We start from the raw sequence: 115,343 nt of genomic DNA on the forward strand, positions 1-115,343 counted from the left end.
TTGCCGCCTTCAAACAATGCGGTAAATAACCCTCCAACTAACCCGCCGATTATTGCCCCACCTATCATTTCTTCTGTATTGCCATCTAAGCTATCTACAAACCCAAAACCAGCTCCTGCGGCTATGCCTGTACCCACTTCTGATGAGAGTGTGACACGTTGCATAGATTCTACCGAGGCGTAATAGCGTTTAATTATTTGATTTTGACCGTTACGGTCAACACCTTGTGATGCGCAACCCGAGAGGAGTAAAACAGCAATTAACGATTTTTTCATGTTGATTCTCTATTTGCTTATGTTGATATAGAAATAGTAAATCTTAAAACATAAAAAATATGTATGTGCTTTGTATGCAGCTGTGAGAAGTTGTAAATGTATGTATAAAATAAAACACCGAGTAAGCATACTCGGTGTTTATGTGGCTATATTACTTAAATTTAAAACTATTTTATTACATATCCGCTAAAACCTAGGGCTTTAAAATACAGCTTCGGAATGCCAAATTTGCACTCGTTTAGCAGTTCGCTAAAGCGCATTCTATCAAGCGGGTAAAACTCATTTTCTAAGTCATGCCCTGTTTGTGTTTTACCTGTTTCGGTTAAACCCAATTGAGCGCACGTTGTAAGCTGGGCTTCGCGCTCAAATGAAGTTTCAGGGCGCATTAAATCTGCAATATAAAGGTTTGCGTCTTTTTTAAGGCTTCCTTTAATTGCTTTTAATAACTCTTTTTTATCGCCGTTATCTTCTAAAAAATGCATTACTAGTAAACATAAAACGGCATCGGCTTTAACCGATAACTTATCAACGGGGCCATTATGTACATCTACGCGGCTTGTTATGCCTTGCTCATCAAATTGCTGCTGTGCGATAGCAAGCATATCGGCTGATGTATCTTGCGCAGTAAATTGCCACGTAGGGTTTAGTCCAGCCAGTGCAAGTACTTCTTTGCCTGTGCCTGCCCCTACTACCAAAATATGTGCATTGTCGCCCAGCGTTGCTTGTAGTTGCGCATTAGTGAGCTGATGTAATAATTCATAACCAGGAACTAAACGGGTTATGCGGCTATCGTATTGTGTTGCTTGCTCGCCTGTAAACGTTGGCATTGTATCTCCTTGTTTTCAGTAATGTTGCTTATAAAACTTCAACTGTGGAATATCCACCTGGCTTTTTGGCTACATGCACTTGAGTGGCTACACGCTCGCTCATTTGTGTTACGTGCGATATAACGCCTACTTTTCTGCCTTGTGCTTGCAAAGAATCCAAAGCGTCCATTGCAATGCTTAGGGTTTCGCTGTCTAACGTACCAAACCCTTCGTCAATAAACAAAGAATTGATTTGTACTTTGTTAGATGAAAGCGATGCTAAACCAAGTGCAAGCGCTAGCGATACTAAAAATGACTCACCGCCCGAGAGCGTATTAACAGAGCGTTGCTCGTCGGCCATGTCGCGGTCAATAATCGCAATATCAAGCGTTTGCGCTATGGCGGTTAATTCGTAACGTTTGTTGAGTGTTTTTAAATGGCTGTTGGCATAGTGCAGTAATATTTTTAACGTTTGTGTTTGCGCTAAGTTACGCATGGTTTTACCCGTTGCATCGCCCAATACTTTATTAAGCAAGTGCCACTGCTCTACCTGTGTTTTAAGCGTAGTTAACTCAACTTGCTTACCTTCAAGCGCCTTTGCGTTTTGGTTGTGTTGCTCAATAGCGGTATTAGTTGCTAGTAATGAATTTTGCAGCTGCATTTGTTGCTTGTGTAAGCTGCTTAATTGCGTACTTAAAGCCTCTGCACTTTGCGTTGGTTTATCGCTACTGTTGTGTTTTTCAAGCGTAAGTTGCTGCTGTTTTAATGCGGCGTTTGCATCTGTTAACGCTTGAGTTAACTGCTCGTGCTGATTTAAATGCGCTTTAATAGTATCGCTACTTAGCGTTAGTAAAATTTTGACCTGTTCGTGCGTTGCATTGCTATATTGCGCTTTAAAGTCAGTAAACCACTGGTTATAACGTGCCTCAAGTGTTGCTAGTTCTTGGCTGTTTTCAAGTAAGCGTTGCTCCACATTTTTAAGCGTTATAGCGTGCTCATCTCGTTGTTTTATAGCGTCGTCATAGGCTTTTTGGCTCGCTTGAACCTGCGATTGTTTTTGCTCTTGCTCACTTGTGAGTTTTGCTTGGTAGTCGTCTGCGCTTATTTGCTCATTATTAAATAAAGCTAAGCGCTCACTTTGTACCGCGTTTAATAGCGCTTTAGCTTTTACAAACTCTTCATTAAGTACTTTTAACGATTGCTCGCTTTTGCTTACAAGCGGGGTAAGCTGCTTTATTTGCTCATTAGCTGTGTGTTGGCATTTTTGGCTTTGCTCAAGTTGCGTTTGAGTGTGCTGGTACTGCGTAACCTGCTCGTGCAGCTCGCTAAGTTCAAGTGTATTGGCTTGAAGTTGTTGCCAAAAATCACTGTTTTCAAATTGGCTATTGAGCGTTGCACCCAGCTCGTTAATTTGCGCACTTAGTTCGCTATGCTTACTCGTTATTTGGTTTTGCTGATGTGTAAGCTCAAGGTGTTTATTACTCAGTTGCTGCTGTACTTGCTGCTCTGCTTTAAGTGCTGCTTGTAGCTCATTTACTTTAGTTTGCAGTGTACGTTGGCGTTTTTGCTGCTCAAAGTATTGCGCTTTTTGCTGCGTTAATTGCTTATAAGTTACTTCAAGCTGTTCAGGCGTTAAGTCGTTAAGCTCTGTGCGTGCGCCTTGCATGGTATTTTTAATGTCGAGCTGTTTGGCTTTTGCTGTTTGTATTATTTGCTCAAGTTGTCCGTGTTCAGCAGTTAATACGGCATGTTGAGTTTGATGCTTATGCAGCTCGCTTTGTGCATGGTCAAATTGCTTTTTAGCTATATTAAAAGCATTTTCAAAATCAGTAATTAAGTTATTTAATTGCTGATTTTGATTTACCGCATACGGGTGCTCAGTTGCACCGCACACTAAACAAGGCTCATTAGGGCGAAGCTCAGTGCGTAAATGTTCTACGTTTTCGCTGGCTCTTAAGCGCGCTTGGTTAAGTGCGTACTCGCTACCTTTAAGTGCTTGCTCGCTGGTTATTAAATGCTGATTAAGTAAAGTATGGGCTTGCTGGCTTTCATTTAACTGCTGATTAAGTACGTGTTGGCGTTGAGTGCTTTGTTTTAGTTCTGCGTTAAATTGCCCGTAACGCTCGCGCTGCTCTTTTAAGTAATCAATACTTTTTAACTGCGCGTCGCAATGCTCTGCATTAAATTCATTAAGCTGAGTATTTAATGCCTGTAAAGTTGATTGCTCACCACTAAGTGCCACCTCGCACTGCTGCACTTTATTATTTTGCGCATTTAAAAGATCGTTCTGACCTGCAAGCTCGCTATTAAGAGTTTGGCTTTGCGCAGCGTTTGCGGTTAATTGCTGCTGTGCATTTAAGTAGGTATTGAAGCTTTGCTGATAGTAGCTCCAGTCTTTTGCTAAAACATGCAGCTGTGCATGCTCATTAAGCCATTGCTGGCCTTTAGTTGAGTCGGTATTAGCAAGTTCAAGCTCGTTATTGCTTTGTTTAAGCTGCTGTGTGAACTCATCTAATTGAGATTGCTCTTTGGTTATTTGCGACTCAGTACCTTTTACAGCTTGAGTTTGCAAGGCAATGTTGCTGTCGAGCTCTCGCGCTTTAGCTATAACGGGCGCTGCATTTTGTTTTTGCTCATTGGCGTTATTAAGTAGCTCTATGTGTTTAGTAAGCGCGGTATTACGCTCGTTAATTACTGCTAAATGATCAACACTTTTAAGTGATGTTATTTGCTGATCCAACGCCGTATTTTGATCGGTTAATTGAGTAAAACGGCTGCGGTTATCTTTTATTTCAAGCGCCTGCTTGGCTTGTTTTGCCTGCTCGCTTTGAACAACGATACTTTCAAGCGCTGAGCTTGCTTGTTGCTGAGTTTGCTGTGCTTGCAATAAATTTTGCTCAAGCACTGTAGCTTGCTGATACCAGTTAAGTGCTTTTTCGGTTTTGGTCAGCTCTTTTTTAGTGTGTTCGGTTTGCGCTTTTAAATCGGTTAACTTGGTTTGTTGTAACTCGAGTTCTTCTGGTGTTAATAAGGTATAGCTTTCAAGGCCTGCTTTGAGCGCTTCAAGCTTTGCCACTTGCTCTTTATGGCGCTCAAAAATACGCACGCCAATACGGCTAAATTTATCGGTACCTGTTAAGCACTCTAAAAGTTGCGCTCGCTCATCGCCAGTGGCTTTTAAAAACGCAGAAAACTCATGTTGTGCTAAAAGTACGGCACGGGAGAACTGCTCAAAGTTAAGCCCTATTTTGCTCTCAACTTCTTTTATTGTGTGGCTTTTGTCAGCTATTAAGGTTTGCTCTGGCAGGGTTACTAAGGTGTGCTCTGCTACTTTAAGTTTGCCTGTTACTTTTTTATGGGTGCGTGAAATTGTATAACGCGCACGGTAAAGCTGTTTATCTTGTCCTAAAAAGTCGACCTCGGCGTAGCCTTCCCATGTACCTCTGCGTAGCAAGTTTCGCGCATCATTGAGTTTAATGCTGTCGCCGTTAAACTCAATTAAGTTACCTTTATCACCGCGCAGCCTCGCTGTTTTTGTATAAAGGGCTAAACAAATGGCATCTAAAAAGGTACTTTTACCAGCGCCAGTATCGCCTGTTATCGCAAACAATCCTGCATCTTTTAATGGGGCTTTAGTAAAATCTATTTCAGCGTCAACTATTGAGGCTAAATTATGAATACGAACTGCGGTTATTTTCATAGTTGTTCTTGCTCCGTAAGCTCGTTTATCACATCACTTAAAAGTGCTTTTAGCTCATCGGGTACGCTTTGCCCTGCCATGTCTTTATCGTTTGCGAATGCTTGCTCTAATAAATTTAGTGGGTTGAGCATTTCAACTTCGCTTAAATCTTCAAATACGGTGTTGTCGTCATTTTGCGCTGATTGCTCACGTACACGTTCAATACCACAAAATTTAATATGCTTGCCTTCAAGTGCTTGTTCTATTTGTTCTCTGAAGGTGGTGTCGGTATCGCTTGATTTAAGCTTTACACGTAAATAAGGCGCTATTATATTTTGTGCGGTGTCGAGCGCTTTAATTTGCTCGCATAGTTCGCTTAATGGTACACACTCCCCTTTTGGTAAAATAATTACATCGGCAGAGCGCGGAATGTAAAGGGGTTTACAGTTGTACTAATATGTTGTTTTTCATCAGTAATAAACTCAACAACATTTACTTGGTGCGTGTAGTTACGTTCTGAAAACGACATAGGGATAGGTGTGCCGCTGTAGCGAATAACATTACTTTTAGCGACTTGTTGCGCTTTGTGTAAATGCCCAAGGGCAACGTAGTTGGCTTGTTTACCAAATACATTAGCAGAAATAGACTCTTCACCACCTATTACTAAGTTACGCTCAGAATCACTTGAGATATCCCCGCCTTTTGCGTGTAAATGCCCCATAACTATTAATGGTGAGTTTTGCTCGTTTATATTAGTAGCTTGTTCTAGTGCAAGCTCGTAAGCTTTTGAAACGCCTTGAGCATAACTAGAGCCGCTTCCAGTTTGGCTAAGCAAACTTACATCGCTTGCACGTAAAAATGGCATAGCGACGATTACAGCGCGTTTACCATTAGTATTTATGGGAATAACAGTTTCATCGGGTGTTGCGACATCAAAGCGCCCTACTACGTGAGTATCAAACTGTGCTAGTAATGGCTGAGCTGCCAAAATACGATTTGCAGAGTCGTGGTTACCCGCAATAATTACTACGTGTAATTGTGGGCATGCCTTTTTGGCGTCTTTAATAAATTGGTAAAGCTGATTTTCGGCGCTAGCGCTTGGAGTCGCGGTATGATAAATATCGCCAGCAACTAAAAGTAAGTCTATTTGTTGTTCAACAAGAGTGGCTAATAACCATGTAAAAAAGGCTTGGTGTTCAACACGGCGGTCGTGTTCATAAAATTGTTGGCCAAGGTGCCAATCTGAGGTGTGGAGGACTTTCATGTCGCGCTCTTAAAAAACCAGTAAGAGCGCCAATATACCCAAGGTAATTAAAGATGCAAGCCTAAGGACCATTTTAAGGTTAGGTTAAACTATACCAGCCTACAAAAATAATCGGTAATGCTAGCAATGCCATAATTAGTGGGTACTTTAGTGTTTTAGTTTGCTTAGTTTGTAGCACTTTTAAAGCATTAACTTCGTTACATGCTGCTACTTTATCAATGTAAAAATAACCAGAATCGAGATACTGTTTACAGTTGTTCTCATTTGCCGGGATAGCAATTAGTTCTTGTTGTTTTTTTAGGATATAAAAATCCATGAGTCCACCGCATTTATTGCTACTAATCTATATTTATTTGAGGATAAATGTGACGAATTTATTTGCCTCAAATAAAAGGGTGGGCGATTTTAAATACAAACAGCATTAAAGATCAATAAAAATATTAACTATTTTTAATTTATCGTATAAATAGCCAATATTATTGAGGTTGCAGCAATATTTACGCCAATAATAATGCGTTTCTTATTACTTTTTTGTATGGATGGGAACCTTTTTAGCGCATCTTGTTTATCGCATGCACATATCACATTTACAAATTTGTAGTTATACCAATTGCATTAAATTAGTGATCTATTATAGCGATAAGAAAATAGCTCAATAACAAGGCTGAAATTATGATACATAGTTGTTCTATATGAATGATTTTTAACGTAGTTAGTGAGTTATTTAATACGTTAGGGCCTGTTGACCTTTCAGGATTAAAATTTGTTCAATCTAGGGGGGATTTAATCGCGGCGCGAGGTTTGTAACCTAGTGAGCTAAGTAAAAAACCGAGCAACAAAGAGTAAATTGCCCCTACAAAGAACCCAAAGGGCAGCGCATGTTTGGCATTTATGCTGCGTTATCGCCTATTTATGTGGAATAACCACACTACACAGGCTCTGCCTTGCCTAAACACCAAACAGTCTGCTGCAAATTCAACCTCGAAAGATAAACAGACCCTAGAGTGATCATGTTTTAATAAAATTGGTATTATAAGCTTGGTAACTTTCAAGGATTAACTTCTGTGCAGGAATTGCTTCGAGTTGCTGCTCTTTTTTTATAATATAAAACTTCATAGCAATCTCCACTTTTCAAGTTAGACGTTTTCACTTTAGCTATTAGCGATGAATTGGGTCTGAACCTCATAGATTCAAGTGCTTGTCCCTATTTTGTTTGCGCGGTGTTGGTGTTTTGTAAACCCCCTTTACAGTTTTAATCTTGCTTATATTGGTTATGGTTGCACTTATATAAAAGTGCTGTAAATTTTTGGTGAATATCACCTTATAAAAGCGACACTTTATCGCTAATTTATTGAAGCTAAGCTGTTATTTTGTCAAAGTACCCTTACTAAAATTTATCAGGACTAACAATGAAAAAAATAGGTCTTACGCTGAGCGCTTTTGTATTGCCACTGGCAATGTCGAGTGTTGTTATGGCGTCCTCAGTTGAGCAAACAAAAGGTTCTTACGTTGATAAGTTTCGTCAATTAGACGAAGCGCTTCCTACACCCAATGTATATCGTAGTGCTGCAGGTGAACCAGGTGAAAAATACTGGCAGCAACGTGTTAACTACGATATTGATGTAAAGCTAGATGAAAAAAAGCACCGTATTACTGGTAGCCAAAGTATTGAATACAAAAATAACTCACCACATACGCTTAAATATTTATGGTTACAGCTAGATCAAAATATTTTTAAAAGTGACTCTATTGCCGAAACAACTAAAACGTTTAAAAGTACGTTAAAAAGCCTACCAGCACAAAAGCCTGCTAAATTAAGTTTAGGTGAGCTACGTCGTCAGCAATTTATGAGCGACAACGAACTTGGTTATACAATTAGTGGCGTAAAAGATGACGATGGTAAAGAACTGCGCGTAACTGTAGTTGATACCTTAATGCGTATTGATTTAAATGAGCCATTAAAACCAGGTAAAGAAGTCGAATTTAGTATGAACTTTGCCTTCAATATTGTTGAAGAAGATGCTGTGGGTGCGCGCTCTGGTTATGAGCATTTTGAAGAAGATGGCAACGACATATTCTTAATTGCTCAGTGGTTCCCTCGTTTAGCGGCTTATACCGATTACGAAGCATGGACAAACAAGCCATTTTTAGGTTCTGGTGAATTTACACTTGAGTTTGGTGATTACGATGTTGAGATTACCGTTCCTGCGGATCACATTGTATCGGCAACAGGTAAGCTTGATAACGCGAGCAAAGTACTAACAAGTACGCAGCGCAAACGTTTAAAGCAAGCTGAAACATCTAAGCGTCCTGTATTTATTGTTAACGCAGAAGAAGCGCTAGAAAACGAAAAAGAAGGCACAGACAAAACTAAAACGTGGCACTTTAAAGCACAGAATGTTCGTGACTTTGCTTGGGCGTCGTCTCGTAAGTTTATGTGGGATGCAAAAGGTTATCAGCAAGGTGGTGACGTTCAGCCTTTAGTTATGGCAATGTCGTTCTTCCCTAAAGAAGGTGGTGACTTATGGGAGAAGTACTCAACTGAAGCGGTAGTACACACAATGGAAGTGTACTCTAAGTATTCTTTTGATTACCCGTACCCAACTGCACAGTCGGTTAATGGCCCCGTTGGTGGTATGGAATACCCAATGATCACCTTTAACGGCCCACGTACTAAGTTACAAGATGATGGTACTCGTACTTATTCTCAAGCTGAAAAGCGCTTTTTACTTGGCGTAGTTATTCATGAAGTTGGCCATATTTACTTTCCGATGATTGTAAATTCGGATGAGCGCCAATGGACGTGGATGGATGAAGGCTTAAACAGCTTTTTAGATGGTGTTGCTGGTCGTGAATGGGATCCTACTATTCCTTGGGGTGTTGAGCCTCGCGATATAGTGAGCTACATGAAGTCTGAAAATCAAGTGCCAATTATGACTCAGTCAGACAGCGTATTACGCTTAGGCCCGAATGCTTATACTAAGCCTGCCGCAGCACTTAATATTTTACGTGAAGTGATTTTAGGCCGCGACTTATTCGACTTTGCATTTAAAGAGTATGCTCAGCGCTGGAAATACAAGCGCCCTACCCCAGCTGATTTTTTCCGTACAATGGAAGAAGCCTCTGGTGTTGATTTAGATTGGTTTTGGCGTGGCTGGTTTTACACCACAGACCATGTTGATATCTCTTTAGATAAAGTATATCAACTACGTTTAGACACTAAAAACCCTGATATTGATTACAGCCGTTTACGCGATATTGAAGCAGATAAGCCTACGTCATTATTTGTTGAGCGTAACCGCGCAGAAGGTAAAAAAACATGGGTTGAGCAAAACCCTGATGTTACCGATTTTTATGACGAAAACGACCGCTTTACTGTAACCAATAAAGAACGCAACTCGTACAACAAGTTTTTAAAAGGCTTAGAGCCGTGGGAGCGTAAAACGCTTGAACGCGCTTTAGAAGAAGATAAAAACTATTATGTAATGGAATTTTCAAACTTAGGTGGTTTGGTAATGCCTATCTTACTTGAGCTAACATATGAAGATGGCACAACTGAAGAGCGTTATATTCCTGCTGAAATTTGGCGTCGTAATTATAAAAACGTTCAAAAGCTAATTGTTACCGATAAAAACAAGCCGCTTGTATCAGTGACTGTCGATCCAGGTTGGGAAACAGCTGATGTAGATGTTGAAAACAACAATTACCCTCGCCGTATTATTCCTTCACGTATTGAAGTGTTTAAAAAGGAAAAGAGTAAAGCTAAAGTGAGTCGCGATATCATGCAAGATATTAAAACTGAGCTTAAAAGCGATGAGAAAAAAGACGAAAAGGATGACGGTGAGGAGCAGCAATAATGCGCTTTTTGCTTATTATTGTTTGCCTTTTAGTTGCTGCGCCAAGTATAGCGCATCAACTAAAATCGTCAGTTACAACGGTGCTTTTTAACAAACGAACGCATAATGTTGAGTTAATGCATCGGTTTTATTTACACGATACCGAACATGCCGTAGGAACATTATTTGAAGGCAAAATCGATATTATTAGTAATAAAGCCGATCAACAACGTTTTGCTAAGTATGTTGAATCGCACGTTGCGCTACAAACACTAAGTGGTGAATCTCTACCGCTTAGCTTTGTAGGTGCACAAGTTGATGGAAAGTTTTTTTGGGTTTACCAAGAAGCACCTATACCAAAAGGGATTGAAGGGATTAAAATGAGTAATGGTGCACTGCGTGATTTATGGCCAACTCAGGTGAATATGGTTAATGTTGAGGGGAAAGGTAGGATTAAAACCTTAAACTTTGCCCAAGATGATACGTGGCTTGAAGCCCGCTTCGAGCAAAATTAGCTAATATTTCTTTTTACGCGCACTGTAGTTAATGTGCGCGTATTTCCCTCTATTATTTTAGATACCCTCATAATTGATCTTTACTGTGTAAAGTTACGTAAAATTTGTGAAGTTATATTGTATATTTACTTTATTTTGCGCAATCTATTAGCAGATTTATTATCCAGAGTTCAGGTTACTTAGCATCATTTATCCAAAATATTGAGTATAAGCAGTAGATCATTTATGTTTAAAGTACGTTTAACTAATTATTACCACATCCAAGGAATGATATGATGACTCAGGTAGAGGCTATTAACGGTGTTATTTTTGATTTAGACGGTACGTTAGTATCATCCGAGTTAGATTTTTCACTTATAAAAGCACAAATAGGCTGCCCTTGTGAGCAAGACCTGCTCGACTTTATAGCGCAACTCCCTTCGGCTTATATGCGCGAGGAAGCCATGAACATTGTGCATCAGCACGAGTTACTCGATGCCCAGCACGCGACTATATTGCCCGGCGTCAGTGAAGCTATTGCACAATTAGACGCAAAAAAATTCCGATGGCCATAGTAACGCGTAATTTTGACAAGGCTGCTGCAATTAAATTACAAAATAATCCACTGCCAATCAGCACGGTTTTAACCAGAAGTGATGCACCAGCAAAGCCCGATCCAAGTGCATTGAATGCCATTGCAACACTTTGGGATATTAGCCCTGCAAATATACTCTATGTAGGCGATTACTTGTATGACATACAAGCCGCGCATAACGCTAATATGCGTGCATGTTTATATGCTCCAGATGTAACACCTGCTTATGCCGACCAAGCCGATTACATATTGCATCATTTTTATGAGTTGGTAGGGCTAGTAGAAAGTTATTCCAAAAAATTAGCGTTATGTTAAATAGCGCATTGTTTTTTTATTCTTAAGTTTAGTCTTTAGTTATACAAATTTTATTAATTGATTTTTGCCCATTGTGGAGCTAGCCCAATACGTTTCGAATTGGTAAAATACCGCAAAACGTAACGTATTCATTAGAGGCACAAAATGGGCAGAGCATTTGTAGTTCGTCAAAGTTCTATGATCAAAACGGCTAATGCTAAAACGAAAATAAACTCAAGGTATGGTAAAGAGATTTACGTTGCAGCAAAAAGTGGTGAACCCGATCCCGAAGTAAATCAAACATTACGCCGCCTAATCGAAAAAGCTAAAAAAGACCAAGTTCCCGCACACGTTATTGAAAAAGCAATTGAGAAAGCAGCCGGTGGAGCAGGGGAAGACTATTCAGTTGCCCGTTACGAAGGCTATGGCCCTGGTAATTGCATGGTTATTGTTGACTGTTTGACCGATAATCCGAACCGTACTATCAAAGATGTACGTTTGCCATTTACTAAAACAGACTCAAAAATTGGTACTCCTGGCTGTGTAGCGCATATGTTTGATCATTATGCGGTACTTGGCTTTGCAGGGGATGACGACGAAGTAGTACTCGACGCGTTAATGATGGCTGATGTTGATGTAACCGACGTTGAAGCCGAGGACGGTAAAATATCGGTATTTGCACCGCCAACAGAATACTTTAAAGCTAAAACAGCCCTTGAAAGCGCATTTGAAGGCATTAACTTTGAAGTAGATGAAATTACGTTTATTCCTCAAGTTAATATTGAAATTGAAGACGAAGAAGTTATCGCTAACTTCGATAAGTTTATAAATATGCTTGAAGATTGTGACGATGTACAAAATATTTATCACAATGCCATTGTAAAAAATTAAACGTAAACGGTTAAAAGCTTTAAAAAGCGTGTTTTGTGTATGCAAAACACGCTTTTTTACGTTTGAATAAATGTTAGATATTCATGTGTATTATGCTTATTTGAATATATATATTTTTAAAATGCCATAAAAGCGCTGCTATTTTAATTCTAGGCGATAAAAAACCAGCCCGAAGGCTGGTTTGACTCAAAAAACAATTCAAGCACGTGTTAAAAATTTGGAGTGATTAACAATGTTGTGCTTTGTATTTAATACGGTAGCTATGCAGTAATGGTTCAGTGTAACCACTAGGCTGTGTTACGCCTTCTAAAACTAATGCAGTAGCGGCTTGAAACGCAATGCTGTTATTAAGGGTTTCTTCGTCTGTTGCCATGGGTGTATAGGCAGTGTCATGCTCGTTTTGACCATCAACCACTTTGGCCATTTTAGCCATGGTTGATTTTATTTGCGCCTGTGAGCACACGCCATTTAGCAACCAATTAGCCATATGCTGGCTTGAAATACGCAGTGTGGCTCTGTCTTCCATTAGCCCAATATGGTTAATGTCAGGTACTTTTGAACAGCCTACGCCTTGATCAATCCAACGTACAACGTAACCTAAAATACCTTGTGCGTTGTTTTCTAGCTCACTTTGAATATCTTCTTTTGAAAGCGTTTTAGGGTCTGTCATTAGCGGCGGTGTAAGTAGGTTATTAAGGCTAGCAATAGTACGTTTAGCTATGCTTTGCTGCTCATTAAATACGTTTATATCGTGATAATGCATTGCATGCAGGGTAGCAGCTGTAGGGGAGGGCACCCATGCTGTATTAGCGCCTGATTTAGGATGCGCTTGTTTTTGCTCCATCATTAATGCCATTTTATCTGGCATTGGCCACATGCCTTTACCTATTTGTGCTTTATGACTCAAGCCACAAGCAAGGCCAATATCGACATTGCGATCCTCGTAAGCTTGTATCCATGGTTGCTGTTTAATCTGTGCTTTTGGAAGTACAACGCCCGCTTGCATAGAGGTATGAATTTCATCGCCTGTGCGGTCTAAAAATCCAGTATTTATAAATACAACACGCTCTTTGGCTGCACAAATACAGGCTTTTAGGTTTACAGAAGTGCGGCGTTCTTCATCCATAATACCCATTTTAAGCGTGTTTTTAGGTAAGCTTAGCGCTTCCTCTACTAAGCTAAATAAAGTGTTAGTAAACGCTACCTCTTCAGGGCCATGCATTTTTGGTTTAACTATATTAATACTTTGCGCGCTTGAATTTTTTATACCTGTTTTTTTATTTAGGTCGTGCAGGGCAGCAGTAGCAGTAAACATCGCATCCATAATGCCTTCAAATACCGGTTGATTGTACACATCGGTAATAGCAGGGTTCGTCATTAAATGGCCAACGTTTCTTACAAACATCATGCTACGGCCTTTTAAAGTAACTGTGCCACCATCAAGTGCGGTGTATGTTTTATCACTTTGCAGAGTGCGCTCTACAGTTTTATCGCCTTTTTTAAACGATTCAACTAAGTTACCTTGCATCAACCCAAGCCAATTTTTATAAACTTGTACTTTATCTTCTGCATCTACCGCAGCTACTGAATCTTCACAATCCATAATGGTGGTAAGCGCGGCCTCTAGCACTACATCTTTTAAGCCTGCTTTATCAGCTTGGCCAATAATGTGGTGGTGATCGATATGCAGCTCTATATGTAAGCCATTGTTTTTTAATAACACTACAGTTGGATTTTGCGCTTCTCCTTGATAGCCAACAAGCTGAGATGGGTCAGCTAATGTGGTTTGAGAGCTATCACGCAAGGTAATTAAAAGTGCGCCATCTACTACTGAGTAATTCGTGCTTTCTATATGCGAGCCATTAGTCAACGGCAATGCTTTATCTAAAAACTGGCGAGCGTAGGCCATTACTTTAAAACCACGAACAGGATTGTAGGTATTACCTTTTTCAGCCCCGTCATCTTCGCTTAGTACATCAGTACCGTATAAAGCGTCGTATAACGAGCCCCAACGCGCGTTAGCGGCATTAAGTGCAAAGCGTGCGTTACTTACAGGCACAACCAATTGAGGGCCTGCTGTAAGGGCCACTTCAGGCTCTACATTTTGGGTTTCAATTGTAAAGTTGGCAGGCTCTTTTACCAAGTAGCCAATATCTTGTAAAAAGGCATGGTACTTGGCGCTATTCCACGTTTTATTAGCTAGATGATAGTCATCTATTTGCTGTTGAAGCAGCTCTCGCTTTTCAAGCAGTGCCTTATTTATAGGGGTAAGCGTTTGAACTATATGTGCAAAGCTTTGCCAAAATTGCAGCTCACTTAAGTGAGTGCCAGGGAGTAATTGGCTTTTAACAAAATCAGCGAGTTGTGTGTCTACGCTGAGTCCTGAGTGTGTGAGAGTGTGGGACATAATTGCCCTCCTTAAACGGTCGCGATGTTGTTGTGCGCTTGTGCGTTAAGGCAACAATAACGCAAAAAAGCAATGTTGAGTGCTTTTTAGCCATTCATAAAATATATAGCCGTAATAACAACTATAAATTTACTAAATCTAAAAAATGAGCCTAATGTTGATTTAAGCGCTACGGAGCACGAGCAACGTAGCCACTCTCACAACACTAAAATTATTTACACACCCGTTCGAAGGATTTTATTATGACAACATATCAACGCGAAACAGACACACTCTCAACTCTTTGCCAATCTCAAGGTAGCGCATGGCACGCAATCAACCCTGAATATGCAAGCCGCATGCGCTTGCAAAACCGTTTCCGTACTGGGATTGAAATTGCACAATACACAGCAGACGTAATGCGTGAAGATATGGCAGCATATGACGCCGATACAAGCCAGTACACACAATCTTTAGGCTGTTGGCATGGTTTTACTGCACAACAAATGATGATGGCTATTAAGCGCCATCAAAAAACAACTAAACGCAGCTATGTATACTTAAGTGGCTGGATGGTTGCAGCGCTTCGCTCTGCATTTGGTCCGCTGCCAGATCAAAGCATGCACGAAAAAACATCGGTACCTGCATTAATTGAAGAAATTTACACATTTTTAAAGCAAGCTGATGCACGTGAACTCGATCACTTGTTTAACGACCTAGATGAAGCAAAAGCGAATGGCGGCGATGTTCAAGCTGTTATTGATAAAATAGACAACTTTGAAACCCATGTTGTGCCAATTATTGCTGATATTGACGCAGGTTTTGGTAACGAAGAAGCAACTTACTTACTGGCTAAAAAAATGATTGAAGCCGGTGCGTGTGCCATTCAAATAGAAAACCAAGTATCTGACGCTAAACAATGTGGTCACCAAGCGGGTAAAGTGACCGTTCCACACGAAGACTTCTTAGCAAAAATTAACGCAGTACGTTACGCCTTTTTAGAGCTAGGTATTGATAACGGCATTATTGTGGCACGTACAGATTCATTAGGCGCCAGCCTTACTCAAAAAGTACCTGTGTCGCAAACACCAGGTGACTTAGCAAGCCAATACAATGCATTTTTAGAAACCACGCCAATTAACGGTGTTGATGACTTAAATGAAGGCGATACGGCAATGAAAATTAATGGCCAGTTATGTAAACCAACTCGTCTAGATAACGGTTTATTCCAATTCCGTGAAGGCACGGAAAAAGATCGTGTAGTACTAGATTGTATTACTAGCTTGCAGTCAGGCGCTGATTTACTGTGGATTGAAACAGAAAAACCACATGTTAAACAAATTGCAGAACTGGTAAATCGTGTAAAAGAACACGTGCCAAATGCAAAACTGGTATACAACAACTCGCCTTCGTTTAACTGGACGCTTAAGTTTCGTGAGCAAGTGTATCAAGAGTGGGAAGAGGCAGGCCGAGACCTTAGTGCTTACCCAAGTCTTGGCGATAATAAAGGCCTTATGGCACCAGAAATGGATGCAACAGAGCTTGCGCAAGCAGCCGATTTACTAGTGCAAAACTTCCAGCGCGATGGCGCACGTGAAGCCGGTATTTTCCATCACTTAATAACCTTGCCGACATACCATACAGCTGCGCTAAGCACGGATATTTTATCAGAAGGTTACTTTGGCGATATGGGTATGCTGGCTTATGTACGTGACGTACAACGCCAAGAAATTCGCCGTGAGCAAGCATCGGTTAAGCACCAAGATTTAGCAGGGTCTAACATGGGCGATACACACAAAGAATACTTCTCTGGTGATAACGCGCTAAAAGCCGGTGGTGAAGATAACACCATGAACCAGTTTTAATTCCTAACTAGATAGTGTTACTCAAGGGCCAATAGGCCCTTTTTTATTGCTTTAAATAAAGTTAGAACATTGAAGCATAATTACAGATCAGACTTTAACTAGGGCGTATTGGTCTTTGTGGATTGAAATTTGTTCAATCTAGGGGCGATTAAATCGCGGCGCGAGGTTTGTAACCTAGTGGGCTAAGTAAAAACCGAGCAACAAAGAGTTTATCGTCCCTAGAAAGAACCCAAACGGCAGCGCATGTTTGGTATTTATGCTACGTTATCGCCTATTAATGGGGAATAACCACACTACATAAGCTCCGCCTTGCCTAAAAACCAAACATACTGCTGCAAATTCACCAACCAAAGTTCAACACGGCCTTGCCAAATCATGTTGGATCACTATTTAACTACCTGTCTCAATCTACAGATCAGAGTTTAACTAACCTTTCATAAAACGGCATATTTGGGGTGATTTTGCTGAAAAAAGCGTTTACGGCAACTCTAAAAGGCGGGTAAGTGACTGATTTTTGCTTTAATAGGCAAACTAAACGAATTTATAAACCGATTTTTTACTAACTTCTTTGTGCTATAAAACAAAATTTTACTAACTGAAAGGCTATAAACAGTGACTCAAACCGATTTTTTACCAACTCAAGTTACAAAAAATGTTATAAACCGAAATTTTACTAACTGAAGTTTTAGCTAAGTCCGATATTTAACTGTCACAGAAGTGTAAAGGGGGTTTACAGTTTGAATACTATAGTGGTAAATATAAAAGCCACTTATTTGAAGTGGCTTTTATTTGAGCTATAAATTTATTATTTAGTGTGTTTATCAAACCACCATTGAATATAAGCAACTTTGCTCATTAAGTTTGATGGCCGAGCTGTAATGCGATGTGAAGCATTAGGAATTCGCACCATTGCAGTATCAACACCTTGTAATTTTAATGCCTGATAAAACTGCTCAGTTTCTGAAATTGGTGTACGGTAGTCAGATTCACCAGTGAGCAACATAGTAGGAGTTTTAACGTTTCCAACATAGCTAATAGGCGAGCGTTTCATGTAGTGCTCAATGTGATCCCATGGTTTACCTGGGAACCAATAATCAGCAAAAAACGGGTAAAAATCTGCTGTTAGTACAAAACTGATCCAATTGATAACAGGCTTAGCAACTACAGCTGCAGCAAAGCGATCTGTATGACCCACAATCCATGCAGTTAATACACCGCCACCAGAGCCACCGGTTACAAACAATTTAGACTCGTCAATAAAGCCTTTCGCTATTAGCGCATCAACACCTGTCATTAAATCATCAAAATCGTTACTTGGGTAATTATGATGAATAGTTTGTGCAAACTCTTTACCATAGGAATCACTACCACGTGGGTTCATGTATAAAACGACATTGCCTTTGGCTGCAAACAGTTGAATTTCAACGCTAAAGTGCGGGCCATAATTAGCGACAGGGCCGCCGTGAATTTCTAGTATTAGCGGGTGTTTTTTGCTGCTATCAAATTCTGGCGGGTAGGCAATCCACCCCTGAATAGGAAGTTCATCGTGGCTTGATTTAACCCAAATTTCTTCCACTTTAGCCAAAGCTTTGTCGCCCAATGCATCTGCATTAAGGGTAGTTAAACGCTGGGCTTTACCGCGTTTAATTGTTGCTATATCAGCAGGGCGCTGGGTATCGGCAAGGGTAAATGCTACCTCTCCATCTTCGCTTACATCAAAGTCGCCACCAGAATAAGGGCGTCCAAAGGCAACGCTGCCAATTTGAGTTGTTATTATTTTACGCTTGCCACTGCGTGGTTGATAGGCGAGGGCGGTTTGGCCTTTATCGGCGTAACTAAAGTACACACCTTTTGAATTGGCACTCCATTTTATTTGCCCAACACTTCGATCAAAATTTGGCGTTAAACTAGTTGTGTTACCTGTTTTTAAATCACGAATATAAAGTTGAGCATTTTCGTAATTAGTGCGTATATCGTCATAACCTGTGTACGCTAAGTAACGGCCATCGGGCGATACTTTAGGTTGTTCATCAGGGCCATCTCGGTTAGTAATTTCGGTTATAGTTTGCGAGGCCAAATCAAGTTTATAAATTTCATTATTTGTGAATTTTAGCTGGTTGTTTTTATGCCTGTTCGCAGAAAAATAAAGTGATTTACCATCGTTACTAAAGCTTACATCGCCGGCGTTATCAAACTCATCATGAGTAAGTCGCTTGGCATTACCACCGTTAGCATCTATGGAAAATAATTGGCTAAAACCTTTTTGTGTGTAACCGCCACCATCTGAACGGTAATAAACATCATCAATAAATTTAGCGGGTTCTGCCCACGTTGCCCCTTTTGGTTTACCGGGCAGGTTTACGGGGGCTGAAGTTACACTTGGTACAAACATGCTAAATATTAATTGGCTAGAATCAGGGCTCCATGTAATTGCACGAGGGCTATTAGTTAGATTACTAATTTTTGCCATAGCACCTGTTTTAAGCCATTTTATATATATTTGGCTGCTGCCATCACGTGTTGATATAAACGCAAGGCGTTGACCATCAGGAGAGAGTACTGGCGAATAATCCATATGCACGCCAGAGGTTAATGGTTGCATTTGTTTAGTTTTGTAATCAACAGACCAAATATTACCCACTTTGCGATCTGTTTTTATATCCATACGATTACGCACAAAGTAAACGGTTTTACCGTCTTCGGTTATATCTATCTGATTCGCATATTCAAGGTCGAATACGTTTTCAAGTTGTAGCGTTTGCTCTGTTTGACTCGTAAAACCTGAAAAACTGACTGTTGCCAAAAGCGCAAAAGGGGCAATAAACTTCATTTTTATTCCTTGTTATTAAACAGTATCACATCTGTTATAAGGCAATAATGATTGAAAATAAACTCGATTGCGATGAATGCACATTACTTAGATAATGACTTATTTGAGTAATATGCATTTCAAGTGGTTAAGCTAAAGCAACTGCTTGCTGAGCCTGTTCTTGCAACTCTGCCTGTAATGAGTGTGCTATTTCTGCTGACCTTACTGAAAGTATTGAGAGTAAGGTGTCGCTTAAACCATGGGATGATTCTGAACGTCCTTGCAAAAATAACGATGGAAGAAAACGTTCGTCCGTTTTAACTTGATAATTTCGATCAATATCAATGTTTCCTAAATAGGCTTTAATCGGTTCTAATATAGGCGCCATTTTAGGTCGTTGATACCCTGTTGCTAAAATTACTAAATCGTAATTATTCGTAGCATGCTGATTTGATTTTCTATCAAGTATAGACAGCGTTATTTTTCCATTTTTTTCAGATGCTTCAGTAACTTCACTGTTAGGGCAATATGTATGTTGCTCCATCATGGCAACTTTTTGTTGATAAAAAATATTATATATTTGCTCAATCATCGATGAGTCAACAGCTGAATAATTAGCGTATTTATATTCTTTTAATAGCTCTTCTCTTTCTTGCTGCGTTTTACTGAATATAGAGTCTGTTGATGATGGGTTAAAAATTTCATTCACATAGGGACTTGAATCTGCTGGCTTCATCGAATTACCACGCATAATTAAATCAACTTTTGCGTGTGGATAATTATCATCAATATCAATAAAAGCTTCCGCAGCACTTTGCCCACCACCGATTATAGCAATGCGTAAATCTTTTGTTTTTACTGGAATAAGTTTAGCCATTTTTGATAGGTAGTGAGTATGATGAAATACAAGCGGGGTTTGTTTTAGCGGTTGAAAAACTTCCGGTATTAAAGGGGTTCCGCCAGTGCCCATAACAAGTGATTTAGTAAAACGGATCTTACTTGTACCACTTGTATCTGCTGTTGTCACTTTGAGTAATTTTACTTTTTGATTATCCATAACCGGCTCAATAGAGGTAACCTCTTCGCCGTATTGACATTGAGAAGAAAAATGACCCGCAACCCAGCGAAGGTAGTCATTAAATTCTAACCTGCTTGGGTAGAAAGTACTTAAATTTATGAAGTCCACTAAACGATTATGTGAATGTAAATAATTTAAGAAAGAGTAAGGGCTGGTTGGATTTCTCAATGTAACAAGATCTTTCAAAAATGAGACTTGTAGCCCACTTTGGTTAGTAATAGTATCACCATGCCATTGATATTCTGGCTGTTTATCAATAAATAAGGCATTTAGTGTGGTGGAATTGCTCTTAATTTCTTCTAAGGCAATCGCCAAAGCTATATTTGATGGGCCAAATCCGACACCAATGATATCGTATGTAGGTATTAGTGGCTGTGCCATGCTTAAACTCCTCGTTTAAAACAACTTTTATCTGCTACATAAATTTACTTTTGTTTATAAAAATGTGTAGCAGTGGGTATTAGCTGAATAAGGATTCATTAAGTATCCTTATTTAATGAATTACGTTAATTTAGCTTTTTTTTCAACAACCCAAGGTGAAATGCTTGCTAGTTTTTCACTGGTTTCGGTGAGTTCTCTTTCTGGTGTTGAATCAAGTACAATTCCGGCTCCAGCCTGTAACCAGTGCTGATCGCCTTTACTCATAACACTGCGTAAAACTAATGCTGCGTCAATAACGCCTGTGTGATCTAGTTTTAAAATTGCGCCTGCATAAAGCCCTCTGCTACTGCCTTCGTGTCGTCGTATTTCTGAAAAAGCAGCCAGCTTTTGAATACCAGACGCTGTAACAGCAGGGAATAGGCTTTCGAATGCATGCCAAGCGTTATATTCTGTTTTTAGAGTGCCACAGACTCTCGAAGCTAAATGTTGCACAGAACCTCGCTTTTTTTGAACCATGAACTGTGGTACATGTACAGATTCTGGTTCACAAACTTCATTCATTTCGTCAACTGAAAGTCTCACAGATATTGCGTGTTCGTGGGTTTCTTTTGGATCTCTTAGTAACTCATCAAATATTTTTTGATCTGTTTCTGGATTACCTTCTAATCGTCGAGTACCCGCTAACGGCTCTGTTGTAACTTTACGGTTTTCATCAACTGAAAGTACAATTTCAGGACTAAACCCAGTGATTTTCCAACCAGCTAAATTCATTGTAAATGAACGAGCAGGTGTGTTCATCGAACGCCCTTGAAGCCAAGTCGCAGTGTAATCGGGCGAAAAATGTAGGGGAACCTTACGCGAGAGTATGACTTTTTCTAGTAAACCATTTTTAATATTGGCGACAGACTTTTTGACTGCATTTTTATAATTAATATTGCCTGGTATTTCGACATTTTTGTAAGGAACGTGTGCTCGTACAACTGCATTTTCTAGTATTAAGCGTACTTGCTGCTCAAGTTCACTGGATTTAGATTTAATGAGTGTTGGTTTTTTCCCTAGGGATATCGTTATTTTTGGCTCACAAATAAATAATAACGCTTCTTGACCTGCTTTTTCTTCTTCGGTTAATAGTTCTGGTGATTTCAGGGCATACGCGAATTCAAAACTAGACCATCCGCATGCTTGCCACTCACCATCCCAAGTATTTAATTCTTGCTGTAGGACTTGGCAGAGGTTTTCGCTGTTAACTTGGCGCTGAGTTTTTCCTGCAGAGGTATTAGATTCAATGTGAGTTGCAAATACTGTTATAGATCGAACAATACCCCCTGCAAACCAACATTCACCGTTATCTTCGTAAATTAAATATTCTTTAAATATACCACTGTCGGCTAGAGCGGCTGCTCGTGCGAAGATTAAATTTTGCTCATCGCTTTGGGTTGTGCCTTCATTGGAAAAATTAGTTTTCATAATATTTTATGCTCCTTTTCAAAATACATTTTGCATACACACGGGATTAATTTTCAATCAATGTGTTGCAATAATAACTACAGTAAATAATAATGCAAATTATTATTGTTTATATTTTAGGGTCTGTTTTATGGATAATGCACTTAGGCTAAAGCTTGCGAGAAAATTGGCGGCAACTCGAAAAATAATCATGCCGAATAATAATGTGGACTCTTTATCGACATTAAATCAAAGCTTTACAGTTTCAAAAGCAAAAAATGAGACCAGTTATGTACTTTCTAATGCGCAAGAAAGGATGTGGTTACTTAATCAACTGGACCCACTTTCGTCTGCTTACAATGTTTGTGTCTTGTGGCAATTTAAAGGTTGTTTAGATGCGCTTGTTTTACAGCAAAGTTGTTTTGAATTAGTGAACAGGCACAGTATTTTTCGAACTTCCTATTATGCAGACCCTATTGTTGGTGCTCGACAAAAAGTGCTTGATGAGTTTCCTTTGCAGTGGTGTGAATATGATTTACAAGATTTAGATCATCAGACGCGAGAAGTACGTCTTAAAGAAATAGCACAACATGCAAGTACAGAACCTTTCGATCTTGCAACTAAGAGTACACTTCGACTTGCTCTCGTAAAAATGACCGACAGTCATCACACTTTAGTTATGGTAGGGCAACATATTGTTTGGGACGGGGCGTCATTTGGTATTTTTTCTAATGAATTATCAACATACTATAGGCTAATTAAGAGCGGCGAATCTAAACAACGGGCTCCTTTACCCATCCAGTATTTAGATTTTGCTCAATGGCATCGTGAAAAATGGCAACAAGATTCCGAACAAAGCAAAGAGCAGGTTGCGTTCTGGCAAAAGCAGCTTACACCGCTACCTGAGCCTATTGATTTTCCAACTGATTTTCCTCGGGGAGTGAAGCAAAATGAAAATGGTGGCTGGCACAGTGATAATCTTGATCAAGCAACAACACAAACCCTACTTACGTTAGCACGAGAAGAACAAGTTACAACTTTTGAAGCCATTATTGCGGTGATTGCTTTATTAATGACTCGGCTTTCTAGGGCCTCAGAAGTGACGATAGGGACAGTGGCTTCGCATCGTAATTTACCTGAGCTGAGTGATCTGATAGGTAATTTTGGGAATGTTATTCCACTGCGGATTAAGGTTGATAATAAACTTTGTTTTCGTGAGCTGATCCGTGATTGTGCGACACAATGTCGTGCTGCTTTTTCACATGCAGACTTACCCTTTGAATTATTACTTGAAAAATTACAAATAAAACGAGGGGAATCGCAAAACCCATTATTAGACACTATGGTGACTTTCTTAAGCCATGGGATGTCTCCACCCATAATAGATGGCTTAGATGTACATTGGGAAAAGTATTTTAATGGTACAACGCAAACAGATCTCTCTTTTGACGCATTATTAAAAGATAACTGCCTTCAGTTTCAAGCCACTTGGCGTGCTTCATTATATCGACCAAAAACCATACCAAATCATTTAAAACGGTTGCTACAGTTACTTAAACATTGTGTCCAAGAACCAGATATAGCACTAGCAAACATTACCACTGTATTACCCGATGAAAATCAGTTAATAAAATGGGGTCAACGCGATGCTTTTGTAAGCCCAGTAACAACGCTCGTTGCTTGGTTTGAGAGTACCGTGAGTAAATACCCAAATCGAACTGCCGTTGAGTTAGTTGGCAGTGAAACGATAAAGAGTATTTTGCAAAAACAAAACGTGCTGCATGACCTCAGTTTTCTAACGCTCAATGCAAGAGCAAATAGAGTCGCAAGGTGGCTAGTATCGCAAGGGATTGGGCCAGAAGATCGGGTTGCCATAATAATGCCTCGCCAGTTGGAATGGTTCGTTGTGATGCTTGGTACACTCAAGGCAGGTGCCGCTATTGTACCTATAGATCCAAATTATCCAGAGGATTACATTAACCGAGTACTTACATTGGCGGCGCCAAATATAGTAATTAATAATGGTGATGCACATTCATTTGAATCAGCTAAAGCGACTGAATTAAAAACTAAAACAGTCAGTTTGTTAGTTATTGAGAATGAAGCATTAAGTATAAAAAATAATGATCTTAATCTTACAAACGAAGGGAGATGCCGGCCATTGCACCCATCTCATCCAGCCTGTATTACGTTTACATCAGGCTCAACAGGGCAGCCAAAAGGTGTTGTTGTAAAACATGCTTCTCTGGTTAACCTTATTGCTAGTCATAAACACGATCTCTATAGCGAAGCTTCTGCGCTTGTAGAACATAATCAGCTAAAAGTTGGCCATGCTTGGTCTTTGGCTTTTGATGCCTCATGGCAACCTACACTGTGGATGTTTGAAGGCCATAAAGTCTATTTATTTGATGCAAATACGATGCAAGACGCGGTCACTCTTGCCAAAGAGATAATGCTTAAAAAAATGGATTTTATTGAGTTAACTCCCAGTATGCTAGATGAAGTATTACCGTGGTTACAGTCAGGACTTACAGATACAAATGGGCAATTTATTGAACCTCACACACCTGCAATATTGGGTTTTGGTGGTGAATCGGTAAAACAAGAGCTTTGGCAACGTATAAAGGGCCTTCCTGGTACGTTGGGCTTTAATTTATATGGCCCGACAGAGGCAACAGTGGATGCGATGATTGCTAAAACCAATGCCGCTGAAAAGCCGGTAATAGGTGGGCCGGTTGCAGGAGGGCAAGTTTATGTTTTAGATAATTGCTTGCAATTAGCGCCTTTAGGGGTGCCAGGTGAGCTTGCAATTGCTGGTGCTGGATTAGCAAGAGGATACCTTGATCGTAGTGATTTAACAGCAAGCAAGTTTATTGCTAATCCTTTTGCTGAACAAGGTGAAAGACTTTATCTAAGTGGTGATAGAGTAAAATGGACAACTCAAGGAAATATTGAATACATTGGCCGTATAGACGAGCAAGTAAAAATTAGAGGTTTTCGTGTTGAGCCGCTCGAAGTTGAGTCAACCATTGAGCTGTTAATTAAATGTCCTTGCGCTGTCATTGCCAGAGCAGTTACTCAAAGTGCGATGGAGCTAATTTGTTATATTGAAAATGAAATAGAGCAACTAAGCGATAATCAAGAGGCTAATTTAAACTTAATAGCCCGCTTTCGCTATGTATGTGAGCAAGCTCTACCTCCTCACTTAGTCCCCAAATATTTTGTAATTAATAAAAAACTACCTAAATTACCTAATGGAAAAATTAATCGTAAAGCGCTGTCGATACCTGATGATTTAGGTGTTATTGCCAAAAGAGCCCCTCGTAATGAACTGGAGAAAAAGCTATGTAATTTAGTGTGTGACGTTTTAGGGATTGAGACAATAGGCATTGACGATGGATTTTTTGCAGTGGGTGGCGATAGTATTTCAGTTGTAAAATTAGTCAGCCGCGCTCGTCGAGAAGGGATCCACCTTACTCCTCGCCAAGTATTTAATGCAAAATGCATTGCGAATTTGGTTAAAGAATTACACGAAGTTGATCCCCTCGGAGACAGTCAAAATAGTAAAACGGTTAGCCACGATAGTAATGATAAAGGTCAGCTTACTTCAACTTTATTAATGCAGCGCTACCTTAATGCAGCGACACCGCTTGATCGATTTGCACAACTAGCAAGTGTAGTAGTGCCTGAAAGTATGACGGCTGGTGAACTAAAAGAGCTTGTGTATGCTTTACTTAATCGCCATGGGTTGTTGCGAGCTCAATTGGTGCAATCGGGTACGGGAGAGTTATCCCTAAATGTTCCGGTTGAAAATACCCAAACTATTTATTGTGAGCAAACTTATCAACAGTGTGATGATAATAAATATAGAGTGTATTCTGAAAATGCTGATTTACCCACTTTAGAAAACTCAGGTGTATTATCAGCAGCTGAGTTGGCAAAACAACTATGCAGTAATTTAAGTCCTAAAAACGGTGTTATGGTTGCCGTATTGTTAGTTAAAGAAAATGAAAATAATAACCAAAGAGCTTGGTTTGCCATAAACCATTTAGTCATAGATGCCTCATCATGGCATATTTTGGCTGAAGACCTTGCGATTGTCCGAAATCAGCAAGTGAGTAATGAAAAACTTGAATTACCTCCCGTACCAACATCATGGCGTAGTTGGTCCAATCATATAAATAAATTAAGCCAGCAGTATATACCTGCGCCAAATTCAACCAATTTGGGAACGTTGGCAAGTGCTCACACATTAACTTGGAGCTTGGAACCTTATAATAAAACATGTCCTGCATTAACTGTCGCTCGTAGGTTAGGGCTTCCACTGGCTAGTTTATTACCTGCTATAAGTTGCTTAGCTGCTATTACATCAAAATTAAAACCAGCGCTAGATAATCGCTGCCCTACCTTGGTACTAGAGCGGCATGGTCGAGAAGTACAGGAACCAACACAAGATTTAAGCAGGACCATTGGCTGGTTTGCCCGTGAAGTTTATGTGGCTCTCAATAGTGATGTTTTAAAGACTAAATCGGACGAAATGTCGAGCCAGTTGATAGAAACAGTGTTGCGTAAATGGTGTGGTCAAATTATTCAGCAAGACTCTCCTTTTGTATCATCAAGTGGTGTCGCGCCTGTTCAACAAAGTGTAAATGGATGGTTAGTCGGTTTTAATTTTCTTGGTGATTTAAATTTATCCTCCAATTCAGATTTATGGTCAGTAACTCCGCTTCTTGAGCAGCTCACTGAAGCTTGCTCCGATCACTGGCCGTTACTAAATTCTTTAGATTTAACAGCCTATTACAGCCAACAAAAAGGGATAAAAACACTTCACTTTAATGCGATAGCACCTAGTAGCGAATTGCACCATAGTGATCTACTACGATTTAAAGCTGAGTTAAATAAGCTTTTTCATCAACTACACGACTGTTTTATTGAAGAACAACAACAGCTACAAGCGCAAGGTCTTGTTGATAGTAATAATTTGACAATTAAGCCAGCTACGCCACTGCAAGTTGAAATGCTTCGCCACTGTCATGGACTAGCAGATCCATGGACAACACAAATGGAAATAACTCTTTCTAATCAACACAACCCAGAAATATCTGAAAGTGCTTTAAAAGCAGGGGCCGCGGATCTTCTGCGCCGTCATGACGCGCTAAGATCAGGCTTTTTTGTGAAAACATTTTCTACCTTTACTGCCGATATACTCGAGCCTGTATGGGAAACTTTAGATTTACGTGGTGAACCAAGTGAGCAATATGAAGCATTGTTAGTGCAGCATCGCACAGCATGGTACCAATATCGCTTTGAATTTGATGCTCCGCCACTCATGCGATTTTTATCTATACGTATAAGTGATAGTCAGTGGCTAATTTTGATTCATTGTCATCACTTACTGCTTGATGGTTGGTCAGCCCCTCGAATTTTGCAAGAGTGGCTTGGAGGAATGAGTGCTGAAGCCACTTTAGCTTATCCAAATTTACATTGGGGTCAATATCTTGATTGGTTACAAAAACAAGACCCGACAATAGCTTGTCAATATTGGAATAAAGCGCTGAATGGTTTCAAAGCCCCTTCATTATTGTGCCCGACAAGACAGCAACGATTTCCTTCACAAGAATTATCTAGTGTGCTTTGTGCTGCTGTAAACACAGATGTTAAAGCATTAGCTGCAAAGATTAATGTATCTACGGCCATGCTATTTCAATTGGCATGGGCTAAAACAGTGGGTAATGCACTTAATCAGGACGATGTCGTATTTGGTTTATTTGATTCTGGTCGTGCAGCGTCGTTAGCAGGTATTGAAACGCTTGTTGGATTGGTTACTCAGTTAGTACCAATACGGATTAAGACCGATCCTTTGAGTAGTCCAATTGCGTTGTTGCAGCAGTTGCAAACTGAACAATTTGAATGGCAAGCGTTAGCTCCGGTTAGGTTGGATAATTTGGAGGCGACTCATCGTTTTGGTGAATTTTTTGATACTTTATTAGTTATTGAAAATGCCCTTGATGCGGATACACAAACCGCAGATTCAATTAAACAAGTCGATTCATATCAAGGACTTACATTACCAGTTGCATTGGCAGGATTGAAGGATGTTAAGTGGCAAGATTCGGTTGGCCAAGCCGCTGCTTTATTTATCTACCCTGGTGCAACAACCAAGATCCGTTTGAGCTTTGACCCGCATGCAGTGGGCAAAAAACGTAGCGTTCAGCTATTAACTGATTTTGAGTTCTATTTGCAAGAAGTTGTCGATAGTTGTAACAAATTCAGTCATGAAGCCGCAAATTCTGCGCAACTTAATAACAGCGAATTAAACCCCCTATCAACAGTCTCTTTGGAGTTAAATCATGAGTGAAGATATTTTCGATGATGAATCAATGGCATTTGTAGTTCTTATCAATCATGAAAAACAGTATTCGTTATGGCCTGAAGTATTAACTATTCCTTCTGGTTGGGAGCAGGTTTTTGGCCCTCAAACACGTGATACTTGTTTGAGTTGGCTAAATGATAATTGGACAGATTTACGTCCTAAATCACTCATAGAGATGGATGGGAATTAATATGGAGCAGATTAACAAAGGGATGCCAGCAGGTACAGCATGCCTGTATCAATCCTTTGCTGAACAAGCCGTTATGCACCCTAATCGCATCGCCGTTAGTGATGAACATAGCTCCTTGACATATAAAGCGCTTAAACAAAAAGCTGATTTGGCATCACATCGACTTTATGCAAGTGGTGTTCGTACAGGAAACTGCGTGGCTTTAATACTGCCTAGAAACTGTGAGCAAATTATTCACGTGTTAGCAATATTGCAACTTGGAGCGTGCTATGTGCCGATTGATCCCGACTACCCTAAAGAAAGGATCGATTGGATAATTGCTTGTAGTCAGCCTAGCGCAATTGTTACTCAGCGAGAGTTGAGTAAGACACTTTGGGGTAACGATTCACTTACTAAAGCTATGAGTCATTTGTTGTTTGTCGAGGACCAATTTAACTTTGTTCCAGATGAGCACGAGAAACCAGTTTACAGAGCCGCAGGTGCTTTCGCTTATATTATTTTTACTTCAGGGTCGACGGGAAACCCTAAGGGAGTTGTTGTAGGGCATCAGCAAGTTCTGGCCTTAATTAATGCGGCAATGCCTTTATTAGATGCAACACATACTGATGTTTGGGCTTTGTTTCATTCACTGGCTTTTGATTTTTCGGTGTGGGAAGTGTGGGGAGCTTTGACCACAGGAGCCAAGCTAACGATTATTCCAAAAAGTGTAATTTGGTCACCAGACGCCTTAGTGCAATATTTGAGAGCAGAAAAGGTCACTATTCTTAATCAAACGCCTTCAGCATTTTATGCCTTAATTGACGCAGAAAGTAAGGCTCTAAAAATGAGTGAGCAACCACTATGCTTGCGCAAAGTGGTCTTTGGTGGTGAAGCACTTAATTTGGATAAAGTAAAAAAATGGTGGCAGCTTTACCCTTGCGAAACATTGCAATTGATAAACATGTACGGGATCACAGAGACAACGGTGCACGTAACATGGCTAACACTAAGTGATTCACTTTGTGGCACTGAAAATAGTCCAATAGGTGAAGGACTATCTAGTTTGGAGGTGCTTTTACTTGATGAAAATTTAGAAAAAGTGGCTGATGGTGAAATTGGTGAAATTTATGTAGCAGGAGATCAAGTGGCATTCGGTTACATCAATCGCCCTGATCTAACCGCGATGCGATTTGTTGCCAGTCCTTTTCACACTGGGAAGCGGATGTATCGTTCGGGTGACTTAGCGAAGCAAATTGATGGTCAACTCTTTTATTTTGGTCGCGCAGACAGGCAATTGAAAGTAAGGGGATTTCGTATTGAGCCGAGTGAAATAGAAGTTGTTTTAGAATCTCATGCAAAGATACAAAGAGCAGCCGTGATAGCAAAACCATGCCTCGACAGTGGTTTATCAGATGGCTTAATTGCTATTTTAATCGCGACAGAGGAATCATTTACCGCACAACCAATAGCAACATTGAGAAATTATCTATCTCAGCTTCTCCCTGTTCACTATTTACCTTCAGACTTTCTATTTGTTAAAAAATTCCCGCTAACAGTAAATGGAAAACTGGATGAGAAAGCGTTACTTATGCAGTGGCAAGCAAATCAAAAAAGTACTTCTTCTTTGCATCAACAGCGGCTAGAGCTGCTGCGTTTGAAGCAACAAGACATCCTCGCCAAGTCAACAACATGATTTGGTAAAGACAAACATTAAGAATGGAAACTACCCAAATGAATAAAAATAGTAATTCAGCCTCGCTATTAGAAGATGTACTTGCTGTCGTTAGTAATACGTTAAATTTACAGCCTGGCGCTGTCTCAGCAGAATGTAACCTAATTGAAGCAGGACTTGATTCGATCACATTAATGAACTTAGTGTCAACTTGGCGAGCGGCTGGTTATGATATTAACTTTGCAGATTTAGCTAAAAAACCATTCGTGGGGGCATGGGTTGAGTATCTTAGGGTATCGGCTGCCAGCCTCGCTGATAATACACAAGACACTATCTTTGGGGTCCCAAAAATAAAAATCGGGAAACTTCCTCATGCGCCTTTTTCACTTGCGCCTATGCAGTATGCCTATTGGTTAGGACGTGATGTTAATCAACCGCTTGGGGGTGTATCAGCGCATCTGTATTGTGAATTTGAGTTGTCGGCAATCAATGATAAGTCACAGCCATTAGATTTAGCCCGTTTGACGCTAGCAATAGAGAAACTTGTTCAACGTCATAGCTCGTTGCGTTTACAAGTATGTTCCAGCGGACAGCAAATACATAATCCAAGTAATAATACAGTGCATGTCATCTTTAATGATTTACGAGATAAACCTACTGATGTTGCGCAGCAGTTATTAGAGCAGTATCGCTCGACCTATTCATCACAAATGTTAGATATTGAGTCAGGAGAAGTATTTGCGGTCGCTTTAAGCTTATTAGAAAATGGTAACAGTCGCCTGCATTTAGACATTGATATGATAGCTGCAGACGCCGTTAGTTATCGCACGCTACTGCGTGATCTTGCACTGTTATACGATGACCCCGATGTAGAACTTGCTGATTTAGCAATGAGTTATAAAGATTGCCGAATGGCCATTGAGCATAATTGGGAGTCAATAAAAGAAAGCTCAGGAATGTGGTGGCAAACACAGCTAGCTTCTTTACCCAATGGTCCATTACTGCCTTTAAAAGCAGCTTCATCGCAGCATCCTATTACAACACGACGCCATTTTAATATTGATCCGCAGCGTAAAGCACAATTATATGCGCAATGTCGTCAGTACGGATTAACCCCATCAGTGGTGTTAGCAACCGTGCTGGCAGAAACCCTGGCTGGATGGAGCAAAGATCCGCGTTTTATTCTTAATGTTCCTTTATTTCAACGTCCACTCGCAGGCCCTAATATTAAAGAGGTGGTAGGCGACTTTAGTAGTTCAATACTCCTCGATGTTGATACTGGCCCGACTGCAACTTTTGTGACACGAGCGCGTGATGTTCAATCTAGTATGCACGAGGGAGCAGCGCGCGCAGACTACGGTGGAGTCCATGTTTTAAGAGATTTAGGGCGTGCACGTGGGCAGCAAGTGACAGCGCCTGTTGTATTTACAAGCGCATTAAATTTAGGTGAGTTATTTGATGCAAATGTGCGCCGAGTATTTGGGGATCCTATTTGGATTATTTCTCAAGGGCCACAGGTATTACTTGATGCGCAAGTAACTGAACTTGATGGTGGTATTTTAATTAACTGGGATTGTCGAGAGGATGCTTTTGTTGATGGTGTGCTCGATGCAATGTTTAATTTTTTCAGTAATACCGTGGTGAACCTCGTCACTGAGCCGGATTATTGGGATACGCATATTGGTGATACGTTACCCAAAAATAGAGCCGTTGCTGAGGTCCAAGAGCCAGTAATTACTAAAAATTTGGAACATGATGAAACCTCGTTAAGTATGCCAATAGTTCGTGTGGTAGCTTCTATTTGGCATGAAGTGATCGGGGGGATGGTAGTAATATTCATCAAAACTTATTTGCTGCGGGTGGGGATTCTGTTTTAGCAAGTTCGTTAATCGCGCAAATTAGGGAAATCTTCGGATCCAATTCGATAGACATGAAAAGCTTATTTAGTTCACCTTCTATTGCAGGCATTGCCGCTTCAATTACTGACTCGAGCGATGCTGAAGAAGTATTACAAATTGCTCAAGTGTATTGTGAAATCTTAGATTTAGATGATGACGCACTCAGTGCTGAATTGGAAATGGAGGGGTCACTGTGACTGAGTTTGTGCCTACCGAAGCCGGGTTATATGCTTGGCCAGAAGAAATAAGCAGAAAGTACAAAGAGCAGGGGGTGTGGAAAAATGAAAACTTTGCAAATTGGTTAACTGCAAAACTTAAGCAATATGCTGATGTTATCTTGCTCAGCGGCCCCGACCTTCAATCTGGTGAATGGCAACAGATGACAGGCCAAGAAATAAGCGCTGTCGTGAATAATATAGTAGAGCATTGCCACAGTATTGGTCTTGGACGAGGTGATAAAGTAGTGATGCAAATGGGTAATAATAATGCATTTGTATTAACCTTTTTCGCTTTACTCCAGCTTGGCGTTATTCCTGTCATGGCGTTACCTGGACATGGACAACGTGAAATTTTGCATTTTGTGAAATTAACACAAGCACGTGCTTGGTTTGTTAGTGAACAATCGATTAGCTTCGATTGTCATGCATTTGCCAATGAGCTACTTGATACAGTCCCAACACTTAAACATGTTGTTGTGGATGGCCTAGATTTAAAACCGCATCAGTCAATATTATCTTTACTAGGATTTACTAAGGCAACTGAAGCTCAAATGACAGCACTTGAGTTTCCTGGTCTCGCAGCGGATCCTGCTGAAATGGCTTTATTATTATGCTCAGGCGGTACAACAGGAATACCGAAGTTAATTCCAAGAACACATAGAGATTACCTCTACAATATAAAAGCCAGTGCTAAGCTGTGTGAATTGAGTTCACAAGACCGCTATCTTGTAGCATTACCAGCGGCGCATAATTTTCCATTAGCTTGCCCAGGTATTTTAGGTGCGATTGAAGTGGGGGCTGGTGTCGTTATGTGTCCAGTGCCGAGTCCTGAAATTGCATTTGAGTATATTGAAAAAGCAGGGGTTACGGTGACAGCGTTAGTGCCGACTTTAGTGAAAACTTGGCTTAATTATGCTGCATTAGTAACACCTCCAGCGGCATGTCTTGATTTATTACAAGTTGGCGGTGCTAAACTTGATGAAGCTACAGCTCGCAGAATCGGTAATGAACTTAATTGTAATTTACAACAAGTGTTTGGCATGGCTGAAGGACTTCTTAATTTCACTCGTAATTCAGATCCTAGTGTTTTAAAACTCAAGACTCAAGGACGTCCATTATCTGATTTGGATGAAGTTAGGGTGGTGGACGAACAAGGCCAGGATGTTGCCAAGGGAAAGTGTGGCGAGCTGTTGACCAGAGGTCCATATACAATCCGTGGTTATTATAAAGACGAGCAGGCCAATCAAAAATCATTTACTACTGAAGGTTATTACCGTACTGGGGATCAAGTAAGGCGGCTAAGCAGTGGTCACCTTATTGTTGAAGGCCGAATCCAAGAGGTTCTTCGCCGAGGTGGAGAAACTATTTCTGTTGAAACATTAGAAGCTCATTTAGCTTGTCATCATGGCATAAAAGATGTTGCTGTTGTGGGACTACCTTGCGAACAACTCGGTGAGCGAACATGCGCAGTTATTGTTTCGCAAGACCCAAATTCGCCTAACTTAGCACTCAAAGACGTAAGGCAATACTTAGCGGCACAAGGTGTTGCACGCTATATGTTGCCAGATACAGTGGCGTACGTTGAACATATCCCATTAACCGTTATAGGTAAAATTGCTCGTAAAAAATTATCTGCACAAATTCACCTTGAGCTTAATAAGCAACATCAAGCAATACAAACAGTGTGAATTAAATTAATGATGCGCAATCACCACCAGAGGATGTACCGCAATGGCTGGCTGCTGAATATAAGCAAGCTAATGATGTTGATTGTGGCTAATAGTGGATTGGTAGTGCGTTTAAAGTATTAGTTATTACTGGGAGTTTGTTGTTTAACTTGTTGATGAAACAAACTCCCTCAATACCCTTTATTTAATTATGAGGTGAGCCTTATCATCGATGAACAATTTACTTTAACGGCTGAGTTAAAGAGCGAATACCAAAGTCGAGTAATTGAGTATGCACGTGAATTACTGCAATTTGAATCGGTAACACCTGATGACGCAGGTTGCCAAGCATGGATTGCAAAAAAATTATCAATGCTGGGAGCAAAAATCGATACATTTGAAAGTCATGGGGTGAGTAACCTAATTGCTGTTATATCTAATGGTGATGGACCCGATTTAGGTTTTTGTGGGCACACGGATGTTGTGCCCGCAGGTAATCTTAATAAATGGCAAGCCCCACCTTTTGCAGGTAAAATTAAAAATGATTACCTGATCGGTCGAGGTATCGCAGATATGAAAGGCGGTATTGCCGCAGCCTTAGTTGCAGCTGAGATGCTAGTACTCGAAGGGAGCTTTGTTGGGCGACTATGGTTTTTAATTACCAGCGATGAAGAGGGCGATGCTTTATTCGGCTCATGTGAAATTGTAAAACACTTTAAAGATGCAAAACAGGACTTGGATTATTGTATTGTTGGAGAACCGACATCAATAAAGCAGTGCGGTGACATGCTAAAAATTGGACGCAGAGGGGCGTTGAGTTTTGCCATTCAAGTTAATGGAAAAAGTGCGCACGTTGCTTATCCGACTCAAGGCATTAATGCTATCCATCATGCCTGTAGCATTGTAAAAGATTTAATGAAATTTGATTGGGATAATAGAGATAGCAATCAGCTTGGTACAACAATGCAAGTCACTCATATCGACTCAGGCCTGTGCAGCGATAATGTCATACCTGACGCTGTAATAATTAATTTAAATATTCGTTATACCACGGCTTACAGTGAAGATGATCTAATTCATTTAGTCACTCATATTGTAACGCGAACTACTAATGATTTCTCACTAACAACATCGCATGCTTGCAACCCTTATTACTCTGCAGAGAATAGTAAAAATAAACTTTCGCTAATAAAAGAGTGTAAAACAGCCATTAATCAATGTACTGGTTTGCTTCCTCAAACCTCAACTGCAGGAGGGACTTCTGATGGCCGTTTTTTTAGCGATATTTGTCCGCAAGTAGTTGAACTTGGTTTAACTAACGGCACTATCCATCAAGAAAATGAACGAGTTCATATTAGCGAGCTTGGAAATTTAACAAATATCTATTTTACGGTGTTTAAAAAGTTACTAAGTAACCTGAACACGGGTTAAGAGATTTACTAACATATTGAATCATGGTGATATTTAAATTTATTTTCTCTAGCCAGAGATTTTCAGTGAAAACAAGGCGAATTTACGCGTCAATAGCTGGCCTATTGCAAGTAAATTCAACGCAGTTAGCGCTGAAAATAGCTGCTCGAGATAGATTTATTATCCAGAGTTCAGGTTAAATAAATAGGGGAAAAATAAGCTTTAATTTACTTCTCGATGTTGAATTTGCAGCCGAGTGTTTGATTTTTAGGCAAGGTAGCGCCTATGTAGTGTGGTTATTTACCATAAGTAGGCGATGACAAACATGGATGACACTCGCTGCTATTTAGGTTTGACTCGGTGATGAAACCCTTTTGTCATCCACTATTTTAATTATTCTCACAAGGATACAGCTATTAGAGTAACGCGGGCCGTTATGGGGCGACTTGGTTACACATTTTACGCCGTGATTAAATGGCCTTTAAATTGAAATAATTTAACTCTGAAAAGCTAACATACCTTATTACCTAAGAGGCTAAACTAAATTTTATAGGTCATTAAAACAATCATAATAAAAACTACAAGTTGCAAATGAAAACTGTTAGTATTTTTGTTTTCAAATTAAATTTAACATCAATGAAACCCTTATCTATTTTATTTATTATGTTTGTTACTTTACTTGCTAATAGCTATGTACATGCAAGTCCGCAGCCTGTTAATCCACAGCGAATAGTGGTTGCAGGGGGCTCAATAACAGAAGTTATTTACGCCCTTGGTGAACAACAACGCATTGTTGGCGTTGATAGCACCAGTGTTTATCCAGCCGCTGCAACTCAGAAGCCACAAATTGGCTATGTTCGCAAAATAAGCGTTGAAGGTGTGTTGTCATTAAATCCAGATCTTATCCTCGCTGAATCAGATGTTGGTCCTAAAAAAATGGTTGAGCAATTAAAGCTCACTGGCGCTAACTTGGTTATCTTGCATGAAAACGACAACTTTTGGCGTATTGAAAATAAAATAGAGCAAATAGCCAAACAATTAAATGTTGTGAGTAAGGGCAATATGCTCGCAGACTCTTTGCAAGCGGACCGCAAGGCCTTGTCATATATTTTAGAGCAAACTAGTACTAAACCTAAGGTTTTGGTTATCCGCAGTAGTCAACTTATGGTTGCAGGGGCAGAGACGACTGCTGATGAGTTGGTAACTATTGCCGGTGGAGTGAATATGATGGCTCAAACAATGGTTAACTGGCAGACGATTTCAAGCGAGGCTGCATTGGCACTAAATCCTGATGTGATTATTAGTATGGGAATTGGCGCCAATGATCAGCAACCAAGCGCTGAAATATTATCTGTTTTTAAATATTCAAATGCGATAAAAAATGGGCGTATTTACAATTTTGATGCGCTCTATTTGTTAAGTATGGGGCCTAGAACGCCTCAAGCGGCCGTAGAATTAGCGCATGCATTTTATCCTAAAACACGCTTGCCAGATGGCTATCAATATAGATTTTTAAAATTAGCTGAAAACAGCACAAAACAACAGGACGAGCGATAGTTATGCTGGCGTTAGGAAATAGGTTATTAGCGCAACAACGGATACGGGTTTTATCTATTCCTGTTTTGTTTATTATTTGTATATTGGTGTTTTTTATTGCCCTAAGTCAGGGAGGGGTTGTGATAACGCTGCGCGAGACGATGCTTATGCTAACCCAGCCGGTAGATGATCAGCTTAAACACGCTATAATTTGGCAGATCCGCCTTCCTCGTATTCTACTTTCGATGGTTGTTGGAGCTGGTTTAGCAACCAGCGGTGCTGCAATGCAAGCTTTATTTAGAAATCCATTAGCAGATCCTGGCTTGATTGGCATTGCCAGTGGTGCAGCGTTAGGTGCAGTAGCAACTATTGTATTAGGAACAAGCTTGTTTGCTAATTTTAGCGACAACTTAGGCTACTATGCGGTGCCTGTAGGGGCATTTTTGAGTTGTATAGCGGTATGCATGTTTATCTATCGGTTGGGCGCGCAAAATGGGCGTTTTACTATCGTTAGTCTACTACTGGCAGGGATTGCCGTAAATGCGATTGTAAACGCTATTATCGGTATCTTAACACTGGTAAGTAATGAGCAACAATTGCGTGATTTAACATTTTGGAGTATGGGCTCTTTGGCGGGGAATCACCTTGCGATGATAATGCCAACACTCGGTATTATTATTGGTTGTTGTATTGGTTTATTACGTTTATCTAAACCTCTTAACGTGTATTTATTAGGAGAGGCTCAAGCGAAGCATGTCGGCATTAATGTGACTAAATTGAAAAAGCAGGTTTTTATATATACGGCACTTTGCACTGCCGCAGCCGTCGCAATTACGGGCGTTATTGGTTTTGTTGGCTTAATAGTGCCGCATATTATGCGCTTAATATTAGGCCCAGATCACCGTTATTTATTACCAGCTTGTATGTTAGGGGGAGCATTAATGCTTAGCCTTGCTGATTTATTTGCCCGTACCATAATGCTACCAGCAGAAGTGCCCATTGGTCTAATAACCAGTGCTATTGGCGGTCCATTCTTTTTGATTATGCTGCTAAAAACTTACCAAGGAGCAAAGTGAACTATGTTAATTGGCAATCAACTTAGCGTAAAAATTAAACATAAAACGTTGCTGGATAATATTGATTTTTATGTAAAACCACATGAAATTGTAGTTATCATTGGTCCCAATGGCGCAGGTAAATCATCATTAATGAAAGCATTATCAGGAGATTTGCCGTTAAGTGGCGGAACGATAAATATTAATCAACGAGAGTTAAATGAGTATAGTTTGCTAGAGCTTGCTAAATTAAGGGCGGTATTAACCCAGAGCTACGAGTTAGATTTTCCTTTCACCGTCAATGAAGTTGTTGATATGGCGCATTTTAGTCATCAAGAACAGTGTACGCAGGCTACTTTGAAACAGTGCTCTAATGATGCAATGAAAGCAGTAGGGATTACTCACCTAGCACAGCAATGCTTTACTCAGCTTTCTGGTGGTGAAAAGCAACGTACTCAATTAGCGCGTGTATTGTGCCAATTACAGCCAAGTTTAACTCAGCAAAAAAATGCTTATTTATTAATTGATGAGCCAACTGCTAGCTTAGATTTATATCATCAATATGAAGTTATGAACCAAGCCGTTACAACGGCAAAACAAGGCGCGGGAGTTGTTGCTGTTCTTCATGATTTATCACTTGCTGCGAGCTTTGCAGATCGAATTTACATGCTTGATAAAGGAAAAGTTGTTGCTCATGGCTCGCCTGAAGAAGTACTAACACAGCGCCATTTAAGTAATGTTTATAATATTAATGCAAAGCTGCAAACAGATATTGAAGATGTACTTCCCCACATTATGGTGGCGGAAAAAACACTCACAAATATATGATTTTAAGTTGTATCGATTACATATTATTGAGTGTTTTTATAAAGGGGTAACTAGGGCCTGTTTATCTTTCGAGGTTAAATTTGCAGCAGTATGTTTGGTATTTAGGCAAGGCTGAGCCTATGTAGTGTGGTCACTGCCCATAAATAGGCGATAATGCAGTATAAAGACCAAACATGCGCTTCCCTTTGAGGGACGATTAACTCTTTGTTGCCTTGTTATCGACACGATTTTCTTACCTAAAAATAGATCACTTAATTAAGCTAATTGGTATTACCGCAATGAGAGTGGACAAGTGTAGCTACATCTTGTAATTCAATATTTTCAGGTATCGCTATCTCTTTGGCTGATGCCTGTAGCCATGTTTTAGCATCATCAAGTGATTTAAATACGGCTCCAGGTATACCAAAGGCTTTTTGAACGCTCATATTCTGCAATTTTTGATATTGCTCATCAGGAACAACGATAAGCATCGCTTGAACAAGTTGTTGCATTTTCTCTGCCGCACCATTTTTAAGCCATTCTTGTGTTGCAGGACCCGCCCCTTTAGGGTGTTGTAAGGATGCTTCATCTGTATAAACACGCACTACAATAAATGCTTCAGCTCTATCAAACCAACGATCCCATGATATTAAAGAGTCTAAGTGCATTGCTAGCGTGCACTCCCCTTTGCTACTGTTACAGCTAATGGCCAGAGGCTGCTATCGTATTTAATTGTTGTCATACTTAATAACCTTTGTTATTGATTTTATAGATTTTCCACAGCAAATAATTTAGCTTTGCCGTGGAAAAATCTGATTGATTAGAATGTATACTGTATGCCCGCACTAATCGTTCTTGGTTGGGTCAATACTGCTGTATCAAAGTTAGTATCAGGTTCATTGCTATCAGCAGGTGCTGTACCTGGATACAATGCAACAGGAGCATCTTCATCAAAAATATTACGTACTGAAAGATACACTCTAGCTTGCTCAGAGATAACGTAGTTCAAACTTGTATCAAAGGTCGCAAAAGCGTCTGTTTTACCGCCTTCATCGTTTGAAATACTGGTATACCAGCCATCAGTGTACTGGCCACTAACGTTAACAACCCAATTATTTGATTGCCATGTGGTCCCTAATTTCATAGAAGCAGAAGGAACCGTAAGTAATGAGTTTCCTTCTAGGCCTGAGTTTGGATAATCAGTGATCTCTGAATCTAACAGTGCAAAACCACCATAAAGATTGAACTGATCATTAATCTGCCAATCGGCATTAAATTCAAAACCAATAGTAGTTACTTCGTCTGCATTTCTAACTACATAAGCTTCATCACGTGAGTTTTCAGGTGTTAAATCAAAAGGTAGTTGCATGTCTGTATATTGCGAATAAAACAGGTTTTGAGATGTGCTTATACTGTTATTAGCCCATTGCTGACGACCATAGATTTCTAAAGAGTTTACGTACTCTTCATCATATTCATAGTTAACAATTGGTGCGCCAAAGGAAATGCCGCCGCCGCCTGCATTATACCCGCGAGATAATTGTAAACCGACAATATGCGTATCACTTACTTGGTAGCTGAGCCCAAGCTTAGGTAATAAGGCACTGTAGTCGTTATCGGATTCTATTTTTGCAATCGCTCTATCAGGATCACCGCCTTCACGTTTGCGGTTTTCTTTTTCGTAGCGTAAACCTGCCGTTAGCTCAAATTTGTCACTAAATGGGAGGGCACCCTCAGAGTAGATTGCAAAATTATCTGAATCATCAGTAAAGCTTTGTTTTACAATGAATTGGATCCAATCATCTTGTTTTGAAGTGTAGTAGCGACTACCAATAACCCATTGTTCGCCGTTATCACCTTGATAGCGTAAACGAGGTTCTATCACAAACTCTTTGTTATCAATATTCGCTTTAGACCCATCTGGCGTAGATTTACGTTCAAAATTAAAGTCTGTTGCTGAAGCCGTTACTTCTAACTGTAGTTGTTGAGTTAATGATGCGCTGTATTCAATGCCTAAGCTTTTAGTATGCGTAACATGAACGGGTTGTTGCGGAAAGTTAGAACGACGCTGATCAAATGGGTAATCAATGATTTCACTATTTGGACCACTGTATTTGTTATCGGTTAGTGTGACAACAACGCGTGTACCGTATTTGTCATCGCCCTCATAAAGTAATTTCCCTCTAATTGCACGGCCTTCCATGTCAGCTGGGTCTTTAACACCAGGGTAAGATTCATAATCAACAGATGAACTACGTTCAAATTGATCTGCTGCAATTCGTAAGGAAAACTGCTCCGAAAGAGGTTGATTATAAATAGCTGAAAGTCGTTTTTGGTCTAAATTCCCGCCTTCAGCACGAATTGTGAACTCTTGTTCAAACGTCGGATCTTGTGTTTCTACCCGTATTGTACCTGCTATTGCATTACGCCCAGCTAAAGTACTTTGTGGCCCTCTGAGAACTTCAATTTGTTCTAGATCCCAAATACCTAAATCGCCAAAAACTATTTCGTTATAAGTCGCTGAACGACCATCAATTTGCCAGTTTAAGCGTGCTCTGCTGCCTGCAAAAAATGCATTCGCGTTTTCTGCGGCTCCAGTACCATCAATACCCCTTACTGTTGGAGCTTTACCAGTACCAGTGACCATTGTGATGTTTGGAATTTCGCTTAATACGTCTCTTACTGTTCTTAATTCGGGGCGGCTTTCAAGTTCTTTACTATCGAAAACAACAACGCTATTACCACTTTGTAGTAGACTTCTTGATAATAACTCTCCAGTAACTTCAATCACGGTCATTTGATCCACTGTGTCATTGTTATCAGAATTAGCTAAAGCTGTAGTAGATGTAAGTGCTGCGAGGGGGATTAAAACATCCTTAAATTTCACAGGTATTCCTTTTTGTAAATGTAAATGATAATTGTTTTCAATACTACATTTGGTTGTATTAAAATACAACACTAAAGTTAATTAATGTTGTATTTTTAACTTAATTGTTAATCAGTAAAGAGGTGGTTTGGCTGTTATTTCAATCTAGGGGCGATTTAATCGCGGCGTGAGGTTTGTAACCTAGTGGGCTTGGTAACGGCTCCTGCGTTACCCTACTGGCAGCGCATGTTTGGCATTTATTCAACGTTATCGACTATATTATGGGGAATAACCACACTGCATAAGCTCAGCCTTGCCTAAATACCAAGCATACGGCTGAAAATTTAACCTCGAAAGATAAACAGGTCCCAGACAAATTTTTTATCTAGCTGTTTCAAATAAAAATTTTAACGACGTATAGTGCAATTTAATTCGTTAAATTGCTCAAAGATTTATGCAGGTTGGTATAACTAGGAATTTTTGAATTCGCACTCTGTGAGCACTATATTTTTGTCACATTGGTAAAATACGGTTAAGTAAGTGTCTTTAGGCACTTGCGGTGAAAGTGCTTCGGTTATTTTAAATTGCAGTTGTTGTTCATTAAAGGCAATGAGCGTAGCCGCTTCAAAGCCAAAAAATTGTTTCACACTTGCGTACAAAGCTTTAAAAATACTTTCTTTTGCTGAGAAGATAATGGTTAACGGGTGTGATACCTGCTCTGCGAACAATCTAAACTGAGGATAGTCATTAGGGTGTAAAATTTGTTCTTGTAGCTCTCGCTCTTGTTTTGCGCTCATTAGCTGTTCGATATCAATACCAATGCCAGCGATATCTGTGCGCTGAGAGGCCATTGCCATTGCAATCCCTTGAGTGTGGGTAATACTACCGATAACTTTATCAGGCCATATCGGCGCGCGATTATTGCCAGAAAGAATATCAAAAGAGAAAATACCGAGTGCGTTTAGTACTTTTTTCGCACAAAATCGGCCAGCCAAATACTCGGCCTTTCGTTTTGTGACTGCTTTTTGAAGTTGCAGCGGTGAAAAAATCTGATAACTCGAAAAGTCACTATCAATAAAGTGGTTACTATCAAATTTACAACAAAAAGTGCTGTGGCTAAGGTAGGGTGTAAACTGAGTATAAGGGGAAAGTTCCATATGCTATTTGCATTTTTCCTAAAATTAAGAGTAGCGCTTTAATGGTACGTTAAAAATATAATAAATAAAGTAAAGTTTATGACCTGTGTTGAGCTTAAGCTCATTGCGTAATGTACAATATGCATGATTAATTAACCTGAACTCTGGATAATAAATCTATATCGAGTAGCTATTGACGCGTAAATTCGCCTTGTTTTCACTGAGAATCTCTGGCTAGAGAAAATAAAGTTAAATATCACCATGATTCAATACGTAGTAAATCTCTTAACCAGAGTTCAGGTTACTTAGTTTTTGAGTGTTTAACGAGTTTGGCACAGAACTTTGATCTCCTGAATAAGGGCAATGCTTGCTTCGTTATCGCTATGCACACATAAACTATCAGCATGTAAAGGTAATACCTTTCCCGATTGAGTTGTTACACAGCCTGTAGTTAACAGTTGTTTTACTTGCGCAATCAGTGCCGATTTATTATGCACGCTACCAGGAATATTTCGCGACACTAACAGTCCTGCATCGGTATATTGACGGTCCGCGAAGGCTTCTAAAATTAATGTTAATTGGTATGTTTTGGCAAGTTGCTGATGGCTATGTGCTTTAGCCGTTGCAAGTAGCATGAGCTTTAATGGGGTTGGGTAGATGGCAATGGCATGCATGACAGTGTTTAATATTGTTTCATCAGCCATCATGTCGTTATAAAGCGCACCATGTGGCTTTACGTAGCTAAGTGTTAATCCCTGCACTTTTGCCATACCTTCAACCGCTGCAATTTGATAATGTAGGCAGTTTATTAGCTCGCTTGCACTAAGATTCATTGAGCGCCTACCAAAACCTTGCAGATCTGGGTAGCTCGGGTGAGCGCCAATTTGTACGTTATATTGTTTTGCAAGAGTGAGCGTGCTTGCCATTACATCGGCATCGCCGGCATGAAAACCACAGGCAATGTTAGCCATATCAATATGTGGCATTACGCTGCAATCAAGGCCCATTTTCCATGCGCCAAAGCTTTCGCCTAAATCACAGTTAAGTTTCATATTAGTGCGCCTTTTGCTGCTTTATAGTGACAGGTAATACACCATTGGCGGGTGACTGCCCAAGTAGTACTTTTGCAAGCGCGGTAAAAGCAGGGCCAGATACAACATCGTTTTTATCGACATCAATATTATATGCGTAGGATGCAAGTACAGCTTGTGCGTAGTTGCCAAATTCAGCAATATCGTAAGGGGCTCTTAAGCTTATAAATACGGTATTTTTATTATTGGCTTTAGCAAAACTGAGTAATGATTTAAGTGCTTTTGGCTGCTGTGCATTATTGAGTGCAAAATTAGCGTCGTCTTTTAAATCATCCATGCCGCCAATTTCTACCGCACTTTGGTTTGGTGTCGCATTACCTGCAATTATTATATCGGCAGTGGTTATATCGATATGTGCTTGCTGCGGGTTAAAACCTTGCAGGCTGCTACAAGTATAGTTAAGCACTTGAGTGCTTATAGCTTCAATGGCTTGTTGCATTGCCATACACTTACGTGTGTCAGGCATAATAATATGAATATGCTGATCTGTTTTAAGGCTAAGCGGTAAAGTGTTTTTATTATTTTTAACTAGCGTTATAGCCTCCACAGCTAGTTGCGCTTCTATTTCACGATGTGCTGCACTGCCAATTGTTTGTTTTGCATTTATAAGTGCGCTGATAGGGTCCAAATGAGTGTTTAATCTAAACTTATTTTTAAGTGATATTATACGTTGCGCTGATTTAGCTATTTCTTGCTCATCAAGTTGCCCTGATTTAACCGCTGCGGCAAGTGATTTTATAAGTTCATCCAACGTTATTAAATCGTCTGGCGTTCTAATTTCAATTGGCATTAGTGCAATATCAACACCAGCTAAAAATGTATTAATTACCGCTTGAGTGGGTGTAAAGAAATGGCTAATACCAGCCATGTCAAGCGCATCAGTTATTACAACACCTTGGTAATTTAGTTCTCCTCGTAAAATGTCGGTTACTATTTTACGAGACATCGTTGCAGGTTTTATCATGGTTTTTCCATCAACGCTTACAAACGTTGTACTATCTAGCGCAGGATACTGAATATGCGCCGTCATGATCATACCGGGATTTTGCTTTGCAATAATGTATTTAAATGGTGCTAAATCTTGAGCGTAAATAACCTCTTTTTCATGACTTACCATAGGTAAACCAGTGTGACTATCGACGCTGGTATCGCCGTGCCCAGGATAGTGCTTTAACGACGTAATAACCCCATTGCTTTCAAATCCTGCAACTTGTTCAGCACCAAGCTTGGCAACTAAAACAGGGTCTTCTCCAAAAGAGCGTACGTTTATTACCGGATTATCTGGGTTCATATTTACATCGATAGTAGGCGCGTAGTTTACATTAATACCCAAAGAACTTAGCTCTTTAGCAATAACCGTTGCCGTTTTTGTAGCGAAGCTTGTTCCGTGTTTTTTATATGTTGCACCAATCGACATGTTGCCAGTAAATGAAGTAGCTAGATCACGCGGTAACCTAGCTACTCGTCCACCTTCTTGATCTATGGATATAAATAACGGTAGTTTACTACTCGATTTACTTGCTGCATTTTGCAGTTGAGCATTCAGTGTAATAGTTTGCTCTATTGATTGGATATTTTCAGAAAACAAGATAACCCCCCAATGTTATGCTTTGCAATTATGTGTGCAAGCTTATCTGGTAATTGAGTTAATGGTGTTCTGCATTGTTTATTCGTACCTTGTTCGCAAAAATAGCGAAAATCAAGCATGAGCTTTTGACCAAGCTGTTGTTCAAGAGAAAGTACAGGTTGTGCGAACGAGGATTGTATTGGCATGAAGCACCCAGATAAAAAAACGATAGACGACACAATATACTTATTTAGCAAAACACACTCCAAAGCTAAATAAAATAGATAAGTGTGTGCAGCTTATCTACTTTTTAGTGCAACTGCAAAACATGGTTTTTCTTTACTAAAGCCATTAACGTATTGTAACGAATAGATAAAATTTATATCGTTAAATTTAATGAAAATCAGTACTTACATATATTTTTTCTGTCTTTGTAAACATTAGATTATAAGTTTTCAAGAGGGTATAATTGTAGGCTTTATATACAATAATAAGTGCAAGCTTTAACTGCCTTGTACTGTGGACGATATACATTTGCTGTACAAATTACTACCTGCACTTAATCTAAGGTTACTCATTCTGCTTTTAGCATTTTCTGCTTCGTTGAGCACTCTAGTAAGTAGTTTTTATTCTACTTATCAAGTGCAAAAAGAGCAGTTAATGAATTACACACTAAAAAGCAATTATGCTTATGCAAATAAGTTGGCTTCGGCAACCGATAATTTTTTAGAAGCTGCAATGCAGCAACTTACTTATTCAGCAAAAATAATAGAGCAAGAAATAAATAATGAAAAATTATTGAAAGAAGAAGTAACCAGATTAAATTTACAAACAAATAGTTTTAATTCTGTAGTGATAAACAAGAACGGTATTATTGCAGCGACGTCTCCTGTTTTACCGCAAATAATGGAGCAAACAATTTCTTCTCCAGGCGCAATACAAGCATTGAAAGAAAAGCGCCCGCTCATTAGTAAACCTTATATGTCAGCCGCAGGTAATTTGATAATTTTTATTTCCCATCCGTTATTTGACAATGCAGGGAATTATTTAGGCTATCTTGGTGGATCTCTTTATTTAAAAGAGCGCAGCATTTTGAATGATTTACTGGATCAACATTATTACGATGAAGGGACACATATATATGTGGTCGATTCTTATAAACGCATACTTTATCATCCGGATCATATTCGTATCGGCACCTATGTAAATAATAACGCAATTATAGATGATGTTATTAATGGAAAAGGAGGGATTGCGAATGTTAAAAGCAGCCAAAATGTTGAGATGCTAGCAGGCTACGCCCCAGTAAAAAAAGCACATTGGGGAGTTATTGCGCAACGTCCAGTTAAAAATACCTTAGCCTCACTTGATACATTGATTATAGAAGTTATCAAACGTACGTTACCAATGGCGGTTATTACTTTTATACTTATAGGCTTTTTTGCTCATTTTATTTCTAGGCCGCTTAAACAACTCGCAAACAAAGTAAATACACTTGATAACCCGGCTAGTTTTGAAAATTTTGAGAATATAAAAGCATGGTATTTTGAAAGCCAGAGGTTAAAGCTTGCCATGTTAAAAGGTGTGAGTATTTTACAAACTCAAATAGGCCAATTACGCCATGATGCACAAACAGACCCACTTACAGGGGCGCATAACCGCAGAAGTTTAAACGGATTACTTAATCAACTTATGCTTAAGCAAATTCCATTTGCAATATTGGAAATTGATATCGATTTTTTCAAGCGTGTAAATGATACCTTTGGCCACCATAAAGGTGATGAAGCACTAAAAACACTCACCGATATTATAAAAAAACTATCCAGAAAGGATGATGTTGTAGCGCGTATTGGTGGTGAAGAGTTTGTACTCATATTACCAAATGAAGACAGCGAAAGTGCTTTTAAAATAGCGGAACGACTACGAACAACCGTTGCTTCAACAAGCATGGACGTTATTGGATTTATTACTATTTCTATAGGTATTGCAACCTGGCCTGAGCACAGTAACGATATAGACCAAGTGTACAAATATGCGGATAAAGCACTTTATTACGCTAAAGAGCACGGCCGAAACTGCTGTGTAATAGCTGACAAAAATTAACGACTTATAGAACCATCAGTATTTAAAATTGGGTTTCTATAGGTGAGTAATTTACGGATACTTCGACATTTTTTACATCAGAATAAGCACTTAATGATTTAGCAACGGCTTTAATATTATCGTCTTGAGTGACTAGTAACATATAGTTATGCGCAGTCGAGCGTATTAAATTAAAGTTGTTGGCTAAATCCTTTGGTACAAAATCAGATGCAAGCGTAAGAACAAGTGTTCCTGTAACGACCCCTTTTTGTTGCATCGTTTGGTTAAAAACAATATCCCCCTTTTTCAATACCTTTGAGTTAAAAATCAATTTATCGCCTGATGACATAATGCTATTTGCTTGCAGATGTCTTTTTTGGCTAACATCTTCTACTGCCGTTTTATTTTTTATGCTGACCTGTGTTGGAGTTTGAGGCTCAGACTGTTGTACGGCTGCAGCAGCTGGCTCTTTGCTGTTATTACAGGCAGTCAAAGTGCCTGAAGCAGTAAATATCAATGCAATTATTAAATACGGCGGTTTCATATTTTTACCTTTTTATTATACAAGATAGAGTTTTTTAGCTTTTTTTACACGACTTATTGCTACTGTCATTTGGTATTACATTTAAAATACATTTAATAAACAAAAATTACAAAATATAAACAGGGTGTTTTATGTCTAATTTCAAACTAACCACAGTAGCAACAATTGTTGCAGCTACTTTATACGCAGGACAACTAACCGCAGCTGAATCAGCGCAATACTTTGATGTAACTGCAAACTCTCAAACTCAAGCAATAGCACCAGCGGCAATGCAGCAACGCGCACTAGCTGAGCGAACGACAGTATCTGGTCATCGTTCTATTTATGACAAACAATTGGGTAAAGCCACATTTTTATGGCAAGCGGTGGGGCAAAAGGCGCCAAATATGTCGCTTATTGAGCCTGCAAAACGAAACCAATATGCAGCGGATCTTTATTTAGAATCTCTAACTGGTATTAGCAGTCAGAAAAGCACAATATCATCAGCAGTAATGACTGATTTGCATGAGCAAAAGCGAGGCTCAATAGTCGCAAAGTATAAACAGCAGGTTCATGGTATTGATGTTTTTAATCGTGAATTCAACTTAATAATGGATAAAGAGTTTAACCTTGTGGCTGGCTCTGGTTATTTTGCGGATACGTCGTCAGCTGAAAAATCATTTGCGGCTTTGAGTGGCTTTGTAAATGCTGAGCAAAGCATTAAATCTGCACTTATGGAATTGGCTGGTATTAATGCATCGCTTCGTAAGATTGGCGAAGAAGGTGGATATGCTAAATATCAGGCCACCTCAGGTGATGATTCTAAAATTATATTAGGTGAACCCCGCGCGAAGAAAGTATTTTTTGAAGTCGCAGGACAATTAGAGTCAGCATATTATGTTGAAGTCGAAGTTGCGGATAAAAATGCGCTTGAAAGCGACTATTATAGCTATGTAATTGGCACTCAAAATAACAAAGTTTATTTTAAGAAAGACTTGAAATCACATGCAGCCGACTTTAATTATCGCGTGTATGCCAATCAAGATGGCTACCCAATGGAAAGCCCTCATGGTGATGTAATTCCAGCTGATGGGCCTAATCAAGTTGATGAAACTGAAATTTTAGACGCGCCAATGGTTGCGTTATCTTATTACAGTAAATTAAGCACAATGGATCCATGGTTAGCTGATGATGCTACAACTACATCGGGCAACAATGTATTTGCTTATGCTGATGTTGTTGCGCCACAAGATTTTAGTGAAGGCGACTTTACAGCTGATACCACAGCCGATCTGACATTTGATTATCCGTACCAAGTAGATCAAGTTGCCAATAGTTTCGCTAATCGAAAAGCCGCAATTGTTAATTTATTTTATATGAATAACTTTTTACATGATTTTTTCTACGATCACGGCTTTGATGAAACATCAAATGTTGCGCAGCTATCTAATTTTGAACGTGGAGGCATAGAAGGCGATCCAATTGAAGCACAAGCGCAGGATAATTCAGGACGTAACAATGCTAATATGTCGACACCTGCAGATGGTGCAAGCCCTCGTATGCAAATGTATTTATACAATAGTAAAGATGCACAAGTCGGTGTTGATTTTGGTATTACAGTTACTTCGCATGCGACTTTAGGTTTATTAGATTCAACACAAGAGTCAGGCTTTGGTCAATATCAATTTAGTGATATTAAAGGGGATGTTGTTCGCTTAGACGATGGTAATACAGCCGATTCAACAAGTATTAATGATGGGTGTGAGCCCGCTATAAATGCCGCAGATCTTGCAGGTAAAATAGCGTTAGTCGATCGCGGCTCATGTTCTTTCACAATTAAAGTAAAAAATGCACAAAATGCGGGCGCAATAGCAGCAATTGTTGTAAATAATGACCCAGACACAGATGAGCCAGCGCCAATGGGCGGTGAAGATGATGCAGTTACTATTCCAAATATGGGATTAAATTACGCTGATGGTCATGCTATGTATGACTTAATGGCTGCGGGCGATACTGTTTCTGTAGATATGTTTACTAAAGCAACATTAAAAGATGGTACGTTTGATAATGGTATTATTGCTCATGAATGGGGACACTATATCAGTAACCGTTTAGTGGGTAACTCATCTGGTTTAATTAACTTCCAAGGTCGCGCAATGGGCGAGGGTTGGGGGGACTTCCATTCACTAATGTTTATTGCTAAAGCTGATGATATTAACATTACAGGCAATGATAAATTCCAAAAGGCATATGGTAGCGGTACATTTGTAGAGGACTTTTATTACGGTATTCGTCGCGTACCTTACTCAACTGATATCGAGGTAAATGCATTATCATTCCGCCATATTACAGAAAATGCAGGCGCTGATATTGGTATTACACCAACAAGTGTAGCTTCTCCACATGCCGCAGGCGAAATATGGGCAACGATGTTATGGGAAAGTTATGTAGCATTAATTAACGAACATGGTTTTGATGAAGCTCAAAACCGCATGGCTGACTACCTTGTTGCTGGTTATAAATTAACGCCAGTAGCTCCGCTTTACACTGAAGCGCGTGATGCCATTTTAGCCGCTGCTTATGCTGTTGAACCTGCTGATTATAAATTAATTTTAGGAGCATTTGCTAAGCGTGGCATGGGATTAGGAGCTGAAGCGCCAGAGCGTTTCAGTAATGATTTAACGGGGGTTGTTGAATCTGATAAATCTGAGCTTGCTACATTCGCGTTAAGCGACGTGATCGTTAATAACGCATATAACGGTGCTGAGCTTGGTTATTGTACTAACGATAATATTCTAGATAAAGGTGAAACAGGCTCTATTAGTGTAAGCATTGTTAACCGTGGTAGTGAAACCTTAACTGGGACTAAAGCGCAGTTAACGGTAATCAGCGATCATGATGTAACACTTGAAAATGATGGGTTAGTTACCTTTGCTGAAACAGCACCATTTGCAGTATCAACAAGTGACGCTATCACTATTACTTTAAATGATGCAGGCACCGCTGAAACACTAGAAATAGCAGTAACCTTCCCTGAGCTTGAAACGGATGATGATATTGTTGAAGCACTAGAAGATTCAATTTCATTCACTGTAAATATAGATTTTGAAGATGAAGCACCTGTTAGTGCTACTGTTTCAGATGATATGGAAGTGTCGGCTGCCTCATTATTTGATTTAAACGAAAATGTAATGTTTGGTGGGGATGCTGCTATCGGTACGCAGAGCATGGATAACAGTGGCAATATAACCACTTTTGATGCTGCGGGCTTTGGGTTAGGCGCTCAGGCAATGTTTTTAAATAACAATAGCTTCCAAACTGATGTGGCGGTTGAGTCTAAATCGTTTGAAATAGGTTACTCAGGTGATTTTGTAATATCATTTTGGCACCTTTACCTCATTGAAGAGAATTGGGATGGTGGTGTTGTAGAAATTAGTGTTAATGATGGCGAGTGGACGGATGTAACGCAAGTGGGTGGGGAATTTAGTGTTGGTTATAACGGCCCACTAATTGAAAATACCTCTCAAGCACTCCAAGAGCGAAATACATTTACAGGACGTAATATTCAAGACGATGGGGCTTTTGGCAACTACGAAACAATTAATTTTGGCAATGCTTTAAATGGTAACCAAGCTAAAATTCGTTTCCGTATTTCATCTGATTCGGCTGTTGCTGATTTTGGTTGGTGGATTGATAATCTAACAATGTCTAACGTGTTATCGCCTGTATTCTCCAAAGTAGTCGCAGGAGACGCTGCAACATCATGTGATAACGCGATGCCATTGCTACTTGTTGAGAGTGATTCAGCAGAAATAACTGAGTCTGGCACTGGCACTATTACAGCGACTGCCACAGATAGAAATGGTGATGTATTAACTTATGCTTGGACGCAAGTTAGTGGTACAGGGGCAACACTGTCGGGTATAGATACAGCAATATTGACTTTCACACCTGGCTCTATAAATGCAGATGAAGAACTTGTATTTGAGGTTGCGGTAAGTGATGGGACGACAACTGTAGCTCAGCAAAGTACAGTAATGGTAAAAAATGAAGCTGTTCCTGTAGTACCTGTAACCGAGAAGAAATCTAGCGGTGGTAGTGTTGGCTTTATTGCTTTATTACTTACCCCATTAGTGTGGTTTAACAGACGTCGTAAAAACGTTAGTAAATAAGTTTAAATAAACGTTATTTAAAAGCCCCTGAATTTATTCAGGGGCTTTTTTATTTGATTAATACCAATCTACTTATATATGGGGTCTATTTAACGTTAAGAAAATTACGCTAGAACTAGGCAAAAGTTTTTGTATCTAGTTGTTCTAAATAAAAAATTTTTAACGACGTTATAGTGCAATTTAATTCGTTAAATTGATCAAAGATTTATGTAGGTTGGTATAATATTTATTTTCTTAAGTTTTCTTTAAGTTTCGCTCGCTAAGTTACAAACATACACTTTATATGAGCGATGTTTATGCAATTAGCACACCTACCTTCATCACCCGTTTATATTGAAAATAACTCACGCTTTGTTAGTGCTCGCATTAATGATGAGCATAGAAGTGCGTTAGAAAACACAGTTAAAGAAGGGTTTTTAGTTGCTTATAACGCCACGCTTACCTCTTTTATGCCATTACTTTGCCAATACACGACAAACGAAGGGCAGTGCACATTGGGTTTAAGGCAAGCAACAGCTCCTCTATTTATAGAGCAATACTTAGCACAGCCCATTGAGCATTTTTTACCTGAGAACACACAGCGTAATAAAGTATTTGAGCTTGGCAATCTATGCTCTACACATCGCAAAGCAACGCTTGGGCATTTTATTGTTGTTAATGAAGCCCTGCAAAGTGTAGGAGCAAAACATTTAGTATTTTGCGCCACTAAAAAAGTACGTGCACTGCTGCGCTTATTAGGCGTTAACTGCACTGAAATTGCTGTGGCAAACAGTTTTGTTGTGGAGCATCCGCTAAGTTGGGGAAGTTACTACGCTAACCAGCCTACCGTATGCGTTGTGAGTTTAGAGCAAGCTCACCAACAAGTATTAAATACCCCAATGCTTTATAGTTTGATGCAGCAAAATCACTCAAATATCAATTCTTTGGTAAATGCGTTGGTGAATGTATGAATTACTATAATACCCATGCAATATCGCCATTAATTATTGCCCACAATAAAGATCAAACACTTGAAATTAACGGTGATGAGTTTAATCAGCAAATACAAAAAGTAGTAAAAATACTACAAAGCTTTAACGGCAAATGTGTCGCTTATAAGCTCGATAATACGCCAGCTTGGCTTGTTATTGATGCCGCTACTGCGGTTTCTAATAAAGTGGCTGTGCCAATTGCTCACTTTTTTAGTGAACAACAAACTCAATATGTACTAGCTCAATGTGGCGCTAATGTATTTATGAGCGACACGCTAAACCCTTTACTTGGGGAGCCGACTGCATCAATTACTTTATTTGAGTGTTACACATTATATATTTACGAAATCGTTGTAGCTAACCCCGGCAGTTATTTTCCAGATACTCAAAAAGTAACATTTACGTCAGGATCGACTGGGCAACCAAAGGGCGTGTGTTTATCTGCAAAGAGTCAAATGCAGGTAGCTCAATCTCTGTGCGATAAAATTAACATTAAAAAGCCTGTTCATTTATGTTTATTGCCGCTTGCTGTATTGCTTGAAAATATAGCCGGTGTGTATGCCCCTTTAAAAAGTGACGGTACAGTGCATTTAATGCCGTTAAATGAATTAGGCTTTGTTGGTACTGCATTAAAACAGCCCGCACAGCTTATAGCTGCGATTGATAAAGTTAAGCCAAATACGCTTATTTTAGTGCCTGAACTATTAGCATGCTTAGTTACTTTTGCAGAAGATGGTTGGCAACCGCCTAGTTCGTTACAGTTTATTGCCGTAGGTGGTGCGCGTGTCAGCGAAATGCTATTAACCAAAGCGCGTAGCTTAAACTTACCGGTGTACCAAGGTTATGGACTTTCTGAGGCGGCATCTGTCGTTAGTTTAAATACACCCACAAACGATAACATCCACAGTGCCGGCTCTGTGTTACCTCATATTCAAACCAAAATTGAAAATGGTCAGCTTTTTATAAAAGGCGATTTGTTTTTAGGTTACTTAAACCATCAACCTCACAACAAAAACCAGTGGTATGCAACCGGCGATCTAGTCGAGCAGCGTCAAAATACTTTATTTATTAAAGGCCGCTTAAAAAACCTAATTATTACCAGCATGGGTCGCAACATCAGTGCCGAGTGGCCTGAATCACTATTACTCAGTCAAAGCGGTATTTTACAAGCCGTTGTGTTTGGTGAAGGCCGACCTTTTCTCAGTGCCATTATTTACGCCGATACAAAGCTAAGTAACCCAGTGTTAGCGCAATACATTAACGAAATTAATAAACAACTACCCGACTATGCTCGAATTCAAAAGTGGCATCGTTTAACTGCCCCATTAAGTGTGCAACAAGGGTTATTAACAACAAATAATCGCCCAAAACGAGATGCCATAAGTAAGCAATACCATGCTGTGTTTGAGCAATTTTACCGACTTGGAGAAGTAATTAATGAGTGATTTTTTTAACACCCTTAAAGAGCAAACTAAACAAGAGCAAAACTACCTGCTTGCAGCGCCGATTATACAGCGTGTTTTTAAAGGCGAAGCATCACTTGAAGAATACGCCTCGTTTTTAGCGCAAGCGTATCACCATGTTAAGCACACTGTGCCATTAATGATGTCGGTTGGTGCACGATTAACCGACGATCAAGAGTGGCTGCGCGAAGCCGTCGCAGAATACATTGAAGAAGAGATAGGTCATCAAGAGTGGGTACTTAATGACATTGCAGCCTGTGGTTTTGACAAAGAAACAGTACGGTGTAGTCAGCCGCAATTTGCTACCGAAATGATGGTGTCGTATGCGTACGACTCCATTGCACGTAAAAATCCGTTGAGCTTTTTTGGCATGGTGCATGTGCTTGAAGGCACTTCTATAGCGCTTGCGGATGGCGCCGCTTCAAACATTGCAAATGCTGTGGGTTTACCTAAAAAAGCATTTAGTTATTTAACCTCTCACGGCGCGCTTGATATAGAGCATGTAAAGTTTTTTGAAAACCTAATGAACCAAATAACAGACGAGGCGGATCAGCAAGCCATACTTCATGGTGCAAAGCGCTTTTATCGTTTATACGGCGATATATTTCGTGGACTCGATGACGAACCATTTTTTAAAGCAAGTGCACAAGGCAAATTGGTATGAGTAGTTTTTTATGTGTGCTCACTGGTGCAACAGGCGGAATAGGGCAAGCGATTGCTAAAGCCCTATATGCAAAAGGGTGGAAGTTACTGCTTGTAGGGCGAAATACCCAAGCCCTTGAAAAACTGAGCAGTGCATGCCCAGACAGTGAAATATTTACTGGCGATTTAACCGACGATACAGCACGTATTAACCTAGCTATAAAAGCCAAGCAACTCGGCGGCGTTAAATTACTTATTAATAATGCAGGTATTAATACAATGCAAAGCCTTGAGCACACAAGTAATGAGCAAATAGATAATATGCTCATTACTAATCTGTCGGTGCCTATTAAATTATGCCAGCTATTTTTGGGGCAGTTAGTGTATACCAAAGGCACCATTGTTAACGTGGGATCATCGTTTGGCAGTATTGGCTACCCGTTTCAAACGCTTTATTGCGCCAGTAAATTTGGTTTACGTGGCTTTACAGAAGCGTTATCACGTGAGTTGAATGGTTCAGGCGTTAAAGTGACCTATTTAGCACCAAGAGCAACAGATACATCCATTAATAGCAGTAAAGCGCGGGCAATGAATAAAGAGCTCGGCAATAAAATGGACTCGCCAGAATTAGTTGCTCAAGAGTTATTAGCTCTTATAAGTTCAAACCAAACAAGGCGCTTTATTGGTTTTCCTGAAAAATTATTTGCACGCATAAATGGCGTATTTCCAAGCGTTGTTGATAACGCTATTGCAAAGCAACTTCCTAAAATTAAACGTTTTTTAAGTTAACAAACACACAAGGGCAAAATTATGTATAAATTTACACTCGCATTTTATTTAATACTAACTTCTGTATTTGCAACTGCAGTACACGCAGATGAAGCGCAAGACTTAACCGATATTCAACAAAAGTGGGCAATTGCTAATTACGAACTTGAAGACGATGCGCAAATAGACGCGTTTACACAACTAAGTGAGCAAAGCGCATTATTTGTTAAAAACTACCCGAGCTCGGCGCAAACACATATTTGGAATGGCATTGTGTTAGCCAGCTTTGCTGGCGCAAAAGGGGGCTTGGGCGCACTTGGTTTAGCAAAAGAAGCAAAAGCGTCACTCGAAAATGCACTCTCGATTGATGGCACTGCACTAAATGGCTCCGCTTACGCAAGCCTTGCAACGCTTTATAGCAAAGTACCTGGCTGGCCAATTGGTTTTGGTGATGACGACAAAGCTGAAAAATTATTTAAACAAGCGCTCGCTTTTAATCTCGAAGGCATTGATACTAATTACTTATACGGTGAATACTTGTATGACGAAGGCGATTATAAACAAGCTAAAGCACGTTTGCTAGCAGCACAAGCTGCTGGGATTCGTGATACTCGTGCAAAAGCAGATAAATATCGTCAACAAGCAATAAGTCAGTTATTGGCAAAAGTAGATAAAAAATTAAAAGATAAACACATAATGCATTTATTACTCGTTGAGGACGATCATTTAGTGGCGCAAGGGCTTATTCGCTCTTTGCGCCAAGAGGGCTACAGCGTAGAGCACAGTGGCACAGTAAAACACGCCTTAGAGTGCCTTTCTAGTGGTGAGATTGAGCTTGTTATTCTCGATTTAGGATTGCCTGATGGCGACGGCTCGCAAGTTTTAAAGCATATTAAAGCGCAAAAAAGTAATACCAGTGGTTATTTTAACTGCTCGCGGCAGTATTGACGACAAAGTCCAGGGGCTAGATATGGGAGCAGATGATTACCTTGCAAAGCCGTTTGACCCTGCTGAGTTATTTGCTCGATTACGTGTAGCAAGCCGGCGTATTAACCAAACACAATCAAGCTTATTACACTGTGGTGATGTAGTAATGGATACCTCTGCTCATACAGTTAAACTAAGTGAGCAATCACTTACGATACCGCGAAAAGAATACATGCTTTTAAAAGCGCTGATGGAAAATCAGGGAAGGGTACAATCAAAACAACATCTCGAAAACAAACTTTACCAATGGGGTGAAGAAGTTGGCTCTAATGCCATAGAGGTGCATATTCATCATCTTCGTAAAAAATTCCCTAGTGATTTTATTAAAACCTTACGTGGCATTGGCTACGTGGTTGGTAAGCGTTAGAGTGTATTTGTTTTTCGAGGTTGAAAATGTCAATTCGTAAACGTCTGACGTTAATTTTACTTTCAATGATGGTGCTAACTTGCTTTTTAGCATTAGTAAAAGGCTATCAAAAAAGTATGCACCACGGCGAAAGTTTGCTTGATGATGAACTTAAAATAGTGGCTGGCGTTTTAATTGAGCAACCATTGGCACTAAGCACAGATGCAGTACAAGTAAGTAATAATAGCGCTCAGTTGTTGTATCAAATTTGGCAAAATAATAATTTACTTAGTGGCTCATCGAGTTTATCAAATAACCAAATTAGTTTTAGCGAGGGCTTTCAAACGGCCAATGTAGCAGGGCAGCGTATGCGAGTATTTGTGATGAGTAAAAACACCCGTAAAGTCATCGTTGCTGAACCTATGGCAAAGCGTTTTGAATTAGCTGAAGCCGTTATTTTATCTGCAATGTTACCTATGCTATGGGCAGTCCCTCTGCTTGCTATTTTTATTAGCTTTTTTGTTAAATACGCATTAGCCCCTCTTACTCGATTATCTAAGCAGTTGGCGTCTCGCCAAGCGAACGACTTTACGCCAATTAACTGGCAAGTAACCGATGAAGAAATCAAACCGGTTATTAATCGTTTAAACGACTTATTCAAACGCGTAGAAACCGCTTACTTACGAGAGCGCTTTTTTGCCTCAGATGCAGCGCACGAATTACGTACTCCGCTTAGTAGTTTAAAAATTAATGTACATAATTTGGCTAATAAACAAAGTAATCTGCAAGACCATCAAGAATTACAAGCTATGTCGCAGGGCATTAATCGCTTAAGTAATATTGTTGAACAAATGCTAATTTTAGGGCGCACTCAGCCTGAGCAATGGCAGAGGCAGTTTAGCGACCAATCATTGCTAGCGATTACTCAGCAAGCCGTATCGGAGCAATACGACAAGATAGACGAAAAAAACCAAACCATTAGTCTTGAAGGTGATGATTTTGTTATTAATGGTGATGAGTTTACACTAACCACACTCATCGCTAATTTACTTAGCAATGCCATAAAGTACACACCTAATAATGGTCAAATTATAATTAAATTAGCATCAAGTAATAGCGGCTATAGTTGGCAAATTGATGATTCTGGTGCGGGCATGACTGAAGAGCAAAAAGAGCGAATATTCAATCGTTTTTATCGAGTAGGTGGCGATCAGCATCCATCAGGCGAGCAAGGTGCCGGTTTAGGTATGGCGATTGTTCAACATATAATTGCAATTTATGGCGCAACTATTCATTTAGCGAATAGTCATTTAGGTGGACTAACTGTTAAGGTTACTTTTACAGGAGTAAAAAGTGACTAAACGTTTATTTAATCGGTGCCTTTGTTGTTTGCTATTTTTGTCGTTTAACGTGGCGAGTAAAGAGTACCTTATTATTTTAAAAGAGCACTTGTTCTACCCTTCACAAATTACCATTCCCGCGAATAAAAAAGTAAAACTATTGATAGAAAACCAAGATAGCACACCAGAAGAGTTTGATAGCTTTGATCTAAACAGAGAAAAAGTACTCTACCCAAACCGTAAAAGCATTATTTATATAGGGCCGCTTAGTAAAGGGTATTACGAATTTTTTGGTGAGTTTTCGCCCAATACAGCAAGGGGCGTTGTAATAGTTGGTGATGAGGAGGCGCAGCATGCTAATAACTAGTTTAGTCATGAGTCTTAATCAATTGCTACCTGTGGCTATTTTATTAGTGCTACTACAAGTAGTTAAAAAACAAAGCGCTTTAAAAATAGGATCTGCTTTAGTAATAGGCGCGGTAATGTCGTTTTTGTACATGCAAAGTGCATCATGGGTGAGCCAATGGTTTGAACACCAAGGGTTAGAGTACTCACAAATAGGGCTATGTATTACTATATTTATTGCTGTGTTGGTATTTGCACTAAAGCAAAAGTCAGCGGCATTTTATATCGCAGTTATCAGTACAGTAACATTGTATTTAAGCCATTATATTATTTACCTCACCAGTTTTTGGCAAAATAGTGATGCAGGGCAAAGCTTATTTATTGGCACTTTATTAGGTGTTGGGATTTGCTTAAGTTTTAGTGTATTGCTGTACTTTTTAATGAATGCAATTAAGCACCGCTTTGGTATGTATCCGCTTTTTACTTTGCTTGCTTTTAACAGCGCGGCTAAGTTATTAGTTGCACTGGATTTGGCAAGTCAAATAGATTTAATTACAAACACCGCAACCGTGTGGGATTTACGTGATTTGTTAAACGAAAACTCTGAGCTAGGCCGCGTACTGCGTGCTCTTGTTGGTTACGAGGCTACCCCTGATCTAATGAGTGTACTTATATATAGTACAAGTAGCGTGATATTTTTATCACTTTGTTATGTTATTTCAGCTTCAATATCTAAGGAACGTGTATGAAAGCACTCAACCTATATTTAGCGCTTAGCTTTACCGTTTTTTGTTTGTTGGTACTTTCAATCCCAGTTAAGGCCGATGGTATTGTTGTTGATAAGGTATATCACCCCTATGTTTTACCTTTTGAGCGAGAGTTTGAATGGCGGTTGGTGTCGCACCAAACAGATAGTGGCAACATACTAGCGCAGCGTTTGGGTGGTGGCGGTGCTATTAACGATACAATGGCACTCGAAGGCTATTTAGTTGGTGAGCGAGACGATAACGGCGACTTTGGTTTAGAAGCTTATGAGCTTGAGTTACGCTGGCAATTGATTGAGCAAGGTAAATTATGGGCCGATTGGGGGACATTATTTGAGCTTGAAAAAAAACATAATGAAGATGTGTATGAAGCAACGTCGGGTTTTGTGATCGAAAAAGAGTTTGGTAAAACAAGCTTAACTATGAATGCCTTTTTAGTGTACGAGTGGGGGCAGGATATTCAAAATGAATGGGAAAGTGAGTTTAGAGCGCAATATCGCTATCGATATCGTTCTGCTTTTCAGCCTTCTCTTGAAGTTTACGTAGGTGAAGACTTTGTGGGTATAGGTCCAGGGTTTATAGGTTTACAGCGTTTTGATGGACAAAAACAGTTAAAATGGGAAGCGGGTTTTATCACTGAGATAAGCCAATCAGAAAAAAATCATAGTTTTAGGCTCGCATTAGAATTTGAATTTTAATAACCAATGATAGCGGTTTTGGTTGTTTATCACTCTGATTATAGATGGGTACTTGACATGTTTTAAAAAATCTATATAGTGGGCTGCAGCTAGAAAGAAAGCATGTAAGCTATAAATCTCCATTTCGATGTTGTATAAGTAATACTTGTAGTACCGTCCTGAAGTTTTTAAAGTACCATCTCATTTTTTGCTACACCCGCTCTTATGAGCATATTTTTTATTTTATATCAGGATATTACAATGTCTAACATCGTATCAGGTACAGTTAAGTGGTTCAACGAGTCTAAAGGTTTTGGTTTCATCGAGCAAGAAAATGGCCCAGACGTTTTCGCACATTTCTCAGCAATCAAAAGCGAAGGTTTCAAAACTTTAGCTGAAGGCCAACGTGTAGAGTTCACTCTTTCACAAGGTCAAAAAGGTCCACAAGCTGATAACATCACAGCTGTATAATTTTACTTTTTAAGTAAAATGAAAAAAAGCGCTTAAGGCGCTTTTTTTGTGTCTAAATTTTGATGAAAGTTACCTGCGTTTATTAGATTAGATCAACTCCACTTATTTACTCACTATACCAACCTGTATAAATCTTTGAGCAATTTAACGAATTAAACTGCATTATAACGTCGTTAAAAATTTTTTATTTAGAACAACTAGATACAAAAATTTTTGCCTAGTTCTAGCGTAATTTTCTTAACGTTAAATAGATCCCATATAGAAATTAATTACCCTGAATTCCATAAGGTAACGCACTTGTTTTTTCCATTTCAGTGAACGCCTTCTGAAGTGCATTAACAACATTAACGTCTGCTTTTTTATTCGCTGCTAAGTAAGCGCCTACAGTGAGTTCGTTTATTCTATATACAAACTTTAAATGGTTGGGTTCAAGTTTTAAATAATCACTTAGCTGTTGCATATAAAGTGGATCGTCTACAACTAAGTCTACTTTTTTAGCGAGCAATAAATCATATGACTTTTGAATGTCGCTAGTGAATACTGCTTCAAAACCTAGTTTTAAAAGAGTCTGTGTAGAGAAGTCATTACGTTGCATCGCTATTTTGTAGTTTTTAGCTTGCTCGGTACCTTCAATAACTATATCAGTGCGCTCTGAGAGAGCTATAAACCCCAAATCAAATCGTCCCACTTGTGCAATCCAATAAAATTGTTCTTCTCGCTCTGGTGTTCTTGCTAGGCTGTAAATAAAAACGTTGCTTTGCTCGGTTGCTAACTTATAAGCACGGGCCCAAGGATACATTTGTATATTAGGTGTTAGCTTAGCCTCTGCAAATATATCTCGAATTAATTGAGTGCCTTCTCCTGTTACTTCACCATCAACCAATACCTGATTCGGTGGTGCTAATTCTGTAACAACAAGCAGTGTTTCTGTTGCTTGAATATGCACAGAGTAAATAAAAAAAGAAAATAAATAATATATTTCACAATAGCGAATCGTCATTCAGTTAAATATAGTGATATAAGTGTGGCTTAAAATATTGAAAATACAAAAAATTAATCATAAAAATTAGTGACTAAGATATTGGTTTATTTAAATTTGAGTATAAATATAAATTGTGTGCTGAGTTATGTTTTCACGTTGTAGCAATCAGCCTAGGAGGCTGTGTAACGACATTCTAAAATGATTTAACCCGCATAATTTTTATGCCAATTGAACTTGGTATGAAGTATTAAAGGACTGATAACTTGAAATATAAAGTACTAAAACGATAAAAGGGCCTTGCGGCCCTTGGTGAAGTATCGTTCAAGTTAGATAGTACTTTAACCCCTTAAAGCAGCTATCTTCTTGTTTTGCAACACCGGTTTCATCTCAATAAGTTTCTAAGCTAGCGAGAGGAAAAACCCAGCAATTGCTGCGCTCATAAGGTTAGCCATAGATCCTGCTAACACTGCTCTGAGCCCTAAGCGCGCGATATCCTTTCGCCGACTAGGCGCCATACCGCCTAATCCACCTAGTAAAATGGCTATCGATGATAAGTTAGCAAACCCACATAAAGCAAAAGTAACAATTGCTTGTGTGTGTGCGCTTAACGTATCGCGATAATTTATAAAGTCCAAGTAAGCAACAAACTCGTTCACTACTATCTTTTGACCAATAAAGCTGCCGGCTATAATTGCTTCATCCCATGGCACACCTAGTAACCATGCAACAGGAGCAAATACATAACCTAATATTTCTTGAAGCGTTAATGTTGGGTAATCAAACCACCCGCCAATACCGCCTAATAAACCGTTTAACAGTGCAATTAGCGCTACAAAAGCAAGTAACATTGCACCTACATTAAGTGCTAAATGCATGCCGTTTGCCGCACCTGATGCAGCTGCATCAATTACATTTACTGGCTTATCTTCATCATCTAAATCTAAATCAGCTAAGTTATCTTTAGGCGTTTCAGTTTCTGGCACAATCATCTTGGCCATTAAAAAACCACCTGGAGCTGCCATAAAGCTCGCTGCTATTAAATACTTAAGCTCAATACCAATAATAACGTAACCGGCCATTACAGAGCCTGCTACCGTGGCTAAGCCACCTACCATAACTGCAAATAATTCCGATTTAGTCATCGTTGCAATAAACGGTTTAACAATAAGAGGGGCTTCAGTTTGGCCAACAAAAATATTCGCCGTTGCTGAAAGTGATTCAGTACGTGAGGTTTTCAATAATTTTTGTAAACCACCGCCTAATATCTTAATAATCCAATCCATAATGCCAAGGTGATATAGCACAGCAACTAATGCTGAGAAAAACACGATAACGGGCAAAACTTGAATTGCAAAAATAAAACCTAATGTATCTTGTGAGGCAAGTGGACCAAATAAAAATCCAATACCATCATTCGCATAACCAATTACCGATGAAACGGCCGCTGACATGCTCGTTAATACATTTTTTCCTGCTTCAAAAAACAGAACAAAACCGCCAATAACAATTTGCATCGCAAATGCTATGCCAACGGTTCTTAAATTAATTGCCTTGCGATTAGTTGACGCAGCAAAGGCAATGCTTAGCAGCACGCACATGCCAACTAAGCTCATAAATGTTGTCATACAAATGTTTCCCGTTGTTATTCTTGTAGTAAATATTTTATCTTACTTTTAATTATATCAATCGCAACACGGTTCATACCGCCTCGAGTCACAACTAAATCGGCGTTATGTTTCGAAGGCTCAATAAATTGATAAAACATCGGTCTAACAGTTGCTTGATATTGCTCAACAACAGATTGTAAAGTTCTGCCTCGTTGTTCCATATCACGCTGCATACGGCGCATTAAGCAAATATCTAAAGGTGTATCTATAAACACCTTAATATCAAATTCTTTATTAAGCGCTTTGTCACTCAATAATAAAATACCTTCAACAATGAGTATTTTTGCAGCAGGCACTCGGCGAGTTTTTTCGCTGCGTGTATGCTGTGCATAGTCATAGGTTGGTACTTCAACTGAGTTACCACAACGAAGTTGCGTTAAATGCTCAAGCATCAACGCATGTTCAAATGCATCAGGATGGTCGTAGTTCGTTTGCGTACGATGAGCCATCGGCAAATGCGACTGATCCTTGTAATAAGCATCTTCTTCAATAATGGCGATAGCGCCTGGTTCAAGCTCGTTAACCAATTCATTGTATATAGTTTGGCTAAAAAGAGATTTGCCCGACGCAGACGCGCCTGCAATAGCTATAATAGTAGTTCGTGTCACTAAAGTTCTCACCCACACAGAAGGATATATTGTTGGTAGATCACAATAGCAAAAAAGACACGATTAATCTCTTTTGCTTCGCTCAAGAATGCAAATTTATAATGTTTAGGTTTTATGAAACAGGACTTTTGTCCTGTACGGAAAATTCAAAGAGCGGATAAAGTAACCACCTAGAAACAAAGTGAGGTCAAAATGGCAAAAGCAATCATCTTAATGGCAGATAGCCTAGGAATCGGCGCAGCACCAGATGCAGATAAATTTGGTGATCTTGGCGCTAACACATTTGCTCACTTACTAAAAGCATATTACGACGAAACTGGCAGTGCACTGTCGCTTCCTAATTTATCTAAATTAGGATTAATAGACGCATGTGAAGCTGCAGGTGGAGAAACCTGTTTAATATCTGATCGCCAAACACCACAAGGTGCATGGGGTTACGCTAAAGAACTTTCTAGCGGAAAAGATACACCATCAGGTCATTGGGAAATGGCAGGCGTACCTGTGTTGTTTGATTGGGGATATTTTCCAAAAACACAGCCGAGTTTTCCACAAGAGTTTATTGACGAGTTTATAGCTCGCACAGGTATTCCTGGTATTTTAGGCAACTGCCATGCATCGGGAACGACCATTTTAGAACAGCTAGGTGAAGAACACGTAAAAACAGGTAAACCAATCTGTTACACCTCAGCTGATAGCGTGTTTCAAATAGCCGCGCATGAAAAATCATTCGGCCTAGAGAAGCTTTATCAAGTTTGCGAAATCGCACGGGCGCTACTTGATGAAATGAATATAGGACGAGTGATTGCGCGGCCATTTTTGGGTTCAAATAGCCAAGACTTTGCTCGAACGGGTAATCGTCGCGACTATTCAGTGCTTCCGCCAGCACCCACATTGCTAGACGTGTTAGCAAAAGACGGCGGCGAAGTAATTAGTATTGGTAAAATTTCAGATATTTACGCGCATCAGGGCATAACCCAAAAGCATAAAGCACCTGGGCTTATGAACTTGCTAGAAAAAACCAGCGAAGTAATGAAAAGCGCGCCAGATCGCAGCTTAATTTTTACTAACCTAGTTGATTTTGATGAAAAATTTGGTCATCGCCGTAACCCAGTAGGTTACGCAAAAGCATTAAAAGAGTTTGATGACTATTTACCAACTATACTAAATCAGTTAAACGCAGATGACATATTAATGATCACTGCAGATCACGGTTGTGACCCGACCTTTCCAGGTTCTGAGCATACTCGTGAATACGTACCTGTTATTGCATATAAACCAGGTATGAGTAATACACCATTAGGTGAACGCAACAGTTTTGCAGATATAGGCCAAACCCTAGCAAAGTGGTTTAGTTTACCTGCACTTGATTACGGCGACAGCTTTTTAAATGAGCTAACAACGCCAAATAAAAAGGAAAACAATTAATGAGTACTCCGCATATCAGTGCAAACGTTGGTGATTTCGCCGAAACAGTATTAATGCCAGGCGATCCGCTACGTGCGCAATATATTGCTGAAAACTTTTTAGATGATGCAGTACAAGTTACAGGCGTTCGTAACATGTACGGTTTCACTGGTACTTACAAAGGTAAGCCAGTAAGCATCATGGGTTCAGGTATGGGCATTCCATCAATGTCTATTTATGCTCGTGAGCTAATTGTAAGCTTTGGCGTTAAAAATATTATACGTATTGGTACGTGTGGCGGTATTGGCACAGATATCAAAATCCGTGACGTAATTTTTGCACAAGGTGCAAGCACAGATTCTAACGTAAATCGTGCACGTGTACGTGGCTACGATTTTGCTGCTATTGCTAACTTTGATTTACTTTTAAACGGCGTAAACGCTGCAAAAGAGCTAGGAATTGAAGCAAAAGTAGGTAACGTATTTACAACCGACACTTTCTATCAAGCAGACGACTCGTTCTATAAAGATTTAGACAAGTTAGGCATGCTAGCAGTAGATATGGAAACGGCGGGTTTATATGGCGTTGCAGCTGAATACGGCGCAAACGCAATGGCATTATTTACAGTAAGCGACCACGTAATTACTGGTGAAGCAACACCTGCTGATGAGCGTCAAAGCACGTTTAACGAAATGGTTAAAATTGCATTAGAGTCAATAGCTTAAATAATACATAACAGTTCCTTGGTAACGTATTCACTAAGTTTTGGAGACACGCCCAAAGTGAAGTGAGACTAACCTCCAAAGCCGCATCTAATGCGGCTTTTTTTATGCGCGTCTACAAGGTAAATTTGGCTTGGTGCTGTAGACGTAGAGCTTGCTCACGTTAGAAGCTATCACTCTAAAAGCGCTGCTTTTAAACGCCAGCAAGCTGCGCGTCTACAAGGTAAATTTGGCTTGGTGTGGTAGACGTAGAGCTTGCTCACGTTAGAAGCGCAGCTTCTCATTACTTAATATACTCAAGCTATCACATTAAAAGCTTTGCTTTTAAACGCCAGCAAGCTGCGCGTCTACAAGGTAAACTTGGCTTATTGTTGTAGACGTAGAGCTTGCTCACGTTAGAAGCGCAGCTTCTCATTACTTAACGTACTCAAGCTATCACTCTAAAAGCCTTGCTTTAAACGCCAGCAAGCTGCGCGTCTACAGAGGAAGCTTGGCTTATTGTTGTAGACGTAGAGCTTGCTCACGTAAGAAGCGCAGCTTCTCATTACTTAACATACTCAAGCTATCATTCTAAAAGTGTTGCTTTTAAACGCCAGCAAGCTGCACGTCTACAAGGTGCATATTGTTTTGTATAAAAATCATCAGCGCTTTGTATAACTATTACCTAGTTAATGTTAGTGTTTAAAGCACATACATTTTTATAATTTACTGGATTAACCGCTAAATTGTGGAGTTAAATATGTCTAACTGGGTTGATGCAACTGTAAAAAAAGTAACATGGTGGAACGAAACGCTTTTTAGCTTAACGGTTAATGCCGATGTAGAGCCATTTAAAGCAGGGCAGTTTACTAAGCTTTCAATAATTGAGGATGATAAACGCATTGCGCGTGCATATTCATACGTTAATTCACCCGATAGCTCAGCTCTAGAGTTTTATCTTATCAACGTAGCTGACGGGCTTTTATCACCGCGCTTAGCAAAACTACAGCCAGGCGACAACGTATTAATTGAGCGCCGTGCAACAGGTTTTTTTACGCTTGACGAAATTCCACAAAGTGAGCAGCTGTGGATGTTAGGCACTGGCACAGCAATCGGACCATTTTTATCAATATTGCAACAATCTGAGGTATGGCAAAAGTATCAGCATATAAACTTAGTGCATGGCGTACGTTTTAATAGTGATTTAAGTTACCAGCCGCTTATAAATGAGCTTTTAAAAGCTTACCCAGCACAACTTAATTATATACCTGTTGTGAGCCGAGAAGAGCCGTTAGAGGGCTTACATGGGCGTATTACTGATGCAATTCAAAGTAGTCGCCTATTTGATAAAGTAAAGTTAGATCCAGCACCAAATAATGCCCAATTTATGATTTGTGGCAATCCACAAATGGTAAAAGACACAACCGAACTTCTTATAGGGAAAAGCTTTAAGCGTAACAGGCGCAGAGAGCCTGGACATATAACAGTCGAACAGTACTGGTAAGTGGCTGAATGACTACCCGCAAACTCTAAAATTTGTTATGTTGCACCACATTACGCGTTTAGTGTTCATATTAGGAAAGTTATGAAACCGTTATCAATTATTTTAGCTTCATTAATCACCACAGTTGCATTGATTAGTTATGCCTCAGATCAACAACCTGAAGTAACCGAGCCAAAACTCAAAAGTGCAGAGCAAGTTGTTACAAATAAAGGTGACTCAGTCTCAAAAAATACCAACACAGATAACTTTGCAACTGAAATAGAAACTAACGATAAAATTAATACTCTTGAATACAAAGCGCCCGAACTTAAAAAACCGGTAATCGACACCGCTAAAACAGATGATTCAAAAGTATTCGGTAACGAAGCACCACAGCCAGTAGAAAAGCCAAAAAATAAAGTAGAGAAAGCAGTGGCTGTTGCCGAGGCTGAAAAAGCAGTTACGCAAGCTAAAGAGGCTCTTACTACTAAGCAGCAAACTAAGGCAAAGCAGTCACGTGAGTCACTTGCCGTGGTTGAGCAATTGGTCAACGCTTACAACGCACGTAACATTGAAGAGTTTATTCGCGTGTACTCTGAAGATGTAGAGTTTTATATTTTCCCAAATGAGCTATTATTTAAAGGTAAAGAAAAACTAATCGCACGTTATGGGCTAATGTTTAAAAAGCTCAAATGTATTCACTCATCGCCAATTAAGCGCATAGTGCACGGTGACATAGTAATAGATCATGAGTTATCAGAAACATGCTCCACTGATAAAAACGTTGTAGATAAACGTTCAGAGTTAATTTCGAGCTATCAAATTAAAGACGGCAAAATAATACGCGTCTTATTTTTCCGTTAAAGGACTGTTATGCAAATAAGTGACGAAAGAAAAATTCGCTTAATGTACCGAGTTGAGCCAGGCTGCTTAGGGCCTGATGGTGCTAACCATATAGAAGATTTTTGCCGTTTTGCTAACAAGCATATTAAATCGCCTTATTACGGCTTGTTTGTCTTTTTACCTCGTTACGATAAACAAAAAGATGAGCGTCAATACAGTGTAAATAGCCGTAACTTATCGCAAGTACAAGCTAAGGCGTACTTAAATCATTTTGATATTGATATAGATAATTTTGAAGAGCAGCTCGACGAGCTGCTCGCTAAAGCAATAGATTTATATTTTAAACGTTAAAATGCACTGCATGCAGCATACTATAAATTTAATTGTATTCCAGACGCTTCACCAGCCACAATTGTATTAAAGCTCTCGTTATCGTGTAAGCTTGCAAATGCACTTTCGTGTAATAGTTCATTACGTAAATTAGGCGAGTAATCTAGTGCCATTTTAATATCGGCTAGGGCATCTGCATGCTCATGTATTAGGGCAAAAGCACAGGCTCTTTGCCAGTATGCGTAGCCATAATCACTATCTATATCAATGGCTTGATTGCATAGTTCAATTGCTTGCGCTGTTTCGTTAATTTCCAGTAGTGCGTCAGCTTTATAAGCTATTGCTTCTACATCTTCTGGTTTACGTTTTAAAATTTCATCAAATATTTCAATTTTATTTGCAAAATCACTTTCTAAATTGGCGCGCATCCATAGCGAATGAACCTCGTTGGTAACCGATATACGTTCTTGGTTACTGAGTATTTCTTCAGAGCGTACACGCAGTTTTTCTTCAAGAATTTTTAATCTGTCTTCGTATTCATCCGTAATTACACTTACGCGTGTATTTACAATATCTTCTACTTTATTTTTAACATCACGTAGCGAGTTCCAACCCACTAAAACCAAAATAGATGCCGTGGCAGTAATAATAAAAAACACATTATTAATGGTATCGGTTGTGTATGTGAGCGCACGATCAGCGGTATCTAGTTGGGCGTGGGTAACTTGTTTAGTTACATCTTCACGTAGCTTTTGTTGATCTTGTCGTACTGCTTTTAGTTCATCTAAAACGTAGCGTTCTAAAAGTGGTTTATACATAGGCTCCTTTAGTTGGCTAAGGGCATGTTGTTGTTCTTGCGCAGTGAGCACTTCTGGCCTTTGTTCTGCTGCGTTCACAGTAGCCAAAAAAATGTAAAACAAACAAAAAGTAAGGATATGTAATAACGCATTGGTATGCCTAGTTAAATTAATTACGAGTGTAACTTTAACACGCACAGCTAAAAGGCACAAAGCTAGTGAAGCCAAAAATTTTACAAAAAAAGCCAGTTCAAGATGAACTGGCCAAAACTGCTAAAACAACAAAAGTTGCAGGGAAATACAGGAGATAAATTGCATACTAACTGAATTTAGCTGAACAATTACTTAACTCAATTCAGTTAGTTAAAATAAGAAGATACACAAGGTATCTGGTTTATAAAGTAAAGGTGTATTGGGCTTAAGTAATACACCTTTATTGTTATAACTATAATTTCATGGTGAAGGGGGATATTCCAATGTGCGCTTGAGTAAATCAAAGCCACTTTTGAGCCCTTCACTGACCAATACGCCGAAATTTTTCAGTGCGATCACAGGTCTTCTAAAAAAGTTAAGATAAATATTTTAATCTCGTATTTTAAATACAATTACAAAGTGCAGTAAAAAATATACACAACTAACTATCCATCAAAATTATAAATGACAACAATCGTTTTAAACAGCCGTTCGGTGCTGGTATAGCATAATTTATAAGCCTATATTAAATGCACATAAGTATTTAGGCAGGTGTACTAAGTCATAAACCAACTAAATAAAATAACCGTTACTTTTGTACTATAAGGATTTCAGAATGAGCAACCCTAAAGCAGGCCAATGTCCGGTCATGCATGGTAGTAATACTAAAACGTCTAATCCAAATACCGATTGGTGGCCAAACGCCCTTAACTTAGACATACTTCATCAACACGATACAAAAACGACTCCATATGACAGCGATTTCAACTACGCTGAAGCATTTAAAACACTAGATTTAGAAGCCTTAAAAACCGATTTAAAACACTTAATGACGCAAAGCCAGCAGTGGTGGCCAGCCGATTGGGGCCATTACGGTGGTTTAATGATTCGCATGGCATGGCACTCAGCAGGATCATACAGACTAGCTGACGGGCGTGGTGGTGGCGGTACAGCTAATCAGCGTTTTGCTCCGCTAAATTCATGGCCTGATAATGGCAATCTCGATAAAGCGCGTCGTTTATTATGGCCAATTAAGAAAAAATACGGCAATAAACTTTCATGGGCCGACTTAATTATTTTAGCGGGCAACATGGCATACGAATCAATGGGTTTAAAAACCTTTGGCTTTGCAGGTGGGCGTGAAGATATTTGGCATCCTGAAAAAGACGTATATTGGGGAGCTGAAAAAGAATGGCTCGCACCAAGCGACGGACGCTACGTCAATGTAGACAAGCCAGACACCATGGAAAACCCGTTAGCCGCAGTACAAATGGGCTTAATTTACGTTAACCCAGAAGGTGTTAATGGTGTACCCGATCCACTTAAAACCGCAGCACAAGTTCGCGAAACATTTGCGCGTATGGCAATGGACGATGAAGAAACAGCAGCACTTACCGTAGGTGGCCATACCGTAGGTAAAACGCATGGTAACGGTAAAGCCGAAAACCTAGGGCCAGAGCCAGAGGCTGCCGATATACATGAGCAAGGTCTTGGTTGGAACAACACCACAACACGTGGTATTGGTCGCGATACAGTAACTTCTGGTATTGAAGGGGCATGGACTACCCACCCAACTAAATGGGATAACGACTACTGTAAACTACTGTTAAGCTACGAATGGGAATTAACAAAAAGCCCAGCAGGCGCTCATCAGTGGGAACCGGTTAATATTAAAGAAGAAGACAAGCCTGTTGATGTAGAAGATCCATCAATTCGTTTAAACCCAATAATGACTGATGCCGATATGGCCATGAAAATGGATCCAGCGTATCGTAAAATTATTGAGCGTTTTTATAACGACTTTGATTACTTCTCAGACGTATTTGCTCGCGCTTGGTTTAAATTAACTCACCGCGATTTAGGTCCTAAATCACGTTATTTAGGTGCCGATGTGCCAAGCGAGGATCTTATTTGGCAAGACCCAGTACCTACCGTTGACTACACACTCACAAACGCCGAAATTAGTGATTTAAAAGCAACATTACTTAGTTGCGGCGTTAGCGCTGCTGATTTAATTAGCACGGCATGGGACAGTGCTCGTACCTATCGTGGTTCTGATCACCGTGGTGGCGCAAATGGCGCACGTATTCGTCTTGCACCACAAAAAGATTGGCAGGGTAACGAACCAACACGTTTAGCAAATGTACTAGCTGCACTTGAAAAAGTACAAGCAGGTTTAAACAAGCAAGTTAGCATCGCCGACTTAATTGTTTTAGGCGGAACAGCCGCAGTAGAACAAGCAGCTAAAAGCGCTGGTGTTGATGTAACCGTACCGTTCGCGCCAGGACGAGGGGACGCAACAGACGAAATGACCGATGCCGAATCGTTTGATGTGCTTGAACCCATTCATGACGGCTTTAGAAACTGGCTGAAAAAAGACTATGTAGTATCCGCGGAAGAGCTTTTACTAGAGCGTAGCCAGTTGATGGGTTTAAGTGCACCAGAAATGTCAGTATTACTTGGTGGCATGCGCGTGTTAGGCACTAACCACAATGGCAGTCAGCATGGCGTATTTACAAGTAATGTCGGCACTTTAAGTAATGACTTTTTTGCAAACTTAACGGATATGGCGTACCGCTGGGAGCCTACTGAAAAAGGGTTGTACAATATTGTAGAGCGTACAAGCGGCGTAACTAAATGGACTGCAACACGTGTTGATTTAGTATTTGGCTCAAACTCGGTTTTACGTGCACTTGCTGAGTTCTATGCGCAAGACGACAACAAAGAACGCTTTGTTCACGACTTCGTAAATGCATGGGTAAAAGTAATGAATACCGACAGGTTTGATATTAAATAATCTGTGCGATGAACATAAAAAAGGGGGAGTAATTAATTACTCCCCTTTTTTATTTATAACGCAGTGGCAAACATATATTTGTAGACGTTGAGCTTGCTCACGTGAGAAGCAAGGCTTCTCATTACTTAATACCCTAAAAACTGCGTTTTTAAACGCCAGCAAGCTGTGCGTCTACAGGGTTTATACCCAAGTTTCAGAACATGATTTGTAGACGTTGAGCTTGCTCACGTTAGAAGCAAGGCTTCTCATTGCTTAATACCCTAAAAACTGCGTTTTTGTACGCCAGCAAGCTGCGCGTCTACAGGGTTTATACCCAAGTTTCAGAATATGTTTTGTAGACGTAGAGCTTGCTCACGTTAGAAGCAAGGCTTCTAATTACTTAATATCCTAAAAACTACGTTTTTACACGCCAGCAAGCTGTGCGTCTACAGGGGTTATACCCAAGTTTCAGAATATGATTTGTAGATGTAGAGCTTGCTCACGTTAGAAGCAAAGCTTCTCATTACTTAATACCCTAAAAACTACGTTTTTATACGCCAGCAAGCTGTGCGTCTAAAGGGTTTATACCCAAGTTTCAGAATATGACTTGTAGACGTCGAGCTTGCTCACGTTAGAAGCGTAGCTTCTCATTACTTAAATATGCCATTATAAATATACACAGTCCCAAAATGGATATTCTCCAACCTCATTTACAAGCTTAGCACGTAAAGGGTTTGCAACAATATAACGTGCCTGGTTAATTAAATCCTCTTCAGTTCTAAGTTGATGCTCAAAATAGTTTTGCTGCCAAATTGACCCATTAGAATAATTAAACTTATTAATATTCACTGTGGTAATACTTTTATATTGCCTCACAACATCATTAAGAGGTAAATCTTTTAATTGAAACAACCAATGTAAATGATCTGGCATTAACGTATAGCAAATAGTATTTACCTTGTTTTGCATATAAACCAATCCTCTTATTGCTATACATGCACTTTCAAAATTTTTGAATATCTGAGTTCTTTTTTTAGTACATATTGTGACAGAGTAAAATTGGTTTTCGCAGGTGTAGCGCCCAGTTAATAGTTTTTTAGATGAATACATAAAGATTTTAATTTATTGGGTTTTTATAAATATAGATAAAACGCACTGTTCAACAAGTTATATGGTGTACCTTGAAGTAAACGTGAGCTTCTAATTGCTTATTAATACCCTAAAAACTACGTTTTAAACGCCAGCAAGCTGCGCGTCTACAGGGTTTATACCCAGGTTTCAGAATATGATTTGTAGACGTTGAGCTTGCTCACGTTAGAAGCGTAGCTTCTCATTACTTAATACCCTAAAAACTGCGTTTTTACACGCCAGCAAGCTGTGCGTCTACAGGGTTTATACCCAGGTTTCAGAATATGTTTTGTAGACGTTGAGCTTGCTCACGTGAGAAGCAAGGCTTCTCATTACTTAATAATACCCTAAAAACTACGTTTTTACACGCCAGCAAGCTGTGCGTCTACAGAGTTTATACCCGGGTTTCAGAATATGATTTGTAGACGTTGAGCTTGCTCACGTGAGAAGCAAGGCTTCTCATTACTTAATACCCTAAAAACTACGTTTTTACACGCCAGCAAGCTGTGCGTCTAAAGGGTTTATACCCAAGTTTCAGAATATGATTTGTAGACGTAGAGCTTGCTCACGTGAGAAGCAAGGCTTCTCATTGCTTAATACCCTAAAAACTACGTTTTAAACGCCAGCAAGCTGCGCGTCTACAGGGGTTATGCAAAAATGCCCAAATTCACTATTTACCACCCATAAAAAAACGGCGCTAAATTTAGCACCGTTTTTAAAAGTGATGAGAAAAATTTACGCTTTTTTCTCTTCACAACTTGAAAGGTATTCGTCAAACGTACCCTGGAAGTCGATTACTTTTTTATCTTTAATATCAATGATACGCGTCGCTAATGACGATACAAACTCACGGTCATGGCTTACAAAAATTAGCGTGCCTTCAAAGTCTTTAAGCGCATTGTTAAGCGCTTCAATGGCTTCCATATCCATGTGGTTAGTCGGTTCGTCCATTACCAGTACGTTAACGTCTTGCATCATTAACTTACCGAATAACAAACGGTTTTTTTCACCACCCGAACAGTTGCGCGCTTTTTTATTTGAATCGTCAGCTGTAAACAACAAACGACCCAGCATGCCGCGTACCATTAAATCGTTATGATTAACTGTGCGCCACTGCGACATCCAATCAAACAAGGTTAAATCGTTATCAAAATCTTTAGTGCTGTCTTGCGGGCAATAACCAAAGGTCGCATTTTCAGACCATTTAATTTCGCCCTCTAAACTTTTAAGCTCGTTAACTAAACAACGTAAAAAAGTAGTTTTACCTACCCCGTTTTCGCCAATAACAGCAAGCTTAGCGCCAGCTTCTAGTAGTAGATCGCCGCCAGTGAATAACTTTTCGCCATCAAAACCATGGCCAAGCTTGTTAACTTCAAGCGCTTGACGATACATTTTTTTACCTTCGTCAAACGAAAGCGATGGACTCATACGACTCGACGATTTAACTTCATCAAGTTTAATTTTATCCATTTTTTTAGCTCGTGAACTTGCTTGTTTTGCTTTTGAAGCATTAGCACCAAAACGGTTAACAAAGTCTTGTAGCTCGTCAATTTCAGCGCTCTTTTTAGCATTTTCAGCTAAAAGTTGCTCGCGCTGCAGCCCTGCCGCTTCTAAAAACTTCTCGTAGTTACCAGGATAAATACGCAGCTCGCCATAATCTATATCGGCCATATGTGTACATACAGAGTTTAAAAAGTGACGGTCATGCGAAATAATAATCATCGTACATTTACGCTTGTTAAGCTCGTTGGCAAGCCACGTAATTGTATGAATATCCAAGTTATTAGTAGGCTCATCGAGTAGTAGTATGTCTGGGTTTGCAAATAACGCTTGTGCTAAAAGCACACGTAACTTCCAACCAGGTGCAACGTTTGCCATTAATCCATAATGAAATTCTTTATCGATACCCGCTTCTAGCAAAATTTCTTCAGCGCGGCTTTCTGCCGTGTAACCGTCCATTTCAGCAAATACGCTTTCAAGTTCAGCTACTTTCATACCATCGTCTTCGCTCATTTCTGGCAAAGAGTAAATACGTTCGCGTTCTTGCTTTACTTTCCAAAGCTCAACGTCACCCATAATTACAGCGTCTACAACGCTATACTCTTCAAAGGCAAACTGGTCTTGGCTTAGGTTACCTACTTTTAACCCTGGAGTAATAGATACATTACCCGCGCTTGGCACAAGCGCCCCGCTTAAAATCTTCATGAAAGTCGACTTGCCGCAACCGTTAGCGCCAATTAAACCGTAACGGTTGCCGTTACCAAATTTAGCTGAAATGTTTTCAAACAACGGCTCTGCGCCAAACTGCATCGTAATATTTGCGGTGGAGATCAAAAAAGGTAATCCTAGATAAGTACTGACAGGAGTACGCTGCAGCAACACGCCACAAACAAGAACCAGACAATAGGGTAAATTAGCTGGCGAATTATACAGATCAGCCAAGAGGAAGGGAAGATAAAAGGCGCTTTAAATTAAAGCAAAAACAGATAGCGATAAGTGATTTTACAGCTCAAAACAGTTAATAAGTTTGGTAAATACGTTCTGTGGCCTTTTTATTTTTTTGAATTAATTGATTAATAACCGATAGTTCATCAAGCGTAACCGTTTTTTTACTCAGCATTAAATGCACAGGGGCTTTATTAAAAAATGCCATATTAGTAACCGGTTCAATATTTAATGATTGTTTTAAAAAAACAGCCCCGACAAAGCGTCTTCAATCACAAAATCTACCCGCTGTTTATTGAGCATTTCAAAGCGCTTATCGGCGGTCGAAATAAGCACAACTTGCTTAGGATATGCTTTTTTAAGTTGCTCGAAGTGCGCGCCATAATAACTACCTCGATTAACGGCAATACTAAAGCCTTGGCTAAATAGTTGTTCAATTGAACTTAAATTAGGAGAAAGCGTATTTTTATAAAGCAGCATAACCTCGTCACGGTAGCTTTGACTAAAATACGCAAATTTGCTTCGCTTTTTAGTTTTAGTTGCCGCAAACATAATATCTATACGGCCTTGCTTTAACTCTTCTTGTGCGCGTAAAGAGCTAGGTAATACGCTAAATTTCAAGCAAAAAGGGGAGCCTTTAAACAACGTTTTTATAACGTTAATTTCAATACCCGACAACACCCCGTTTTTTAGCTCAACATAAGGAGGCCAGTAATTTTCATTTGTGCCAACTTCAAAAGTTTTATTACATGCTTGCGTATTAAAGGTACTTAACAGTAATACAGCAAAAACGACTATTATAGTTTTCATTACATTCCAATTAATTTCGCTTGCGGTTATAGCTGGCAATTAAACATTACTCAAATAGCGCCTTAAGTGCCGTTTGATTGTTTTTTATGTGTTTATTTATTACTTCAAGCTCTTCAACCGACACCGTATCTTTGCTTAGCATTAAATGTATTGCGTCTTTATTTATAAATTTGATATTTTTAACCTGTGCTAAGTTTGAGCTTCGTTTAATAAAATAAGCACTCGCTAGCTCATCTTCAATTGCAAAATCAATACGTTGCTTATTAAGCATTTCGAAGCGCTTGCTCACTGCGCTGGTGTACTCAATTTGTTTTTTATACGTTGTTTTATATTGTTCAAATTTTTCACCGTAATAACTACCAAAGTTAGCGCCTACAGTAAGGCCTTGTTTAAAAATATCTTCTAAGCTATCAACATTGTGCTGGTTATTTTTGTTTTCGTATAAACGCATTACCTCCGTACGGTAACTTTCACTAAAATGAACATATTTAGCACGATTATCGGTATAGCTAGCCGCCCAGCCTAAATCAATTCGGCCATGTTTAAGCTCAACAAAAGCGCGCTTTGAATTAGGCAGCAATTCAACCTTAAAACAAAAAGGCGAGCCGGCAAATATAATGTTAAGTGCATCTACCTCTGCGCCTTGTAATTCACCATTAATACCTAACACATATGGCGGCCAAAATGCATCGTGCGATGCAACACTTAAAGTTCTTTCGCAAGCAAACACAGTAGGCGACACGTTAAAAATTAAGCAAATAAATAGGGTTATTAGTTTATTCATTACGCCTCTAATACAATTAATTATTGTTTGTTTTTAATACAGTATAAACTAGCTTGAGCATTTTAGTGCTGGGGTTGTGTAAAAATGTAAATAGCTCACTAAGCAGAGAAAGGTAGCTGAGCGTTTAAGTTTAACAATTGCACTTATTTTATAAACTTAAGAAAAAATATTGTTGCTAACTTTATCAATCGGTACACTACAAATAAATTTATGAATAGTAGAGCAAGTTATGTCGCCAACCAAAATACGTAACGATGTTGTAAAACTCAGTGAATTGAGCACTAAAAAACCAGATTATTACTTTATTCAGGGTTATTTAATGGGGTTGGGTGTATTACCACAAATGCTTAACCCTAGTGAGTGGCAACCAGATCTATTTGGAGATCTTAATGTTCAAAATGCGACTGAACTAAAATACTTAGAAAGCTTAATGGCTCTGTATAACCAGTGCATGGAAAAAGTAATTCAAAACGAATTAAAAATGCCTGCTAAGTGTAGCCTATCTAAACAAGATTACCGTGATTCACTTAAACCGAATATGCCTCTACCAAGTTACTGTAAAGGGGTTTTACAGGCGCTTAAACATATAAATAAACGCATGCTCGATGCAGAGCAAAAACAGGCCCTTAATAACCTAAACAGCGTTTTAAAAGCATTTTCTAGTGAAAAAGCAGCAGCAAAAGAATTTGGTGAATTTGCCCAATATAACGCCCAAGAATATAAACGTAATTATGTTTATTTTATGGCCGACGCTATTTTTGAACTTCGATTTAGTAACGACCTAACTTTAAGTGACGAAGATGAGGCTGTATTTAACAACAGCTTTTTAGACGAAGAACCAAATGAATTAGATGAGCTTGATGAATTACTTGGACTTGTACTCGCCGATACAGAGCTAAAAGCACTTGAGCCAATGCAAATGTTGCTAGAAATCATGGAAGGTGGGCTTATAACTAAGCAATTTATTAAAGACAACACAGGGCATTTTTGGGGACTACAAGAAACTCGCCCCTATATGATGCTTCGCGCGCATCGAGCAAAAATACACGCACTGCATGGTTATACCGTAAAAGCACAATCAGAACTCGAAGAGTTACTAAAGCTAAACCCAAACGATAATCAAGCAAACCGCTTTTTATTAATGAACTGCCTAATTATAAATAAAGAGTGGGAGAAGTTAGAGGCTTTATTAGCCGACTTTGATTTTCAAGAACTACACGCAACAGCAAGCCGTGCGCTAAGTGCTTTTGTAATGCATGGCGATTCAAAACCCGCAAACGATTACAAAAAAATGCTCCAGCAGCAAAATAAACACTTTACCAAAATACTCACCGGGCAAGAAAAACTAAAAGAACAACAGCCACCATATTACAGCCCAGGCAGTAAAGAAGAGGTGGGTGTTTACCTTGAGTCGTTAGGTAAACAGGCATGGATTTCGGTTCCCGCGAGTCTTTTTTGGCTAAGAAAAAAGTAATAACTAAACGCGTAAAAAGTGCTAAGCGTGATTTATGTCGCGCTTAGTACTCACATCAGCGCTTAATAATAACAGCGTATTAATTTAAAAATTTCTACTTATTAAACCTGTATTTAATGCACTTGTTCCTGTAGATTGAACAAATAATGAATGCAGTATTAACAGTGCCTTAGCTGTTAAACGATTAGCCAAGGAGCGGTGAGTCTCGTGTCAAACGCCACACTTACTTATTACAACCAAAATGCCAAAGCCTTTAGCGACTCAACACTAAACGTTGATATGTCGGCGCTTTATGCTGAGTTTTTACCGCACGTTGCACAACACGGGAGTATTTTAGATGCCGGTTGTGGCAGTGCACGCGATGCCGCATTTTTTAAAGCGCAGGGTTTCACTGTAAGTGCGTTTGATGCAAGCCCAGAGCTGGCAGAGTTGGCAAGCAGTTATTTACAACAACTTGTAGCGGTTAAAACATTCCAACAGCTAAATTGTGTAAATCAATACGACGGTATTTGGTGCTGCGCTAGTTTATTGCACGTTCCAAAAGCTGAGTTACCGCAGGTGTTTTTAAACCTACAAAATGCGCTTAAACCCAATGGTGTTTTGTATGTATCGTTTAAATATGGCGAGTCAGAGCGTGTGCATAATGGTCGTGAATTTACCGATTTAAACGAAAATGCTTTAACGCATTTACTTAGCCATACGCAGTTAAAAGCGATTAAACAATGGCAAAGTGTTGACAAGCGCCCAGAACGCGAAAGTGAAGTGTGGCTAAATGCGCTTATAAAAGTAATGCACGTTTTATGAGTGGGTCAATGCAGCAACTCGACTTTATTGCATATATTCAGCGCTTATTAGTTGAAGGTGATTTTAGTGCTACTTACAAGTTTGCGCTTTTACATGCACTGGCTGATATTAGTATCGAAAAACATCATGCTGATCCACAAGCACAGTTACAAATAAAATTTGATGAATTAGTCGACAAATTTATTACCTTATATTGGCATCAAGCATCGCCATTTGGCGCAACTGGTAACAATACAGAGCAACTACTTTTACAAAATACCGACTCCAGTAAACAAGCCAAAATTATAACTACGCTTCATGATGCAAAATTAAATAATATAAATTCAATTAGCCAATTAAAAAAGAGCCAAGGTTGGAAAAATATACGCAGCTCAACATTAAAAACCATTAAAGAGGGCCCGCTATGGTTATTACAAAAATTAAATGGCAAAGAAGAGTGTTTTTTGTATCCCCATATAAAAGGCCAATCATACATCACGTTAAATGCAGGTATTGCTAGCTGCTTTAGGCGTTTTTACGACCTAGTTGTTTATTTAGCAAAAAACGCATGGCTGCAAAAAATTCAAAGTATAAAACACAACCAAGCGCTTATTGGCCCGCAAAGCCAACTACACGAATTTTTATTTGGCGTAGACCGTAACGCACTCACTAAAGCCAAACCTATTTTAGTAGAGTTGCAATCAAACACCTGTTTTTATTGCCAAAAGCTAATGAAAAACGCTATTGAGGTTGATCACTTTATACCGTTTTCCCGCTACGCAAATGATTTAGGCCATAACTTTGTGGCAGCACATAGCACCTGTAATAACAGTAAAAGTGACTTTTTAGCTGCGCAACTTCACCGCGAACGCTGGCAAGAACAAAATTTAGTGATTAATAGCCAGCATTTAACAACTGAACTTAGTAATTACTTTAATTGTGATTCAGATAAGTCACTTGCAGTAAGTAATTGGGCATATCAGGTTGCACAGGTTAACAGTGCAAAGTTATGGATAAAAAAGGTTATTTTGAAGAAGCGGCTAGTTTTAAATATAAGCAACCAAGTACAGGGCTGGATTTAGTAGCGGAAGAAAAGCCAAGGTATGACGTGTAAGGCAGAATTTGTAGTTCGTGCCGTAGGCGTGAGTTTATCACGCGCTTTAACTTGTAGGCGGGAGTTTGCCTCGCGCTTTGGGTTGTAGGCGCAGAGCTTGCTCGCGCGAAAAGCGAAGCTTTTTAATTTCGACGTAATTAATATGTAGGTGCGATTTTATATCGCGCTGTGTATTGTAGACGCGCAGCTTGCTGGCGTTAAAAGCGAAGCTTTTGAGTTTCGACGTAATTAATGTGTAGGTGCGATTTTACACCGCGCTGTGTATTGTAGACGCGCAGCTTGCTCGCGCGAAAAGCGAAGCTTTTAAATTTCGGTGTAATTAATGTGTAGGTGCGATCTTATATCGCGCTCATAAGTTTTTTGCTTGGTATTCAAGGGATTTAATAACCTCTATTCGAGGTTATATCGCGTTGGCGATGGCAGCCAAAGGGCGGCATTTGAGAGATATTTTGACATTGTACGAGGTAATTCGTCCATGAAGCAGGGTTCCTGTCAGCATCCATGCTTCCACTTCCTCGTGCTGCGAAGCTTCGCTTCGGTCACTCGTCACCCACGGCGCACCCGAGGATCACACAGTGTCTTCAACTTACGTTAATGATGTGAACGTAACCAGCGTAGATAGGCCATCCATGGCCAAGCTACGCTTTGTACAGCATTGCCTAAAGGGATTTAGGTACTTGGAATTTGTCGGGAACAAAATTCCGCCATGCTGTAAATTACTAATCATTACGATCGTTTCAGGTGTGATCACTGGGAATAGGAGTGTGTTGGTAGATTGGTGTTTATAAATTTAGGCGGGAGTTAATATCCGGCTTTTGACTTGTAGGCGCAGAGCTTGCTCGCGCGAAAAGCGAAGCTTTTAAATTTCGGTGTAATTAATGTGTAGGTGCGATTTTATATCGCGCTCATAAATTGGCGTATGAGTTTAGGGATTTTAAAACCTCTATTCGAAGTTATATCGCGTTGGCGATGGCAACCAAAGGGTAAATACCGCCGTCTACCTTATGGAATCCTACGGCGCACCCGAGGATCACACTGTGTCCTCAAGTTAAAAATTGATGTGAACGTAACTGCTTTGTATTCGCCATCTATGGCGAAGTCATGGCAACTTAAACGGCATAAAGGTGTTTCTGCTCTTGGAATTTGTCGGGAGCAAACCCCGTAATTATAGCCTTTTTTAAACACATAAGTATTTTCGGAGTGATAGCAGGGAATGGGTGTTTATTTCTTAATTACATGATTTTATTCAAATAATCTTTGATTAAAGCACGTAGGTATTATGAAGCAATATCCTAAAATCTTTATTGATATTAAATAAGAAATATTAGTCGCAGATACAATTATAATATTTTTAAAATTTAACAATTTAAAATTCTATTAATCTTAAGAGTAAAGGATGAATTAAGTGCAACCTCATGAGTTCTCATTCCCACATACAGCTAACCCAACTTGGAGTGGCTTTATATATCAAGGCCATGTTGCCCTTTACCACAGTATTTGCTGCCTAATTAATGAGTTAGAATTTGAACTTCAATTAGATAGTCTAGAAGATTTTTCTATTTATCAAAATGGCAAAGCTGGTTCTACACACCAAGTTAAAGCATTAGATAAGGATAAAAGAAACGATTATCTACCTGCATTAAGCAAGGCAGCTGCTACGCACATTGATTGTGATGAGCATACCAAACGCTATTTTCATGTGACTTCTAAGCTAGACGATTCTTCAGACTTTCAAGAAGATGATGGAAACGTAGTCGAATTTTACTCTTACGAGGGTAAAGATCAAAACCTAGCTTACTGTTATCTTCAAGATATTGAAAAAAAGTAAAAGAGAAGATCTCTGACTACTTAAGTTTACGCAACCTAGCTGCAACAGAATTTTTGATAGATTTTAAGTTTAATCTTCTTCACAGTAAAATTGCGTCCCAAGTTGTGTATATACATGCTTGTAACCAAGACCTATCAATCTTGGCCGCTGAAGTAGCTTATAAGGAAAGAATCTATAGTAAAGAACTTCAGAGCTTACTCCATGAAGAAGTTGCGCACTCAGAAGACATTGATTATCAAAGAGCAATAGCAAAAAAGGCTTTATATTTTCATTTTTATGACTACATAAATAGCACAAGCTTTAAAGGCGTAGATAAAGATATAAAATTAAAGCTTGTTAAAGTTTTGAAGCAAATAAAGACTCTTGATAACCTTGATTTCTCACAGCTATGGAAGTCTCTTTGCTTAGGTTCATCAGAAAAAAGTATCAATAATGAGCGAGTTTATGATTACGTGGACATTATCGCAGAAATCAAAAAATACCCTGTATTAGCAAACGTAATACCCTATTACAAATGTCAGAAAATGGACAAGTACCTACCAACATCTATAAGGGCAAATAAACGAGTAAGAGAAATAAAGTTTTCAGAAGATCTTGTATCTCAACTTAAGGAGGATGAAAACCTAATTGATATCTTAGTTGAATATGAGTGGTTGATTGCAGATTGTGCTAATCAATTTTCACCCGTTGAAAGGTTTTGTTCAGCAGGAGGAATTGAAAGAGAGAGCCTAGAAGAACAATTTTTAAGCACGAGAAATGATCGCAACAATGTTACTAAAGCTTTTGAAGCAAGAGTTATATCTTGTCAAGTTGCTGGAGAGAGATTAGATGATTAAAAAAATTATAGAAGAATTTGCTATCAACCATGGCTATAAAAGAGTAGATGGCACTGGTAACGATAATCAGCCGACCTATTTAATTCAAGCTTATGGAGACAAAAAGAGATTCTTAGCTCTATACGAAAGTAAAGTTCTTACTTCACCTCAGGAGCTTAATAGTATTGTAAATAGTGAGGCTCCCGAGGCATTCAAATCGGATCCTGCTTTTGAAAAGAATACCGATTTAATTGTCCTACATAATTTGGAACATCGTGCTGATTTCAAAAAAATTGAAGCCAAGGTATTTAGTATTGAAGAAAATCCATATTATTTTAAAAAATATTTTTTATACTTCAGTGATGCAGAGCTTTCGTTATTAGAAGGCCATGATATTAATAGCTTACTTAATGTTGTAACTGATGAAAAAGGTTTTCCGAATACAAAGAGAGCCCTTTAGAACCTACTTTGTATAGTGTCGCAGCACGAATCTTAATAAAAGTACCATTTATTAGAGTACCGATTAAAGAAGGTAATTTAAAACCAATACAAGTTTATCTAGATGAAGCATTAATAGAAGAAAATGTTCACGAATTATATGAAAAAATTATTCTACAACAGAATAATGATGCACAGCCAGATGAGATTATAAGGAGTTTAATCAGTGAAGAAATGGAAAATAGCTAAAATTAAAATTGAAAACTTTAAGCCGTTTAAAGAAGCATACTTTGATCTAAAAAGCTCTGCATTGATAACTTTAGATGGTCCAAATGGTTTCGGAAAAACTAGTATCTTTGACGCTGTTGAATTGCTATTCACTGGAAAAATTCAAAGGGTTATAGCACGCAATAATAGCATTATTGCAAAAGGTAAAAAGAAGACTCACTTCGAAGAAAATTTGTACTGGAATAAACAAAAACAGGGTAACCTTGTAATACGCACCGAATTAATAAGTGAAGATGGAAACGACACCCTGTACTTGGCAAGGGTAGCGTTAACTTCAGACTTAAGTTATGAAAAAAACAATGCTCCTGATAACTTTTCTATTTTTAAACTATATCAATTAGAAAATTTCGATTCAGATAATTTTAATAATCTAGTATCTGATTCATTGATAGAAGATTTTCTCGGAAGAAATTTCCTTAAGAATTTCAGTCTACTCAATTATTTAGAGCAAGGTGAGAATAGGTATCTACACTCTACAAACGCTAATGAAAGAAAGAAAGGTATAGAACACCTTATTAACACTGATAAATTATCAGAGCAGATCCAATTTTTCAAAAGTTTAGAGTCGCAAATCAATGAAGATTATGTCGGAAAAAAACATACCGATCGTTTAGGAGAGCTAAAAACAACATTAAATGATTTAAGCACTCAATTGGCCGATAGCTCTGATTCAAGTTCATACAAGCGATTAAGCAACTCAACAAAAATACCAAATTGGGATACTCAAGACCCAATAACTACCTCAGACCAAGCTGCATTCGATAAGCTAATTATTGACGTAGATAATGTTGCAAAAATACTTGCAAATAGAGACGAATTAATAATTAGGCAGAGCAATAACAAAATAGTTGATCTCTTAAATAAAAAGGAAGATATCAAGATAGCACTTACTGTAGGTTTTTTTGTAGATAAATATGAAGATTACGGCGTTGTAAATAAAAATTTAAATCAGGTCAATAAAAATATAGCGATATGTGAAACCGCGCCTGATAAAATATTAAAAAGAGAACTTGAGCAATTATCTGAAGATTTTAAAAGCGAAGAACTTGAGGAGTTAATAGGCGAAAGAGACAAAAAGAAACTTCTTTCTGATTCAGAGAGCCAAAAGCGATTAAAGCTTCTCCAAGCACAAAAAGACTTACTCGAACAATTTCACGAAAATTGTAGTAATGATGAACTAAATTGCCCTTTTTGTAATATTCCTTGGGAAAGTAAACGTACATTGGAAGAAGCTGCACAAAAAGTTATTGATGATGTAAAAGAAAATATCGACGTATTTGCAAAGGAGATAGAGGAAATTAATACCTCTATCAAACTTTGTTTAGATACTATAAAAATAAAATTGAATACAGCGAAAGAATTATTGTTATTCGACTTTAATCTAGCTTTATACGAGCAGTTAAAAAGAGTTTCGGTTAAATTTGATAGTACCAGGTCAATTATTAAAGAACTTGCTGAATATCAATTGTTCCCACATAGCACTTTTGAAAGTAGTGAAGCCATCCAGAACTCTTTCCTACAAAAAGCAATGGATACGTTAGAGCAAGCTAAACAGCCTGAGTCAGATGTGATTCCGCCAAATTGGGCCTCGATCATATCCTCCACTTTCATTAATGAGTCTGATATAGATAAACTCAGCTTGGAAGATTTTGAAAACAAAAAGTCTTATTTATCAGATCAACTTAATCAGTTTAAACACGATGAATTACAGCAGACGAAACTCGAAGTAGAAAAACTGGAAAAGAAAATAGCTGCAGGTGAAAAGCTTAAAAAGAAAATTGTAACTAGTAGGAAAACAATAGAAGCAACTGTAGAGCAATATACAAAGAGAATGATTGGTGACATTGGGTTATTATTCCACATATATAGTGGGCGCCTCATCCAAAACTACCAACGAGGTCTAGGCCTGTTTTTAGCAAGTGGTGACGGTAAGGTATTAAAGTTTAGCACTGTGGAACATTCTGAGCATGATGCCATTCTCTCAATGAGTAGTGGTCAGATTGCGGCTTTAGGCATGGCTTTCTTTTTAACTTTAAATAAGGTCTATGCATCCAATTCATTTGTTTTAATTGATGATCCTGTTCAATCAATGGATGAAATTAATGTAGCATCTCTTTGCGATCTTTTTAGGGTAGAGTTTAATGACAGACAAATCCTCATATCAAATCATGAAGAATCAATTTCCAACTTTATTCGCTATAAATATAAACGCGCGGGCTTAACACAACTGCCTATTAACATGCTTGAAACAAATTAAAATGCAAAAATGAAAACCAAAGGCTTAAATGGACATCATTCGCTTCATAACTCATAAAAGTAAAGTTAAATTTCAAACTGCCAGTTAACCAACCGCTAATTTCCCAGCCTCATGCCACATTTCGCTTGGCATGGAGTTGGTTAACTTCCACGTTATATTCATTGGCTGGCTGCCATTATGGCTTTGATATTTAACCTCGCCGTAGTTTACAAACCCCATAGTTCGGCCGTTTTCGTCTTTACCTTGTTCGCGCACAAATAGCAGGATGGTTTTGCCTGCTTTTTGGTGCTGAATATAACTAAGGCCTCGGCCGTGTTCTGGGCGGGCGCTGTTTTGCGTTTGCCAATGGAACAGTGTGGGGCTGATTGCGTAGTCGTGATATAGCGTGGTGGGTGAGTAGGTTTTTTCACACTTATTAAGCGTTACAAATAACAGCTCTAGGTTTTGGTCATGGAATAAAAGAACACCCTCACGAGCAGATGACTTTTGCTCAAACGAGTGCGCCCCAAAAGCTGCGAGTATTTGTTGGCGTGTGTAGCGGCTGTGTAATTTAATTGGGTGGCTTGGTAAGCACGCTAAGTCGCTTTCTTGCTGGTGTATGCGGTTTATTAACAGCGTAATTACTTGAGCAAGTTCGTGCTGTAGCTCTTTGTGTTTAAGTGCTTGTAAGCTTTGCTCAAGCGTTTTAAACCCTAAACCTGTGCCTGTGTTATCCCAAAAGTTGTAATGCACCATAAGCGCGTACTGTTGGTTTTGCGCTGTTGGGGTAAAGCTAAAGTCGTTGTTACATAAATCACGTAAAAAGCATAAGTAGCTGAGCGAGTCGCAGCTGAGTAATTGGGTGTTGATAGCGCGATAATACGCGGCGTAAATATCGGCTTGCTCTACTGGTATTTCATCGCCTTTTAACCAGTGCCAGCCGCCGAGATTTTTATCTTTTGGTTTGTATATATCTTCAAGGGTGACTTGTGGGTTTATACGTAAAAAGTTACTTAGCGTTAGCGCGTCATTAGTATGTTGCGAATAGCTATTTATAAGCTGCTGTAAACGGCGTTTAGAGTTTATAGCTTGCTGAATATTTTTTAATATTGTTTGTTGTGTGCGTTTTTGTAGCTCTATACGGCAACCTAGTGGTAAATGCGGGAAGTTGTTTTCAATCTCGGTTTTTATTGGCTGATTACTTTTACCAATGAGTGCGCGAAATTTACTGGCAAAGTCGTATTCTGGGCGAGCATTGCCTACAAAGTCGAGCACGGTGCAGCATTGCTTTGATCTACCTAAAGAAAGGCTGTTATCAGGTAAACGCAGTCCACGGCCGAGTTGCTGTAAAAACAGCGTTAGGCTTTCGGTTGGGCGTAAAAATAACAGGGTATCGACCTCTGGTATATCGACACCTTCGTTAAAAATATCAACCACGCAAAGTATTTGTATTTCGCCTTGGCGCAGTGCTTGCTGTTTAGCCGCGCGCTCATTGGTGTTTTTGCTGGTCAGTACATCGGCGTTTATGCCTGCTAAGTTAAATTTAGAGGCCATGAATTCAGCGTGTTTTTGGCTTACGCAAAACGCGAGTGCTTTAATAGCGTGGACATTTGTCACTATATCAGCAAGGCTGGATATAATTTTGTTAGCGCGGCTGTTCTCGCCTGTATAAAGGTTACTTAGCTCGCTTATATCGTAACGGCCGCCTCGCCATGTTATTTGGCTTAGGTCGGTGTCGTCATCCAATCCAAAGTATTGAAACGGGCATAAATGGCGTTGATTTATTGCCTCTGGTAAGCGAATTTCAGCGGCTATTACTCCGCAAAAATCATCGAGTATATTTGCGCCATCTTGTCGCTCTGGTGTGGCGGTTAAGCCAAGTAATATTGCGGGCGTAAAGTAGCTTAAAATGGTGCGATAACTGGCAGCGCTTACGTGATGTACTTCGTCTATCACTATGTAGTCGTAGTAATCGTGAGTTAAATTGAGCGATTCAATTTGGCTGTTTAATGTTTGGATTGATGCAAATAATTGGTTGTAGCGTTGTGGTTTGTAGTTACCTACCCACAGCTCACCAAAGTCGTTATTTTTAAGCACGCCACGGTAAGCGCTTTGTGCTTGTTTTAGTATTTCTTCTCGGTGGGCTACAAACAAAAAGTGTGCGTTTGGGTTTTTATCGTAAACGGTTTTAAAGTCGAACGCCGATATTATGGTTTTACCTGTGCCGGTTGCAGCAACTACTAAGTTTTTAAAGCGCTTATGTACGCTGCGCTCAGCACTTAGTTTTTCTAAAATAGCGAGCTGATGCGTTTTTGGTGTTATGTCAAAATAAAACTGGCTGCTTGATTGCCCAACACCGCGTTGCTCGTTAAGTGAATTAATGAGCTTTTCTTTACACTCAACAGTGCCTGTAAATAGCTCGAAATCTTTTGATTCCCAGTAGGTTTCAAACGTACTTTTGGTTTTAGCTATTATGTGCGGGATTTCTTGTGCGGTAATTTTTAAGTTCCATTCAAGGCCGCTGGTAAGCGCCGAATGCGACAAGTTAGACGAGCCAATATAGCCTGTATGAAAACCCGTATTGCGCATAAATAAGTAAGATTTAGCGTGTAGGCGTTCTTGCTGATTGTTATAACTTAGCTTTACTTCGGTATTTGGTAGGTTTGCTAAAAACTCAACGGCTTTAGCATCCGTTGCGCCCATATACGAAGTAGTAATAACTTTGAGTTTATTACCGCTTTTGGTAAACGCTTCAAGCTCATTTTTAAAAATGCGCAAACCTGTCCATTTTATAAATGAGACAAGCCAATAAATAGTGTCGGACGATTTAATTTCGCGCTTTAGCTCGGTTTCGAGCGATATACCTGCATTAGCACCGCTAAATAATTCGCTTTGCGTAAGGCCTGTGAGTGGGAATATATCGCTTGAGTAATCTTTAAGGTTGGCGGCAATAGGGTTTTGGGTATTAAATAGCGCGGTAAGTATTCGGCCTTGGCTGTCGATAAGGTTTTCGTTAATTAGCTCGTCATCGCGAATATGATCTTTAAGCCAAAGTACAAGGCTGTTAGCTAGGCTTATTTGTTCTTGTAGACGCTCGTTCGAGCTGGGAATGGCATTTATTGCATGCGTTACAAGTTTACTTAAAAAGCGTGAAAGCCAAGTTGCCGCTTCGGCCGTTTCAAGCTGGCGCTCGCCCACATAAAATTGGTCGCGCGCTAAGTTTTGCTTAATTACTTGCGTAATTAACTGCTCGTAAATACCAATTTGCTGCATTAAAACCACTCCCTGTTTGCGAGTGGTTAGTTTACTTAAATACGGTATAGCTACAAGTAATAATTGACTAAGTTACTAGTAATTAAGTACAAACGTGTGAGTTAAGTATTAGCCGAGAGAGTAATTAAATGATGATGCTAAGAAGTTATCCCCTTCAACTTCACCTGCAAACACATAATTAATGAGTAATTACCTCGCATGGATTCGAGGAAAGCGATGCTTGCACATGGATGTGCTTTCATCGCGTTTACGTTCATATTAATTATTTGTTTAAAGATAAGTGAAATTGAGGGGGCGTGTGATTCCAAAGAGAGACCGGCGCTTGTCTTTCTTTGGTTGCCATCGCCAATGCGATATAAGTAAATTATTTTAAAAGCTTCGCTTTTCGCGCGAGCAAGCTGAGCGCCTACAGCAAATTTTAAGGCTGCTGCTAAGAAAATTTCATTGAGAGTACCCTCGACATTTAATTAGTTTATTACAATTTTTTAATGTATGAATCATATTCTGCAATAAGGTCTTAATAGGAAAAAAAGGAATAAATATGGATATAGGGATTAAGAAGGAACAGCTGCTAGGCATAGCTACACAACAATTTGGTCATTTATATAACCGCTTTGGTGAGGGGATTTATAGCTCGCATGAAACCTTAAAAAAAGGAGATGTGTATTTATTAGGTTTAAACCCGGGTGGATCTGGTGAATGCAAGTTAGGTAATTTTATGGCAGATACACTAGTTCGCACGAGTAATGCTTTTTTAGATGAAGAATGGGAAAAACCCAAAAAGAAATCGACTTCTAAGCAAGGCAACAATAAATATGCAAAAGGATCCGCTCCACTTCAAAAGCGAATTCAAGGTTTACTTGAAGGACTGGACCAAAGTGTGGCTGATGTATGTGCTAGCAATTTAATTTTTACCACTTCAAAATCATCATCTCACGAAGATTATAACTTTGGCTTTGCAGGTACTTTTTGGCCTTTTCATCAAGCTGTTATAGAAATAGTGAGACCAAAAGTAATCATCACTTTTGGAAATGGCAAACTTCACTCACCGTTTGGCTTTTTAAAATCGATGTACTGTGATGAAAGTAATTTAAATACTTTTGAAACCATTCCAGCAGAGCATGGAGAGAGGCAATGTTATGGTTTTAAAGCTGATATTAATGGTAGGTCAACTGCAATAATAGGCTTGCCGCATTTAAGTTACTATAGCCCAAACAAAGAGCCTATTTTAAAATGGATGAAAGAATTTTCAGGTATATAAAGCTGTTGAAATAATGTATTTCAATAATGAACACATGGCGCTATGCGCCCCTTGGTTGCCATCGCCAACGCGATATTTGTAAATTATTTTAAAAGCTACGCTTTTCGCGCGAGCAAGCTTTGCGCCTTCAGCAAATTTTAAGGCTGCTGCTTAGGCAATTCTCCCCCTTTCGACTTCACCTGCAAACACATAATTAATGAGTAATTACCTCGTATGGATTCGAGGGAAGTGATGCTTTCATGGCGTTTACGTCCATATTGATTTTGTGTTTGAAGATAAGTGAAATTTAGGGGGCCGTGTGATTCCAAAGAGAGACTGGCGCTTGTCTTTCTTTGGTTGCCGCTAGCAATCAGGCAAACACTCGAATGAATTATTTACAATTTTGTAAGTAAAAATCAAGGTGCGAGATAAGTTTCTGCCGATAATTTAAAGACTACGCTTTTATGCCCAAAAACATTAGGATATGTAAATTTAACTTACTATTAACTACTTTGAAAAATAAGAAACAATACAAAGGCAAAGCATCATTCCTGTGACTGAAATCAAGTGGACTGCGCCTATTACTTTGTCAATTGGACGTGAGTACTTGGCTACAAAACGTCCATCAAACATTGGAGTTGGTATACGGGAGCGTTCAAAAAACATCGAAAATATATAAAATGACACACTAGCGCCGATGCCTTTATCCCAACTGGGGGAAGCACACCATCTTTTTCCATATTTTTATTAATATGTTTGACTGAAATTCTCGAAAATAAAATGCCGGAGGCAAAAGTACCTATCATAAATACGATCAGAGAATATCCAGCTAAATGAGCAGCAGGCATTTAAAAAATCCCTTCAAATATAGGTTTTCTGTCGTATATGTTTTCAGAAGTTTTTTTCATAAAATTATTCATTTTAATACTTGCTGTAAAACCGACATATAACCCTACACTTATAGCAATAACCCATCCATAAGGAGTTAACATAAGTAAAGAGCTTAGTGCTGTGGTAGTAATTGAACCGACAAAAATACCAGATGCAGTAGAAGCTCCAAAGCTGGCCAATTCAGTTGATAGACTTCTTTGCCAGTCGCCACCATTTTTGTAATTGTTGTAAACCGAGTTTGCTCTAAAAGCGCCATCGAGTAAGATCATTCCATTACCAAGCCAACGCCCTGTGTTTTCAATATATTTAATTTTTCTAAATTCTGCGGTGCTACTTATATCTAATTTAGTGGAGTGTCTGGCACTTTTAGCTATGTGAACACCACGATTAGGATTAGACCAAACCGTACCTCTGCGACTTGCACGGTTAGTATTCATAAAGCGTTGTAGTTCAGCTTGATATTTAACTTGAAGCTCTTTAAATAGTCCAAGAGCTTTTTGCTCTAAAGCGACCATATGGTATTTAGGCATGCCTGACTTATGTGCGGCCCGTATATCTTTTAAAGATGCTTCATATTTACCCGCTAAAGTAACAAATTTTGAACTGCGAGCTTCTATTGATGTGGCGCCTGAACCAACAATACCATGTGTGTTGTTTGCTAAAAATGGTATAACTTGAGCTTGAAAGTCAGAAATAGCAAGTAATGTTTCGCTGCCAAAATCTCGCAGCATTCCAGCTATGTTTCTTCTTGATTGTGCTGATAAAAGCGCAAATTGATTGACTATATTTTTTGTTCTGTTGTAGGAGCGGTTAAAGAGTCAGTGTATTCTTTGCGCCAAATATAGGGGGTACCTGAGGTGATTACTTTACTTCTTATGTGATTGTTATCTTGTGAGAAAGTATTGTTTTTATCAGTTTTACATTTTACTACTTCTGCAGTAACTGCATCCAAGCAGATTCTAATTTCTAGAGCCATGATCAGTATCCTTACTTTTCAATTGTTTAAAAAAGACTAATGATTTTTAATTAAGTAGTCAATACATAATTGCTTTTCACTTAGTAAGAGTAAAGCAATTGTGGTTGCTAATGTTATATGAAATTCAATAAGCTACCCTTCCTACGAGAGCAAGTAGGGTGCCTACAGCAAATATTTAAAGACTGATGCCCTGGTAATCATCCCCTTCAACTTCACCTGCAAACACATAATTAATGAGTAATTACCTCGCATGGCGGAATTTTGTTCCCGACAAATTCCAAGTGCCTAAATCCCTTTAGGCAATGCGAGGAAAGCGATGCTTGCAAATGGGTGAAAAACGTAGTTTTGAACGAGAGGGTAGAGATATCCGAACTGGGCAGCGTACAGGGATGTGAAAGTGATGCTTTCATGGCGTTTACGCTCATAATAATTTTGTGTTTAAAGATAAGTGAAATTGAGGGGGCTGTGTGATTCCAAAGAGAGACCGGCGCTTGTCTTTTTTTGGTTGCCGTCGCCAATGCGATATAAGTAAATTATTTTAAAAGCTTCGCTTTTCGCGCGAGCAAGCTTTGCGCCTACAGATGTATGAGTGAGCTTTGTTTAAAAGCCAAAGCGCGATGTAAAATCGCACCTACGGTTTTGTTGAATATGGTGGTTTAATTATTGTAGGTGAGGTTTTATACCTCGCATGGTGTTTTATTTAAACCAAGAACAAAGCGCGATGTAAAATCGCACCTACGGTTTTGTTGAGTGTGGTGTTTAAATTAATGTAGGTGAGGTTTTATACCTCGCATGGTGTTTTTGTAAAAACCAAGAACAAAGCGCGATGTAAAATCGCACCTACGGTTTCGTTGAGAGTGGTGTTTAAATTAATGTAGGTGAGGTTTTATACCTCGCATGGTGCTTTATTAAAACCAAGAACAAAGCGCGATGTAAAATCGCACCTACGCTTTTGTTGAGTGCGGTGTTTACATTATTGTAGGTGAGGTTTTATCTATGAATCTTTGTTTAGCTCTGTAATCGCTTTAATACTAAATGCGTGCATAGTTATGTAGTGTTGCTTTTTAATGATTGTTTTAACGATACTTTGATCAATATTTAAGTAATCGTGAACAAGTGCATTTCGTAAGCCTATAATTTTACGCCATGACAGTAGTTCTGCCTCGCTCAAAAAGCCTAAATTAGTAAGTTCGCTAAATGTTTGATAGGCGTTGCTACTGGTACTACTTTTGTGCTGCTTAAGCCAATGCTTTGATAAACCAATACACACCTCGGTCATTAACTGTAGTAATCGCTCTGCAGCTCGGTAATCTCTGCTATTAAGTGAATCGATTTGACTGAGTTCGTCGAGTTCTTGCATATATTCGTCAATATGGCGTGTTACTTCACTTAAATAAAGTGTAATTCCGGTATCAGTCATGTTTACTCGCTATGGTTTCAAATTCGAACTGGCTATATATACGCTGCTGCTCTTTCATCGCTCTAACACTATTATTGCTTATAATTATTTTTCCATACTCAATAACGTTGAAAGCTAAATAACTTGGAATAATATTTATATCAACAATCGAAATAAGTTGTTCGTTAAGATTAAGTGCATTACTTATTTCAAGCTCAAGCTCTTTTGGTCTAAGGCGCTTATCAAAGAACTCCAGATCAAAGTTTTTAAATGCTACGGCTAAGTCAATGTCACTATGGGGTTGGGCTGTCCCTTTTGCGTGGGAGCCATATAACCAAACCACGTCAATGTCGGTGTTTTGCTGCAAGTACTTAATTATTTTCTGTATAACTTCATTTGCCACGAAAAACTAACCATTGATAAAAACTGTAATAATAACCTATCAGTTTTCTAGTGAACATTAAAATTGATATTTGTTTTATTTAGGGCGTGTTGACCTTTGTGGGGTGAAATTTGTTCAATCTAGGGGCTATTAAATCGCGCCGCGAGGTTTGTAACCTAGTGGGCTCGGTGACTGCTTCTGCTTTACCCTACTGGCTTACATCCATGCAAGAATAAGTAAAAGCCGAGCAACAAAGAGTTAATTGTCCCTAAAAAAACCCAAAAGGCAGTGCATGTTTGGTATTTATGCTGCGTTATCGCCTATTTATGGGGAATAACCACACCACACCACATAGACTCTGCCTTGCCTGAATACCAAACAGTCTGCTGCAAAATTAATCACGAAAGGTCACACGCCCTAATAGCAAGCTGGGCTTCTGCAGTTGCTTAAGTGAGCTATCAATCTCAAAGTGTCATTAACTTAGCTTAAGTAATTTATATTTTAGATTCGATTCTATTATTTATAAATAAGGTAAAGTTAACTTGTGGACGATAAATATACATTTAAACTCAAAAATAACTTATTTACTTCTGAATTATCCCACATTCATTTATGCATAAAAATAATTAATAAAGTTGCAAATAAGCTGAGTGAACAAATAATACAATTACCAAATATGGATGCGTTTATTTAGGTTCGAAAAATAAATTAAAACCAAAAGCGCGATGTAAAATCGCACCTACGGTTTTGTTTAATGTGGTGTTTACATTATTGTAGGTGAGGTTTTATACCTCGCATTGTGTTTTATTAAAACCAAGAACAAAGCGCGATGTAAAATCGCACCTACGGTTTCGTTGAGCAGGGCGCGAGCATACTTTGTTAAAAATGTTAACCAAAAGAAGTTCTTCTCTAAAAGCATCATCATAACAAGCTCTTACACACTTACTTCTTATTGACCCCTTGCTTTTCGTATGCTGCTTTATCATGTTCCTAACGACGCGTCTAAATAGTGCCATATGTTGCGCACTTAATGGCTCATGTATTTGACAGGCATCTTCTTTAAATACGACATCCAGTATCCAGTGTTGCTGATTTTCTATCAGCCAATGTTGTCTTATTGCTTTACTTATCAATATATTGTCTGTCAGCGATGTTAGGTAGTAATGTGTGTCAATACTCGTTCTATTACCCTTCGTTCGCTCTCGCTGCACCGCAACGATTGTCCTAACTGATGGCCAGCTCTCTTTAATTTCACTCGGTAATAAACGCGCATCAAGACAATCTATCGTGCGTACTTCTTTTCGCCCATGCCCTGCATCTTGTGTTACATGACTAAGTATCTCTGAGTTTTCAGATTCATACTGGTGTGTAAATGCATCTTGAATCGCGCTATAAAGTTTCTTTTGATTACCCTTTGCTTGCACTAGATAATCTGCATGTCTGCTAATTAGCTGTTTTAGCGTTTCTTTTTGGCAGTGCAAAGCATCAAGTGTAATGACGGTGTTATTGATATCGAGTATTTTCAATAAATCCCGAACTGCCGGTATTTCATTCGTCTTACTGCCAACTGTTTGATGGAATAATGTGAGACCTGCCTCACAATCAAATGCTGAAACGAGGTGTAATTTATCAGCAATGTGTTTACTTGCTCCGCGAATAGTTTTGCCATCGAAGGCAATGACAGGATGCGCTGATTTAACGCGGTTTTGATTGACCCAGCTATACATCGCGAGTAGTAATGAGTCAGTATCAACGGTTCTAAAAATCCGAGCAATACTATGTCGAGTGGGTATGCCATTTTTGAAAGAACGAAATCCTCTTAACCAATTAAGCTTACTTTCGCCATAGACTTCAATATCTTGCCAGTTTTCACACCCTGATGTAACGGCAGTAATAATAAGAAAAAGCACATCAACTAAGTTATGGTGTTGATTTATATGTGAACGATTATCTTTGACGAGTTCTAAATGTGAGAAGAGTGACATAATAAGTGTAAGGTTATGAAATTTATGGTATTAGATCATAAAATTTGTTTATTTACAAAGTGTGATCCCGCCCTGTTTCGTTGAGAGTGGTGTTTAAATTAATGTAGGTGAGGTTTTATACCTCGCATGGTGCTTTAGGCATGTACAAGGTTGTGGCGATAAAGCCCATTTATAAATTAAAAGCTGCGCTTTTCACGCAAGCAAGCTTTGCGTCTACAGGTGTTAGGTGAGCGTTAAGGTTATATAAACCAAAAGCGCGATGTAAAATCGCACCTACGGTTTTGTTTAATGTGGTGTTTAAATTATTATAGGTGAGGTTTACACCTCGTTTTAAATTGCTTGTTTATTTCTTCTCTGTGTAGCGCTTAAAAGTAATGAGGCAATTAACACAATTATTTGCCTCATTGTATGAGGCGAATAATTGACGTAGACTGAAGCTAATCAATTTTAGGACATAAAGACTATGTGGATATGGCAACAGCAAAACTGGCCAAACTTTACGTGGGATGATGCGGCGCTTGCTCCTTTGCTAAGGGAGCTTTCATATAATCAAGGTTTATTAGTAGGGCGTATGGGCGTGCAAACTGCTCATCAAAAGCAGCAGGCCCTTGATACCTTACTTGCAAATATTATTCACTCCAGTGCGATTGAGGGCGAAAAGCTTAATGCATTTTCGGTTCGCTCTTCACTTGCAAAAAAGCTCAATATTGATGAGCAGCCTTACCCAACAACTGTGCAAAGCGATAATCTTGCAGAGATTATGCTTGATGCGATAAATAACACAGACTCAGCGCTTAATTTAGAGCGAGTGCTTAATTGGCATCGCTTATTGTTTGCAGGTGAGCAAAGCTTGTTTACTAAAATTGAAGGCGGGCAATTGCGTGGTGACGAGCCTATGCAAGTAGTGTCGGGGCGCTTAGATAAACCGATATTACATTTTACAGCGCCTCCTAAAGAGCGAGTAAATAAAGAGCTTTCGCTATTTTTTAACTGGTTTAACAAAGCGCAAAATGAACCTCAAATAGACCCTTTTATTCGGGCAGCTATCGCACACTTATGGTTTGTAACAATACATCCACTTGAGGATGGTAATGGGCGTATTACACGGCTTATAACCGACCTGGCATTAGCGCAAGAACATGCTGAGTCAATTCGGTTTTACGCTATGTCGGTGGCTATTTTAGAAGACAGAAAAAGCTACTACGAAGTGCTTGAAGCAACTCAGCGTGGAGAGCTTTGTATTACAAAGTGGATTAAGTGGTTTTTACGTACGCTCAATAATGCGATACACCATACGCTTAATAATATTGAGCAAACAATTTTTAAAACCAATTACTGGGCAAGTAAAGATCAAACAAAGTTAGGTGAGCAGCAAGTAAAAGTGCTTAATAAGTTACTCGATGGCCAATTTGAACAGGGTATTAGTGCGAGTCAGTATCAAAAAGTGGCTAAGGTTAGCCGTGCAACCGCAACACGCCATTTATCGGACTTGCAAACGCTTGGATTCATTAAAAAAACCGCCGCAGGTGGGCGTAGTACACGTTACAAGGTTGTCCAATGAGGCAATTAAACACCTATTCGCCTCGCCATGTGAGGCGAATAGGTGTTTGAATTGTTGTAGTGCGGTTTTATACCTCGCATGGTGTTTTTGTAAAAGCCAAGACCAAAGCGCGATGTAAAATCGCACCTACGGTTTTGTTGAATATGGTGGTTTAATTATTGTAGGTGAGGTTTTTACCTCGTGAGCGCTTTATTAAAGCCAAGGCTAATGTGAACTCCCACCCATAGCTTTAATTTTTGCTTTTTGGATTAGTAATGTTGATGTGTTTTTTCACATTTATAGGTACACTCTTTTAAAGTTTTAATTCAGGGAATGAATAATGATCAAATGGATTTTACTGGTACTTATTAGCGTATCTACAACTTTGCCTCAAGCTGGTGAGGCTTACACACAAGCCCAATGCGATAGCATTAAAAAGCAGCGCGAAGCTATTCGGTCTCAATTTAGAAGTGGCTACAGTAATAAAGAAGGTGAGCGTTTAACTGCACGCGATAAAGCGCTATTTACATTACTTGCTAATCACTGCAGTAAGCCTAAAAAGAGTGGTAGCGCTTATCAGGCTACTTCTTCTACCTCAACTCGTACGCCTAATAGCAATTGGCTACTCAATCAAAAAGTATCAAACATGTCTTTGCACAGCGATAGCTATAAAGATGCTGCTAAGCTTGATGCTTGGTCAACATTTTATAAACTACCTAAACGTTGCCGTAAAAAAGGGATAGGGTCGGCCGACTTTGTGTGGTGCAGCGAATATAGGGGTAAGCAAAAAGATCTCTTTGAAGCACAGTGGAAAGAGCACCCATAAATATGTTTAAAACTAAATTACGCGTGGTGTTTGTATTTTTTGTGCTGCTAATTGCGTCGGCACTTATTGCTAATCATTTTACTGGACGGGTATTTAATTATAGTGACCCGATTGGTGAAGTTAAACGCATATATAACTATCTAGCATCGCAAATAGTTACTGAGCCTTTAAGTACAAAACGGCCCGAAAAAGTAAGCACAACGACGTTGCAACATACGTTAGTGTCTGCCGATAATCACTTATCACAAGTTAACAATACGCGTTGCGTAGATGTATCGTTAGGTGAGGTTAAATATAAACGTAATGGCGATATATTTACGTGGACCGACAGTGAGGGCGTTCCTCATTTTAGTGATAAAAAGCCTGACTTTGCAGTAGCAACTTACAATCCTGGTTTTGTTGAATCGCTAGATTATTTTGATCTTACTTTAAATACACCTAATTTACCGTCGTCATTTAATCAAGAGTTGCGCATTAAGCTCAATACGGTATTTAAGGCGTATGGCCAAGTAATTGGTGTGCATGCGCTTAAAAAGGTGAAACTAAACCTAACGGTTTTGGCTACTCGCAGTGCTTACGAGTCGGTAATAAAGCATCGCGGTGGTGATCCTAAAAACACTGCGGGTATGTATTTTCACGGGAGTAATTCTGCTTTTATTCATTATGATAATGCACAAAGTGCAATGCGTACGTCGGTTCATGAAGCGGTGCACGCCATAAATAAGGCTGTATTGGGCTACACACCAAGATGGCTAAATGAAGGGTTTGCGGAGTACTTTGAGCTGACTAAAAATAATATGCAAACAGGTATTGTTGAACCAAATAGATCGTGGACAAAGAATAACAATATTACTAAAAGTGTATTTACAATTAATTGGTTAATCGGCTTAGAGGATACGTGGAAAAAAGGCGATAACAGCAAACTTTATGCAAGTAGTTGGGCTGCTATTTATTTTTTAATGGATACACAAGCAGGTAGAGCTTTACTAAAAAATATAATGCTTACTGAGCAACAATCACCGTGTAGTAAGTTGTCTGCAAAAAAGTTAAAAAAAATGCTGTATACGCAATTACCAAATCTTAAACGTGAGTATTCTCAGTGGTTAAAAATGCCTTTCAGGGCTCATAATTTTTAACCTGTCTGTATGTGTATTGATGAGGTTAATGAGCGGATTACGGTTATTTATGCGTTATTCATAGTAATTTGAAACTAAAACCAAAAGCGCGATGTAAAATCGCACCTACGGTTTTGTTGAGCGCGGTGTTTACATTGTTGTAGGTGAGGTTTTATACCTCGCATTGTATTTTAGGCGTGTACAAAGTTGTAGCGAATAAACTCATCTACAAATTAAAAGCTGCGCTTTTCACGCAAGCAAGCTTTGCGTCTACAGGTGTTAGGTGAGCGTTAAGGTTATATAAGCCAAAGCGCGATGTAAAATCGCACCTACGCTTTGTTGAGCGCGGTGTTTGCATTGTTGTAGGTGAGGTTTTATACCTCGCATGGTGTTTTAGGCGTGTACAAAGTTGTAGCGAATAAACCCATCTACAAATTAAAAGCTGCGCTTTTCACGCAAGCAAGCTTTGCGTCTACAGGAGTTAGGTGAGCGTTAAGGTTATATAAACCAAAAGCGCGATGTAAAATCGCACCTACGCTTTGTTGAGCGCGGTGTTTAAATTAATGTAGGTGAGGTTTTATACCTCGCATTGTGTTTAGGCATGTACAAGGTTGTGGCGATAAAGCCCATCTACAAATTAAAAGCTGCGCTTTTCACGCAAGCAAGCTTTGCGTCTACAGGAGTTAGGTGAGCGTTAAAGTTATAAGCCAAAGCGCGATGTAAAATCGCACTTACGTTTTTATCGCAGGCAGATCATTCTTTGGTTTGCATTTTTTTAGCGCGTTCTTCTGCGTCAATGAGTGCTTGTGATTTAGGTGCGCGTTTTTTTCTTCTATAGTTGGCATTTCTGCCGAATTTGGATCCCAGCTTTCATCAAGCGATAAGTTTGCAAATGGATTGCTGCTTGCTTTGTTTACTGTTTCTTTTTTCAGCTGCACTCTTTGTTGTTTCATGTTCTGCGTTTATAGGCCTTGGTGCTGCTTTAGGCATTACTTTTTCGCCTGGTAGCGGAGCATTTGGATCGAAGGTGCGTATTTCTGGTTCTTTAAAATTGTGCGCGGAACTAAAGTTGGTAAACTCTGGGGTCGCTACTTTTTTAGGTGTATGTAAATCGTCAGTAGTTTCGCTAGGTTTTAACGGTTCTGGGCTTGCGATAACCGGTTTTAGCTCATTATTTATGAGTGGATTACTGTGCACGGTTGCAGAAGATTGTGTTGTTTGTTTAGGTTGTTTTTTTATAGGCTGGGCATGGGGGGCAAGTTCTTGTACTTGTGGCTCAGTGAAGCGATTGGCCTTGTTAACTTGCGCTTCAGTGGTTTTAGCGGCTGCTGCAAATTCGGTGTAGTTTGGTTCTGATTTTGGTTTTATTTCAGTAAATGTTGCTTCGTTTGTTTGCGCTAATGTTGTAGGCAAGACTTCGTCAATATTATTGTGATCGGTGTTTATTTTTTGTGTTTTATTGGCTTTTAATTGTGGCTGGTTGCTCTTTATTGTTTTATTTTCATCTATTATTTCAGGCGCATTGGTTGGCGTTTGCTTGGTTGGCGCATCTTTCGTACTTACGTTTAATGGTGGGGCTATTTTTTGTGATTTAAGTACCTGTGTTTCAGCTACCACAGGCGCAATAATTTCGGTTTTACTTTGTTTAGTGCGACGTAAACGTATTAATACCATCACAGCAATAAGTATTACTATTACAAATAATAAGCTAGGTAAAAGCAGCGAACTTTGATCTATTGGTGCAGGTACAATAACCGGTGCTGGTTTTACTACGGGAGCAGTTATATTTGCTGGTATTTTAACCTTTACAGGTACACTGCTTTTTAGTGGCTGTGTACTTTGTTGATCAATAACTGATTTGGCTTGAGGCTCTGCATTTATTATTACTTCATTATTAATATTTGGCTGTTCAATCGTGTTTGGTTGTTGCTCATTTTCAATACTAACGGGCAGTGGCGTTTGTAGTGTTGCTGGATTTTGTGGCGTGTTAAGTGTTGGCTCCACAACTTGAGATTGCACTGGTGTTATAACCGGAGCTGTTTCTATTGGCGGCTTTGGGTATGTTTGGGCTTGTTTGGGTTTGTTACAGTTATTGTTGTAGTCGCGTATTGCGTTTCTGTATTTTCGACTTGTTTTATCACCACTATTTTGCTGTATTTCTTGTTTTATAAGTATGCACATGGCTTCGTTATATGCTGCGCTGTTAACGCTATAAAATAGGGCAAAACAAAAGGTAAGACGTGTTAGTAAAGTGATCATAAAGGTAAATAGCGCTTAAACATTAATAGTTCGATTTTAAGCGCAAAACTAAAATTTATCTAGGGCCTGCTTATCTTTCGAGGTTGTATGTCTGGTATTTAGGCAAGGCAGAGTCTATGCAGTGTGGTTGCTCCCCATAAATAGGCAATAACACAGCATAAATGCCAAACATGCGCTGCCCCTAAATTGAATAAATTTTAATCCTGAAAGGCGACAGAGCCTAAAACTTACCGCGTTATTAGTCTATTACCATTAAGCTACGATACTCGTCGTAGGCAAATTGGTCGGTCATGCCGCTTATGTAATCTTGAATCAATCTACAACGGTAATAAAACTCGTATGCGGCAAAGTGATCAGGTTCCTCTTGCATGGCGTTAATGGCATGTGAGTAGCTGTTTAAGTGCTTTTTAGATAGTTTTTTAACTAATCTTGACTCGATTAACAATCGTGAATCGCCATTGAGCGCACGTTTAAAATCGTCGCTATTTAATAATAGTAATGGTTTATAGCAATCAAGTAGGCCGTTAATGATTCTATAGCCTTGCAGTTCGAGCTTTTCGACTTCTTTGTTTGAAAACACATATTTAAGCGCTACATTTTTTAATGCTTTGGTAACAGCATGCAGGTGGCTTCTGTCCTCTAAAAGGGCATGATTAAAGTCGCCATGATAAATCGGCTCTATGTTTTCGATAAAGCGTTTTGCTGCATGACTCACCAGCGGGTGCAGGAGTGAAACGCGCAAGTATATAAAAAATTCACTGTTAAAGTTATATGGTTGTGCTTTGGCGCGTTCGAGTGCGTAGTCTACGGCTTTATCTACAAAATCTAGGTGTTCAGAATCGTCAATGGTGAGATTTATAAGTGCTTTTTTATAGTGACTTTTAAGCTGAATGCATAATAGCTCAGTGCTTATAATATCTTTTTCTACAGCGTCTTCAATGTCGGCAAGACAATATGAAATATCATCAGCAGCTTCCATTATATAACTGGCAGGATGACGGCAATAAGGCTCTATGGTTAATTCCTTTTGTAGTGTTTCTACGAAGCTTTTTTCGCTGTAGTAATACCCAACTTTTTTCATTAAGTAGTTTTTATTTTGTGGTATGTCTTTTGTATCAAGGCCTGCTGGGCGGGTGTACTTTAAAATCCCCGCACTTTGACTGTAGGTTAGATTGAGTGTTTGCAAAGAGTGAATAATACGTATGCCTTGCGCATTACCTTCAAAGTTACAAATATCCAGTGCAAGGTGTTTAAAAACAACGCCAATGCCTGTATTTGGCTCTTTACAACGTTCGGGTGTAACGCTTAGCAAATTATTATTAAACCAATGATTTATAGCTGCTTCGCCAAAATGTCCAAATGGCGGATTGCCTATGTCGTGCATGAGGCAGGCCATTTCTACTAGGCTTTCTAGTGGGCGTTCTAGTCCTGTTAGGCCGTAGTCTTTTTGTTGTTGGTAGCTTAAATTAGCAAAAATACGCTGCACTATAAAACGACCAACTTGTTGTACTTCAAGCGAATGAGTAAGGCGCGAACGAACGGCTGCATTACGCTCAAGTGGAAATACTTGTGTTTTTTGTTGCAAACGACGAATAGCAGCACTGTTTATTATACGACCTCGGTCGCTTTCAAGCGCCATTTGCAAGTTAGATGTTGTGCGATACATGCGCGCAGGGGTTATTTTTTTACTAAAATCAATAGTCATCGTTGTCCTTTTTATTGTTGATGACTGGCAAAGTGAGTGCGCGGTGTCATTCTTTTTTAATATACTTACGTTAATATATACACCTAGATGAGTTAGGTACAGGCGCTTGTATCATTTGCGGGCAGTCAATTGTATTATCAAATCATTATTTTCAGTATTTAGCGCACTTTTAACTAGGCGGGTATTTATAATGCAGCAGTGGATCTTAAAGGTAATATCAATTTGCCTATTAACAGGAATGAGTAATGTTGCACTTGCAGCAAAAGAGCAAACGGTGGTGCTTGTATCAATTGATGGTCTGCGTTGGGATTACATTGAAAAGCACGGTGCGCCAAACTTAAAGGCAATGGCCGATCGCGGCGTTCGCGCTCAAAAGTTAATACCTGTTTATCCTACTAAAACGTTTCCTAATCATATTTCTATTATTACGGGCTTACTTCCTGTCAATCACGGTATTGTTGATAATAACTTTTGCGATAAAGCCCGCAAAAATGAGTGTTACAGTATGGGTAAAGCACTTGGCGATAGCACTTGGGTAAAAGGTATCCCTCTTTGGAATTTAGCAAAAATGCAGGGGCTTAAATCAGCAACGTACTTTTGGCCTGAGTCGGATGCGTTATTTAACGGCATGACCCCCGATTACTTTTACCATTATTCTAAATATAGCGATTACCAAAGCCGTGTAGATCAAATTATTCAGTGGTTAAGTTTACCAAAAGCACAGCGCCCGCGTTTTATTGCAAGTTACTTTTCGTTGGTTGATAGCATGGGTCATGAATTTGGGCCAGACGCACCACAAACTCGAGATGCAGTTAAACAGCTTGATGAGTTGATGGGGCAATTACAAACTCGCCTACGCAAATTAGAGCAAGACGTAAACCTAGTAATTGTATCAGATCACGGTATGACGAGCGTAAACCCAGATAAAAGTATTGATGTAACAACATTGCCTCAAGATGAAAACTTTTTAGTTAAAAATACAGGCCCTCGTTTACTTATTTATACACAACCGAATGCTAAATATGCTGATATAGCAGGCTATAAAGCGCGTTTAGAAAAAGCGGCTAAAGGACGTTATACCGTTTTAACTGATGAACAATTAGCAGGCTATCATTATAATAAAGGTACGCGTGTGGGCGATATCGTTGTACAAACCACAGCACCTGCGGTGTTTACTAATACTAAAAAGCCGATGTATTTAGGTACGCATGGCTATGCCTATACCGATGACATGGCTGCTACGTTTATAGCTAGTGGCCCTGCTTTTAAAGAAGGAATTAGCTTAGATAAAGTAAGTAATCTTGATATTTACCCTGTGCTTGCAAAAGTAATGGGTCTTAAATTATTAAGCAAAGTTGATGGTGACGGTAAAACGTTAATGCCCGCTATAAAGCAAAAAATGGTTGTACATTAAGCTTTACCAAAAAAGAGCGCTAAGCGCTCTTGGGGGAAGGTTATAATGTTTATTTTTTAAAAGTGGGTAATGGATAACCCACTTTTATAAGCATTTATTTAAAATTGGCAATGCTTGTTTTAGTTGCTGTTACAGTGCGAATAGCATACGACTGGTTAGTTACACCAAATGGTATGTTATTTACACTCCAATTAGGATTAGAGAAGTAGTCGTATTGTGTTGCACTTCCATATACATGTGGATAGGCCATAATACTTGCAAACTCATTTTGTACACCGTGACCCATACCGTCAGTGTATACACCACCAGAAGTATCACCCTGTTTACGTGAATGTGCTAAGCCTTGGTTATGACCAAGTTCATGTACAAACGTAGTTGCACCACAATCAATAGCTGTAATTGAATACATGCGGTCGCTCATTGAGTTGTATAGGTTGCCGTTAGTACCTTGTCCAACCCATGCTAAACCACATGAAATAAGTCCATTTCCAGCACTTTCGCCAGTACCTAGTACGGCAATCATATCGGCTTTCCAATCGCTGCGTAAACCATCTACATAGCTGCTTTCGGTTACCGAATCAAGCCACTGCTCTGATGGTGTAATGGCATAGTCACCTAGGTTTTGTGTACCCGCTAAACGCAGCGTAATACCTACACCATTTTGGCTATAAACCTGATTTGTGAAGGCAATTAGCTGATTGATTTTAGTGTTGATATTACTAGTAGCCGCTGCTGACTGATCTGTATATAAAATACCGATATCAATAGTCTCTGCTTGTGCAACACTTGCTACACATAGTGCTGCTGCAACAGCGGTTGTAGTGATTACTTTTTTCATTATTGTATTTCCTTACTCTTAGTGCGGTTGATTTTTGGTGTTTAAAATATTGTCGCAACGGGTGCGCTCAAATTTTTAATTTGGTTAATTAGCCATCTATTTTTGGTGCAAATATGTCTACACCTTTTTCAATTTTAGGTTTAGGTGCCGTTACGTCATGCTCTATATGATTTTTATATAAATCACGTTTTGCAGCTATCCAGCCATACTTACCTTTACTTTCAAATACGTAATTCCCCGAAGGTGCCGTAAATTGCCCGTATACGGCGTCTTTTCCTACGGTTAATACTGTGTTGTGCATTGCGCCATCTACGCCAACTACGCGGCCAAATATACTTTTATCACCGTTGCTTGATTCAATAACATTAGTGATCTCAGCTGTGAACGTTTCGGCTGTTTGAGGAATTGCTAAGTCGAAGTTTTCGCCCGCTTTTAATGCCTGCAATGAAGCTAAGTCAAATTCAATGTAAGCTTCATTATGTAAGTCAGTTGGTAACACTTTTGCATTTATAAGTACTTGTTTTGCTTTATTTGAGATGCGGTTTACAGCATCGAATTCATTAAATGTCATATTTTGTTTTGGGGCTGAAACCGCTTTGACATTAATAGGATCTTTACTCATATCAATAGGGGCTGGCGCATGTGTATTTTGTGTACGAAGAGTACTAACCGGCACTAAGTCAATTGCTACAGGTGCAATTGGTTCTGCAGTGTGGTCGGTATGAATAAATAGTTCATAAAGTGCAAATGCCGACAAGGGAATGGCAATAATTAAGGCTGCAACTTTTTTCATCTGTTTCTCTTTTGGTGTTTTAAGTTAACTATTTGTTACGTTTTATAGCATAAATTAGATTAGATCAAGCGAATAAATGTAATCAAAAAGTGTTAAGCACTTTATTTTTAAATCCCTTATTAAACTTATGGTTATTTTTTATAGGTACAAATGTTGAGTGGTTATGTACTGGTTTTGTCAGTGTTTTAGCGGGCTTTAGATTGTTTGTGATAACTTTTTTATTCTGTTTAATACAATAGTTTTATGTTGGTTTGGTCATTAATTTAGGTAAAAAATAAAAATGAATTTATTTCACTTTTTGTAGCGTAATAGTTAATTGCAAAGAAAATATTAGCCACGTATGTTGTGTACATAAAAATAAATATTAGAGGGATTTATGGCGGTTTCTGATCAGTTGCTTAATCGAATTACAGCAGGACTCGTAGCGGTTATTATTGGTTTTTCGAGTTCAATTGCGTTGATTTATCAAGTCGTAATTACCCTAGGGGGCACTCCTGATTTAGTTGCCAGCTGGATTTTAATGCTTGGTTTGGTTATGGGGCTTAGTTCCATTGGTTTATCGTATTATTATAAAGTGCCGGTATTAATTGCATGGTCTACTACTGGGGCTGCATTACTTATTTCAAGCGCTCAAGGGTATAACTTGAACGAAGCGATTGGTGCATTTATGTTATCGGCGTTGTTAGTTTTTTTGTCAGGCATAACGGGCTGGTTTGAAAAAATAATGAACCGTATTCCCAGTGAACTAGCATGTGCCATGCTTGCTGGTGTACTTGTTACGTTTGGCATTGACGTGTTTAATTTTATGAACGACATGCCTTTAGTGATTGGCTTAATGGTACTTATGTACTTTGTAGGTAAGCGATTTTTTGCCCGCTTTGCAATGCTTAGTGTACTTATTGTGGGTGTGTTACTGGCGTGGAGTATGGGAAATATTGATACGACTGCATTGCATTGGAAAATGAGCCAATTTACTTACACCGCTCCCATGTTTAACTTACAAGCATGTATTAGCATTGGTTTACCACTTTATATTGTCACCATGACGTCGCAAAATTTGCCCGGTATAGCCGTCCTCAAAGCACATAATTATAAAGCACCTATTTCTGCATCACTTAATGTGACAGGCTTCATTAATATTATAACTGCACCATTTGGGGCATATTCTATAAATTTAGCTGCAATAACCGCCGCTATTTGCATGAGCGAAGAAGCGGATAAAAACCCTGATAAGCGTTATTGGGCAAGTATTGCTGGTGGTGTTTTTTATATAATAATGGCGTTATGTGCAGCAACGTTAGTTGGGCTAGTTGCAACTTTACCACAAGCACTTATTTTGGCACTTGCAGGTATTGCACTGTTTGGCACTATTGCGAATAGTTTGCAGCAAGCATTGAATGGCTCGCAATATACTGAAGCTGCCATTGTAACATTTTTAGTTACAGCGTCAGATTTAACGCTGCTCTCGGTCGGATCTGCTTTTTGGGGAATTATCGCAGGTGTGTGCACGGTAATGATTACCCGAAAGGATTGAGCTAATACTTAATTGTTGTAGGCGAGGTTTATACCTCGCTAATTTTTAAGTTTTTACAAGCGCGAAGTAAATTCGCACCTACAAGTTGGGTGCTTAATTGCTGTAGGTGAGGTTTTATACCTCGCTAATTTTTAACTTTTTACAAGCACGAAGTAAATTCGCACCTATAAGTTGGGTGTTTGATTGCTGTAGGTGAGGTTTATACCTCACTAATTTTTAAATTTTTACGAGCGCGAAGTAAATTCGCATCTACAAGTTGGGTGTTTGATTGTTGTAGGTGAGGTTTTATACCTCACTAATTTTTAAGCTTTTACATGCGCGAAGTAAATTCGCACCTACAAGTTGGGTGTTTGATTGTTGTAGGTGAGGTTTTATACCTCGCTAATTTTTACGAGCGCGAAGTAAATTCGCACCTATAAGTTGGGTGCTTAATTGTTGTAGGTGAGGTTTATACCTCGCTAATTTTTACAAGCGCGAAGTAAATTCGCACCTACAAGTTGGGTGTTTGATTGTTGTAGGTGAGGTTTTATAAAATAAAAAGCGGTGTTAATGCTAACACCGCTTAAAAGTCACTATTTATGCGCAGTTATGAACGTTTATAACATCGGTTTTAGTACATCATATATGGCTTCAATGTGATCGTCTCGGTCATTGAGTGCCGCAATGTAACGGTATTTTTCGCCACCAGCTTCTTCAAAAATTTCACGATTTTCGCCTTCAAGTTCTTCAAGTGTTTCGAGGCAGTCAGCACTAAAAGCAGGGCTTATAATCGCTATGTCTTTAATTCCCTCACTTGGTAGGCTTTGAAGTGTTGCATCGGTATAAGGTTTTAACCATTCAGCTTTGCCAAAGCGGCTCTGAAACGTACTAATTACTTTATCTTTATCCAAGCCTAACTTTTCAACTACTAAGCGGGTCGTTTGTAAACACAAACAATGATACGGATCGCCTCGTTCTAAGAATAGTTTAGGCATGCCGTGGTACGAAAAAACCAATTTTTGTGGCACGCCGTTGGCTTCTAAATCTTCACTGATGCTGTTTGCAAGCGATTCAATATAGCGTGTATTTTTATGATAGCCGTTTATAAAATGTAGCTCTGGTACCCAGCGCCATTTACGCAGTACGTTTGATACAGCATCAAACGTAGAACCCGTAGTTGGGCTCGAATATTGTGGATACATTGGCATTATAACAATACGTGTTAATCCCTTTTCTCGTAAGGCTTCAAGGCCAGCTTCAATAGATGGATTACCGTAGCGCATTGCCATAACAACTTCGGTATTGGTGTAGCCTTTTTCTTTTAGTAGGGTATTTAACTTAATACTTTGCTGGCGTGTAATATGGGTTAGTGGCGATCCGTTTTCGGTCCATATACTTTCATATAATTTGGCTGAACGCTTAGGGCGGACTCGTAAAATAATACCATGCAAAATAATCATCCATACTAGGCGTGGTATTTCTACAATACGAGGGTCTGATAAAAACTCTCGTAAGTAAATACGCAGTGCTGCAGCCGTCGGCGCATCAGGGCTACCTAAGTTGGTAAGCAATATTCCCGTTTTTTGGTTAAAACGCTGATCGTGGGGATTGTCGGTAACGGCAGAAAATCGCGACACTGTGTGCTCCTTCAAGTAAAGTCATTAATTTATTTTAGACACATTGTAACGAAAAAAACTGCGATTTAGATCAATCATTTAGCGGTTTTAACCATTATTCTAAATGGAGTCGGCTTTTTGGCTTCAAGCTGTTGCAGTTTTTCGATTGATTTGCGGCTAAATACATGGCCTTTTGGTAATAGCATTATGCCTGTGTGGCTATGCAGAGCATGTCCTAAAATCATGTTCTCTTTCAGTTCGCTAGCGTTACAAATAAGTATTGAGCCAGCTGAGCTTTTTGCTCACGCATTTTTGTTTGACTAGCCTCAAGAGCACGTACAATTTTAGGGTGATAAAATGTACCGCTATAAAGCTTTACAGTATCGAGCGCATGTACATGGCGGTCTTGTTCATTTGCGGCATTACTTTGTTCAAAAGCATCCCAGTAATCACGCGCTAAACCCAACACCATTGCGCCAATCGGTATATCGTTACCGGCTAAACCTTTTGGCATGCCATTCCCGTTATAACGCTCAAACTGATGGTAAATAGCGTCAGAAACATCATGTAAATGTGTTGCTGGCATTAGCATTAATTGTGCTGTGCTTGGGTGCGTATAAAATGTTTTACGCTGCGACTCGCTTAATTTATTGACTGGTTTTTTATAAAGATCAGGATCCATGGCAAGTAACCCTATTTGCGCTAAGTAGCCAGCCATCGGCGCAAGATCGATACTTTTCTGCGATAAATTTAAATAAAGCGCTATTTGGGTGCAGGTATTGGCAATGTTTTGTGCCCTATTTCCATCGAGATAAGGGTTTGCATTTATAAAGTTATATAAAAGCTCGACGGTTGATTTATGCTCTATCTTTTCTCGTTCACTTGCTTCTTCTAATTGTTTTAAAACTTGTTTGATTTGTTTAGTTCGTTTTTCTACGCGTTGTTCAAGATCATTGTTTAATTCGATAAGTTCTAAGTTTTGAGTTTTTACTTGTTCTTCAAGTATTTGATTTTGTTTTTTTAGCTGAAATTTTTCAAGGCTATTATTAATGCTGCCAAGTAGCAGATCGTTTTGCCAAGGCTTTTGGATATAACCGCTTATTTGACCTTGGTTAACTGCGGCTAAGGTCGTTTCTATGTCGGCATACCCTGTTAATAAAATACGCTGTGTGTCAGGCGCAAGCTTACGGGCTTGCTCTAAAAACTGTGCGCCATTCATTTTTGGCATGCGCATATCGCTGATGATTAAGCCAAACTCGTGGCTTTTTAAATGTGTTAAAGCTGTTTCGGGGTTACTGCACGCGATCGCCGTTAGTTTGTTTGTTTTTAGTAAACGGGTGAGTGAACGCAATACTATTTCATCATCGTCAACGCATAGTACATCAATGTGAGTCATGGCAGCTTTTTTAGCTGTGTCTGTCATAGCTTTATCCTTACAAGTCAATAATGTATTTTTTATTTAAGATTACTTTATTAAAGCGTAGCTCAAAAAATCACTCCAGTTACATAATTGTCAAAGATGATTAGGGCGCGTTGATCTTTGTGGATTAAAATTAGTCCCTAGAAAGAACCTTTCGGGCAGCGCATGTTTGGTATTTATGCTGCGTTATCGCCTACTTATGGATAATAACCACACTACATGGCCTTGCCTAAAAACCAAGCAGCCTACTGCAAATTCAAACACCAAAGAGCAACACGCCCTAAATGTTTATGCTTAAAGTTAATTGCTGAGTAGTCGGCAAGTTAAAAATGCTTGTTTACGCTATATGCTATTTTCGACGAAGAAATAAAAGTAAATAGTGCCTTAGACTAAGTTGCGAGTATTTTTTGTTCATTACCCGTCAAAACAGACAATAACCATTATAATTTACATTGTAAACAAAACGTTAAAATAAGCAGTTTGAAAATTAATACCTGTTTTGTATGTATTTAACACACTTTTAAGTGTTTTTTTCTTATGTTATAAAATATTTGCATAATTAGACCATTTTTTGTTTCTTTTTATTTGTATATGTTGCTAGGATGTTTGCACAGGCTGCTAATAAAGTGGTTTAAATAATTTATAAGAACACACAAAAAAACAGGGTCGTCACTATGTCAACATACCGTTTAAATACACTTGCTGTAGCCGTTGCTTTCGCGTTTAGCGCACCAAGCATTGTTAACGCTGAAGAAGCACCAGTGCAAGCTGCTAAAAACATAGAGCAAATATCTGTATTAGGATCGCGTGTATCTAACCGTACCTCTACAGAGTCTTCTTCTCCTATTGATTTAATTGACGCGGATGATTTAACTAAAGGTGGTTTTACCGAATTAGGCCAAAGCCTTCAAGCGACAGCGCCTTCATTTAACTTTTCGCGTACACAAGTATCAGACGGTTCAGATTTATTTAGACCCGCAACACTTCGTGGCTTACAACCAGATCAAACCCTTGTATTAGTAAATGGTAAACGTCGTCATAACCAATCAATTTTTGGCCTTAACGGTACAGTAGGTGCAGGCGCTGCGGGTACTGATATGAATGCCATTCCGTTAACGGCGCTTAAAGGCGTTGAAGTATTACGCGACGGCGCTGCAGCGCAGTATGGCTCTGACGCGATTGCAGGTGTTATTAACTTATCTCTTAATAACTCAACCGGTATTACAACGGGTTTTGTACAATACGGCGGCACAAGTGAAGGTGACGGCGACACTATTTCAGCAGGTTTAAATCGTGGTTTTGAATTAGGTAACGAAGGCGGCTTTATTAACCTATCGCTTGAGTACCGTGATGCCGACGGCACTAACCGCGCCGAGCGCGATACGGGGGGTTCGCTTAATGTTGAACCCGGTACGCTAAGTGAAGATGTACGTTGGGGCCAAGGTAACTCAGAAAGTGAATTTACGTCGTTATTTTACAACATGGCATTACCAATGGGCGACGGCGAGCTTTACTCGTTTGGTGGCTACTCTGAGCGCACTGCACTAGGTAATGGTTTTTACCGTAACTTTAACGAAGCCTCTAAAAACGTAACCCAAGTATATAGTGATGGTTTTTTACCGCGCATATATAACGAAGCACAAGATATTTCAGTCGCGCTTGGCTTTAAAGGCGATATAAACACAGACTGGACTTACGATGTATCGGCTGTTTATGGTGAAAACCAATACGATTTTACATCACGCAATACATTAAATGCTTCTTACGCGGCTGAGTATTTATTTAACAACCCAAGTGCAAGCGATGCCGATATTGCAGCAAACTCAGGCCCTACTGGCGGTTACTCAGGTGGTTTTAGATTTGATCAAACAACGGTTAACCTTGATGTAAACGGTATTGTAGATATTGGCCGTAGTGAGCCTTTATATGTAACAGTAGGCGCCGAATACCGTAAAGAAAACTACGAAATAGTGCCTGGCGATGAAGCATCATACGCGTGTGGGTTAGCAAATATGGATACTTCGTACCCATCAGTAAACGATCCGGATCAATTTGCACAGTGTGGTTTTCAGGCTTATAACGGCCTTCGCCCTGAAGCGGCTAACGACAGCGACCGTAACAGCTACGCAGTTTATGTAGACGTAGAAACTATGATCACCGACGCATGGAACGTAAGTGGTGCACTACGCTATGAAGATTTCTCAGATGCTGGGGATGATTTAATTGGTAAATTAGCAACACGTTATGAATTTTCAGATGACTTTGCAGTACGTGGTGCACTGTCTACTGGTTTTAGAGCGCCATCACTTCAACAAAGTGGTTATACAGCCTTTACAACTAACTTAGGCTCAGACGGCACATTAACGCAGTCGTTCACAGCAAACACAGGGACCGCTTTCCCAAGTGCGCTAGGCGTAGATAGCTTAGAGCTTGAAACATCAACAAACTACAGTGCAGGTTTTGTTTACGATGTAACAAGCGAGCTTTCGTTAACGGTTGATTTTTACCGTGTAGAAATTGAAGACCGTATTACACTTGGCAGCTTACTTTCGGTTGACGACGTATCGTTTAGCTCAGAAGCGGTTGCAGCGCTACAAGCAACGGGTGCAGTGCAAGCTAACTACTTCTCAAACTCGGTTGATTCTACTACGCAAGGTGTTGATATTATTGCATCGTACCGCACTGAAGTTGAAGGCGGTAATTTAGGAGTAACCTTTGCAGGTAACCTAAACGATACTAAAATTGACAGCGTAAATGCAAAAGACGGTATTCCTGAAGCGGTTGCTTTTGATGATTTACAACGTAGTTTTTTTACCGACGGACAACCGAGCGAACGTGCAACGCTTACGTTTGACTACGAACGCGATGCCTACACATCAACCATTCGCTTTAACTACTTTGGCGAAACAGACGTAAAATACTTTGGTAACGACCATATTTCATTACCAGGTGAGCTTTCGCCTACGGGTTCATTTAAACCAACAAGTACGGTTGAGTCTGCTGTGTTAGTTGATTTAAATGTTAGCTACCAAATTAACGACATGTTTGCGCTTTCGGTAGGTGCCGATAACGTATTTGACGAAACGCCAGATGAATTAGGTGATGACGAAGTACTTA

78 protein-coding genes and 7 pseudogenes (2 of these 85 only partly in view) are annotated in these 115,343 nt (G+C 39.3%); 49 read left to right on the forward strand and 36 right to left on the reverse strand.

Annotated elements, in window-relative coordinates:
• The 5 genes and pseudogenes from P4S65_RS20575 to P4S65_RS20595 form a co-directional block, all read right to left on the reverse strand.
• On the reverse strand, positions 1-275 hold the 5' portion of the coding sequence (locus P4S65_RS20575) for a hypothetical protein (protein ID WP_033028639.1). The gene continues 190 nt to the left of window position 1, outside the view; the window shows 275 of its 465 coding nt (coding positions 1-275); the start codon lies at positions 273-275; the stop codon falls past the left edge of the window.
• Positions 276-442: 167 nt separating this feature from the next.
• Entirely contained in the window at positions 443-1,102 is a 660-nt protein-coding gene (locus tag P4S65_RS20580) for a class I SAM-dependent methyltransferase (RefSeq protein ID WP_033028640.1), read from the reverse strand.
• A 28-nt stretch (positions 1,103-1,130) separates the two neighbouring features.
• On the reverse strand, positions 1,131-4,781 hold the full coding sequence (locus P4S65_RS20585; RefSeq protein WP_337121075.1) for an AAA family ATPase: 3,651 nt from the start codon (positions 4,779-4,781) through the stop codon (positions 1,131-1,133).
• Positions 4,778-6,024: pseudogene (locus P4S65_RS20590) on the reverse strand (exonuclease SbcCD subunit D C-terminal domain-containing protein). Before P4S65_RS20590 ends, P4S65_RS20585 begins: the two are co-directional and overlap by 4 nt.
• 79 nt (positions 6,025-6,103) lie before the next feature.
• Positions 6,104-6,340 (reverse strand): hypothetical protein, encoded by a 237-nt coding sequence (locus P4S65_RS20595; protein ID WP_007376681.1) that lies wholly within the window; start codon positions 6,338-6,340, stop codon positions 6,104-6,106.
• A 1,093-nt stretch (positions 6,341-7,433) separates the two neighbouring features.
• On the opposite strand from P4S65_RS20595, the gene P4S65_RS20600 reads away from it, so the two are divergent.
• The 4 genes and pseudogenes from P4S65_RS20600 (at position 7,434) to P4S65_RS20615 (ending at position 12,134) form a co-directional block, all read left to right on the forward strand.
• Positions 7,434-9,881, forward strand: coding sequence for a M1 family metallopeptidase (locus P4S65_RS20600; RefSeq protein WP_337121076.1), 2,448 nt, complete (start codon positions 7,434-7,436; stop codon positions 9,879-9,881).
• The gene (locus tag P4S65_RS20605) at positions 9,881-10,375 is read left to right on the forward strand and encodes a DUF6702 family protein (protein WP_337121077.1); all 495 of its coding nucleotides are present in this window, start codon (positions 9,881-9,883) and stop codon (positions 10,373-10,375) included. The genes P4S65_RS20600 and P4S65_RS20605 overlap by 1 nt, the downstream gene beginning before the upstream one ends.
• A 272-nt stretch (positions 10,376-10,647) precedes the next feature.
• Positions 10,648-11,264, forward strand: a pseudogene (locus P4S65_RS20610) (HAD family hydrolase).
• Between the two features lie 144 nt (positions 11,265-11,408).
• Positions 11,409-12,134: a YebC/PmpR family DNA-binding transcriptional regulator gene (locus tag P4S65_RS20615; RefSeq protein WP_337121078.1), complete on the forward strand. Its 726-nt coding sequence runs from the start codon at positions 11,409-11,411 to the stop codon at positions 12,132-12,134.
• Positions 12,135-12,360: 226 nt separating this feature from the next.
• On the opposite strand, the gene P4S65_RS20620 is transcribed toward P4S65_RS20615, so the two are convergent.
• A complete protein-coding gene (locus tag P4S65_RS20620; RefSeq protein ID WP_337121079.1) occupies positions 12,361-14,541 on the reverse strand; it encodes a malate synthase G in 2,181 nt (726 codons plus the stop codon).
• Positions 14,542-14,783: 242 nt separating this feature from the next.
• Between P4S65_RS20620 and P4S65_RS20625 the strand changes: the two genes are divergently transcribed.
• Positions 14,784-16,385 carry an isocitrate lyase gene (locus tag P4S65_RS20625; RefSeq protein WP_007376673.1) on the forward strand — a complete coding sequence of 534 codons (1,602 nt, stop codon included), beginning with the start codon at positions 14,784-14,786 and terminating at the stop codon, positions 16,383-16,385.
• 805 nt (positions 16,386-17,190) lie between these two features.
• Here P4S65_RS20625 and P4S65_RS20630 read toward each other — a convergent pair.
• The 3 genes from P4S65_RS20630 to P4S65_RS20640 form a co-directional block, all read right to left on the reverse strand.
• Positions 17,191-19,215 (reverse strand): S9 family peptidase, encoded by a 2,025-nt coding sequence (locus tag P4S65_RS20630; RefSeq protein WP_337121080.1) that lies wholly within the window; start codon positions 19,213-19,215, stop codon positions 17,191-17,193.
• A 127-nt stretch (positions 19,216-19,342) separates the two neighbouring features.
• Positions 19,343-20,653 carry a lysine N(6)-hydroxylase/L-ornithine N(5)-oxygenase family protein gene (locus tag P4S65_RS20635; protein ID WP_337121081.1) on the reverse strand — a complete coding sequence of 437 codons (1,311 nt, stop codon included), beginning with the start codon at positions 20,651-20,653 and terminating at the stop codon, positions 19,343-19,345.
• A 120-nt stretch (positions 20,654-20,773) separates the two neighbouring features.
• Entirely contained in the window at positions 20,774-22,120 is a 1,347-nt protein-coding gene (locus tag P4S65_RS20640; RefSeq protein ID WP_337121082.1) for a salicylate synthase, read from the reverse strand.
• A 130-nt stretch (positions 22,121-22,250) separates the two neighbouring features.
• Between P4S65_RS20640 and P4S65_RS20645 the strand changes: the two genes are divergently transcribed.
• The 10 genes from P4S65_RS20645 (at position 22,251) to P4S65_RS20690 (ending at position 38,925) form a co-directional block, all read left to right on the forward strand.
• Positions 22,251-28,457, forward strand: coding sequence for an amino acid adenylation domain-containing protein (locus P4S65_RS20645; protein WP_337121083.1), 6,207 nt, complete (start codon positions 22,251-22,253; stop codon positions 28,455-28,457).
• Positions 28,450-28,662: an MbtH family protein gene (locus P4S65_RS20650; protein WP_337121084.1), complete on the forward strand. Its 213-nt coding sequence runs from the start codon at positions 28,450-28,452 to the stop codon at positions 28,660-28,662. Before P4S65_RS20645 ends, P4S65_RS20650 begins: the two co-directional genes overlap by 8 nt.
• 1 nt (position 28,663) lies before the next feature.
• A complete protein-coding gene (locus P4S65_RS20655; RefSeq protein WP_188085292.1) occupies positions 28,664-30,334 on the forward strand; it encodes an amino acid adenylation domain-containing protein in 1,671 nt (556 codons plus the stop codon).
• A 38-nt stretch (positions 30,335-30,372) separates the two neighbouring features.
• The gene (locus P4S65_RS20660; RefSeq protein ID WP_337121085.1) at positions 30,373-32,190 is read left to right on the forward strand and encodes a condensation domain-containing protein; all 1,818 of its coding nucleotides are present in this window, start codon (positions 30,373-30,375) and stop codon (positions 32,188-32,190) included.
• 53 nt (positions 32,191-32,243) lie between these two features.
• Positions 32,244-32,408 carry a hypothetical protein gene (locus tag P4S65_RS20665; RefSeq protein WP_232525558.1) on the forward strand — a complete coding sequence of 55 codons (165 nt, stop codon included), beginning with the start codon at positions 32,244-32,246 and terminating at the stop codon, positions 32,406-32,408.
• Entirely contained in the window at positions 32,405-34,117 is a 1,713-nt protein-coding gene (locus P4S65_RS20670) for a (2,3-dihydroxybenzoyl)adenylate synthase (protein ID WP_096794193.1), read from the forward strand. The genes P4S65_RS20665 and P4S65_RS20670 overlap by 4 nt, the downstream gene beginning before the upstream one ends.
• A 195-nt stretch (positions 34,118-34,312) precedes the next feature.
• Positions 34,313-35,527 (forward strand): succinyl-diaminopimelate desuccinylase, encoded by a 1,215-nt coding sequence (gene dapE / locus P4S65_RS20675; RefSeq protein ID WP_096794194.1) that lies wholly within the window; start codon positions 34,313-34,315, stop codon positions 35,525-35,527.
• A 570-nt stretch (positions 35,528-36,097) separates the two neighbouring features.
• The gene (locus tag P4S65_RS20680; protein WP_442961891.1) at positions 36,098-37,063 is read left to right on the forward strand and encodes a heme/hemin ABC transporter substrate-binding protein; all 966 of its coding nucleotides are present in this window, start codon (positions 36,098-36,100) and stop codon (positions 37,061-37,063) included.
• A gap of 2 nt (positions 37,064-37,065) precedes the next feature.
• Positions 37,066-38,118, forward strand: a complete 1,053-nt coding sequence (locus tag P4S65_RS20685; RefSeq protein ID WP_198403036.1) for a FecCD family ABC transporter permease — start codon at positions 37,066-37,068, stop codon at positions 38,116-38,118.
• Between the two features lie 3 nt (positions 38,119-38,121).
• Positions 38,122-38,925 carry a heme ABC transporter ATP-binding protein gene (locus P4S65_RS20690; RefSeq protein WP_033028652.1) on the forward strand — a complete coding sequence of 268 codons (804 nt, stop codon included), beginning with the start codon at positions 38,122-38,124 and terminating at the stop codon, positions 38,923-38,925.
• 260 nt (positions 38,926-39,185) lie between these two features.
• Here P4S65_RS20690 and P4S65_RS20695 read toward each other — a convergent pair whose 3' ends face one another.
• The 5 genes and pseudogenes from P4S65_RS20695 to P4S65_RS20715 all read right to left on the reverse strand — a co-directional run bounded on the left by P4S65_RS20695 (position 39,186) and on the right by P4S65_RS20715 (position 45,770).
• On the reverse strand, positions 39,186-39,572 hold the full coding sequence (locus P4S65_RS20695) for a hypothetical protein (protein ID WP_337121087.1): 387 nt from the start codon (positions 39,570-39,572) through the stop codon (positions 39,186-39,188).
• Positions 39,573-39,724: 152 nt separating this feature from the next.
• Positions 39,725-41,791: a TonB-dependent receptor gene (locus tag P4S65_RS20700; RefSeq protein ID WP_337121088.1), complete on the reverse strand. Its 2,067-nt coding sequence runs from the start codon at positions 41,789-41,791 to the stop codon at positions 39,725-39,727.
• Between the two features lie 449 nt (positions 41,792-42,240).
• Positions 42,241-42,927: a 4'-phosphopantetheinyl transferase family protein gene (locus P4S65_RS20705; RefSeq protein WP_337121089.1), complete on the reverse strand. Its 687-nt coding sequence runs from the start codon at positions 42,925-42,927 to the stop codon at positions 42,241-42,243.
• A 299-nt stretch (positions 42,928-43,226) separates the two neighbouring features.
• Positions 43,227-43,958 carry a 5-oxoprolinase subunit PxpA gene (locus P4S65_RS20710; RefSeq protein ID WP_337121090.1) on the reverse strand — a complete coding sequence of 244 codons (732 nt, stop codon included), beginning with the start codon at positions 43,956-43,958 and terminating at the stop codon, positions 43,227-43,229.
• A 1-nt stretch (position 43,959) separates the two neighbouring features.
• Positions 43,960-45,770: pseudogene (locus P4S65_RS20715) on the reverse strand (glycoside hydrolase family 3 N-terminal domain-containing protein).
• A 454-nt stretch (positions 45,771-46,224) separates the two neighbouring features.
• On the opposite strand from P4S65_RS20715, the gene P4S65_RS20720 reads away from it, so the two are divergent.
• Positions 46,225-47,667: a sensor domain-containing diguanylate cyclase gene (locus tag P4S65_RS20720; protein ID WP_337121091.1), complete on the forward strand. Its 1,443-nt coding sequence runs from the start codon at positions 46,225-46,227 to the stop codon at positions 47,665-47,667.
• Between the two features lie 22 nt (positions 47,668-47,689).
• On the opposite strand, the gene P4S65_RS20725 is transcribed toward P4S65_RS20720, so the two are convergent.
• Positions 47,690-48,190, reverse strand: coding sequence for a hypothetical protein (locus P4S65_RS20725; protein ID WP_096794200.1), 501 nt, complete (start codon positions 48,188-48,190; stop codon positions 47,690-47,692).
• A gap of 131 nt (positions 48,191-48,321) precedes the next feature.
• Here P4S65_RS20725 and P4S65_RS20730 point away from each other — a divergent pair, with 131 nt between their 5' ends.
• The 12 genes and pseudogenes from P4S65_RS20730 to P4S65_RS20785 all read left to right on the forward strand — a co-directional run bounded on the left by P4S65_RS20730 (position 48,322) and on the right by P4S65_RS20785 (position 61,115).
• Positions 48,322-52,341: a rhombosortase-dependent M36 family metallopeptidase gene (locus P4S65_RS20730; protein ID WP_337121092.1), complete on the forward strand. Its 4,020-nt coding sequence runs from the start codon at positions 48,322-48,324 to the stop codon at positions 52,339-52,341.
• Between the two features lie 296 nt (positions 52,342-52,637).
• Positions 52,638-53,291 (forward strand): thermostable hemolysin, encoded by a 654-nt coding sequence (locus tag P4S65_RS20735; protein WP_337121093.1) that lies wholly within the window; start codon positions 52,638-52,640, stop codon positions 53,289-53,291.
• Positions 53,288-54,757 (forward strand): AMP-binding protein, encoded by a 1,470-nt coding sequence (locus tag P4S65_RS20740; RefSeq protein WP_337121094.1) that lies wholly within the window; start codon positions 53,288-53,290, stop codon positions 54,755-54,757. Before P4S65_RS20735 ends, P4S65_RS20740 begins: the two co-directional genes overlap by 4 nt.
• A complete protein-coding gene (locus tag P4S65_RS20745; protein WP_337121095.1) occupies positions 54,750-55,439 on the forward strand; it encodes a TenA family transcriptional regulator in 690 nt (229 codons plus the stop codon). The genes P4S65_RS20740 and P4S65_RS20745 overlap by 8 nt, the downstream gene beginning before the upstream one ends.
• Entirely contained in the window at positions 55,436-56,206 is a 771-nt protein-coding gene (locus tag P4S65_RS20750) for an SDR family oxidoreductase (protein WP_337121096.1), read from the forward strand. Before P4S65_RS20745 ends, P4S65_RS20750 begins: the two co-directional genes overlap by 4 nt.
• A 21-nt stretch (positions 56,207-56,227) precedes the next feature.
• A pseudogene (locus tag P4S65_RS20755) lies at positions 56,228-56,869 on the forward strand (tetratricopeptide repeat protein); the annotation flags it as partial.
• Between the two features lie 12 nt (positions 56,870-56,881).
• A pseudogene (locus P4S65_RS20760) lies at positions 56,882-57,539 on the forward strand (response regulator).
• Positions 57,540-57,565: 26 nt separating this feature from the next.
• Positions 57,566-58,879, forward strand: coding sequence for an ATP-binding protein (locus P4S65_RS20765; RefSeq protein WP_337121097.1), 1,314 nt, complete (start codon positions 57,566-57,568; stop codon positions 58,877-58,879).
• Positions 58,872-59,225, forward strand: a complete 354-nt coding sequence (locus P4S65_RS20770) for a cupredoxin domain-containing protein (protein WP_337121098.1) — start codon at positions 58,872-58,874, stop codon at positions 59,223-59,225. The genes P4S65_RS20765 and P4S65_RS20770 overlap by 8 nt, the downstream gene beginning before the upstream one ends.
• Positions 59,212-59,952 (forward strand): iron transporter, encoded by a 741-nt coding sequence (locus P4S65_RS20775; protein ID WP_337121099.1) that lies wholly within the window; start codon positions 59,212-59,214, stop codon positions 59,950-59,952. The genes P4S65_RS20770 and P4S65_RS20775 overlap by 14 nt, the downstream gene beginning before the upstream one ends.
• Positions 59,949-60,665 (forward strand): hypothetical protein, encoded by a 717-nt coding sequence (locus P4S65_RS20780; protein ID WP_337121100.1) that lies wholly within the window; start codon positions 59,949-59,951, stop codon positions 60,663-60,665. Before P4S65_RS20775 ends, P4S65_RS20780 begins: the two co-directional genes overlap by 4 nt.
• A gap of 240 nt (positions 60,666-60,905) precedes the next feature.
• Positions 60,906-61,115, forward strand: coding sequence for a cold-shock protein (locus tag P4S65_RS20785; protein WP_002959120.1), 210 nt, complete (start codon positions 60,906-60,908; stop codon positions 61,113-61,115).
• Between the two features lie 265 nt (positions 61,116-61,380).
• Here the strand turns inward: P4S65_RS20785 and P4S65_RS20790 are convergent, their stop codons facing one another.
• The 3 genes from P4S65_RS20790 to udk all read right to left on the reverse strand — a co-directional run bounded on the left by P4S65_RS20790 (position 61,381) and on the right by udk (position 64,372).
• Positions 61,381-62,061 (reverse strand): substrate-binding periplasmic protein, encoded by a 681-nt coding sequence (locus P4S65_RS20790; protein WP_149606792.1) that lies wholly within the window; start codon positions 62,059-62,061, stop codon positions 61,381-61,383.
• A gap of 434 nt (positions 62,062-62,495) precedes the next feature.
• Complete coding sequence (locus tag P4S65_RS20795) at positions 62,496-63,722, reverse strand: NupC/NupG family nucleoside CNT transporter (protein ID WP_007376641.1); 1,227 nt, start codon at positions 63,720-63,722, stop codon at positions 62,496-62,498.
• A gap of 17 nt (positions 63,723-63,739) precedes the next feature.
• Positions 63,740-64,372 carry a uridine kinase gene (gene udk / locus P4S65_RS20800; RefSeq protein WP_007376640.1) on the reverse strand — a complete coding sequence of 211 codons (633 nt, stop codon included), beginning with the start codon at positions 64,370-64,372 and terminating at the stop codon, positions 63,740-63,742.
• A gap of 192 nt (positions 64,373-64,564) precedes the next feature.
• Between udk and P4S65_RS20805 the strand changes: the two genes are divergently transcribed.
• From P4S65_RS20805 to P4S65_RS20825, 5 genes are all read left to right on the forward strand, one after another.
• Complete coding sequence (locus tag P4S65_RS20805; RefSeq protein WP_337121101.1) at positions 64,565-65,797, forward strand: phosphopentomutase; 1,233 nt, start codon at positions 64,565-64,567, stop codon at positions 65,795-65,797.
• Positions 65,797-66,501 (forward strand): purine-nucleoside phosphorylase, encoded by a 705-nt coding sequence (gene deoD / locus P4S65_RS20810; protein ID WP_024596283.1) that lies wholly within the window; start codon positions 65,797-65,799, stop codon positions 66,499-66,501. The genes P4S65_RS20805 and deoD overlap by 1 nt, the downstream gene beginning before the upstream one ends.
• 736 nt (positions 66,502-67,237) lie before the next feature.
• On the forward strand, positions 67,238-67,981 hold the full coding sequence (locus P4S65_RS20815) for a ferredoxin--NADP reductase (RefSeq protein ID WP_007379034.1): 744 nt from the start codon (positions 67,238-67,240) through the stop codon (positions 67,979-67,981).
• A gap of 81 nt (positions 67,982-68,062) precedes the next feature.
• Positions 68,063-68,824 (forward strand): nuclear transport factor 2 family protein, encoded by a 762-nt coding sequence (locus P4S65_RS20820; RefSeq protein ID WP_033037960.1) that lies wholly within the window; start codon positions 68,063-68,065, stop codon positions 68,822-68,824.
• A 9-nt stretch (positions 68,825-68,833) separates the two neighbouring features.
• Entirely contained in the window at positions 68,834-69,154 is a 321-nt protein-coding gene (locus tag P4S65_RS20825) for a hypothetical protein (protein WP_007379036.1), read from the forward strand.
• A gap of 20 nt (positions 69,155-69,174) precedes the next feature.
• Here the strand turns inward: P4S65_RS20825 and P4S65_RS20830 are convergent, their stop codons facing one another.
• Positions 69,175-70,029: a tetratricopeptide repeat protein gene (locus tag P4S65_RS20830; protein WP_007379037.1), complete on the reverse strand. Its 855-nt coding sequence runs from the start codon at positions 70,027-70,029 to the stop codon at positions 69,175-69,177.
• Positions 70,030-70,738: 709 nt separating this feature from the next.
• Here P4S65_RS20830 and katG point away from each other — a divergent pair.
• Positions 70,739-72,919: a catalase/peroxidase HPI gene (katG, locus tag P4S65_RS20835; RefSeq protein ID WP_337121102.1), complete on the forward strand. Its 2,181-nt coding sequence runs from the start codon at positions 70,739-70,741 to the stop codon at positions 72,917-72,919.
• A gap of 645 nt (positions 72,920-73,564) precedes the next feature.
• Here katG and P4S65_RS20840 read toward each other — a convergent pair.
• From P4S65_RS20840 to P4S65_RS20860, 5 genes are all read right to left on the reverse strand, one after another.
• Complete coding sequence (locus P4S65_RS20840; RefSeq protein ID WP_083503362.1) at positions 73,565-74,008, reverse strand: REP-associated tyrosine transposase; 444 nt, start codon at positions 74,006-74,008, stop codon at positions 73,565-73,567.
• Between the two features lie 753 nt (positions 74,009-74,761).
• Positions 74,762-76,360 carry an ABC-F family ATPase gene (locus P4S65_RS20845; RefSeq protein WP_081824564.1) on the reverse strand — a complete coding sequence of 533 codons (1,599 nt, stop codon included), beginning with the start codon at positions 76,358-76,360 and terminating at the stop codon, positions 74,762-74,764.
• Positions 76,361-76,544: 184 nt separating this feature from the next.
• Positions 76,545-76,679: a hypothetical protein gene (locus P4S65_RS20850; protein WP_337121103.1), complete on the reverse strand. Its 135-nt coding sequence runs from the start codon at positions 76,677-76,679 to the stop codon at positions 76,545-76,547.
• Between the two features lie 32 nt (positions 76,680-76,711).
• Positions 76,712-77,281 carry a substrate-binding periplasmic protein gene (locus P4S65_RS20855; protein ID WP_337121104.1) on the reverse strand — a complete coding sequence of 190 codons (570 nt, stop codon included), beginning with the start codon at positions 77,279-77,281 and terminating at the stop codon, positions 76,712-76,714.
• A gap of 46 nt (positions 77,282-77,327) precedes the next feature.
• Positions 77,328-78,065, reverse strand: a complete 738-nt coding sequence (locus tag P4S65_RS20860; RefSeq protein WP_337121105.1) for a substrate-binding periplasmic protein — start codon at positions 78,063-78,065, stop codon at positions 77,328-77,330.
• A 229-nt stretch (positions 78,066-78,294) separates the two neighbouring features.
• Between P4S65_RS20860 and P4S65_RS20865 the strand changes: the two genes are divergently transcribed.
• From P4S65_RS20865 to P4S65_RS20900, 8 genes are all read left to right on the forward strand, one after another.
• Positions 78,295-79,539 carry a UPF0149 family protein gene (locus P4S65_RS20865; protein WP_096794215.1) on the forward strand — a complete coding sequence of 415 codons (1,245 nt, stop codon included), beginning with the start codon at positions 78,295-78,297 and terminating at the stop codon, positions 79,537-79,539.
• A gap of 207 nt (positions 79,540-79,746) precedes the next feature.
• Entirely contained in the window at positions 79,747-80,343 is a 597-nt protein-coding gene (locus P4S65_RS20870) for a class I SAM-dependent methyltransferase (protein ID WP_337121106.1), read from the forward strand.
• Positions 80,340-81,404 carry an HNH endonuclease gene (locus P4S65_RS20875; RefSeq protein WP_337121107.1) on the forward strand — a complete coding sequence of 355 codons (1,065 nt, stop codon included), beginning with the start codon at positions 80,340-80,342 and terminating at the stop codon, positions 81,402-81,404. The genes P4S65_RS20870 and P4S65_RS20875 overlap by 4 nt, the downstream gene beginning before the upstream one ends.
• A 1,437-nt stretch (positions 81,405-82,841) precedes the next feature.
• Positions 82,842-83,264: a hypothetical protein gene (locus P4S65_RS20880; RefSeq protein WP_337121108.1), complete on the forward strand. Its 423-nt coding sequence runs from the start codon at positions 82,842-82,844 to the stop codon at positions 83,262-83,264.
• Between the two features lie 53 nt (positions 83,265-83,317).
• Positions 83,318-84,100 (forward strand): ABC-three component system protein, encoded by a 783-nt coding sequence (locus P4S65_RS20885; RefSeq protein ID WP_442961644.1) that lies wholly within the window; start codon positions 83,318-83,320, stop codon positions 84,098-84,100.
• Complete coding sequence (locus tag P4S65_RS20890) at positions 84,093-84,539, forward strand: ABC-three component system middle component 1 (protein WP_337121109.1); 447 nt, start codon at positions 84,093-84,095, stop codon at positions 84,537-84,539. The genes P4S65_RS20885 and P4S65_RS20890 overlap by 8 nt, the downstream gene beginning before the upstream one ends.
• An 8-nt stretch (positions 84,540-84,547) precedes the next feature.
• Positions 84,548-84,766, forward strand: a complete 219-nt coding sequence (locus P4S65_RS20895; protein WP_337121110.1) for a hypothetical protein — start codon at positions 84,548-84,550, stop codon at positions 84,764-84,766.
• Positions 84,744-87,062 carry an AAA family ATPase gene (locus tag P4S65_RS20900; protein ID WP_337121111.1) on the forward strand — a complete coding sequence of 773 codons (2,319 nt, stop codon included), beginning with the start codon at positions 84,744-84,746 and terminating at the stop codon, positions 87,060-87,062. The genes P4S65_RS20895 and P4S65_RS20900 overlap by 23 nt, the downstream gene beginning before the upstream one ends.
• Positions 87,063-87,146: 84 nt before the next feature.
• Here the strand turns inward: P4S65_RS20900 and P4S65_RS20905 are convergent, their stop codons facing one another.
• Entirely contained in the window at positions 87,147-90,314 is a 3,168-nt protein-coding gene (locus P4S65_RS20905) for a DUF3427 domain-containing protein (RefSeq protein WP_337121112.1), read from the reverse strand.
• Positions 90,315-90,855: 541 nt separating this feature from the next.
• Here P4S65_RS20905 and P4S65_RS20910 point away from each other — a divergent pair.
• On the forward strand, positions 90,856-91,575 hold the full coding sequence (locus P4S65_RS20910; protein ID WP_008136853.1) for a hypothetical protein: 720 nt from the start codon (positions 90,856-90,858) through the stop codon (positions 91,573-91,575).
• Positions 91,576-92,402: 827 nt separating this feature from the next.
• Here P4S65_RS20910 and P4S65_RS20915 read toward each other — a convergent pair.
• From P4S65_RS20915 to P4S65_RS20935, 5 genes and pseudogenes are all read right to left on the reverse strand, one after another.
• Positions 92,403-93,176, reverse strand: a complete 774-nt coding sequence (locus tag P4S65_RS20915; RefSeq protein ID WP_337121113.1) for a hypothetical protein — start codon at positions 93,174-93,176, stop codon at positions 92,403-92,405.
• A 50-nt stretch (positions 93,177-93,226) separates the two neighbouring features.
• Positions 93,227-93,421 carry a hypothetical protein gene (locus P4S65_RS20920; RefSeq protein WP_337121114.1) on the reverse strand — a complete coding sequence of 65 codons (195 nt, stop codon included), beginning with the start codon at positions 93,419-93,421 and terminating at the stop codon, positions 93,227-93,229.
• 994 nt (positions 93,422-94,415) lie between these two features.
• The gene (gene hepT, locus P4S65_RS20925; RefSeq protein WP_033037879.1) at positions 94,416-94,841 is read right to left on the reverse strand and encodes a type VII toxin-antitoxin system HepT family RNase toxin; all 426 of its coding nucleotides are present in this window, start codon (positions 94,839-94,841) and stop codon (positions 94,416-94,418) included.
• Complete coding sequence (mntA, locus tag P4S65_RS20930) at positions 94,834-95,223, reverse strand: type VII toxin-antitoxin system MntA family adenylyltransferase antitoxin (RefSeq protein ID WP_033037881.1); 390 nt, start codon at positions 95,221-95,223, stop codon at positions 94,834-94,836. Before mntA ends, hepT begins: the two co-directional genes overlap by 8 nt.
• A gap of 875 nt (positions 95,224-96,098) precedes the next feature.
• A pseudogene (locus tag P4S65_RS20935) lies at positions 96,099-97,187 on the reverse strand (ISAs1-like element ISPsesp1 family transposase); the annotation flags it as partial.
• 463 nt (positions 97,188-97,650) lie between these two features.
• Between P4S65_RS20935 and P4S65_RS20940 the strand changes: the two are divergent.
• The 3 genes from P4S65_RS20940 (at position 97,651) to P4S65_RS20950 (ending at position 100,689) form a co-directional block, all read left to right on the forward strand.
• Positions 97,651-98,748, forward strand: a complete 1,098-nt coding sequence (locus P4S65_RS20940) for a Fic family protein (protein ID WP_306724028.1) — start codon at positions 97,651-97,653, stop codon at positions 98,746-98,748.
• A 319-nt stretch (positions 98,749-99,067) separates the two neighbouring features.
• Entirely contained in the window at positions 99,068-99,553 is a 486-nt protein-coding gene (locus P4S65_RS20945; RefSeq protein WP_033037885.1) for a hypothetical protein, read from the forward strand.
• A 2-nt stretch (positions 99,554-99,555) separates the two neighbouring features.
• On the forward strand, positions 99,556-100,689 hold the full coding sequence (locus P4S65_RS20950) for a DUF1570 domain-containing protein (protein ID WP_149606692.1): 1,134 nt from the start codon (positions 99,556-99,558) through the stop codon (positions 100,687-100,689).
• A gap of 852 nt (positions 100,690-101,541) precedes the next feature.
• Here the strand turns inward: P4S65_RS20950 and P4S65_RS20955 are convergent.
• Together P4S65_RS20955 and dgt are read right to left on the reverse strand one after the other, a co-directional pair.
• Positions 101,542-102,927 carry a cell wall anchor protein gene (locus P4S65_RS20955; RefSeq protein WP_337121115.1) on the reverse strand — a complete coding sequence of 462 codons (1,386 nt, stop codon included), beginning with the start codon at positions 102,925-102,927 and terminating at the stop codon, positions 101,542-101,544.
• A gap of 238 nt (positions 102,928-103,165) precedes the next feature.
• Positions 103,166-104,632 (reverse strand): dGTPase, encoded by a 1,467-nt coding sequence (gene dgt / locus P4S65_RS20960; protein WP_007378989.1) that lies wholly within the window; start codon positions 104,630-104,632, stop codon positions 103,166-103,168.
• Positions 104,633-104,822: 190 nt separating this feature from the next.
• On the opposite strand from dgt, the gene P4S65_RS20965 reads away from it, so the two are divergent.
• On the forward strand, positions 104,823-106,046 hold the full coding sequence (locus P4S65_RS20965) for an alkaline phosphatase family protein (RefSeq protein ID WP_096794233.1): 1,224 nt from the start codon (positions 104,823-104,825) through the stop codon (positions 106,044-106,046).
• Positions 106,047-106,140: 94 nt separating this feature from the next.
• Here P4S65_RS20965 and P4S65_RS20970 read toward each other — a convergent pair whose 3' ends face one another.
• Complete coding sequence (locus P4S65_RS20970) at positions 106,141-106,884, reverse strand: reprolysin-like metallopeptidase (protein WP_007378991.1); 744 nt, start codon at positions 106,882-106,884, stop codon at positions 106,141-106,143.
• Positions 106,885-106,972: 88 nt separating this feature from the next.
• Positions 106,973-107,677, reverse strand: a complete 705-nt coding sequence (locus tag P4S65_RS20975) for a hypothetical protein (protein WP_096794234.1) — start codon at positions 107,675-107,677, stop codon at positions 106,973-106,975.
• A gap of 376 nt (positions 107,678-108,053) precedes the next feature.
• Between P4S65_RS20975 and P4S65_RS20980 the strand changes: the two genes are divergently transcribed.
• Positions 108,054-109,211 (forward strand): benzoate/H(+) symporter BenE family transporter, encoded by a 1,158-nt coding sequence (locus P4S65_RS20980; RefSeq protein ID WP_096794235.1) that lies wholly within the window; start codon positions 108,054-108,056, stop codon positions 109,209-109,211.
• Between the two features lie 596 nt (positions 109,212-109,807).
• Here the strand turns inward: P4S65_RS20980 and hemH are convergent.
• Together hemH and P4S65_RS20990 are read right to left on the reverse strand one after the other, a co-directional pair.
• Positions 109,808-110,827, reverse strand: coding sequence for a ferrochelatase (gene hemH, locus P4S65_RS20985; protein WP_337121116.1), 1,020 nt, complete (start codon positions 110,825-110,827; stop codon positions 109,808-109,810).
• Positions 110,828-110,901: 74 nt separating this feature from the next.
• Positions 110,902-112,229 (reverse strand): annotated as a pseudogene (locus P4S65_RS20990) (HD domain-containing phosphohydrolase).
• A 671-nt stretch (positions 112,230-112,900) separates the two neighbouring features.
• Here P4S65_RS20990 and P4S65_RS20995 point away from each other — a divergent pair.
• Positions 112,901-115,343: the 5' portion of a TonB-dependent receptor plug domain-containing protein gene (locus P4S65_RS20995; RefSeq protein ID WP_337121117.1), read on the forward strand. Its footprint extends 98 nt past the window's final position; the window shows 2,443 of its 2,541 coding nt (coding positions 1-2,443); the start codon lies at positions 112,901-112,903; its stop codon lies beyond the right edge, outside the window.

The organism is Pseudoalteromonas sp. B131b (assembly GCF_037162545.1).
Classification (GTDB): domain Bacteria; phylum Pseudomonadota; class Gammaproteobacteria; order Enterobacterales; family Alteromonadaceae; genus Pseudoalteromonas; species Pseudoalteromonas fuliginea.

Excerpts from the sequence above, each read along its gene's own strand:
- P4S65_RS20730 (WP_337121092.1), top strand. The coding sequence starts at position 48,322 with ATGTCTAATTTCAAACTAACCACAGTAGCAACAATTGTTGCAGCTACT.
- P4S65_RS20815 (WP_007379034.1), top strand. The coding sequence starts at position 67,238 with ATGTCTAACTGGGTTGATGCAACTGTAAAAAAAGTAACATGGTGGAAC.
- P4S65_RS20825 (WP_007379036.1), top strand. The coding sequence starts at position 68,834 with ATGCAAATAAGTGACGAAAGAAAAATTCGCTTAATGTACCGAGTTGAG.
- P4S65_RS20745 (WP_337121095.1), top strand. The coding sequence starts at position 54,750 with ATGAGTGATTTTTTTAACACCCTTAAAGAGCAAACTAAACAAGAGCAA.
- P4S65_RS20650 (WP_337121084.1), top strand. The coding sequence starts at position 28,450 with ATGAGTGAAGATATTTTCGATGATGAATCAATGGCATTTGTAGTTCTT.
- P4S65_RS20780 (WP_337121100.1), top strand. The coding sequence starts at position 59,949 with ATGAAAGCACTCAACCTATATTTAGCGCTTAGCTTTACCGTTTTTTGT.
- P4S65_RS20860 (WP_337121105.1), bottom strand. The coding sequence starts at position 78,065 with ATGAATAAACTAATAACCCTATTTATTTGCTTAATTTTTAACGTGTCG.
- P4S65_RS20955 (WP_337121115.1), bottom strand. The coding sequence starts at position 102,927 with ATGATCACTTTACTAACACGTCTTACCTTTTGTTTTGCCCTATTTTAT.
- dgt (WP_007378989.1), bottom strand. The coding sequence starts at position 104,632 with ATGACTATTGATTTTAGTAAAAAAATAACCCCTGCGCGCATGTATCGC.
- P4S65_RS20795 (WP_007376641.1), bottom strand. The coding sequence starts at position 63,722 with ATGACAACATTTATGAGCTTAGTTGGCATGTGCGTGCTGCTAAGCATT.
- P4S65_RS20620 (WP_337121079.1), bottom strand. The coding sequence starts at position 14,541 with ATGTCCCACACTCTCACACACTCAGGACTCAGCGTAGACACACAACTC.
- P4S65_RS20695 (WP_337121087.1), bottom strand. The coding sequence starts at position 39,572 with ATGCACTTAGACTCTTTAATATCATGGGATCGTTGGTTTGATAGAGCT.
- P4S65_RS20665 (WP_232525558.1), top strand. The coding sequence starts at position 32,244 with ATGAAAAGCTTATTTAGTTCACCTTCTATTGCAGGCATTGCCGCTTCA.
- P4S65_RS20645 (WP_337121083.1), top strand. The coding sequence starts at position 22,251 with ATGGATAATGCACTTAGGCTAAAGCTTGCGAGAAAATTGGCGGCAACT.
- P4S65_RS20580 (WP_033028640.1), bottom strand. The coding sequence starts at position 1,102 with ATGCCAACGTTTACAGGCGAGCAAGCAACACAATACGATAGCCGCATA.
- P4S65_RS20820 (WP_033037960.1), top strand. The coding sequence starts at position 68,063 with ATGAAACCGTTATCAATTATTTTAGCTTCATTAATCACCACAGTTGCA.
- P4S65_RS20915 (WP_337121113.1), bottom strand. The coding sequence starts at position 93,176 with ATGCTGCGAGATTTTGGCAGCGAAACATTACTTGCTATTTCTGACTTT.
- P4S65_RS20735 (WP_337121093.1), top strand. The coding sequence starts at position 52,638 with ATGCAATTAGCACACCTACCTTCATCACCCGTTTATATTGAAAATAAC.
- P4S65_RS20965 (WP_096794233.1), top strand. The coding sequence starts at position 104,823 with ATGCAGCAGTGGATCTTAAAGGTAATATCAATTTGCCTATTAACAGGA.
- P4S65_RS20605 (WP_337121077.1), top strand. The coding sequence starts at position 9,881 with ATGCGCTTTTTGCTTATTATTGTTTGCCTTTTAGTTGCTGCGCCAAGT.
- P4S65_RS20630 (WP_337121080.1), bottom strand. The coding sequence starts at position 19,215 with ATGAAGTTTATTGCCCCTTTTGCGCTTTTGGCAACAGTCAGTTTTTCA.
- P4S65_RS20710 (WP_337121090.1), bottom strand. The coding sequence starts at position 43,958 with ATGAAACTTAACTGTGATTTAGGCGAAAGCTTTGGCGCATGGAAAATG.
- P4S65_RS20840 (WP_083503362.1), bottom strand. The coding sequence starts at position 74,008 with ATGTATTCATCTAAAAAACTATTAACTGGGCGCTACACCTGCGAAAAC.
- P4S65_RS20640 (WP_337121082.1), bottom strand. The coding sequence starts at position 22,120 with ATGAAAACTAATTTTTCCAATGAAGGCACAACCCAAAGCGATGAGCAA.
- hepT (WP_033037879.1), bottom strand. The coding sequence starts at position 94,841 with ATGACTGATACCGGAATTACACTTTATTTAAGTGAAGTAACACGCCAT.
- P4S65_RS20980 (WP_096794235.1), top strand. The coding sequence starts at position 108,054 with ATGGCGGTTTCTGATCAGTTGCTTAATCGAATTACAGCAGGACTCGTA.
- P4S65_RS20615 (WP_337121078.1), top strand. The coding sequence starts at position 11,409 with ATGGGCAGAGCATTTGTAGTTCGTCAAAGTTCTATGATCAAAACGGCT.
- P4S65_RS20740 (WP_337121094.1), top strand. The coding sequence starts at position 53,288 with ATGAATTACTATAATACCCATGCAATATCGCCATTAATTATTGCCCAC.
- P4S65_RS20940 (WP_306724028.1), top strand. The coding sequence starts at position 97,651 with ATGTGGATATGGCAACAGCAAAACTGGCCAAACTTTACGTGGGATGAT.
- P4S65_RS20680 (WP_442961891.1), top strand. The coding sequence starts at position 36,098 with ATGAAAACTGTTAGTATTTTTGTTTTCAAATTAAATTTAACATCAATG.
- P4S65_RS20600 (WP_337121076.1), top strand. The coding sequence starts at position 7,434 with ATGAAAAAAATAGGTCTTACGCTGAGCGCTTTTGTATTGCCACTGGCA.
- P4S65_RS20805 (WP_337121101.1), top strand. The coding sequence starts at position 64,565 with ATGGCAAAAGCAATCATCTTAATGGCAGATAGCCTAGGAATCGGCGCA.
- P4S65_RS20750 (WP_337121096.1), top strand. The coding sequence starts at position 55,436 with ATGAGTAGTTTTTTATGTGTGCTCACTGGTGCAACAGGCGGAATAGGG.
- katG (WP_337121102.1), top strand. The coding sequence starts at position 70,739 with ATGAGCAACCCTAAAGCAGGCCAATGTCCGGTCATGCATGGTAGTAAT.
- P4S65_RS20725 (WP_096794200.1), bottom strand. The coding sequence starts at position 48,190 with ATGAAACCGCCGTATTTAATAATTGCATTGATATTTACTGCTTCAGGC.
- P4S65_RS20950 (WP_149606692.1), top strand. The coding sequence starts at position 99,556 with ATGTTTAAAACTAAATTACGCGTGGTGTTTGTATTTTTTGTGCTGCTA.
- P4S65_RS20910 (WP_008136853.1), top strand. The coding sequence starts at position 90,856 with ATGGATATAGGGATTAAGAAGGAACAGCTGCTAGGCATAGCTACACAA.
- P4S65_RS20850 (WP_337121103.1), bottom strand. The coding sequence starts at position 76,679 with ATGGCATTTTTTAATAAAGCCCCTGTGCATTTAATGCTGAGTAAAAAA.
- P4S65_RS20785 (WP_002959120.1), top strand. The coding sequence starts at position 60,906 with ATGTCTAACATCGTATCAGGTACAGTTAAGTGGTTCAACGAGTCTAAA.
- P4S65_RS20890 (WP_337121109.1), top strand. The coding sequence starts at position 84,093 with ATGATTAAAAAAATTATAGAAGAATTTGCTATCAACCATGGCTATAAA.
- P4S65_RS20625 (WP_007376673.1), top strand. The coding sequence starts at position 14,784 with ATGACAACATATCAACGCGAAACAGACACACTCTCAACTCTTTGCCAA.
- P4S65_RS20875 (WP_337121107.1), top strand. The coding sequence starts at position 80,340 with ATGAGTGGGTCAATGCAGCAACTCGACTTTATTGCATATATTCAGCGC.
- P4S65_RS20920 (WP_337121114.1), bottom strand. The coding sequence starts at position 93,421 with ATGGCTCTAGAAATTAGAATCTGCTTGGATGCAGTTACTGCAGAAGTA.
- P4S65_RS20595 (WP_007376681.1), bottom strand. The coding sequence starts at position 6,340 with ATGGATTTTTATATCCTAAAAAAACAACAAGAACTAATTGCTATCCCG.
- deoD (WP_024596283.1), top strand. The coding sequence starts at position 65,797 with ATGAGTACTCCGCATATCAGTGCAAACGTTGGTGATTTCGCCGAAACA.
- P4S65_RS20685 (WP_198403036.1), top strand. The coding sequence starts at position 37,066 with ATGCTGGCGTTAGGAAATAGGTTATTAGCGCAACAACGGATACGGGTT.
- P4S65_RS20690 (WP_033028652.1), top strand. The coding sequence starts at position 38,122 with ATGTTAATTGGCAATCAACTTAGCGTAAAAATTAAACATAAAACGTTG.
- P4S65_RS20655 (WP_188085292.1), top strand. The coding sequence starts at position 28,664 with ATGGAGCAGATTAACAAAGGGATGCCAGCAGGTACAGCATGCCTGTAT.
- P4S65_RS20970 (WP_007378991.1), bottom strand. The coding sequence starts at position 106,884 with ATGAAAAAAGTAATCACTACAACCGCTGTTGCAGCAGCACTATGTGTA.
- P4S65_RS20765 (WP_337121097.1), top strand. The coding sequence starts at position 57,566 with ATGTCAATTCGTAAACGTCTGACGTTAATTTTACTTTCAATGATGGTG.
- P4S65_RS20905 (WP_337121112.1), bottom strand. The coding sequence starts at position 90,314 with ATGCAGCAAATTGGTATTTACGAGCAGTTAATTACGCAAGTAATTAAG.
- P4S65_RS20705 (WP_337121089.1), bottom strand. The coding sequence starts at position 42,927 with ATGGAACTTTCCCCTTATACTCAGTTTACACCCTACCTTAGCCACAGC.
- P4S65_RS20975 (WP_096794234.1), bottom strand. The coding sequence starts at position 107,677 with ATGAAAAAAGTTGCAGCCTTAATTATTGCCATTCCCTTGTCGGCATTT.
- P4S65_RS20660 (WP_337121085.1), top strand. The coding sequence starts at position 30,373 with ATGAATAAAAATAGTAATTCAGCCTCGCTATTAGAAGATGTACTTGCT.
- P4S65_RS20945 (WP_033037885.1), top strand. The coding sequence starts at position 99,068 with ATGATCAAATGGATTTTACTGGTACTTATTAGCGTATCTACAACTTTG.
- P4S65_RS20635 (WP_337121081.1), bottom strand. The coding sequence starts at position 20,653 with ATGGCACAGCCACTAATACCTACATACGATATCATTGGTGTCGGATTT.
- P4S65_RS20720 (WP_337121091.1), top strand. The coding sequence starts at position 46,225 with ATGAATTACACACTAAAAAGCAATTATGCTTATGCAAATAAGTTGGCT.
- P4S65_RS20865 (WP_096794215.1), top strand. The coding sequence starts at position 78,295 with ATGTCGCCAACCAAAATACGTAACGATGTTGTAAAACTCAGTGAATTG.
- P4S65_RS20585 (WP_337121075.1), bottom strand. The coding sequence starts at position 4,781 with ATGAAAATAACCGCAGTTCGTATTCATAATTTAGCCTCAATAGTTGAC.
- P4S65_RS20775 (WP_337121099.1), top strand. The coding sequence starts at position 59,212 with ATGCTAATAACTAGTTTAGTCATGAGTCTTAATCAATTGCTACCTGTG.
- P4S65_RS20855 (WP_337121104.1), bottom strand. The coding sequence starts at position 77,281 with ATGAAAACTATAATAGTCGTTTTTGCTGTATTACTGTTAAGTACCTTT.